95 protein-coding genes and 2 tRNA genes (2 of these 97 only partly in view) are annotated in these 115,343 nt (G+C 60.2%); 47 read left to right on the top strand and 50 right to left on the bottom strand.

What is annotated here, in order from left to right:
- Positions 1–712 carry the 5' portion of an AAA family ATPase gene (locus tag LT42_RS13925; protein WP_037013922.1) on the bottom strand. It extends 134 nt beyond the left edge of the window, so only the first 712 of its 846 coding nucleotides appear in the window; the start codon lies at positions 710–712; the stop codon falls past the left edge of the window.
- Between the two features lie 205 nt (positions 713–917).
- On the opposite strand from LT42_RS13925, the gene LT42_RS13920 reads away from it, so the two are divergent.
- Positions 918–1,148 (top strand): DUF4160 domain-containing protein, encoded by a 231-nt coding sequence (locus tag LT42_RS13920; protein ID WP_037013919.1) that lies wholly within the window; start codon positions 918–920, stop codon positions 1,146–1,148.
- Positions 1,145–1,660, top strand: coding sequence for a DUF2442 domain-containing protein (locus LT42_RS13915; RefSeq protein WP_052075282.1), 516 nt, complete (start codon positions 1,145–1,147; stop codon positions 1,658–1,660). The genes LT42_RS13920 and LT42_RS13915 overlap by 4 nt, the downstream gene beginning before the upstream one ends.
- Before the next feature lie 72 nt (positions 1,661–1,732).
- Here the strand turns inward: LT42_RS13915 and LT42_RS13910 are convergent, their stop codons facing one another.
- Positions 1,733–2,806, bottom strand: a complete 1,074-nt coding sequence (locus tag LT42_RS13910) for an AsmA family protein (RefSeq protein WP_037013917.1) — start codon at positions 2,804–2,806, stop codon at positions 1,733–1,735.
- Positions 2,807–2,932: 126 nt separating this feature from the next.
- Here LT42_RS13910 and cysK point away from each other — a divergent pair, with 126 nt between their 5' ends.
- The 6 genes from cysK to LT42_RS13880 all read left to right on the top strand — a co-directional run bounded on the left by cysK (position 2,933) and on the right by LT42_RS13880 (position 10,846).
- Positions 2,933–3,907 (top strand): cysteine synthase A, encoded by a 975-nt coding sequence (gene cysK / locus LT42_RS13905; RefSeq protein ID WP_037013912.1) that lies wholly within the window; start codon positions 2,933–2,935, stop codon positions 3,905–3,907.
- A gap of 158 nt (positions 3,908–4,065) precedes the next feature.
- Positions 4,066–5,004, top strand: coding sequence for an aspartyl/asparaginyl beta-hydroxylase domain-containing protein (locus LT42_RS13900; protein WP_037013911.1), 939 nt, complete (start codon positions 4,066–4,068; stop codon positions 5,002–5,004).
- Positions 5,005–5,443: 439 nt separating this feature from the next.
- The gene (locus tag LT42_RS13895) at positions 5,444–6,415 is read left to right on the top strand and encodes an IS110 family RNA-guided transposase (RefSeq protein WP_037011250.1); all 972 of its coding nucleotides are present in this window, start codon (positions 5,444–5,446) and stop codon (positions 6,413–6,415) included.
- Between the two features lie 845 nt (positions 6,416–7,260).
- A complete protein-coding gene (locus LT42_RS13890; protein ID WP_037013907.1) occupies positions 7,261–8,178 on the top strand; it encodes a hypothetical protein in 918 nt (305 codons plus the stop codon).
- A gap of 3 nt (positions 8,179–8,181) precedes the next feature.
- Positions 8,182–9,591 (top strand): alginate export family protein, encoded by a 1,410-nt coding sequence (locus LT42_RS13885; RefSeq protein WP_037013904.1) that lies wholly within the window; start codon positions 8,182–8,184, stop codon positions 9,589–9,591.
- Positions 9,592–9,991: 400 nt separating this feature from the next.
- The gene (locus tag LT42_RS13880; protein ID WP_037013901.1) at positions 9,992–10,846 is read left to right on the top strand and encodes a DMT family transporter; all 855 of its coding nucleotides are present in this window, start codon (positions 9,992–9,994) and stop codon (positions 10,844–10,846) included.
- A gap of 425 nt (positions 10,847–11,271) precedes the next feature.
- On the opposite strand, the gene LT42_RS13875 is transcribed toward LT42_RS13880, so the two are convergent.
- On the bottom strand, positions 11,272–14,745 hold the full coding sequence (locus LT42_RS13875; protein ID WP_037013897.1) for a hybrid sensor histidine kinase/response regulator: 3,474 nt from the start codon (positions 14,743–14,745) through the stop codon (positions 11,272–11,274).
- 238 nt (positions 14,746–14,983) lie between these two features.
- On the opposite strand from LT42_RS13875, the gene LT42_RS13870 reads away from it, so the two are divergent.
- Positions 14,984–16,129 carry a TDT family transporter gene (locus tag LT42_RS13870; RefSeq protein WP_037013895.1) on the top strand — a complete coding sequence of 382 codons (1,146 nt, stop codon included), beginning with the start codon at positions 14,984–14,986 and terminating at the stop codon, positions 16,127–16,129.
- Positions 16,130–16,277: 148 nt separating this feature from the next.
- Positions 16,278–18,149 (top strand): MFS transporter, encoded by a 1,872-nt coding sequence (locus LT42_RS13865; protein ID WP_037013893.1) that lies wholly within the window; start codon positions 16,278–16,280, stop codon positions 18,147–18,149.
- A 276-nt stretch (positions 18,150–18,425) separates the two neighbouring features.
- Here the strand turns inward: LT42_RS13865 and LT42_RS13860 are convergent, their stop codons facing one another.
- Together LT42_RS13860 and rdgC are read right to left on the bottom strand one after the other, a co-directional pair.
- Complete coding sequence (locus LT42_RS13860) at positions 18,426–19,388, bottom strand: bile acid:sodium symporter family protein (protein WP_037013892.1); 963 nt, start codon at positions 19,386–19,388, stop codon at positions 18,426–18,428.
- Positions 19,389–19,531: 143 nt separating this feature from the next.
- Positions 19,532–20,452: a recombination-associated protein RdgC gene (gene rdgC / locus LT42_RS13855; RefSeq protein ID WP_037013889.1), complete on the bottom strand. Its 921-nt coding sequence runs from the start codon at positions 20,450–20,452 to the stop codon at positions 19,532–19,534.
- A gap of 159 nt (positions 20,453–20,611) precedes the next feature.
- Here rdgC and LT42_RS13850 point away from each other — a divergent pair.
- Positions 20,612–20,687 (top strand) — tRNA-Val (locus tag LT42_RS13850).
- Between the two features lie 19 nt (positions 20,688–20,706).
- Positions 20,707–20,783 (top strand) — tRNA-Asp (locus LT42_RS13845).
- A 383-nt stretch (positions 20,784–21,166) separates the two neighbouring features.
- On the opposite strand, the gene nirD is transcribed toward LT42_RS13845, so the two are convergent.
- A complete protein-coding gene (nirD, locus tag LT42_RS13840; protein ID WP_052075281.1) occupies positions 21,167–21,544 on the bottom strand; it encodes a nitrite reductase small subunit NirD in 378 nt (125 codons plus the stop codon).
- Positions 21,541–24,102 carry a nitrite reductase large subunit NirB gene (nirB, locus tag LT42_RS13835; protein ID WP_037013887.1) on the bottom strand — a complete coding sequence of 854 codons (2,562 nt, stop codon included), beginning with the start codon at positions 24,100–24,102 and terminating at the stop codon, positions 21,541–21,543. Before nirB ends, nirD begins: the two co-directional genes overlap by 4 nt.
- A gap of 614 nt (positions 24,103–24,716) precedes the next feature.
- On the opposite strand from nirB, the gene LT42_RS13830 reads away from it, so the two are divergent.
- The 5 genes from LT42_RS13830 (at position 24,717) to LT42_RS13810 (ending at position 31,248) form a co-directional block, all read left to right on the top strand.
- Entirely contained in the window at positions 24,717–28,523 is a 3,807-nt protein-coding gene (locus LT42_RS13830) for a bifunctional nitrate reductase/sulfite reductase flavoprotein subunit alpha (protein WP_070356534.1), read from the top strand.
- Between the two features lie 192 nt (positions 28,524–28,715).
- Positions 28,716–29,504: a BamJ family beta-barrel-assembly machinery protein gene (locus LT42_RS13825; protein ID WP_037013885.1), complete on the top strand. Its 789-nt coding sequence runs from the start codon at positions 28,716–28,718 to the stop codon at positions 29,502–29,504.
- A gap of 414 nt (positions 29,505–29,918) precedes the next feature.
- Positions 29,919–30,368, top strand: a complete 450-nt coding sequence (locus LT42_RS13820; protein WP_037013883.1) for a YkvA family protein — start codon at positions 29,919–29,921, stop codon at positions 30,366–30,368.
- Between the two features lie 140 nt (positions 30,369–30,508).
- Positions 30,509–30,877, top strand: a complete 369-nt coding sequence (locus LT42_RS13815; RefSeq protein WP_037013882.1) for a helix-turn-helix domain-containing protein — start codon at positions 30,509–30,511, stop codon at positions 30,875–30,877.
- On the top strand, positions 30,874–31,248 hold the full coding sequence (locus LT42_RS13810) for a hypothetical protein (RefSeq protein WP_037013879.1): 375 nt from the start codon (positions 30,874–30,876) through the stop codon (positions 31,246–31,248). The genes LT42_RS13815 and LT42_RS13810 overlap by 4 nt, the downstream gene beginning before the upstream one ends.
- A 402-nt stretch (positions 31,249–31,650) precedes the next feature.
- Here LT42_RS13810 and LT42_RS13805 read toward each other — a convergent pair whose 3' ends face one another.
- From LT42_RS13805 to LT42_RS13795, 3 genes are all read right to left on the bottom strand, one after another.
- Complete coding sequence (locus LT42_RS13805; protein WP_037013876.1) at positions 31,651–32,109, bottom strand: REP-associated tyrosine transposase; 459 nt, start codon at positions 32,107–32,109, stop codon at positions 31,651–31,653.
- Between the two features lie 551 nt (positions 32,110–32,660).
- Positions 32,661–34,451: a bifunctional diguanylate cyclase/phosphodiesterase gene (locus LT42_RS13800; protein WP_037013873.1), complete on the bottom strand. Its 1,791-nt coding sequence runs from the start codon at positions 34,449–34,451 to the stop codon at positions 32,661–32,663.
- Positions 34,452–34,572: 121 nt separating this feature from the next.
- A complete protein-coding gene (locus LT42_RS13795; RefSeq protein ID WP_208855909.1) occupies positions 34,573–36,654 on the bottom strand; it encodes a carboxy terminal-processing peptidase in 2,082 nt (693 codons plus the stop codon).
- Positions 36,655–36,799: 145 nt separating this feature from the next.
- Here LT42_RS13795 and LT42_RS13790 point away from each other — a divergent pair, with 145 nt between their 5' ends.
- A complete protein-coding gene (locus tag LT42_RS13790) occupies positions 36,800–37,762 on the top strand; it encodes an NAD(P)H-quinone oxidoreductase (RefSeq protein ID WP_037013868.1) in 963 nt (320 codons plus the stop codon).
- Between the two features lie 198 nt (positions 37,763–37,960).
- Here the strand turns inward: LT42_RS13790 and LT42_RS13785 are convergent, their stop codons facing one another.
- The 6 genes from LT42_RS13785 to LT42_RS13760 all read right to left on the bottom strand — a co-directional run bounded on the left by LT42_RS13785 (position 37,961) and on the right by LT42_RS13760 (position 43,390).
- On the bottom strand, positions 37,961–38,614 hold the full coding sequence (locus LT42_RS13785; protein WP_037013867.1) for an HAD family hydrolase: 654 nt from the start codon (positions 38,612–38,614) through the stop codon (positions 37,961–37,963).
- A 140-nt stretch (positions 38,615–38,754) separates the two neighbouring features.
- Positions 38,755–39,744: an ABC transporter ATP-binding protein gene (locus LT42_RS13780; RefSeq protein WP_037013866.1), complete on the bottom strand. Its 990-nt coding sequence runs from the start codon at positions 39,742–39,744 to the stop codon at positions 38,755–38,757.
- Between the two features lies 1 nt (position 39,745).
- On the bottom strand, positions 39,746–40,543 hold the full coding sequence (locus tag LT42_RS13775) for an ABC transporter permease (protein ID WP_037013865.1): 798 nt from the start codon (positions 40,541–40,543) through the stop codon (positions 39,746–39,748).
- Positions 40,530–41,372, bottom strand: coding sequence for an ABC transporter permease (locus tag LT42_RS13770; protein ID WP_037013863.1), 843 nt, complete (start codon positions 41,370–41,372; stop codon positions 40,530–40,532). Before LT42_RS13770 ends, LT42_RS13775 begins: the two co-directional genes overlap by 14 nt.
- On the bottom strand, positions 41,369–42,175 hold the full coding sequence (locus LT42_RS13765; RefSeq protein WP_037013860.1) for an alkaline phosphatase family protein: 807 nt from the start codon (positions 42,173–42,175) through the stop codon (positions 41,369–41,371). The genes LT42_RS13770 and LT42_RS13765 overlap by 4 nt, the downstream gene beginning before the upstream one ends.
- A 147-nt stretch (positions 42,176–42,322) precedes the next feature.
- Positions 42,323–43,390: an ABC transporter substrate-binding protein gene (locus LT42_RS13760; RefSeq protein WP_037013857.1), complete on the bottom strand. Its 1,068-nt coding sequence runs from the start codon at positions 43,388–43,390 to the stop codon at positions 42,323–42,325.
- Between the two features lie 360 nt (positions 43,391–43,750).
- On the opposite strand from LT42_RS13760, the gene LT42_RS13755 reads away from it, so the two are divergent.
- Complete coding sequence (locus LT42_RS13755; protein ID WP_037013855.1) at positions 43,751–44,470, top strand: UTRA domain-containing protein; 720 nt, start codon at positions 43,751–43,753, stop codon at positions 44,468–44,470.
- Between the two features lie 72 nt (positions 44,471–44,542).
- Here LT42_RS13755 and LT42_RS13750 read toward each other — a convergent pair whose 3' ends face one another.
- From LT42_RS13750 to LT42_RS13740, 3 genes are all read right to left on the bottom strand, one after another.
- Complete coding sequence (locus LT42_RS13750) at positions 44,543–45,685, bottom strand: FAD-binding oxidoreductase (protein WP_052075280.1); 1,143 nt, start codon at positions 45,683–45,685, stop codon at positions 44,543–44,545.
- Positions 45,686–45,693: 8 nt separating this feature from the next.
- Positions 45,694–46,950: an aromatic ring-hydroxylating oxygenase subunit alpha gene (locus tag LT42_RS13745; RefSeq protein ID WP_037013852.1), complete on the bottom strand. Its 1,257-nt coding sequence runs from the start codon at positions 46,948–46,950 to the stop codon at positions 45,694–45,696.
- A 171-nt stretch (positions 46,951–47,121) separates the two neighbouring features.
- Positions 47,122–48,048: a LysR substrate-binding domain-containing protein gene (locus LT42_RS13740; RefSeq protein ID WP_037017270.1), complete on the bottom strand. Its 927-nt coding sequence runs from the start codon at positions 48,046–48,048 to the stop codon at positions 47,122–47,124.
- A gap of 120 nt (positions 48,049–48,168) precedes the next feature.
- On the opposite strand from LT42_RS13740, the gene LT42_RS13735 reads away from it, so the two are divergent.
- Both LT42_RS13735 and LT42_RS13730 read left to right on the top strand, forming a co-directional pair.
- Positions 48,169–48,873, top strand: a complete 705-nt coding sequence (locus LT42_RS13735; RefSeq protein WP_037017268.1) for a TetR/AcrR family transcriptional regulator — start codon at positions 48,169–48,171, stop codon at positions 48,871–48,873.
- Complete coding sequence (locus LT42_RS13730) at positions 48,863–49,642, top strand: pyrroline-5-carboxylate reductase family protein (protein WP_037013848.1); 780 nt, start codon at positions 48,863–48,865, stop codon at positions 49,640–49,642. Before LT42_RS13735 ends, LT42_RS13730 begins: the two co-directional genes overlap by 11 nt.
- A gap of 117 nt (positions 49,643–49,759) precedes the next feature.
- On the opposite strand, the gene LT42_RS13725 is transcribed toward LT42_RS13730, so the two are convergent.
- Positions 49,760–51,796: an NADH:flavin oxidoreductase gene (locus LT42_RS13725; RefSeq protein WP_037013846.1), complete on the bottom strand. Its 2,037-nt coding sequence runs from the start codon at positions 51,794–51,796 to the stop codon at positions 49,760–49,762.
- A 214-nt stretch (positions 51,797–52,010) separates the two neighbouring features.
- Here LT42_RS13725 and LT42_RS13720 point away from each other — a divergent pair, with 214 nt between their 5' ends.
- A complete protein-coding gene (locus LT42_RS13720; protein ID WP_037013843.1) occupies positions 52,011–52,919 on the top strand; it encodes a glycine betaine ABC transporter substrate-binding protein in 909 nt (302 codons plus the stop codon).
- Between the two features lie 66 nt (positions 52,920–52,985).
- On the opposite strand, the gene LT42_RS13715 is transcribed toward LT42_RS13720, so the two are convergent.
- The 6 genes from LT42_RS13715 to minC all read right to left on the bottom strand — a co-directional run bounded on the left by LT42_RS13715 (position 52,986) and on the right by minC (position 60,716).
- On the bottom strand, positions 52,986–55,178 hold the full coding sequence (locus LT42_RS13715; RefSeq protein ID WP_037013840.1) for a mechanosensitive ion channel family protein: 2,193 nt from the start codon (positions 55,176–55,178) through the stop codon (positions 52,986–52,988).
- A 200-nt stretch (positions 55,179–55,378) separates the two neighbouring features.
- Complete coding sequence (locus tag LT42_RS13710) at positions 55,379–56,668, bottom strand: M18 family aminopeptidase (protein ID WP_037013838.1); 1,290 nt, start codon at positions 56,666–56,668, stop codon at positions 55,379–55,381.
- A 1,244-nt stretch (positions 56,669–57,912) separates the two neighbouring features.
- The gene (locus tag LT42_RS13700; protein WP_037013834.1) at positions 57,913–58,548 is read right to left on the bottom strand and encodes an RluA family pseudouridine synthase; all 636 of its coding nucleotides are present in this window, start codon (positions 58,546–58,548) and stop codon (positions 57,913–57,915) included.
- Positions 58,549–58,703: 155 nt separating this feature from the next.
- Positions 58,704–58,958: a cell division topological specificity factor MinE gene (gene minE / locus LT42_RS13695; RefSeq protein WP_037013831.1), complete on the bottom strand. Its 255-nt coding sequence runs from the start codon at positions 58,956–58,958 to the stop codon at positions 58,704–58,706.
- The gene (minD, locus tag LT42_RS13690; protein ID WP_037013830.1) at positions 58,958–59,770 is read right to left on the bottom strand and encodes a septum site-determining protein MinD; all 813 of its coding nucleotides are present in this window, start codon (positions 59,768–59,770) and stop codon (positions 58,958–58,960) included. Before minD ends, minE begins: the two co-directional genes overlap by 1 nt.
- 199 nt (positions 59,771–59,969) lie before the next feature.
- Positions 59,970–60,716 (bottom strand): septum site-determining protein MinC, encoded by a 747-nt coding sequence (gene minC, locus LT42_RS13685; protein ID WP_037017265.1) that lies wholly within the window; start codon positions 60,714–60,716, stop codon positions 59,970–59,972.
- Positions 60,717–60,859: 143 nt separating this feature from the next.
- Between minC and LT42_RS13680 the strand changes: the two genes are divergently transcribed.
- Both LT42_RS13680 and LT42_RS13675 read left to right on the top strand, forming a co-directional pair.
- Entirely contained in the window at positions 60,860–61,792 is a 933-nt protein-coding gene (locus LT42_RS13680) for a lipid A biosynthesis lauroyl acyltransferase (protein ID WP_037013829.1), read from the top strand.
- An 18-nt stretch (positions 61,793–61,810) separates the two neighbouring features.
- Positions 61,811–63,040 (top strand): patatin-like phospholipase family protein, encoded by a 1,230-nt coding sequence (locus tag LT42_RS13675; RefSeq protein WP_037013828.1) that lies wholly within the window; start codon positions 61,811–61,813, stop codon positions 63,038–63,040.
- Between the two features lie 104 nt (positions 63,041–63,144).
- Here the strand turns inward: LT42_RS13675 and LT42_RS13670 are convergent, their stop codons facing one another.
- The 3 genes from LT42_RS13670 to LT42_RS13660 all read right to left on the bottom strand — a co-directional run bounded on the left by LT42_RS13670 (position 63,145) and on the right by LT42_RS13660 (position 66,408).
- Entirely contained in the window at positions 63,145–63,999 is an 855-nt protein-coding gene (locus tag LT42_RS13670; RefSeq protein WP_037013827.1) for a pirin family protein, read from the bottom strand.
- Between the two features lie 314 nt (positions 64,000–64,313).
- Positions 64,314–65,048, bottom strand: a complete 735-nt coding sequence (locus tag LT42_RS13665) for an MlaA family lipoprotein (RefSeq protein WP_420806908.1) — start codon at positions 65,046–65,048, stop codon at positions 64,314–64,316.
- A gap of 61 nt (positions 65,049–65,109) precedes the next feature.
- The gene (locus LT42_RS13660; protein ID WP_037013825.1) at positions 65,110–66,408 is read right to left on the bottom strand and encodes a serine/threonine protein kinase; all 1,299 of its coding nucleotides are present in this window, start codon (positions 66,406–66,408) and stop codon (positions 65,110–65,112) included.
- Positions 66,409–66,629: 221 nt separating this feature from the next.
- On the opposite strand from LT42_RS13660, the gene LT42_RS13655 reads away from it, so the two are divergent.
- Positions 66,630–66,995, top strand: a complete 366-nt coding sequence (locus tag LT42_RS13655) for a hypothetical protein (RefSeq protein WP_037017262.1) — start codon at positions 66,630–66,632, stop codon at positions 66,993–66,995.
- A gap of 644 nt (positions 66,996–67,639) precedes the next feature.
- Here the strand turns inward: LT42_RS13655 and LT42_RS13650 are convergent.
- A complete protein-coding gene (locus LT42_RS13650; protein WP_152597675.1) occupies positions 67,640–69,244 on the bottom strand; it encodes a glycoside hydrolase family 17 protein in 1,605 nt (534 codons plus the stop codon).
- Between the two features lie 361 nt (positions 69,245–69,605).
- On the opposite strand from LT42_RS13650, the gene LT42_RS13645 reads away from it, so the two are divergent.
- The 4 genes from LT42_RS13645 to LT42_RS13630 all read left to right on the top strand — a co-directional run bounded on the left by LT42_RS13645 (position 69,606) and on the right by LT42_RS13630 (position 73,091).
- Positions 69,606–70,463 carry a glycine betaine ABC transporter substrate-binding protein gene (locus tag LT42_RS13645; protein ID WP_037013824.1) on the top strand — a complete coding sequence of 286 codons (858 nt, stop codon included), beginning with the start codon at positions 69,606–69,608 and terminating at the stop codon, positions 70,461–70,463.
- A 219-nt stretch (positions 70,464–70,682) separates the two neighbouring features.
- Positions 70,683–70,994 carry a DUF485 domain-containing protein gene (locus LT42_RS13640; RefSeq protein WP_037013822.1) on the top strand — a complete coding sequence of 104 codons (312 nt, stop codon included), beginning with the start codon at positions 70,683–70,685 and terminating at the stop codon, positions 70,992–70,994.
- Complete coding sequence (locus LT42_RS13635) at positions 70,991–72,649, top strand: cation acetate symporter (protein ID WP_037013820.1); 1,659 nt, start codon at positions 70,991–70,993, stop codon at positions 72,647–72,649. Before LT42_RS13640 ends, LT42_RS13635 begins: the two co-directional genes overlap by 4 nt.
- A gap of 184 nt (positions 72,650–72,833) precedes the next feature.
- Entirely contained in the window at positions 72,834–73,091 is a 258-nt protein-coding gene (locus LT42_RS13630; RefSeq protein WP_152597674.1) for a hypothetical protein, read from the top strand.
- 275 nt (positions 73,092–73,366) lie between these two features.
- Here LT42_RS13630 and LT42_RS24985 read toward each other — a convergent pair whose 3' ends face one another.
- Positions 73,367–73,525, bottom strand: coding sequence for a DUF3309 family protein (locus tag LT42_RS24985; RefSeq protein ID WP_092410703.1), 159 nt, complete (start codon positions 73,523–73,525; stop codon positions 73,367–73,369).
- A 319-nt stretch (positions 73,526–73,844) separates the two neighbouring features.
- On the opposite strand from LT42_RS24985, the gene LT42_RS13620 reads away from it, so the two are divergent.
- The 3 genes from LT42_RS13620 to csrA all read left to right on the top strand — a co-directional run bounded on the left by LT42_RS13620 (position 73,845) and on the right by csrA (position 75,480).
- Entirely contained in the window at positions 73,845–74,657 is an 813-nt protein-coding gene (locus tag LT42_RS13620) for an SDR family oxidoreductase (protein ID WP_037013818.1), read from the top strand.
- 95 nt (positions 74,658–74,752) lie between these two features.
- Positions 74,753–75,085, top strand: coding sequence for a YnfA family protein (locus LT42_RS13615; RefSeq protein ID WP_037013816.1), 333 nt, complete (start codon positions 74,753–74,755; stop codon positions 75,083–75,085).
- Positions 75,086–75,282: 197 nt separating this feature from the next.
- Positions 75,283–75,480, top strand: a complete 198-nt coding sequence (csrA, locus tag LT42_RS13610; protein ID WP_037013814.1) for a carbon storage regulator CsrA — start codon at positions 75,283–75,285, stop codon at positions 75,478–75,480.
- 42 nt (positions 75,481–75,522) lie between these two features.
- Here csrA and LT42_RS13605 read toward each other — a convergent pair whose 3' ends face one another.
- The 8 genes from LT42_RS13605 to mnmC form a co-directional block, all read right to left on the bottom strand.
- A complete protein-coding gene (locus tag LT42_RS13605) occupies positions 75,523–75,753 on the bottom strand; it encodes a YheU family protein (RefSeq protein ID WP_037013812.1) in 231 nt (76 codons plus the stop codon).
- 74 nt (positions 75,754–75,827) lie between these two features.
- Positions 75,828–77,012, bottom strand: a complete 1,185-nt coding sequence (locus LT42_RS13600) for an osmoprotectant NAGGN system M42 family peptidase (RefSeq protein WP_037013810.1) — start codon at positions 77,010–77,012, stop codon at positions 75,828–75,830.
- Between the two features lie 120 nt (positions 77,013–77,132).
- The gene (gene ngg / locus LT42_RS13595) at positions 77,133–78,881 is read right to left on the bottom strand and encodes an N-acetylglutaminylglutamine synthetase (protein WP_037013808.1); all 1,749 of its coding nucleotides are present in this window, start codon (positions 78,879–78,881) and stop codon (positions 77,133–77,135) included.
- Between the two features lie 3 nt (positions 78,882–78,884).
- On the bottom strand, positions 78,885–80,657 hold the full coding sequence (locus LT42_RS13590) for an N-acetylglutaminylglutamine amidotransferase (RefSeq protein ID WP_037013807.1): 1,773 nt from the start codon (positions 80,655–80,657) through the stop codon (positions 78,885–78,887).
- Positions 80,658–80,823: 166 nt separating this feature from the next.
- Positions 80,824–81,924, bottom strand: a complete 1,101-nt coding sequence (locus tag LT42_RS13585) for a lipocalin-like domain-containing protein (protein ID WP_037013806.1) — start codon at positions 81,922–81,924, stop codon at positions 80,824–80,826.
- Positions 81,914–84,394, bottom strand: coding sequence for an ABC transporter permease (locus LT42_RS13580; protein WP_037013804.1), 2,481 nt, complete (start codon positions 84,392–84,394; stop codon positions 81,914–81,916). The genes LT42_RS13585 and LT42_RS13580 overlap by 11 nt, the downstream gene beginning before the upstream one ends.
- A gap of 1 nt (position 84,395) precedes the next feature.
- Positions 84,396–85,064, bottom strand: coding sequence for an ABC transporter ATP-binding protein (locus tag LT42_RS13575; RefSeq protein ID WP_037013803.1), 669 nt, complete (start codon positions 85,062–85,064; stop codon positions 84,396–84,398).
- 142 nt (positions 85,065–85,206) lie between these two features.
- Positions 85,207–87,210 carry a bifunctional tRNA (5-methylaminomethyl-2-thiouridine)(34)-methyltransferase MnmC2/FAD-dependent 5-carboxymethylaminomethyl-2-thiouridine(34) oxidoreductase MnmC1 gene (gene mnmC / locus LT42_RS13570; RefSeq protein WP_037013802.1) on the bottom strand — a complete coding sequence of 668 codons (2,004 nt, stop codon included), beginning with the start codon at positions 87,208–87,210 and terminating at the stop codon, positions 85,207–85,209.
- A 137-nt stretch (positions 87,211–87,347) separates the two neighbouring features.
- On the opposite strand from mnmC, the gene LT42_RS13565 reads away from it, so the two are divergent.
- Both LT42_RS13565 and pap read left to right on the top strand, forming a co-directional pair.
- Entirely contained in the window at positions 87,348–91,694 is a 4,347-nt protein-coding gene (locus LT42_RS13565; protein ID WP_037013800.1) for a dermonecrotic toxin domain-containing protein, read from the top strand.
- Between the two features lie 165 nt (positions 91,695–91,859).
- Positions 91,860–93,362 (top strand): polyphosphate:AMP phosphotransferase, encoded by a 1,503-nt coding sequence (gene pap, locus LT42_RS13560; RefSeq protein ID WP_037013798.1) that lies wholly within the window; start codon positions 91,860–91,862, stop codon positions 93,360–93,362.
- 45 nt (positions 93,363–93,407) lie between these two features.
- Here the strand turns inward: pap and LT42_RS13555 are convergent, their stop codons facing one another.
- A complete protein-coding gene (locus tag LT42_RS13555; protein ID WP_037017255.1) occupies positions 93,408–93,995 on the bottom strand; it encodes a UPF0149 family protein in 588 nt (195 codons plus the stop codon).
- A gap of 210 nt (positions 93,996–94,205) precedes the next feature.
- Here LT42_RS13555 and recQ point away from each other — a divergent pair, with 210 nt between their 5' ends.
- The 5 genes from recQ to LT42_RS13530 all read left to right on the top strand — a co-directional run bounded on the left by recQ (position 94,206) and on the right by LT42_RS13530 (position 100,723).
- A complete protein-coding gene (recQ, locus tag LT42_RS13550) occupies positions 94,206–96,332 on the top strand; it encodes a DNA helicase RecQ (RefSeq protein WP_037013796.1) in 2,127 nt (708 codons plus the stop codon).
- 160 nt (positions 96,333–96,492) lie between these two features.
- Positions 96,493–96,927, top strand: coding sequence for a MarR family transcriptional regulator (locus LT42_RS13545; RefSeq protein WP_037013795.1), 435 nt, complete (start codon positions 96,493–96,495; stop codon positions 96,925–96,927).
- A gap of 145 nt (positions 96,928–97,072) precedes the next feature.
- Entirely contained in the window at positions 97,073–99,460 is a 2,388-nt protein-coding gene (locus tag LT42_RS25735) for a FimV/HubP family polar landmark protein (protein WP_037013793.1), read from the top strand.
- 3 nt (positions 99,461–99,463) lie between these two features.
- Positions 99,464–99,760, top strand: a complete 297-nt coding sequence (locus LT42_RS13535; RefSeq protein WP_037013791.1) for an Rdx family protein — start codon at positions 99,464–99,466, stop codon at positions 99,758–99,760.
- A 144-nt stretch (positions 99,761–99,904) separates the two neighbouring features.
- Positions 99,905–100,723: a UDP-2,3-diacylglucosamine diphosphatase gene (locus LT42_RS13530; RefSeq protein WP_037013789.1), complete on the top strand. Its 819-nt coding sequence runs from the start codon at positions 99,905–99,907 to the stop codon at positions 100,721–100,723.
- A 56-nt stretch (positions 100,724–100,779) separates the two neighbouring features.
- Here the strand turns inward: LT42_RS13530 and LT42_RS13525 are convergent, their stop codons facing one another.
- A complete protein-coding gene (locus LT42_RS13525) occupies positions 100,780–101,091 on the bottom strand; it encodes an Mpo1-like protein (protein WP_037013788.1) in 312 nt (103 codons plus the stop codon).
- 66 nt (positions 101,092–101,157) lie between these two features.
- Positions 101,158–102,612: a TrkH family potassium uptake protein gene (locus LT42_RS13520; protein ID WP_037017252.1), complete on the bottom strand. Its 1,455-nt coding sequence runs from the start codon at positions 102,610–102,612 to the stop codon at positions 101,158–101,160.
- A gap of 174 nt (positions 102,613–102,786) precedes the next feature.
- Here LT42_RS13520 and LT42_RS13515 point away from each other — a divergent pair, with 174 nt between their 5' ends.
- Positions 102,787–103,347 (top strand): NAD(P)H nitroreductase, encoded by a 561-nt coding sequence (locus LT42_RS13515; RefSeq protein WP_037013787.1) that lies wholly within the window; start codon positions 102,787–102,789, stop codon positions 103,345–103,347.
- 148 nt (positions 103,348–103,495) lie between these two features.
- Here the strand turns inward: LT42_RS13515 and LT42_RS13510 are convergent, their stop codons facing one another.
- The 6 genes from LT42_RS13510 to LT42_RS13485 form a co-directional block, all read right to left on the bottom strand.
- Positions 103,496–104,836, bottom strand: a complete 1,341-nt coding sequence (locus tag LT42_RS13510; protein ID WP_037013784.1) for a sensor histidine kinase — start codon at positions 104,834–104,836, stop codon at positions 103,496–103,498.
- Between the two features lie 93 nt (positions 104,837–104,929).
- A complete protein-coding gene (locus LT42_RS13505) occupies positions 104,930–105,373 on the bottom strand; it encodes a Spy/CpxP family protein refolding chaperone (protein ID WP_037013782.1) in 444 nt (147 codons plus the stop codon).
- Between the two features lie 252 nt (positions 105,374–105,625).
- Positions 105,626–106,303 carry a response regulator transcription factor gene (locus tag LT42_RS13500; RefSeq protein ID WP_037013780.1) on the bottom strand — a complete coding sequence of 226 codons (678 nt, stop codon included), beginning with the start codon at positions 106,301–106,303 and terminating at the stop codon, positions 105,626–105,628.
- Between the two features lie 7 nt (positions 106,304–106,310).
- Positions 106,311–106,730, bottom strand: coding sequence for an SH3 domain-containing protein (locus LT42_RS13495; protein WP_037013778.1), 420 nt, complete (start codon positions 106,728–106,730; stop codon positions 106,311–106,313).
- 152 nt (positions 106,731–106,882) lie between these two features.
- Positions 106,883–107,182 (bottom strand): YciI family protein, encoded by a 300-nt coding sequence (locus LT42_RS13490; RefSeq protein WP_037013777.1) that lies wholly within the window; start codon positions 107,180–107,182, stop codon positions 106,883–106,885.
- Position 107,183: 1 nt separating this feature from the next.
- Positions 107,184–107,792 carry a septation protein A gene (locus LT42_RS13485; protein WP_037013776.1) on the bottom strand — a complete coding sequence of 203 codons (609 nt, stop codon included), beginning with the start codon at positions 107,790–107,792 and terminating at the stop codon, positions 107,184–107,186.
- 65 nt (positions 107,793–107,857) lie between these two features.
- On the opposite strand from LT42_RS13485, the gene LT42_RS13480 reads away from it, so the two are divergent.
- From LT42_RS13480 to rluB, 6 genes are all read left to right on the top strand, one after another.
- Positions 107,858–108,718 (top strand): PHP domain-containing protein, encoded by an 861-nt coding sequence (locus tag LT42_RS13480; protein ID WP_037013775.1) that lies wholly within the window; start codon positions 107,858–107,860, stop codon positions 108,716–108,718.
- A gap of 13 nt (positions 108,719–108,731) precedes the next feature.
- Complete coding sequence (locus LT42_RS13475; RefSeq protein ID WP_037013773.1) at positions 108,732–109,364, top strand: L-threonylcarbamoyladenylate synthase; 633 nt, start codon at positions 108,732–108,734, stop codon at positions 109,362–109,364.
- Positions 109,365–109,492: 128 nt separating this feature from the next.
- Positions 109,493–110,191: a segregation and condensation protein A gene (locus LT42_RS13470; RefSeq protein WP_162835415.1), complete on the top strand. Its 699-nt coding sequence runs from the start codon at positions 109,493–109,495 to the stop codon at positions 110,189–110,191.
- Positions 110,192–110,209: 18 nt separating this feature from the next.
- Positions 110,210–111,001, top strand: coding sequence for an SMC-Scp complex subunit ScpB (scpB, locus tag LT42_RS13465; RefSeq protein ID WP_037013769.1), 792 nt, complete (start codon positions 110,210–110,212; stop codon positions 110,999–111,001).
- A gap of 54 nt (positions 111,002–111,055) precedes the next feature.
- Positions 111,056–111,244 carry a DUF1289 domain-containing protein gene (locus LT42_RS13460; RefSeq protein ID WP_037013767.1) on the top strand — a complete coding sequence of 63 codons (189 nt, stop codon included), beginning with the start codon at positions 111,056–111,058 and terminating at the stop codon, positions 111,242–111,244.
- Positions 111,245–111,453: 209 nt separating this feature from the next.
- The gene (rluB, locus tag LT42_RS13455) at positions 111,454–112,701 is read left to right on the top strand and encodes a 23S rRNA pseudouridine(2605) synthase RluB (protein ID WP_037013765.1); all 1,248 of its coding nucleotides are present in this window, start codon (positions 111,454–111,456) and stop codon (positions 112,699–112,701) included.
- Positions 112,702–112,784: 83 nt separating this feature from the next.
- Here the strand turns inward: rluB and LT42_RS13450 are convergent, their stop codons facing one another.
- Both LT42_RS13450 and LT42_RS26025 read right to left on the bottom strand, forming a co-directional pair.
- Positions 112,785–113,753, bottom strand: a complete 969-nt coding sequence (locus tag LT42_RS13450; protein ID WP_037013763.1) for a CgnE/CgnB domain-containing protein — start codon at positions 113,751–113,753, stop codon at positions 112,785–112,787.
- A 69-nt stretch (positions 113,754–113,822) separates the two neighbouring features.
- A complete protein-coding gene (locus tag LT42_RS26025; protein ID WP_037013761.1) occupies positions 113,823–113,960 on the bottom strand; it encodes a hypothetical protein in 138 nt (45 codons plus the stop codon).
- 485 nt (positions 113,961–114,445) lie between these two features.
- Between LT42_RS26025 and LT42_RS13440 the strand changes: the two genes are divergently transcribed.
- Positions 114,446–115,343, top strand: partial view of an amino acid permease gene (locus LT42_RS13440; RefSeq protein WP_037013758.1) — the 5' portion only. 527 nt of this gene lie beyond the right edge of the window; 898 of the gene's 1,425 nt are visible here — the first part of the coding sequence; its start codon is at positions 114,446–114,448; the stop codon falls past the right edge of the window.

Here is a 115,343-nt window from a genome sequence, read left to right as displayed (position 1 = left end):
TGTTGTCGGCCATGAGCAGTTTGAGCCAGTCCACCAACTCGGACGTCGAGGGTTTTTTCTTCAGGCCCGGGACTTTGCGCACGTCGAAGAACACGTCCAGCGCCTCACTGACCAAGTCCTTTTTGATGTTCGGGTAATGCACATCGACAATCTTCTGCAGGGTGCTGCGGTCGGGGAATGCGATGTAGTGAAAGAAGCAGCGACGCAGGAAAGCGTCGGGCAATTCTTTTTCGTTGTTGGAAGTAATGATGATGATCGGGCGCTTTTTCGCTTTGATCGTCTCGTCGATTTCGTAAACGTAGAACTCCATTTTGTCGAGTTCTTGAAGCAGGTCGTTGGGGAATTCGATGTCTGCCTTGTCGATCTCATCGATCAGCAGAATCACCCGCTCTTCGGATTCAAAAGCCTCCCAGAGCTTGCCCTTCTTGAGGTAGTTGCGCACGTCATGGACTTTGTCGACGCCCAGTTGCGAGTCGCGCAGGCGGCTGACGGCATCGTACTCATACAGCCCCTGATGCGCCTTGGTCGTGGACTTGATGTGCCAGGTAATCAGCCGTGCGCCGAAGGACTCGGCCAGTTGTTCGGCCAGCATGGTTTTGCCTGTACCGGGCTCACCCTTTACCAGCAGTGGGCGCTCCAGTGTGATCGCGGCGTTGACCGCGAGCTTCAAATCGTCGGTGGCAACGTAGGCGTGGGTGCCTTCGAATTTCATCGGGTAAATCCTCGAACAAAGCGAACAGGGCGTGGCCCGAACCTCGTCAATCAGGGCGCAAACAATGCACCGACTATACCGCGCGTCTCGCGCCACTGTGAACGCAGACGCTCTATTCAGTACCTGAATGGGGCGTCACGATCTGACCGATCCAAAATTGTAACGTCGGTTGTGGTATCGCCAAAATAGCGATACCTTGCGCCCCATGTCGACCAAATATAGATTCAGGGACAAATACAGGATTCAACTGCGGGAGAAGGATCACCTGCCGCCGCATGTTCACCTCACCGGTGGCGGGCTGGATGTGTTGATTTGCCTGCAGTTGGTTGAACCCATGCGCGGCCATGCGCCGGCCGCAGTGCTCAGGGAGGCGCTCGAATGGGTCAGGGCCCACCAAACAGAATTGCTGGAGGAATGGAAACGATGGCATCCATGAAACGACCACGCTTGAAAACCGTCGAGGCGCTGGCTGAAGGCACGCTCGCGCTGACCTTTATCAACGACATGAAATACTTCCTGGACCTGAGCAGCGATATCGCCGCATTTCCGGGGCTGCAACCGCTCAGGGATCCGAACATTTTCAAGCAGGCGCAGATCGGCGACGACGGTTGGACCGTCGAGTGGTCCGGGCCTGACATCCAGATCGGTGCCGACACCCTCTATCTGGATGCAAAGGCACAGGCGGCCACCGACGAGAACACGCGGATCTTCATCGGCTGGCGCGCACGCACCGGGTTGCCCTTGGCATTGGCGGCCGAGGCGCTGGGGGTCAGTACTCGCAGCATTAGCCGTTACACCAACGGCAGCGAAGCGGCACCGCGCACCCTCGCACTGGCGTGTATCGGATGGGACGCGTTGCAGAACCCGACCCAAAACGGAGTGATGCTGGCCGAAGCGCGCGAGGCCTACAGCGTCGCCAAACCAAAGCGTGACAAAAGCCAGGAGTAGGTGGCAATCGCGGTACTGTTGCGCCGGACATCGGCTGCTCACCGACAGCCACCCGGCGCTCAAGCGCAGCGCTTATTGAGCCTCGCTCTTGCCACTGTCGTAACGGGTGTTGAAGGCCTTCACGAACGCGTTGCGCAGAATCTGCAAAAACGCTTCAAACGCACTGATGTTTTGGTTGTGAACGCTGCCGCTGAGTTCGACGCGGGTCGCAAACTGGTTTTTGCCCTGATTCTTGAGCACCGTTTCGCTGCCGCCGACCACGGCTTCCCAGATCGAGCGAAAGAAGCCCTTGTTCTGGTTTTCCACGTCTTGCTGCCAATTGAAGATGTCCACGTTGCGCAGCAGTGGTTTGATGTAGCCGCTGAGTTGGCCGTTATTGGCTTGCGCCTCAATCACCACGTCGCCGTCACCTGCGTTGAAGTCGAACTTGCCATAGGCCGATGCAAAGTCGTTCATGCGCTTGAGCTGCACGCCGGTCGCGCGCAGTTTGAAGTCGAAATCTTCAAAGCTGAACGGGTCGAAGGTGGCGGTGCTTTCCAGTGGCGCATGGCCCATCAGCATGGCTTTGCCTTCAAAGCGGGCATCGCGTTTGCCGGCCTTGTCTTCGACATTGGTCAGGTTAAAGACGCTGGCGTTGATGTTGTCGGCGTCGATTTTCACCTTCGGCGTCGAGTTGAAGTTGCTGAAGGTGATTTTGCCGTCCTGAATGCGCAATTCATTGAGAGTAATCGGCAACAGCTTGTCGAGCTGAGCCTGCCAGTTAGTACCCGCACCGGTCTGGGACTGTTTCTTGTCCGGGCCGCCGTCAACGAAGTTCAGCTCCGGGCCTACAAACGCGACCTCGGCCACCACGGCATGGTCGTACCACAGCGAGTGCCAACTGACGGCGAGGTCGATGACTGGCGCATCGAGCAGCGGCACCGGCACCTTGCCGTCGACCTTGACGATTTTCAGACCATTGATCCGGTACGCGCCGCGCCACAGCGCCAGGTCCACGTCGGTGACCTGACCGCGATAGTCGCCCATGTCCGCAAGCTTGTCGTTGAGGTAATTGCGCACCACATACGGCAGCGCGATATGCGCGGCAACGATCACCACCACCAAGCCGACGATTGTCCATAACGGCCAGCTGTAACGACGTTTCATGGCTTTACCCTCCAATGAAGTAGCTGTGTTGACTACTGGCGATGTGATCGGTTCGCTACGACTGGACGTCGCACCGGGGCAGGGCATAGGCTTTGGGTTTTTCCAAACCTGCACAAGGACCCGGTCATGAGCCGTATTTACGCAGATAACGCCCACTCCATCGGCAACACGCCACTGGTGCAGATCAACCGCATCGCGCCGCGCGGGGTCACCATCCTGGCCAAGATCGAAGGGCGTAATCCGGGATATTCCGTCAAATGCCGGATCGGCGCGAACATGATCTGGGACGCCGAAAGCAGCGGCAAACTCAAGCCTGGCATGACCATCGTCGAACCCACCTCCGGCAACACCGGCATTGGCCTTGCGTTCGTCGCAGCGGCGCGCGGTTACAAACTGACCCTGACCATGCCGGCATCAATGAGTATAGAGCGACGCAAGGTGCTCAAGGCTTTGGGTGCCGAGCTGGTGCTGACCGAGCCGGCGCTGGGCATGAAAGGCTCCATCGCCAAGGCCGAGGAAATGGTGGCCAGCGATCCCGACCTGTACTTCATGCCGGCACAGTTCGAGAACCCCGCCAACCCCGCCATCCATGAGAAGACCACCGGGCCGGAGATCTGGAACGACACCGACGGCGCCATCGACGTACTGGTCGCAGGCGTTGGCACCGGCGGGACGATCACCGGCATTTCGCGCTACATCAAGCACACCATGGGCAAACCGATTATTTCGGTGGCGGTGGAACCAATGGGGTCACCGATCATTACTCAGGCACTGGCCGGTGAGGAGATCAAGCCCAGCCCGCACAAGATCCAGGGTATCGGCGCAGGCTTCATCCCGAAAAACCTTGATCTCTCGATTGTCGACCGTGTCGAGCTGGTCAGTGATGACGAAGCCAAGGCCATGGCGCGGCGGTTGATGCAGGAGGAGGGGATTCTGTGCGGCATTTCCTGTGGCGCAGCCATGCAGGCGGCGGTTCGGCTGGCGGAGAAGCCGGAAATGCAAGGCAAGACGATCGTGGTGGTGCTGCCGGACTCGGGAGAGCGCTACCTCTCCAGCATGCTCTTCAGCGACCTGTTTACTGACCAGGAGCTGACGCAATAGTCGTCCGCAGAGCTGCTTCGGCTTTTTACCCGGCGGACTAAGGATTATGATGGCCGCCACTCGAAACCCGCCGCCAGATTGTCATAGGTCATCTGGCGGCGGTTTCAGCAGCGTATGCTTCGGGCCGCGCAGTCCGGCCCTGTTCCAAGGAGAGCTTCATGACCCTTTCTTTTGCTGTCAAAGCGGCGATTCTGCTGCTGTTTGTAGGCAGCACGCTGTACGTGCATCTGCGCGGCAAGGCGCGGTTGCCGGTATTGCGCCAGTTCGTGAATCACTCCGCGCTGTTCGCACCCTACAACGCCTTGATGTATCTGTTCTCCAGCGTCCCGTCCAAGCCATATCTGGACCGCAGCAAGTTTCCCGAACTGGACGTGCTGCGCGATAACTGGGAAACCATCCGTGTCGAAGCCATGCACTTGTTTGACGAAGGCTATATCCGCGCCGCCGCCAAGGACAACGATGCCGGTTTCGGCTCGTTCTTCAAAAAGGGCTGGAAGCGTTTTTACCTGAAGTGGTACGACAAACCGCTGCCGTCTGCCGAGGCGTTGTGCCCCAAGACTGTGGAACTGGTCAGCCGTATTCCCAACGTCAAGGGCGCGATGTTTGCGCTGTTGCCGGGTGGCAGCCACCTGAATCCGCACCGTGACCCGTTCGCCGGGTCCCTGCGTTATCACTTGGGCTTGTCGACGCCCAATTCCGACGATTGCCGGATTTACGTTGACGGCCAGGTCTATGCCTGGCGCGACGGTGAAGACGTGATGTTCGATGAGACGTACGTTCACTGGGTCAAGAACGAGACCGATGTCACGCGCGTGATTCTGTTTTGCGATATTGAGCGGCCGTTGAGCAACCGTTTCATGGCCGCCGTCAACCGCCGCGTCAGCGCTTTCCTGGGGCGCGCCACTGCGCCGCAGAACACCGATGACGAACGCGTCGGCGGGATCAACCAGGCGTATGCGTTCTCCAAACGGTTCAGCAACAGCTTTAGCGGCAAGGTGAAGCAATTCAAACGCGCCAACCCCAAGGCTTACCGGATCTTGCGGCCGGTGTTGGCGGTTGTCGTGTTGACGCTGCTGGGTTACTGGCTGTTCGGCTGACAATACGCCCGCACAGAGCGCCGTCCCACTCCGTGGCACGGCGTTTTTTTGCGCCCGGATTTCGTGTAAGTGCCGGAGTGTACGAATGCTGCAATCCTGTCTGAATGCCCGCATTGCCATTGCAGGAGCGCTCGCCCGCGAAGACGCCGGCCCACCCGACATCGTCATCGCCTGACACGCCGCCTTCGCCAGCAAGCCGGCTCCTTGTATCTCGACTTTGTCTTCTCAGAAGGTAAAGTTCTCGACTGATCATCGAGGGAAAGGCGTGAAGATGACCGGCTCCTAGTGGCGTTGTAGCCTGCGAAGTAGATCCATTCTCCGCCTTTCCAACCTCACTCATTGAGCTCGTACGATATCTAGAGCCACTTTGTGAGCTCGCATTTACAAGGTCGAAGCCGAGTGACGCGATGATTGATCTTTAGTTGAAAAGGAGAACAGCATGTCTTCATTCGTTGGCGTTGACATGGCCAAGAATACTTTTGATGTTGCGACGCCGTTGGACAATGGCAAACACCGCACCAAGGGCAAGTTGAGCAATGATGCCAAGGGCTTTGCCGAGTTCGAGTCCTGGCTTCGCAAGCACGCCACAGCGGACGCGCTGATTGTCATCGAGGCCACGGGTAATTATCACGAAGCGTTGGCTGACTTCCTTTTTCAAAAGGGATATCGGCTTCATATCGCGAACCCTGCCACCACCGCCGCTCACGCCAAGTCGGAGTTGTCACGCAACAAGACTGACAAGACTGACGCCAAACTCATCTCCGATTTCGCCATGCAGAAGCATCGCAAGTTACGGCTTTGGGTGCCTGAGCCACAGTCGCGGCGCCGTCTGAGGGCTTTGGTCCGCCGCTTGGAAGATCTCAACGAGATCCGCCAGATGGAGAAAAACCGCTTGGAAGTTGCCAGCCCGAACGTCGTAACGTCGATCGAATCGGTGATTGCTCATGTCTTGGAAGAAATCACCAAAACGGAAAAAGCGATCAAGCAACACATCGACGATGATCCTGACCTACGCGGCAAGAGCGAGTTGATGACCTCCATTGATGGTCTAGGCGAGAAGACCGCCGCGCTGATCCTCGCGGAACTGGGAGACCCTCTGGACTACGAAGGACCGAAAAAACTTTCTGCCTTCGCTGGATTATCGCCCAGACAGGACCGCTCTGGAGGCTACGTGGGTCCAACCCGCATAAGTCGAACCGGCTCGTCGCGACTCAGGGGCGGCCTTTACATGCCCGCGATCGTAGGAATACAACACAATGTGGTGCTGAGAGAGTTCGCCAAGAGATTGAAGGCGAACGGAAAGGCTCCCCGGCAAATTATCTGTGCAGTGATGCGTAAGATGTTGCACTTGGTCTATGGCGTGCTTAAAAGCAACAGGCCTTTCGAACCTGAAATTGCTTTGGCTCATTAACGGCTGATCAAGTAGGACTTGAATGGCTAGGATGTCGCTGCGGGATGGGCCGCGGGCGTATATTCGTGCCTGCTTGAAAAGCAGCAGCGCTAGCGCGCTGCTGGGCTTGCAGTAGGAGCATTAAGACGATATCTACGAATGTGGTGGAAGCCCGCGCGATCGAAATGCAACCCCGCCGAATGCACGCAATTTCCACTGGCATGCATGCCCCCAATTGAACACGAACCCGCTGGATGCACGCCATCCATTGTAGTAGCGCGCTTGCCCGCGAAGACGCCGGCCCACCCGACATCGTCATCGCCTGACACGCCGCCTTCGCCAGCAAGCCGGCTCCTACAGGTTCGGTGAAAACCGTCCCCCGCTGAAGTCGTCCTCACTGGATGCACGCCATTCCATTGTAGGAGCGCGCTTGCCCGCGAAGACGTCGGCCCATCCGACATCGTCCTCGCCTGACACGCCGCCTTCGCCAGCAAGCCGGCTCCTACGAATGTGGTGCAAGCCCGCTCGATCGACATGCAACCCGCTGAATGCGCGCAATTTCCACGGGCATGCATGCCCGCTCGATCGAATGCGAGCCCGCTGGATGCACGCAAATACCACTGGCATGCATGCCCCCGATTGAACGCGAATCCGCTGGATGCACGCAATGCCACTGTAGGAGCCGGCTTGCTGGCGAAGGCGCCAGCTCAGACGCTGCAGCAGTAAACGTTGAACCCGTCCGCGCATACCCGTGGAAGTGGTGCCGTCGACACGGTCGAAAGGGCCTATCCGGCAAATAGCACGTCCATTCAATCCTCCGGGCGCGCATCGGCGGACCCTGTGTCCAGCCTTTTTTCCCGGAGACGATGTCCATGCGCGCCAGATTCCTGATGCTTTCCGCCACGCTGTTCGGCCTTGCCGGTCCGATGGCGGCGGTGGTTGCCCCCACCGTCGCCTTTGCCCAATCGGCTGCAGTGGCCGTGGCACCCCAATACGACACCACGCACGTTTACGTGGCCCCTGCAGACGTGGATCGCTTCGTCCAGAGCTTCACGGCCACATTCGGCGGCCAGAGCACGCCTCAGGTCGTGGTCAACGTCCTGCCAGTGCCCAGCAGCACCACCTCCCAGCTGATCCAGACGCCAGTGGGCACGGTGTCGCTGTTCGGCTTCAAGACGCCGATTCCGCGCCCCTTCGGCGACGAGCGCAATGGCTATCTGGTCAAGGACATGGACGTGGCGATCAAGGAAGCACGTCAGGCCGGCGCCGATGTGATCGTGTCCGATTTCCCGGACCCCATCGGCCGCGACGCGGTGGTGCAATGGCCAGGCGGCGTGAACATGCAGCTTTACTGGCACACCAAGGTACCCAATTACGCGCCGTTTCAAACCGTTCCTGAAAACCGTGTGTACGTGTCCAACGACCGCGCCGCTGCATTTGTGAAAGCGTTTCTGGCGTTTTCCCACGGCAAGGTCGTAAGCGATGACAAGAAGGCCTCAGGCGCTGAAATCGGGCGCACTGATGCCACCTATCACCGCATTCGTATCGAGTCTGCCTTTGGCAAGATGGTGGTGCTGGCAACAGACGGTCATCTCCCGTATCCGTTCGGCCATGACAACACCGGCTACGAAGTCAGCAGCCTGCAAGATACCCTCGCTAAAGCCAGGGCAGCGGGCGTCAACGTGATCGTCGAGCCTTTCACCAGCGCGGGTCGCACAGCGGCCATCGTTGAGTTTCCGGGCGGTTATGTCGCAGAAATCCATCAGACCGCCGCGGCCGGTTGACCGATGGCGAGTGTGCGATACGCATCAGGCCTGAGCGGTGTGTGCCTGGCCATGGCGTTGCCGCTGTTCAGCAGTCAGGTCAGTGCGCAGACGATCGAGTCCAGGCCGGTGATCAAAACCAATCGCTGGCAGGAGGATTGGTCGGTCCTGGCCAATCCGACCCTCAGGACTGCGCCGCTGGACAGCCTCAAGTACATCCCGTTGTCCGCCGGCAATCCACAGACCTACTTGTCATTGGGCGCGACCCTTCGCGAACGCTTCGAGATGAACGACGCCAGCGCATTTGGGACGCGCAATGTGGCCAGGGATGCCTACCGGTTGCAGCGTTTTCAGGTGCATGCCGATCTGCACTTCAACGAAAACTGGCGCGTCTTCACGCAACTGGAAGACGTGCGCGCCTACGATAAAACCTCCCTTGGCGGGGCCGACCAGAACCGTGTCGACCTGCGCCTGGCGTTTCTGGAATACACCAAAAAGCTCGGAGACAACACGTTCAAGGCGCGCGTGGGGCGGCAGGATTTCGCCTTCGACTTGCAGCGCTTTATCTCGTCTCGTGACGGGCCAAACGTGCGCCAGTCGTTCGATGCGTTGTGGGCGGACTGGGAGACAGGGCTGTGGCGTTTCATCGCCATCGCCAGCCGACCGGTGCAGTACCAGGACGAGCGCCACTTCGATGACCGCTCGAACCACGAATTCCGCTTTCACATGCTGCGCGCGGAACGCCTGGTGGGCGGCAGCAACGAGTTGTCGGCGTACGTCGGCCTGTATGAGCGCGACGAAGCCAACTACCTGGACGCCAGCGGTGCAGAGCATCGGAACATTTTTGACGCGCGCCTGGGCGGAGCGGCCGATGGCTACGACTGGGATCTGGAGGCGATGGGGCAGACCGGTTCGGTCGGCGCCAAAAGCATTCGCGCCTGGGCGGCCGGCAGTCGCGTCGGTTATACCTTCGCGGATGTGAACTGGACGCCGCGTCTGGGTCTGCAGATGGATGCGGCTTCGGGCGATCGCAACAGCGGCGATGGCACATTGGGCACCTTCAACCCGCTGTTTCCCAACGGTTACTACTTTTCGCTGGGTGGCTATACGGGTTATGCCAACATCCTGCACATCAAACCGTCGATCACGGTAAAGCCCATCGCCAAGCTGAGCATTCAGACGGCGCTCGGGCTGCAATGGCGAGAAACCACCGAAGACGCCGTGTACGTGCAACCCAACATTGCGGTGGCCGGCACTGCAGGGCAGGGCAGTCGCTGGACGGGTGCCTATGGGCAAGTGCGCACCGACTATGCCTTCACCGGTAACCTGAGCGGCGCCATCGAGGCGGTTCACTATGATGTGGGCCAGTCAGTGCGTGATGCCGGCGGGCACGACAGCAACTACCTCGGTGTGGAGTTAAAGCTGTCCTGGTAACTTCGCATCAAGCCTGTGAACGACGTCGCGCCATGACATTGCGCACGGCGGCGATGGCTGGTTATAGTCGGCCTCGTTGCCGTGGCACTTGGCAACCCTGAGTTATTTCCTTTTCAGAAGATGAGTTCGATGCCTGCTTCCAGCACCCCTCGGTTGGCCTTATCCGCCACAGCTTGCGCTGTTGTGGAACCGTGCGGTTGCCTGCAAATCGCTTTCATCACGCGTTACCCCCCACCTTCTCCTGTGAACAGCCCTGTCGTGTGCGCCATTGCACCGCCAGGGGTCGTTGTGCTCGGCTGACCGGCTGCCTCATCGCTGCCCACCCAGCCTGCAAACGCTCGCAAAACATCCGTGAATCCGGTGATGCCGGGTCCGATTTTGTCTGAATCACAGGTGAATCATGTTCGCTCATAAAGCTTTGGCCTCGATGGCCACCACCACGCTGTTTGTCCTGCTGTGGAGCAGTGGGGCGATTGTCTCCAAGTGGGGGCTGACTCACGCCTCGCCGTTCGCGTTTTTGCTGTTCCGTTTTTTGCTGGCGCTGGTGGCCCTGGCTATTCTGATTCCTGCCCTGGGTTACAAACTGCCGGCCACTCGGGCTTCGATGCGCTTCGCATTGATGACCGGCGCGGTGCTGTTGGGCGCTTACCAGATTTGCTATCTGCTGGCGCTGGACATGAAAGTCGCGCCGGGCGTGATGGCGACGATCATGGGCGTACAGCCGATCCTGACGGCAGTGCTGGTGGAGCGCAGCCGCTCCGTCTCCCGCATGTTCGGCCTGACGCTGGGGCTGGCGGGCCTGGTGTTGGTGGTCTGGCAAGGCATCGGTGACGGCGGCTCGCTCGCTGGCATGGCATTCGGTGTGCTGGGGATGTTGAGCATGACGGGCGGCTCGATCATGCAAAAGCGCATCACCGACAATCCGCTTGGCACCCTGCCGGTGCAGTACCTCGCCGGGACGCTGGTGTGTGCGGCGTTTGTGCCGTTTCAGCCGTTCCATTTCGAGCACAGCGTCGGCTTCTATCTGCCCGTGCTGTATATGGGGCTGGTGGTGTCGGTGCTGGCGACCTTTCTGCTTTACCGACTGATCGCACAGGGCAATCTGGTCAACGTCACCAGTCTGTTTTATCTAGTGCCCGGCGTGACCGCGATCATGGATTACCTGATCTTCGGCAACCGCCTCGCGCTCATGAGCCTGCTGGGCATGGTGTTGATCGTCGTTGGGCTGGTGTTTGTGTTCAGGAAGGTCAAGTAGCGACAACGGCCCGTAGCCGTCGCCCAGAGTCAAAGGCTTCGCGGGCAAGCGCGCTCCTACAAGGGCGCGTCACATCGCGTTATTCAGGCACGCCGGCCATTTGTAGCAGCGCGCTTGCCCGCGATCTGGCGCGCAGCGGCAGCAAGTCTACGCACGCGGTGTGTCAGGCAGAGCCAAGTGGTCGGGTTTTACGACTGCTGCGCAGCCGATCGCGGGCAAGCGCGCTCCTACACTGATCGCGTTACGGCACGCTGTCTCGGCATGGCGCATGGAAGGCGGAGGCGCGTCCTGACGAATTCTCTCGGCACGCCGGCAATTTGTAGGAGCGCGCTTGCCCGCGATCTGGCGCGCAGCGGCAGCAAAACCTGCGCATCCCGGTGTGTCAGACAAAATGCGGTGCTTCAGGCGACACCGAGAAACAAGGCTCACCCCAATCGCACATGCCGGCTCAACAAAGCCCGCAGCGCCGCAGGCTTTACCGGTTTGGCGAGATATTCCAGGCCGGCGGCATGCACCTGGGCAATCAGCTCCGGGCGCCCATCAGCGCTGATCACGACACCCGGCACCGGCTCACCCAGTTGCGTGCGCAGCCAGGCCATCAGTTCGGTGCCGACTTCGCCGTGATCCAGATGAAAGTCCACCAGCGCTAGGTGCGGACGGATGCCCTCATCGAGCAACGCTTGGCACTCCTCGCGATTACGGGCGGTCCAGACCTGGCAGCCCCAGCGGCTGAGCAAACTGTTCATGCCGATAAGGATGCTGTCCTCATTGTCGACGCACAGAATCTGCGTACCGTTCAGCGCGGTGCCGAGCGATTCAGCCGGCGCGGCGGGCGGTAACGGTTGAGCGGCCGCCAGCGGCACAGTGACACTGAACACGCTGCCCTTGCCCGGCCACGAGCGTACCTCCAGCGAGTGACCAAGCACCCGACACAAGCCATCGGCGATCGCCAGCCCCAAACCCAAGCCTTTCTCGGCACGGGTCTGGTGGCTGTCCAGGCGCTTGAACTCTTCGAAAATTACCTGCCGCTTGTCTTCGGGAATGCCCGGCCCACGGTCCCAGACCTCCAGGCTCAATTGCCCGTGCCTGCGCCGGACCCCCAACAAAATTGGCCCCTTGGCGTAACGAAAGGCATTGGTCAGGAAATTTTGCAGCACCCGACGCAACAGCTTGGCGTCGCTGGTCACCCTCAGCGCGCTGCTTCGGACGCGGAAGTCCAAACCCTGCTCCTGAGCGAGGGCGGTGAATTCCGCTCCCAGGGTTTCAAATACAGTGTTGAGCGCAAACGGCGTGATAGTGGGTGTGAACTTGCCATTCTCCAGCCGCGAAATGTCCAGCAGGTCACTGATCAGGTCTTCGGCCGAGCGCAGCGAGCTGTCCAGATGATGGATCAGCTGCTTCGCCTCCGCAGGCACGTTGTCGTCGTTGTGCAGCAGGGCTGCCGAAAACAACCGGGCAGCATTCATGGGTTGCATCAGGTCGTGGCTGACCGCGGCAAGAAAGCGCGTTTTCGACTGATTCGCCGCCTCGGCGTGGGCCTTGGCTTCGCTCAGCGCGGCGTTCAGTTGCGACAGCTCACGCGTGCGTTCGGCGACGCGCTGCTCAAGACTCTCGTTGGCGCCCTTGAGCGCATGCTCGGCCTCGCGAAACGCTGTGATGTCGGTAAAACTCATCACGAACCCGCCGCCAGGCATCGGATTGCCGATCAGCTCAATCACCTGGCCATTCGGAAACAAGCGCTCGGAGGTGTGCGCGCGGCCCTGACGCATCCAGTGCAAACGCCGGGCGACATGCACCTCCGCCTCTCCGGGCCCGAGCAAACCGCGCTCGGCGTTGTAGCGGATGATGTCGGCTATGGGCCGGCCCACGCTGATCAAACCCTCCGGGTAATTGAACAGCTCCAGATAGCGCGCGTTCCAGGCCACCAGGCGCAGGGACTGATCCACCACGCTGATGCCCTGGGTAATATTTTCAATGGCGCCCTGCAACAGTGCCCGGTTGAATTGGAGGACCTCGGACGCTTCATCGGCAATGCGTACCACGTCCTCAAGTTGCATGTCGCGGCCTTCGATCGCAGCTTTCACCACCGCCCGTGTCGACGAAGTGCCCAGCACGCCGGCCAACAGGCGTTCTGTGTGGGCGATCCACTCGCCCGTAGCGTTTTGATTGGGGTTGAATCCCTTGCCCTGGCGATAGGCGAAGCGGATGAAGCTTTGCTGCGCGCGTTCTTCGCCCACGAAACGCGCAGAAAGCTTGAGCAGATCCTCTATCTGCACCGCCAGCAGCGAGCGATTGTTGGGCCGCGCTTGAAGTTCCTGGCCAATAAACCGTCCCGCCTGCCAGTGCTCGGACACCCGTGTCCGCGACAGCAATGACACCCAGACGAACAGCACCAGATTGCCCAGCATCGACAGCACAACGCCTTGAGTCAGTGGGCTGATCGGCAGATTGAACGGATTGCTGTGCAGCCACGCCAGCAGGGGAAAGCTGTGCAGCGACCAACTCATGCTGTGAGCGATGATCGGCAGCACCAGCGTGTAAAACCAGATGAACACGCCGGCAGCCAGCCCGGCGAACACGCCACGTCGATTGGCCGGTTTCCAGTACAGCGCGCCGATCATCGCCGGCATCAACTGAGTGATGGCGGCAAAGGCGATCTGGCCGATGGTTGCCAGGCTGGCGGTCGATCCCAGCAAGCGGTAGCTGACGTAGGCGAGCAGCAGGATGACCACGATGCTGACCCTGCGCACCGACAGCATCCAGTAACGGAACGCTTCGAACGGGCGCTCGGCGGTTTTGCGCCGCAGCAGCCAGGGCAGCAGCATGTCGTTGGACACCATGGTCGACAGCGCCACGCTGGCGACAATCACCATGCCGGTGGCCGCCGAGGCGCCGCCAATGAACGCCAGCATGGCCAGCGCCGGATGCGCATGGGCAAGCGGTACGCTGATGACGAACGAGTCCGGCAGCACCGAGGCAGGCAGCAGCATTTGCCCGGCCAGCGCAATCGGCACCACAAACACCGCGGCCAGCAGCAGGTAAGCGGGGAAAACCCACTTGGCCAGGCGCAGGTCCTGGGGTTCGATGTTCTCCACCACCGTGACGTGAAACTGCCGGGGCAGACAGATGATCGCCATCATGGCGACGCCGGTCTGCACCACCATCGAGGGCCAATTGACCGTTTCCTTCCAGTACGCCTCAAGCCGTGGCGCGAGCATCGCCTGATTGAACAGATCGTCCACTCCGTCGTAAAGCCCGAACGTGATGAACGCACCAACGGCCATGAAAGCGAACAGCTTGACCAGCGACTCGAACGCAATCGCCAGGACCATGCCCCGGTGATGTTCGGTGGCGTCGAGGTTGCGGGTGCCGAAGACGATGGTGAACAGCGCGAGCACCAGGGAAACGATCAATGCGGTGTCTTGCGCACGCGTGCCCGTAGCGTCGGCGCCGGCACCGATGAGGATGTTCACCCCCAGCACGATGCCTTTGAGTTGCAGCGCAATGTAAGGCAGAACGCCGATCAGGCAGATCAGCGCAACCACCACGGCCAGCGTCTGTGACTTGCCGTAACGGGCAGCAATGAAGTCAGCGATGGAGGTGATGTTTTCCTGCTTGCTGATCAGCACCATCTTCTGCAGCACCCAGGGTGCGAGCAGCAACAGCAGAATCGGCCCAAGGTAAATGGGCAGGAACGACCACAGCTGTTCTGCGGCCTGGCCAACCGAGCCGAAAAACGTCCAGCTGGTGCAGTAGACCGCCAGCGAAAGGCTGTACACCCAGGCGCGCAGTCGCGGGGGCAGCGGCGCACTGCGACGGTCCCCGTAAAAGGCGATGGCAAACATGATGGCCATATAGGCCAGGGCGACGGCAGCGATCAGCCCGCTGGACAGCGACATGACGAACTCCAGAGACAAGCGGCAAGCGGGTTCAACGGCGATCCATCGCCGGCCGGACAGTCTCGCATGCCCGGCAAGGTTCGTCTGTTACGACCAAGGTCTGAGCGGTGCGTTGTCGCAGGGACCTTACTGTTCGTATATCTGTTAAATCTATGAGGTATAGCTAAATTACCCGTTTAGTAGATATCAGCGCGAGCCCTAAGATGGAGATCACCTCACACGAGGACAGGAGCGAGCCATGAGCCATACCTTCTTTATCCCGCGCAGACCGTTCAGCCAACTGAGCCACCCCCGGGAAGTCATTCGCCAGTTCACCCCCAACTGGTTCGCCGCAACCATGGGCACCGGGATTTTGTCAGCGGTGCTGACCCAGCTTCCGGTGATCCTTCCCGGATTGCGCGTGATAGCCGAGGGATTGTGGCTGCTTAACATCGTGCTGTTCCTGACCTTCAGTGCGCTCTACATCGCCCGCTGGATCCTGTATTTCGACGAGGCGCGGCGGGTGTTCGGCCACTCCACGGTGTCGATGTTCTTCGGCACGATCCCCATGGGCCTGGCGACCCTCATCAATGGGCTGCTCACCTTCGGCCTGCCACGCTGGGGCAATGCAGTGCTGCCGTTGGCCGAGCTTTTGTGGTGGCTGGACGTCGCCATGTCGCTGGCTTGCGGCGTGCTGATCCCGTTCTTGATGTTCACCCGCCAAGAACACCGCATCGACCAGATGACCGCTGTCTGGCTTTTGCCCTTGGTGGCCTGTGAAGTGGCGGCCGTCAGCGGCGGGCTGCTGGCGCCTCATCTGGCGGAGAGCCACAGCCAGTTCAGCGTGCTCATTACCAGTTACGTGCTGTGGGCGATGTCGGTGCCGGTCGCGTTCAGCGTCCTGACCATCCTCTTGCTACGCATGGCCCTGCACAAATTGCCCCATGAAAGCATGGCCGCATCCAGTTGGCTTGCATTGGGGCCCATCAGCACCGGCGCCTTCGGCCTGCTCGTTCTGGGCGCCGACTCGCCTGCTGTGTTCACTGCCAACGGATTATCCGGCGTCGGCGAGATTGCCTCCGGTTTAGGGTTGCTGGGCGGGGTGATTTTGTGGGGCGTCGGCGTGTGGTGGTGCCTGATGGCGCTGCTGATCACCGCGCGTTATCTGCGCGACGGCATTCCGTTCAATCTGGGTTGGTGGGGTTTTACCTTTCCGCTGGGCGTGTTCGCATTGACCACGCTCAAGCTGGGGGCTGTGCTTCATCTGGCGTTCTTTTCAGTCCTGGGCTGCGCGTTGGTCGCTGCGCTGGCAGTCCTGTGGCTCGTCATCATGAACCGCACCGTGCGCGGTGCTTACAGGGGCGAGCTGTTTGTTTCGCCCTGCATCGCGGCCAGGGCAGGGTAAAGCGGGTTAACGGGCGCAGCGCTCCAACGAGGGATACGTTCGAGCGCGTGCTCGACTTTGCCGCCGGTTACGTCTTCAATGAGGCCCGGAACCGACATCCAGCGTTCCAATCCGAAAGCCGTTCACGGCGCCACTCAGGACAGGGAAGATGAGTCAGTCGCAGTTCAGTTTGTTGGGTAAGCGGCGCTTTCTGCCGTTCTTCGTGACCCAGTCCCTCGGCGCGTTCAATGACAACATCTTCAAACAGTCGCTGATTCTCGCCATTCTCTACAAGCTGAGCATCGACGGCGACCGCTCCATCTACGTCAACCTGTGTGCGCTGCTGTTTATCCTGCCGTTCTTCCTGTTTTCTGCGCTGGCGGGGCAGTTCGGCGAGAAATACCCCAAAGACAAACTGATCCGCATGATCAAGGTGCTCGAGATCGGGATCATGCTGGTGGCCGCCGCGGGGTTTCTCTTCAATCACCTGTCGCTGATGCTCGCGGCGCTGTTCGCCATGGGCACCCACTCGGCGCTGTTCGGCCCGGTGAAGTACTCGATCCTGCCGCAGCATTTGCATGACAACGAACTGGTGGGCGGCAACGGGCTGGTGGAGATGGGCACGTTTCTGGCGATTCTGGCGGGCACCATCGGTGCCGGGGTCATGATGTCGGCGACTGACTATGCACCCGTTGTCGCGGCGGCCATGGTGTCGGTGGCGTGTCTGGGGTATCTCGCCAGCCGGGGCATTCCACCTGCGGCTGCGGCTTCGCCGGAGATGCGCCTGAACTGGAATATTTTCAGTGAATCCTGGGCCACGCTGAAGCTGGGCCTGGGGCAGACCAAGGCGGTGTCGCGTTCCATCGTCGGCAACTCGTGGTTCTGGTTCGTCGGTGCGATTTATCTGACGCAGATTCCGGCCTATGCCAAGGATTTCCTCTACGGCGACGAGACGGTCGTCACCCTGATTCTCACGGTGTTCTCCATCGGCATCGCCGCAGGCTCAATGCTCTGCGAGCGACTGTCCGGGCGCAAAGTGGAAATCGGTCTGGTGCCGTTTGGCTCCATGGGCCTGACCGTGTTTGGCTTGTTGCTGTGGTGGCACTCCGGAGATTTCCCGCAGAACGTGCAGGCCAACAACTGGCTGGCGATTCTGGGTTACGGGCAGGCATGGTGGGTGCTGCTGGACATCCTCGGTATCGGTGTTTTCGGAGGCTTTTATATCGTGCCGCTGTACGCGCTGATCCAGTCACGAACCCCGGAAAAAGAGCGCTCGCGGGTGATCGCTTCCAATAACATCCTCAACGCGTTGTTTATGGTGGTCTCGGCGATTGTCTCGATCCTCCTGCTGAGCGTCGCGAAGCTGTCGATTCCTCAGCTGTTTCTCGTGATTTCGCTGATGAATATCGTGGTCAACGCCTACATCTTCAAGATCGTGCCCGAGTTCACCATGCGTTTCATGATCTGGCTGTTGAGCCATTCCATGTACCGCGTCGAGCACCGCAACCTTGATTTGATCCCTGACGAGGGCGCAGCGTTGCTGGTCTGCAACCATGTGTCGTTTGTCGATGCGTTACTGATTGCCGGGTCCGTGCGCCGCCCGATCCGCTTCGTTATGTACTACAAAATCTTCAACCTACCCGTGCTCAACTTCGTTTTTCGCACGGCCGGCGCCATTCCGATTGCCGGTATCAAGGAAGACAAGGCGGTGTTCGACAGCGCATTCCAGCGCATTGCCCATTATCTAAACGACGGCGAGTTGGTGTGCATTTTTCCGGAGGGCAAGCTCACCACTGACGGCGAGATCGACATCTTCAAAAGCGGCATGACCCGTATTCTGCAAGAGACCGACGTGCCAGTGATTCCATTGGCGCTGCAAGGATTGTGGGGCAGCTTCTTCAGCCGCGATCCGAACAAGGGCGTGCTGCGCAGGCTGTGGTCGCGGGTGACACTGGTGGCGGGACCGGCATTGACCGGTGAGGCGTCGCAACCGGCATGGGTGCGCGAACGGGTGGCGGAGTTGCGGGGGGCGGTGCGTTAGCAGGCGCACCAACCTTCGCGGGATGCTCCAGCTGACGCCTTAATTTGCTGGCTGGCCCTGAACTGGAGCCGGCTCGCTGGCGACAGCTGACGTTGAACCGTAGGAGCCGGCTTGCTGGCGAAAAGCGGTGTGTCAGACAGCGTTAATGTCGTTGACAGATCGGGTTCCCCAGCAAGGTGAAGCGCCATCCCGGCGGCTCCTACAGTTTCTGCGTTTGCCGTCGGACCGGTGTACCACCGACACCGGTGTTCGACGCAGAACCGGGAACTGATCTGGTCACCCTACAATCGGCTTGTCTTCCTCAACCACCGCATCCGGCGTCATCTTCCTGAAGTACGTCGAAAGCAACGCGCCGGAAATGTTGTGCCAAACGCTAAACAGCGCACTGGGCACCGCCGCCAAAGGTGAAAAGTGCGCAGCGGCCAGGGCGGCACCGAGCCCGGAGTTCTGCATGCCGACTTCAAGCGACAGGGACTTGCGCTGGGCCAGCGGCAGTTTGAACAGCTTGCCGGTGAAGTAACCCAGCAGAAAGCCGAAGCTGTTGTGCAGGATCACCACGGCCATGATCAACAGGCCCGATTCGGCGATCTTCGCCTGACTCGCTGCCACCACCGCGCAGACGATCATCACGATACTGACCACCGACACCAGGGGCAGCACGTCAACGGCAAATTGCACCTTGGCGCCCAGCAGTCGCTGAGCAATGACCCCCAGCACGATGGGCAACATGACCAGTTGCAGGATCGACCAGAACATTTCCATGAAGGACACCGGCAACCACGCCGACGCCAGCAGCCAGATCAATGCCGGAGTCAGCAGCGGGGCGAGGAGGGTGGTCACCGCCGCAATCGCCACCGACAGCGCCAGATCCCCTTTCGCCAGCCAGGTCATGACGTTGGATGACGTGCCGCTCGGGCAGCAGCCAACCAGGATGACGCCGACCGCGATTTCCGGCGGCAAATGGAACACTTGGCAGAGCAGCCAGGCAACACCGGGCATGATCACGAAATGCGCGACCACCCCAAGGGCCACACGCCAGGGATGGCGTACGACTTCAGAAAAATCGTCAAGCTTGAGGGTCAGCCCCATGCCGAACATGACCAGCCCCAGCAACGGCACAATGTAGGACTTCAGGCCAATGAACCAGGACGGGAACACGAACGCCAATACGGCGAACAGCAGCACCCAGTACGCGAAGGTATTACCGACAAAACGACTCAACGCAGCCAGGGCGCGCATGACCTGCTCCTTTCTTGTTGGTATGAAGTGGACTTCTAAACTGGTGGAGCCGGCTTGCTGGCGAACGCGGTGGATCAGCACCCTTCAAGTGATCTGACTTAATGCGTTCGCCAGCAAGCCGGCTGCTGCAGAGAGAGGTGAAATCAGATCCCCTGGGGGATCTCTTCGCCGCCCAGTGCCTCCATCAGCTCCGGCAAAAACTCGCCAAAGGTCAGCATCATCAAGGTGAAGCTGGCGTCCTGTTGACCCAGCGCATCGTCGCCGCCGTTTTGCTCGGCTTCATCCTGCAGCAAGTCTTCGAACTTCAGGCGCTTGATGCCCAGCTTGTCGTCCAGCACGAAAGACAACTTGTCCTGCCAGGCGAGCGAAAGTTGGGTGACGACTTTGCCGGTGCTCAGGTGCAACTGGATTTCGTCGCTGGTCAGGTCCTGGCGTTTGCATTTCACAACGCCGCCGTCTTCGTGGGTGTCGCGCAGCTCGCACTCGTCCAGCACAAAGAAGTGCTCGGCGGTCTGGCTGGTCTTGACCCATTCGGTCATCACCGCAGTGGGCGCGGTTTTGACGGTGACAGGGCGTACCGGCAGCGAGCCCACCACTTCACGCAGCGTCGACAGCAGGTCTTCGGCGCGCTTGGGGCTGGAAGCATTGACCAGAATCACGCCTTGCTTGGGGGCAATGGCGGCGAAGGTGGCCGAACGACGGATGAAAGCCCGCGGCAGGAAGGCCTGGATGATTTCGTCCTTGAGCTGGTCACGCTCCTTCTTGTAGACCTTGCGCATTTGCTCGGTCTCGATCTCTTCGACTTTCTCTTTCAACGCGTCGTTGACCACGCTGCCGGGCAGGATGCGCTCTTCCTTGCGCGCCGAAATCAGCATGAAATCACCGCTGACGTGCACCAATGGCGCGTCCTCGCCCTTGCCGAACGGGGCGATGAAACCGTAAGTGGTCAACTCCTGGCTGGCACAGGCACGTGCAGGCTTGGTCGCCAACGCGGTTTCCAGCGCCTCGGCGTCAAATGGCAGGTCCTGGGTCAGGCGATAGACAAGCAGGTTTTTGAACCACATGGGGTACAGCTCTCCTTTAAACAAAGGGGGGCATTATTCGCTCCTGCGACCCTGCGGCCAACCCTCATGTAAGCCTTTGGAAGGGTTATAAAAATTATTTAAAAAAGTGCTTGCCAGCTTTTTGATCGCTCCGTAGAATGCGCGCCACACCGAAGCGAAGGGTGATTAGCTCAGCTGGGAGAGCGTCTGCCTTACAAGCAGAATGTCGGCGGTTCGATCCCGTCATCACCCACCATTCGTTTCAAGTGTTACGCGCAGCGGTAGTTCAGTCGGTTAGAATACCGGCCTGTCACGCCGGGGGTCGCGGGTTCGAGTCCCGTCCGCTGCGCCATATTGAGTTACGAGGCCCTTGAACTCCTCGTAACGACAAAGAGAGCGACCTTAGGGTCGCTTTTTTTGTACCTGCGATTTGGTGAGCGCCTACAGGACGCAGAGCGTCGCGGGGCTGCATTACCACGCGGAGCGTGGGAACGATCAGTCAGCCAACGATCAGGCAACGATCAAGCGACCATCAAACATCAGCGCCAGAAATGGCCTCTTCCCGGCTAAAGCCGGTCCCACGAAAAGCAGAGTGCATCCAGAGCCGGTCCCACAAGAAGCAGAGCGTGGATCCATCGCGGGTGGCGGTGACCCCGACTGTGGGACCGGCTTCAGCCGGGAAGCTGTTGATCCATTCTTGATCTGCTTTCGATCTCGGTCGGCAAGGCGGGACTGTCATCCCACATCAATCTCCACAACATCCCCCACCAGCCGAACCGGCCAGGTCTTAAGCCGCAACGTCCCGTCTTCAAGACACGTGCCGTCTTCAAGCCGGTAATGCTGCTTATATAAAGGTGAAGCGATCACCAGATCCCCGCCCAGGCTGCCAATCAGTCCCCGCCCAATCACGTTCACCCCGGTCGCCGGATCGCGATTGTCCACCGCAAACAACTGTGGTGTGCCACCAATGGAGGCCACATAAAACAGCGCCACCTGCGCATGGCCCACCAGCGCCACCACTCCGGAATTCAATACCAGATCCTCGCGCGCGCACACCGCGCGCCAAACCTGGACTTTGGGCATGTCCATGACTAACGCCTTGACAGGGCTCATCGTGCAATCTCCTCAGCGGCAATCAGGTTGATTTCGCCAGCACGGGCAGGCCGGCGCTGGCTGCGTTCCTTGACGAAATGGATGTCCGGGTCAGCGGCCTTGTCGTTGACGAAGGTGCGGAAGCGCTTGAGTTTTTCCGGGCTTTTGAGCGCGTTCGCCCATTCGCATTCGTAACGGTCGACCACCAATTGCATCTGCGCCTCCAGCTCGGCGGCCAGCCCCAGGCTGTCATCGATCACCACCGACTTCAGGTAATCCAGACCGCCTTCCAGCGACTCGCGCCAGACCGAAGTGCGCTGCAGCTTGTCGGCGGTGCGGATGTAAAACATCAAGACGCGGTCGATGTAGCGAATCAGCGTTTCGTCGTCCAGATCGGTGGCGAACAATTCGGCGTGGCGCGGACGCATGCCGCCGTTGCCACACACGTACAGGTTCCAGCCGTTCTCGGTCGCGATCACACCGATGTCCTTGCTCTGCGCTTCGGCGCATTCCCGGGTGCAGCCGGACACTGCAAACTTCAGCTTGTGTGGCGAGCGCAGGCCTTTGTAACGGTCCTCGATGCTGAGGGCCATTTGCACGCTGTCCTGGACGCCGTAGCGGCACCAGGTGCTGCCCACACAGGATTTCACCGTGCGCGTCGATTTGCCGTAGGCATGACCGGTCTCGAACCCGGCAGCGATCAGCTCCGCCCAGATGTCTGGCAGCTCATGCAGCTGCGCGCCGAACAGGTCAATGCGCTGGCCGCCGGTGATCTTGGTGTACAGGTCGTACTTCTTGGCAACGGCTCCAATGGCGATCAAACCGTCCGGGGTGATCTCGCCCGCAGGGATGCGCGGCACCACCGAGTACGTGCCGTTCTTCTGCATGTTGGCCATGAAGGTGTCATTGGTGTCCTGAAGCGGCACCAGCGAAGGGTCCATGATCGGCCGGTTCCAGCACGACGCAAGGATAGAACCTACGACGGGCTTGCAGATATCGCAGCCCAGATGACCCTGCCCGTGCCGCGCGAGCATGTCGTCAAAGCTCTCGATGCTTTCCACGCGGGCGAGGGCGTAGAGCTCCTGGCGAGTGAAGGCGAAGTGCTCGCACAGGCTTTTATCCACGGCGACGCCGCGCGCGATCAGCTCATGCTCGAAGACACTTTTAAGCAGCGCCGCACAGCCACCGCAACCGGTGGCCGCCTTGGTGCATGCCTTGAGGCCGGCAAGGTCGGTGCAGCCGCCGTCGATGGCCGAGCAGATCGAGGCTTTGCTGACGTTATGGCACGAGCAAATGGTGGCAGTGGCAGGCAGAGCATCTGCGCCGAGGGTGGGCGCGCCATCGCTGTGGGGCAGGATCAGGCTCGACGGATCGGCGGGCAGTTTGATGCCGTTCTGCGCGTATTGCAGCAGGGTGTCGTAGTAGCTGTTGTCGCCCACCAGCACCGCGCCAAGCACTTGCTTGCCGTCGGCGGAGACGACCAGGCGACGGTAAGTGCCGGTGGCCTCATCGATGAACCGATAGCTGCGCGCGCCTGTCAGTGCGCCATGCGCGTCACCGATGGAGCCCACGTCAACGCCGAGCAATTTAAGTTTGGTCGACATGTCCGCACCGAAGAACGGCTCGGCGTCCAGATCACACAGCTGTGCGGCGACGTTGCGTGCCATCTGGTAACCGGGCGCGACGAGGCCGAAGACGCTGCCGTTCCAGGCGGCGCACTCGCCGATGGCATAGATATGGGCGTCGCTGGTGCGGCAGTGCTCGTCGATTGCAATGCCACCGCGCGGGCCCAACGCCAGGTCGCATTGGCGGGCGAGGGCGTCCTGCGGGCGGATGCCGGCGGAGAACACGATCAAGTCGGTTTCAAGAAACTCATCCCCGGCGAAATTCATGCGGTAGCGGTATTCCTCTCCGGCGCTGATCGATTGCGTGGCGCGAGACAGGTGCACGCCGACGCCGAGCGCTTCGATCCGTGCCTTTAGCGCTGCGCCGCCGTGGTCATCAAGTTGCACGGGCATCAGGCGCGGGGCAAATTCCACCACATGAGCTTCCAGCCCCAGCGACTTCAGTGCGTTGGCCGCTTCCAGGCCGAGCAATCCCCCGCCGACCACCACCCCGCGTTTCGCCTGGCTTGCGGCGGTACGGATGGTGTCAAGGTCGTCCAGCGTGCGATAGACCAGCCGCGAGTGGCCTTCGGCGCCTTCGATGGGCGGCACAAAAGGATATGAGCCGGTCGCCAGCACAAGCTTGTCGTAACCGAAGCTGCCCGTGGCGGTGACCACCTGGCGCCGGGCCCTGTCGATTTCCAGCACCGGAACGCCCAGGTGCAACGTCAGGCCGGCCTGCTCATATAAAGCTGCGTCACTCATTGCCAATGACTCGGCATCACGGCCGCCAAAGTATTCGGACAGATGCACGCGGTCGTAGGCCCGTTGGCCTTCTTCGCCGAACACGTGAATGTGAAAGCGCTGGAGGGCGCCAGCGGTGATCAGCTGTTCGACGCAGTGGTGACCCACCATGCCGTTGCCGACGACGATCAGGGTTTGGACATCGTTGAATGGGGCGACTGTGGTGTTCATATCGAGTCCCGGCCAAGGCCAATCAGGTTTTCGAAAGCAAAAAAAAGGCGCCCGGAACCTCTCGGTTCCAGGCGCCTTTGCCTGTTCTTTTATCGGTTGCCACTCGACCACAGTGTCGACAGCAACTTTGTTAGCCCAACGCCGTTGAAGGCTGGCGATCCACATTGACCGACCGGGCTGCCAACCGCGTGTTCAGGCTGGACATGCCAAGGAGCGTAGCAATGGCTGTGCCAGCGGCCTTGAGTAAGCAAGTCACGCTGGTATGGACGCGCTCTGCCCTTGATTCTGGCCACAGCGCGCCACGTCGCGGGTAAGCGCGCGCCTACAGCCTGTCGCCCGAAAGCTGGGTTTGAGTCAGCCCGAATCGGCACAACAACAGTGCGATTTCGCTCAAGCCGCCCCATCGTGAAGCCGGCGCCGCCTGCTGGAATTCATCGGGTACCGGCGCGAGATACGGCCAGCACGACTTCCAGCAACGCTGGCCTGCCGTTTGCAAAGCCCTGCCTAAAGGCAATCAACGCCGATTGCCATATTCACGACAAAGGCGCCGTGTGCTCTCCGTTTTTCGACGGGTGAGAACAGGGCGTCTTTTTTTTGCTTTCAGGAAACCGAATATGGCGATCAATCACATCAAGAGCGTGTGTCCTTATTGCGGCGTCGGCTGCGGCATCGTCATGCAGGTCGAGCACAACCGGGTGATCAAGGTAGTGGGCGACAAAGCCCACCCGAGCAACTTCGGTCGGCTGTGCACCAAAGGCACCACCTGCGGCCAGGCCATCGCCGACTCGGGGCGAATGGACTCAGCCTACGTGCGCCATCAGCGCAATCAAGATCCAGTGCGTGCCGACATGGACGTAGCCATCAGCGAAACCGCCCGCAGACTGCGCGGGATTCTGGACCGTGACGGACCTGGCGCGCTGGCGTTTTACGTGTCCGGGCAGATGTCCCTAGAGGCGCAATACCTGGCGAACAAGCTTGCGAAAGGCTTCGTGCGCACCCCCAACATCGAGTCCAATTCGCGGCTGTGCATGGCCAGCGCGGGCAGCGGCTACAAGCTGTCGTTGGGCGCTGATGGGCCGCCGGGCTCCTACGATGACTTCGACAAAGCCGACCTGTTTTTTGTCATCGGCGCGAACATGGCCGACTGTCACCCCATCCTTTTTCTGCGCATGATGGACCGGGTCAAAGCGGGGGCCAAGCTGATCGTCGTCGACCCGCGGCGCAGCGCCACGGCCGATAAGGCCAGCCTGTTCCTGCAAATCAAACCCGGCACCGACCTGGCGCTGCTCAACGGTTTGCTGCACTTGCTGGTGGAAAACGGCGACACCGATGCGGACTTCATCGCCTCCCACACCCAGGGCTGGGACGCCATGAGCGGGTTTCTGGCCGACTACACGCCTGCCAGCGTCGCGCAGACCACCGGGCTGTCGGAGGACGACATTCGTGAAGCGGCGCGCATGATCGGTTCCGCGGCCGAGTGGATGAGTTGCTGGACCATGGGGCTGAATCAGAGCATCCATGGCACCTGGAACACCAACGCCGTGTGCAACCTGCATCTGGCCACCGGTGCGATTTGTCGTCCCGGCAGCGGTCCGTTTTCCCTGACCGGCCAGCCGAATGCCATGGGCGGAAGGGAAATGGGCTACATGGGGCCGGGCCTGCCAGGGCAACGCTCGGTGCTGGTGGATGCCGATCGCAGCTTTATCGAAGACCTATGGCACATTCCCCGCGGCAGCGTGCCCCATCAACCCGGCGGCGGCACCATTGACCTGTTCGAGCAGATGCGTGACGGCGTGATCAAGGCCTGCTGGATCATCTGCACCAATCCCGTGGCCAGCGTCGCCAATCGTAAAACGGTCATTGACGCCTTGAAGGCGGCCGAACTGGTGATTACCCAGGACGCCTTTCTCGACACCGAAACCAACCGTTACGCGGACATCCTCTTGCCGGGGGCGCTTTGGGCCGAAGCGGAAGGGGTGATGATCAACTCCGAGCGCAATCTGAATCTGACCCGCAAGGCGGTCGATGCGCCGGGGCAGGCACTGCCGGATTGGCAAATCATCGCCAGGGTCGCCTGTGAGATGGGCTTTGCCGAGGCCTTCACTTACGCCAGCGCCGAGGACGTGTTCGAGGAAATAAAACAGGCGTGGAATCCGGACACCGGTTACGACATTCGTGGCGCCAGCTATGCCCGGCTGCGTGACCAACCGCTGCAATGGCCCTGCGGACCTGACAACGAAAGCACGCGCAACCCGATTCGCTACCTTGGCTTGCGAGATACTCTGGCGGGCGCCACGGCGCCGACCCGACCTACAGGCCCGATATTTCCGACGCAGACGGGCAAAGCGGTATTTTTCCCACGGCCACACATGCCGCCCGCTGAACGGCCTGATGATGAATTTCCCATCGTGCTGAATACCGGTCGCCTGCAGCACCAATGGCACACGCTGACGAAGACCGGGAAAGTGCCGACACTGAATGCGCTCAACGCGCGGCCGTTCATCGAGGTGCATCCCGACGATGCTCAGTCGCTGGGCATTCGCGAGGGGGACGGCGTTGAGATTCGTTCGGCACGAGGGCTCGCGGTGCTGCCTGCGATGATCAGCGAACGCGTACTGCCGGGTAACTGTTTCGCGCCTTTTCACTGGAACGACGTGTACGGCGACAACCTAGCGATCAATGCGGTGACCCACGACGCCGTCGACCCTGTTTCACGACAACCCGGATTCAAATATTGCGCGGTGGCCCTGCGCAAGGTGGAGCTGATCGGGCACCGCTTTCTCGATGAGCCTTCTACCGAGACCGCTGTGCAGGACGCACTCGGAGATGCGCCGTTCTTGACGCTGTTGTGGGCGTCGCAGACTGGGAATGCCGAAGCGCTGGCCAGGCAATTCGGCGACCATCTGCGTAATGCAGGCGTTGCTGTTCAAGTGTCAGCCATGGACAGTTTCCCCATGGCCCGGCTGGACGACGTGCAGAACGTCGCGCTTATCAGCAGCACATTTGGCGACGGCGAATCCCCCGACAACGGGCAACGGTTCTGGCAGGCCCTGGCGACGCGGGACCTGCCGCTGACAGCGCTGCGCTACGCCGTGCTGGCGCTGGGTGATTCCAGTTACGACAGCTTCTGTCAGCACGGCAAGAACCTCGATCGGCAACTTCAACACTTGGGCGCTTCGTCGCTGATCCCCAGAATCGATTGCGACGGCGACTATCGCACCCACGCGACTGGCTGGTTCGCCGGGCTGCAGCAGGCGTTGTCGCTGAATCTTCCTACGCTACCGGTGGGCGACAATGGCGTGGCGCTTGGCGATTATCCTTCACGGGAACGGCCGTATAGCGCTCGATTGGTGCTGAATCGGCGACTGAACGCCAACGGTGCCGCCAAAGACACGCGGCAATTGGCGCTGTGCCTGGAGGGTTCGGGTATGCGCTATGAGGCCGGGGATGCCTTGGGGGTCTGGCCGCGTAATTGCCCGGAATTGGTGAATGAGCTGCTGGAACTCACAGGGCTGAATGCCGAGCAACCGGTGCGGGCTACGCAGGACACTGATGTGCCGCTGCGTCGGGCGCTGGCCGAGCGTGTCGAAATCGCACGGCCCGGCGTGGAAACGCTGCGCTTCATCGCCGAGCGCAACGGCAGCAACGACCTGAAGACCCTCCTTACCGAGCCGTTCAAAAGCGAGCTGAAGGACTGGCTGTGGGGCCGGCAGTTGGCCGATGTGTTGCGCGAATTCCCCGTCAGCTGCTCTGCGCAGGAGTTGCTGGACCATCTCAAGCCTCTGCAACCGCGGCTTTATTCCATTGCGTCCAGCGCCAAAGCACACCCGGATGAGGTGCACCTGACCGTTTCTGCCGTGCGCTACGGCCATCGAAAGGGTGTGTCGTCGACCTTTCTCGCTGATCGCGCGGATGACTGCGAGGTGCCTGTTTTCCTGCAGCCTACGCGGCATTTTCGTCCGCCCCTTGATGGCGATGTACCGATCATCATGATCGGTCCGGGCACAGGCGTGGCGCCGTTTCGGGCGTTTTTACAGGAACGGCGCGCGCGGGGTGATCGAGGAAATAACTGGCTGTTCTTTGGGGAACAACATCAGGCGACTGACTTTTACTACCGCGATGAGCTGCAAGCCATGCAGGCGGATGGCCTGTTGAGCAGGCTCAGCCTGGCGTTCTCGCGGGATCAGGCGGAGAAGATTTACGTCCAGCAGCGCATTTACGAGCAGGGTGCCGAACTCTGGCGCTGGCTGGAGGAGGGTGCGCACTTATACATCTGCGGCGACGCCTCGCGTATGGCGCGGGATGTGGATCAAACGCTGCGTGGGGTCATCAGCGAGCAGGGTGGCATGAGTCTCGAAAAAGCGGCCGAGCAATTACGCTTGCTGACCGAGCAGCAGCGCTATGTCCGCGACGTTTATTAAGGGCGTTCAGATGTCGTAGGACGGGCCGCTGAACCGCAACTGAACGGATTTCTCGATCAAACAAGAAAACCTTTGGATACCTGAACTTATCTGCCTTTTCTCCCTCTCATGCCGGTAGCCATTGATCGCGGCAGCCTGATAAGCTCGCGGCTTTACTCGTTTGCCCTATTGGCGCATGAACAAGGAAACAGAATGAAACAGCATCGGTTGGCAGCGGCGATTGCCCTGGTCGGTCTGGTACTCGCGGGTTGTGACAAGCAAGCCAGCACCGTCGAGCTGAAAACCCCGGCCCAGAAAGCCTCCTACGGCATCGGCCTGAACATGGGCAAAAGCCTGGCTCAGGAAGGCATGGACGATCTGGATTCCAAAGCGGTAGCGCTGGGTATCGAAGACGCCGTTGGCAAGAAAGAGCAGAAGCTCAAAGACGAAGAGCTGGTTGCAGCCTTCGGCGACCTGCAGAAGCGTGCCGAAGAGCGCATGGCCAAGATGAGCGAAGAGTCGGCAGCTGCCGGCAAGAAGTTCCTCGAGGAAAACGGCAAGCGTAAGGAAGTCACCACCACTGCTTCCGGTCTGCAGTACGAAATCATCAAGAAAGCCGACGGTCCTGTACCCAAGCCGACTGATGTCGTCACCGTTCACTACGAAGGCAAGCTGACTGACGGCAAAGTCTTTGACAGTTCCGTCGAGCGCGGCAGCCCGATTGATCTGCCGGTCAGCGGTGTGATCCCGGGTTGGGTCGAAGGCCTGCAGCTGATGCACGTAGGCGAGAAGGTCAAACTCTACATCCCTAGCGAACTGGCCTATGGCGCTCAAAGCCCAAGCCCGACGATCCCGGCGAACTCGGTTCTGGTCTTTGACCTTGAACTGCTCGGTATCAAGGACCCTGCAGCAGCAGGTGCCAACGATGCTGCTGCCGGCGCTGATGAAGAGGAAGAAGCTGCTCCGGCAGCCGAACCGGCCAAGCCAGCCGCCAAGAAGTAAGCGATTCATCGTTTAATCGCTGCTTAAAAAATGCCCCGTCTTGACGGGGCATTTTTGTTTCCGGGTGGATTTGATCGAACCGGGTAAGGGGAAGCGGAGTCCCATATGCGAAGGTTGTAGCGCCTGAAGCCGGGATTTGTCGGAGACTGAGCGGCTCGGAACACACCGGCACCAATGTCCATAACTGGGCTAAGTCAACAACTTTGTGCAGCTTTTATGTGAGTAAAAAACGCGCTATCTAAGTCGAGGCCCTATAAAACGGGGGCTTGGCCTTGGAAATACAGCGCTGTTCACAAGGTTATCCACAATTTGTGTGGATAACCTTTGGCTGTTCCGCCGGCTATAGGCAGTGCATTTCTGCAGATGGTAAAGCAGACCTTAAGCCCGATTTTTATCGGTAATGATGGAGTGGATATGAAAGCACCGTGGAATCTCATTCGTTACCTGCCCATGGCCAGACGCCTGATGGCAGCAGGGCGTTTGCCCGCATTGCTGTTTGCCGTCGCGGGTAAAGCCGCCAGCGAAGGTGGTCGGCTAGGCAAACTGAAGGACGATCTGAAACTGCTTCAAGCCTTGTGCCTGGCCTACTGGCGAGGTGAGTACCGGGCGATCAGCGGCAAGGCTATTCTTTCGGTCGTGGCAGGCTTGATGTATTTCCTCAGCCCGCTGGATGCGATCCCGGACTGGATTCCCGGCTTGGGAATGCTTGATGACATCGCCGTGCTCGCTTGGGTGATGAAGCACCTTGAAGCGGAGCTCAGCGCGTTTCGTGCCTGGCGCGAGCAGCAACACCCGGACAAGCTAGCGGTGGTCGAACGTTTGCCAGCGACGCCTGTGCTGCTTGAGCAAGAAAAGAAGGTCTGACAGGGTTTGGCCGGGCAGTGATGCAGCCTCGCCATCCCTGGATTGATTGCGCTACCCAAGTCATCGCCCGCCGCTGTTAAGATGCCGCCCATACTTAGAAAAGACTGCACCAAGCGTTTTTTGGTCCTACAGGGGGTGGTATGGATATTCAGGTTATTTCGCGGGATGGAGAGCCGGAATATGCCGTGCTGCCTTGGGCCCAGTACCAGGCCCTGTTACGCGCGGCGGGAGTTTCGCCATTGCAGGCATCTTCATCCTCTGTAGGCGCTGCGCCCGAGCCTGTGGGGGCGGCGAATCCGGCCCCCGGCGTGGTAGACCTCCCCTCATTCGATCAGCTAGGCGCGTTGCGCGAAGCCAAAGGGCTCGAAGTGGCGCAATTGGCCCGCGCCGTGGGCATTAGTCCCTCCTACCTGGACCTCATCGAGAATGGTAAGCGTCAGCCGGACGCTGCGATTCGTCGCAGCCTGGCATGGGAACTCGGTGTCGCGGGTTGGCGGGGTGAGGCATGAGCGTGCGCATCAGTCGGCAGCATTGGGATGCCCTGCTGGCGGAACTGGACCTGGCCCGTCGCCAGCGTCATCTGGTCACCTACCGCGCGCTGCTCGAACGCTTGCAACTGCCCACCCCCGCCATGCAAACCCTGACCGCAGCCTTGGAGCACCTGGCCGCCATCGACGCGCGTGCCGAGCAGCCACTGCGCAGCGCACTGGTGATCAGTCAGGGCGCGAGTCGTCTGCCGCGCACCGGGTTCTTCGAATGCGTAGAACGCATCGGCCGATTCTCCGGTCCATCCGACGGCATCGCCGCCGCCTCGTGGCACGCCTCCGAAGTGGCCCGGGTCTTCGAGTTCGATTACCCGCAACCGGCTAAGCCAGAATAGGGTTTTGACCGGCTTGCTGGCGAACCTAGTCTGCCTGCCGCCTTAAATGTGACTGGCACGGCGCGTTCGCCAGCAAGCCGGCTCCTACAATGGGTTCTGTGTCAGGTACACAATCCGCGTCGCGCCCAGCAGGGAGCCACCGTCGGATATATCCGCGCCAGGCACGGGTCCGAAGGAGCCGGCTTGAGCTGAGATGCTGATCGCAGCTGCCACGCTTCGCTACCGCATATTGAAGGCTGCCGCGCGTTTTACTGCCAACGGCATTCTGTAGGAGCCGGCTTGCTGGCGAACCTGGTTTGCCTGCCGCCATCAATGTGGCTGACGCGGCACCCGCCTCCTACAGTGGGATATGTCATCCTTACATCGGGGTAGGGATGACGGCATGCAGACAAGTTCATTGGATCAAACCCATATGGCGTCCCACAGCGGATAGTCATGCACCCGCCTTACGAGCCCGGCGCGGATGGGGTTGGCGATAACGTAGCGAGCCACGGTCTCTAGGTCTTCTTGGTAACGAATGGCCCGATCGTGAAAGCCCCGCTGCCAGAATCGGCCTGATCGGCCCAGAGACTTGTTCACATTTCGCGCTGTGTGTGATTTCACCGCCAGAACTAGGTCCTCCAGAGTGGAGTGTTCAAGCTCCACCAGCCAATGCAAATGGTCCGGCATCACCACCCACGCCAAGGATTTCGCAAGGCCTTGCCTCTGCGCATCCCGCATTTGATGTACGAGCAAACGGCCCATCTGCCAATTTTGGAAGAAGCATTGCCGCTGGTGAGTGACCACTGTGATGAGGTAGATCTGCCCCGGCTGGGAATAGCGTCCATTACGCAACCGTCCTGCGTGGTAGGTCTTCTGCATGGTGAAGCCGTCCTGTCTGGCGAAAGTGCCGGAAGGCTAGTGCCGCGCAGTTTGCTTTGCGTTTGGATTGCGGTTCAAAGTATGACGCGGCTGCAGATGGTTCCCGTCGCATGGCCGGTTTACAGGGGAACTGCGTAGTGTCAGCTGATGTGTCAATGCTGCTCCGGCGCGTTCGCCAGCAAGCCGGCTCCTACAGTGGGAGACAGCAAGTCGGCTTCTGCAGCAGGTTGGGCATTCGGCACACACACACACACACACACGCGTTGGCCGCAACAGTGGATCGTGGCCTCAAACACATCATCAGGATCAGGTAAAAATCCGTAGGAGCCGGCTTGCTGGCGAACCCGGTTTACCTGCCGCCATCAATGTGGCTGACATGGCCCGTTCGCCAGCAAGCCGGCTCCTCCAGTGGGAGACAGCAGCCGGTTCCTGCAGCAGGTTGAGCATCCGGTACACACCCGCGTCGGCCGCAACAGTGGATCGTAGTCTCAAACACCTCATCAGGATCAGGCAAAAATCCGTAGGAGCCGGCTTGCTGGCGAACCACGTGTTCACCCCGTTATCGCCTGATTCATCGCTGCGATGACCTCCGCCTCCAGCGTATCAATCACGTGCACACTCGCGCCGATGACTTCCTTGGCGTGATGCTTGGCCTGGGAGGCCAGTTCGGCGAGCTGGCTGGCGTCGAGTGTGGTACACACCTCGGGATGCAGATGCACCACGCCAATCGACAGCGACAGCAAGGGGAATTCCTGACGCTGGCCCTGGCGGTTCAGCGCTACGAAGCAGCCGGCTTCAAGGTGCTCGGCGCGGTAGAAGCGCCGGCATTGGTTCTGGAAGTCTTCAAGCAACAGGTTCAAGCGCTTGCGCCAGTCTTCCGAGCCCAGTACCAGCAGAAAATCGTCACCGCCGATATGCCCGACGAAGTCACGGCTGGGGTCGATACGGTCGTTCAGGCACTGCGCCAGACACAGCAACACTTCGTCGCCGCGCCCGTAGCCATAGATGTCGTTGAAGGGCTTGAAGCTGTCGATGTCCACGTAGCAAATCATCGACTCGCGCCCCTGTTGCAGCAGCCGGGTCAGGCACTGCTGAATGGGCACGTTCCCCGGCAACAGGGTCAGCGGGTTGGCGTAGCGCGCCTGCTGAATCTTCAATTCCGTGATCAGCTTGAGCACGTCAATCACCCGGCCCAGCCCCAGGTACGTGCCGTTCTGCATGATGACGAAATCTTCTTCGATGCGTTGCCGCGCGCGGCTGGTGATCAGTCGGCTGACTTGCTGCAGCGACTGACTCAGCTCGACGGCAAGAAAATCGTCACTCATCAACCGGCTGATGGGCTTGCGCGCATACAGCTCAGTGGCAAAAGGCTGGAGCAACACGTCCGACAATGAATGGCGATGCACAATGCCGATCGGCTGATTGTGCTCATCCAGCACCGCCAGTGAATTAAGGTTGGCCTGCTTGCGAAACGCCTCCAGCACAGTGGCGGTGGGAGTCGTTTGTACGACGGCTGGCAACTCATTCAGCAGCGCCGTCAGGTCGCTGGTCTCTTCGCTTAACGTCGCAGCGGCAGGATCGGTTTTTGGGAGCAACGCGCGCGCATCCCGGGGCGGAAACTCCTGCGGACGGCACAGCAAATACCCCTGAACCAACTCGACGCCCATCTCGATCAGCACGGCCAACTCTTCCTGCAGTTCGATCCCTTCGGCAATGACCAGCGCCCGCGACGCCTTGGCCATCTGCAGCATTGAGCCGACGAATTCGCGCTTGACCGCGTCCTGGTGAATGCCGTCGATGAAATGCCGGTCGATCTTGACGTAATCCGGGCGCAGCTCTGACCACAGCCGCAGGCTGGAATACCCGGCGCCCAAATCGTCAAGGGCAATGGAAAAGCCCATGTCCCGGTAGTGGTAAAGCGCGTTGTACAGCAGGCCGAAGTCGTCGGTTGGCGTCTGCTCCGTCAGCTCGATGACTACCCGGCTGGGCGGAATGCCGTAACGTTGCAACAGCTGCAAGGTGCGCCCGGGAGGGTGCGAGGCTTCGAGCAGGGATTCCGGCGAGATGTTGAGGAACAGCTTGCCGTCCAGTTTCTGCTGGCTGAAGCGCCGACACGCCGATTCGCGACAGGCCAGTTCCAGCTCGCTAAGGCGACCGGCCTGGCGGGCTACGGCAAACAGATTCAGAGGAGAGTGGAGGGCGCTGTTGGAAGGGCCGCGCGTCAGGGCTTCGTAGCCGAGGATGCGTCGATCCGATAGCGACACAATCGGTTGGAACAGGCTGTGCAAGTCGCGCTGAGTCAGGATCGAGCTCAGCGCGCTCAGCTGTTCAGTCACAGTCATGGCAATCTCGGGGCAAGAAAAAGGGGCTGGACGCCTATGGCGCCGAGCCCCGCTATTTCACGACAGCTTCATGACTGTTTGATGACTATTTGCCATCATTTCATCATGTTTCATGCCCATCTTACTTCTTGGCAACCGAACCGCTCAGACCCAGGTAGTCCAGCAAGATGCGCCCGGTTTCGGCCAGGTAGGCGTCATCTTCCGGTTTAGTCTTGTCGTCATCCGAAGGCAGCGCGTCTTCGTCTTCCTTCTTGAGTTCCTTCAGCGGCTCTTCACCTTTGGCCTTGCGACGCACGTTCTCCATCGCCAACTGCTTGCTCTCGATATCGGCGTGCTCCTTGCGGCGCTCGGCTTCATTGAGGCTGACGGTCTTCTCGCTCATCAGCTTCTTGGCCAGCGCGAGTTTTTCTTCGATGAAGACGAACTCGGCGTCTTTGGCAGAGCGAACGTCGTGGCGCGATTGCAGCTGAGCCAGGAACGGCTTGAACGGATCCACCGCAGGCTTGATCGCCGGTTTGATGGTGTCGTAGGTCATGGCTTCAGGCAGTGCGCTTTCGCCGATTTCCTTGGTGTCGATGATCGACGGATACGCGATGTCCGGCAACACGCCCTGGTGTTGGGTGCTCTGACCGGAAACCCGGTAGAACTTCGCCAGCGTCAGTTTCAGCTCGCCGTGATTGAGCGGCTGGATCGTCTGCACGGTGCCCTTGCCGAAGGTCTGGCCGCCAATGATCAATGCGCGGTGGTAGTCCTGCATGGCGCCGGCAAAAATTTCCGAAGCCGAAGCCGAGAGGCGGTTGACCAGCAATGCCATCGGGCCTTTGTAGAACGCGCCGCTGTTTTCGTCTTCCAGCACGTCAACCTTGCCGTCGGCGTTGCGCACCAGAACGGTCGGGCCTTTATCGATAAACAGGCTGGTCAGCTCGGTGGCCTCCTGCAGAGAACCGCCACCGTTGTTGCGCAGGTCGATGACCACGCCGTCGACTTTCTCCGACTGCAGCTCGGTCAGCAGCTTCTTGACGTCGCGGGTGGTGCTCTTGTACTCGGGATCGCCGGCGCGGTAGGCCTTGAAGTCCAGATAGAAAGCAGGGATCTCGATGACGCCCAGCTTGTAGTCCTTGCCGTCCTGATTCAGGTGCAGCACCGACTTCTTCGCCGCTTGCTCTTCGAGCTTCACCGCTTCACGGGTGATCGACACGATCTTGGTGGTCTGGTCACTTGGCGCGTTGCTCGCCGGGACGATTTCCAGGCGCACGACCGAACCCTTCGGACCGCGAATCAATTTGACCACTTCATCCAGACGCCAGCCGATTACGTCGACCATCTCTTTGTCGCCTTGGGCGACGCCGATAATCTTGTCCGCGGTCGCCACTTGCTTGGTCTTGGCGGCGGGGCCGGCCGGGACCAGACGGACAATCTTGACGTTGTCGTTGTCGCTCTGCAGCACTGCGCCGATGCCTTCCAGCGACAGGCTCATGTTGATGTCGAAGTTTTCCGCGCTGTCAGGCGACAGGTAATTGGTGTGCGGATCGTAGGACATCGCGAAGGTGTTGAGGTACGCCTGGAACACGTCCTCGCTGCGGGTCTGACCCACGCGCGCGAGCTGGTTCTTGTAACGCTTGGTCAGGGTCTCCTGAATCTTGGCCGGGTCTTTGCCCGCAATCTTCAGGCGCAGAACTTCGTCCTTGACGCGTTTGCGCCACAGGTCGTCGAGTTCGGCTTCGTTCTTGGCCCAAGGTGCGTCTTTGCGATCAACCAGCAAGGTTTCCTGAGTGTTGAGGTCGATTTTGTCGACGCCCTTGTTCAGTTGCGCCAGGGCGAAATCCAGACGCGACTTGATGCGGTCCAGATAACGCTTGTAAATGGTGAAGCCCGGTGCCAGGTCGCCGCTCTTGAGGAAGTCGTCGAACTGGAAACGCCACTTGTCGAACTCGGCGATGTCGCTGGCGAGAAAATAGCTGCGCGCAGGATCGAGGAGTTTCAGGTAGCTCTGATAGATGATTTCGGAGCGCTTGTCGTCCAGCGGCGGCTTGCTGTAGTGGTGGCGCTTGAGCAGCTCCACGACATTCAGACTGGCGATGACTTCATCGCGATCAGGTTGAAGATTATCCCAGCTGTTGGCGGCAAACGAACTGCCTGACATTGGCAGGACTGTCAGGCCAATGAGGAGTGCAAGGGTAGTGCTGGGTAAAAAATGCTTCATGCTGATTCGACGCGGGGACAATTGATAACGCATATTAGGCCGTCTTTGGAGGTCGCCGGTTCGGTCAGAACACGGTCGCATAATGCAAAAAGCCCAACGGCCGTGAGGCACATTGGGCTCAGTCAAGACTCACTATGGAGGCACCGTGAAAGCATTGCAAGGCGTTGAAGGTCGGGTGGAATGGGTTGAACAACCCTCGCCGACGCTGGATGTAGGACAAGTCCGCATCAAGGTGGCCGCAGCGGGACTCAATCGTGCCGATCTGTTGCAACGTTCGGGGCATTACCCGCCGCCGCCGGGTGTCACGGAAATCCTTGGAATGGAATGCTCGGGGGTGATCGCCGAAGTGGGTTCGGGCACTGCCTGGGAGGTCGGCGACCGTGTGTGCGCGCTGGTTGCAGGCGGTGCAATGGCTGAAGAGCTGGTTGTCGACGCACGGCATGTACTGCCGGTGCCCGAGGGCATTTCACTGCACGAAGCGGCGGGTATTCCTGAAGTCTATGCCACCGCCTGGCTGAACCTGTTTCAACTGGCCGGCCTCAAGCCCGGCGAAAAAGTGTTGCTGCACGCCGGTGCAAGTGGCGTTGGTTCAGCTGCCATTCAGCTTTGTAAAGCTTTCGGCAACCCGGTCTGGGTGACAGTCGGTTCGGCAGAGCGGCTGGCGTATTGCGAAGCGCTGGGCGCACAGGGCGGTGTGCTGCGCACCGAAAACCTTGACGCATTGAACGACTTCGCGCCGTTCCAGGTGATCCTTGATCCGGTCGGCGCGAACTATGCCGCCCTCAACCTGAAGGTGCTGGGTGTGGACGGTCGCCTCGTGCTGATTGGTTTGATGGGCGGGCGCAAGTCCGAACTGGATTTCGCCCAGGTGCTGGGCAAGCGCATTCACATCCTCGGCTCGACCCTGCGCAGCCGCGATGACCAGTTCAAGGCTGACCTGCTCAGCGATCTGGGGCAGCACGTCATGCCTCTGTTTACTGAAGGCCGGCTCAAGCCGCAACTGGCGCGCAGCTTCCCGATCAGCGAAGCGGAAGCGGCTTATGCGGAGCTGGCAACCAATCAGGTGTCGGGCAAGGTCGTGCTGGTGATCGACCCAAGTCTGGTTTAACAGGCCTGATCTGCAGGGTTAAAACAGTAGGAGCGCGCCCGTCGTCAAGACGCAATGCCGCTTGGCAACACAACCCCTGTGGGAGTGAGCTTGCTCGCGAAGACTGCGTTACAGGCGCTGAAAGTGAGCGGATGCACCAGCCTCTTGGCGAGCAAGCTCACTCCCACGCCCTGTGTTCCCTTGGGCGCAGCGCTTGGATCACTTCCAGTGGTGAATCGGCCAACCCGCTTTCTCCGCCACTTCTCGCAATGCCGGGTCTGGATTTACCGCATGCGGAAAATCGACTTTCTGCAGCAGCGGCAGGTCATTGCGTGAGTCCGAATAAAAACTTGCGCCTTCCAGGTTCTCGCCTTCCTGATCCAGCCACTCCATCAAACGCGTGATTTTGCCTTCGCGATAGGTCAGCACCCCAAGGGTCTTGCCGCTGTAAACGCCGTGGGCGACTTCCAGATCAATCGCCAGCACTTCCTCCACGCCGATGCGCTCGGCAATGGCCTTGACCAGATGCACGCCCGATGCCGAAATGATCAGAATGCGATCCCCGGCGGCGCGGTGTTCGGCGATGGCTTTGGTGGCGTCACTGAAAATGATCGGCTCGATGTAGTCTTCCACCCAGGGGCCCACCAGAAACTCCACTTCTTCTGGCGTGCGTCCGATCATCGGGTCCAGGCTAAACGCCATGTAATCTTCCATGGCCAACTCGCCTTTGCCGTAGGCCTCCATCAGTTCATGGTCCTTTCTCATGAACCACTCGGGATCGACCCAGCCCAGACGCCCCATCTGCTCGCTCCACAGACTGGAACAGTCACCGTGGATCAGGGTTTCGTCCAGATCGAAAATTGCTAAAGCCATTGAAGCTGCCCTCTTTCTTGATACTGGCGCAGTCCTTTGTAGGAGCGCGCTTGCCCGCGATTGCGCTGGGTCAGCACCTTAGATGCCGCCTGATCCGACGCGTTCGCCAGCAAGCCGGCTCCTACAGTGTGGCGTCGGCTTCATGCGACCTCGCACAACGCCGAGTCTTCAATGTGCAGGGTGACGCGCTGGCCGTTCGGGTGCAAGTCGCTGGCCGAGCGATTGAGCACGTCGACGACCAGTTCCACACCGCGGGCTTCGACGCGATAGCGGATCACATTTCCCAACAGGCTGTGGCTACGCACTTCGCCCTCCAGCGAACCGGTCAGGGTCAACTGAATGGCTTCCGGGCGAATCGCCACGCGGCTGTTGATCGGGCGCAGCATCAGGCGACTGGCCGCGTCGGCTTCCAGCAGGTTGTAGTTGCCGATGAAGCCGGCGGCGAAAGCATCGACCGGTGCGGTGTACAGGGTTTCGGCGTCGCCGCTCTGCACGATCCTGCCCTGATTCATCAGGAAAATCCGGTCCGACATGGTCAGTGCTTCTTCCTGATCGTGGGTCACGAAAATCGTCGTCAGCCCCAGCTCTTGTTGAATGGCGCGAATCTGCTCGCGCAGGTGTTTACGGATGCGCGCATCAAGGGCTGACAACGGCTCGTCAAGCAGCAGCAGGCGAGGGCGGGTCACCAGCGAGCGCGCCAGTGCCACGCGCTGGCATTGCCCGCCCGACAGCTGATGCGGATAGCGGTTGGCGAACTCGTTGAGCTCCACCAGCTTCAGCACCTCGGCCACGCGCTGCTTCATCTCATCGGTGCTGACTTTCTGCATGCGCAGGCCGAAGGCGACGTTCTGTTCCACGTTCATGTTGGGAAACAGCGCATAGCTCTGAAAGACCATGCCGATGCCGCGTTTTTGCGGCGCTACCGGCACAAGGTCCTTGCCGTCCAGGAAGATCCTGCCGCTGGTCACGGGGGTCAGCCCGGCGATGCAGCGCAGCAATGTGGATTTGCCGCAGCCGGACGGGCCGAGCAGGGTGACGAACTCGCCTTTGTTGATCGCGCAATTGATGTCGCTGAAGACCGCTGTACTGCCGTACGTCTTTTGCAGGTTTTCGACACTGACGAAGCTCATATCAGTCTTTGTCCTTGTTCAGTCGGTTGGCCGCCCACGTCAGCAGCAGTACGAAAAAGAAGTAGGAAATCACCAGCGCGCTGTTGAAGTGCCCGCTGCTGTTGCGCATGTTGTTGAGATACACCTGCAGGGTTTCGTAGCGGGTGCCCACCAGCAGGTTGGCGAACACGAACTCGCCGAACAGGAACGAAAACGACAACAGCAGCGCGATCATCAGGCCCTTGCGCAGGTTCGGCAGCACGACCAGAAACGCCGCCTGAAACGTGTTGGCGCCCAGCAGTTGAGCGGCGTCCATCAGGTCCACCAGGTTGATCGCCTGCAGGTTGTTGGTGATCGCCCGGTACATGAACGGCAGGGCAACGGTGAAGTAGCAGCCGATCAGAATCCATGGCGTGCCGACCATCGCCAGCGGCCCCGAACCGTACAGCTGCAACAGACCCACCGACGACACCACCGGCGGCACCGCGAAGGGCAGCAGGATGAGGATGTTCATCAGCGCGTCGAGCCTGGGGAAGTGGTAATGCACAACGAACAGCAGCGGCAAGATCAGCACCACCGAGAGCACCAGTGCACCGACGCACACCAGCAGCGAATGGCCGAATGCACGGAGAAAACGCGGGTCGCTCCACAGCGCGACGTACCATTTGTAGGTCAGCCCGTCGGGCAGAATCGTCGCCGACCAACTGGTCGCGATCGAGTACACAAACGTGCCCAGCAACGGCGCCAGCAGAATCAGAAACAACAGGTACACCACGACGCGGTGGTAGAGCCCCGGCGGGCGGCGTTCAGCGCGAGACATGGTAGCTCCTCTTCAACAGCCACTGATGCACCACCGTCACCAGCGTCATCATGCCCACCAGAATCATGGCCAGGGCGCTGGCCATGTTCGGGTCCAGCGTGATGTCGCCCGCGACCATCGCCGCGATGCGGATCGGCAGCACGTTAAAGTTGCCGGTGGTCAGCGCATAGACCGTGGCGTAGGCCCCCAGCGCGTTGGCCAGCAGGATCACAAAGGTGCCGAGCAGCGCAGGGGTCAGCACTGGAATCCCGATGTGCCGCCAGAAGTCCCAACCGCTGGCACCCAGCAGCGCCGCCGACTCGCGCCAGTCTTCCCGCAGCGCATCGAAGGCGGGGTAGAGCAGCAACACGCCAAGGGGGATCTGGAAGTAGGTGTAGAGAATGATCAGGCCGGTTTTCGAGTACAGGTTGAAGTCATCGATGATCCCGGCCTGCTTGAGAATCAGCGTCAGCGCGCCGTTGAAACCCAGCAGGATGATGAAGGCGAACGCGAGCGGCACCCCGGAAAAGTTGCTGGTCATGTTGGCGAAGGCGCTGACAAAATCCCTCAGTCGTGACGGCACTTTGCGCAGGGAATAGCTGCCGAGGATCGCGATGACGATGCCGATCAGGCTCGACCAGAAGCTGATCTCCAGGCTGTACTGCATGGCCTGGCGGTAAAAGCGCGAATTGAACGCCTTGATGAAGTTGTCGATGCCCCAGCCGGCGTCCGATTGCAGGCTGTTGATCGCCACCCACGCCAGCGGCGCGATCTGGAAGGCGATGAAGAACACCGCAAAAGGCACGAGGCACAAAAGCCCCAGCCACTTGCCCCGACTTTGTGAATTCACTTGAGCACCTCGTTGCACACGGGCTTGTCATGGGGCACGCCGAGCAACTCGCAGACGATGCCGCAAATTTCCAGCTGCTTCGGTTGGGCGTCCGGGTCGAGGCTGAAGGCATCGCCAATGACGAACAGCGGCACCTCCCGCTCTTCCGCAAGCACGCCGTTGTGGGAGCGGTCGTTGTTCATGCCGTGATCCGCAGTCACCAGCACTTGATAACCCGCATCCAGCCAGCGCTGCAGATACTCGGCGAGGATGATGTCGGCGGACCGTGCGCTGTTGCGGTACTGCGGAGTGTCGAGCCCGTGCTTGTGGCCGGCGTCGTCAATGTTCATCGGGTGGACGAACAGAAAATTCGGCGCGTACGCGGTGCGAAGATGCTCGGCGTCGTCGAACAGGTGGGAATCGGGGTAATGGTCGACGTAATAGAAGTGCCCATGCTGAATCGGCAGTTCGGCGTCGTCGGTGTGGCGGTCGCGTGCGGCAATGAACGGGCTGCGGTTATAGAGCTCGCTGACCCAGTGGTACGCCGCAGCGGCGGTGGTCAGGCCGGCGTCGGCGGCGTAATGAAACACGCTGCGCTGATTGGAAAGCCGGGAAACCTGGTTGTGGACGATGCCGCTGTCGATGGGCGCAACGCCGGTGAGAATGCACTCATACAGCGGACGTGAAAGAGACGGCAGCTCGCACTCGAGTTTGTACAATGCCGCACGTCCTGCGTTGCGATAGGCCAGCAAATGCCCCATCGCGTGGTGCGCCACGCTGTAACTCAGGCCGTCCAGCAGGATGAGGATGACGTTGTGTTTCATGACATCTCCGCAAGGTGGATCGCCGAACATGACTGTAGGAGTGAGCTTGCTGGCGAGCGAGGTATGCCTGCGACAGACAGGTTGACTGACACACCGATATCGCGAGCAAGCTCACTCCTACAAGGGTCTGCGTTAGCAGTGAAGGGGTTACTGCATCTCGACGATGACTTGCTCGTTCCACTGTTGCGGCAGAGCCTTCGAGGTTTTCTCCCAGGCTGCAGGGTCCTTGATCGGCGTCACGTTCTTGTATTGCTCGTTGGGCAGCAGCTTGGCTTGCACCTCTGCTGGCAGCTTGAGGTGCTCGGCACGGATCGGACGCGCATTACCGTTGGCCAGGTTGATCTGGCCGGCGTCGCTAAAGATGTATTCGCGGGCCAGCTTGGCAGCGTTCGGGTGCTTGGCGTATTTGTTGATGATGGTGGTGTAGCCCGAGATCACCGAACCGTCGGACGGGATCAACACCACGTAGTCGTCAGGGTTAGTCATCTTGGCCTTGTAGCTCAGGCCGTTGAAGTCCCAGACCACGCCCACTTCCACTTCGCCTTTTTCCATCGACTGGATCGACGGGTTGTTGATGCCCAGGCGCTTCTGCTTGGCCAGTTCGGTGAACAGCTGCAGGCCCGGCGCGACGTTGGTTTCATCGCCTTTCATGGCAATAGCCGCGGCCAGTACACCGTTGGCAGCCTGGGCTGCGGTGCTGACGTCGCCGATGGTGACTTTGTATTTACCGTTCTTCAGGTCAGCCCACTTGGTCGGCACGTCCGAGCCATGCAGCAGCTTCTTGTTGACGATGAAAGCGATGGTCCCGGTGTAGGCGAGTGCCCAGTGACCTTCCTTGTCCTTGGCCCAGTCCGGCACCTGATCCCATGTGGTCGGCTTGTACGGCTGGGTCACGCCTTTGGCCACCGCAATGGGGCCGAACGCCGCACCGACGTCGCCGATGTCAGCGCTGGCGTTGTCTTTTTCCGCATCGAACTTGGCCACTTCCTGCGCCGAACTCATGTCGGTGTCCATGTGCACCAGACCGTACTTGGCGGTCAGGTCGGTCCAGGTGCCTTTCCAGTTCGCCCAGTCATCGGGCATGCCCACGCTGTTGACCGCGCCTTCGGTTTTGGCGGCGGCTTCGAGCGTCTTGAGGTCAGTGTCGGCGGCCATGGCCGAAGTGCTCAGCGCGATGGCCGAACCCAGGAGTGATGCCAGCAAAAGGTGTTTCATTCGAAGCTCCTTTGTGCACTTCTCGACGGACTCATAGAAGTGTTCGTTGCGGATGGTTGGTCTAGGTCAGCAATACCTGAGCCAAGTTAGGCGAGTTACATGACGCTTTCGTGTCCAGGCCGGCACTTGCCAGGGCCGGCGACTGGCCCGGTCATTGCTGTGCAAACAGCGTAGACCATGCACAACCCTCTGTTCTGCAAAGGCTAATGACTCAGGGTCAGTCCATGCGAGAGCGTTCCACCGGCTGGAATGTCACGCAACGGTCATCTACGCTGCCTAGGCTCGGGAGCATCGAAACGGGCCAGACAGCCGGCAAGCCTGCCCCTAAATAGCGCTGGTCTAGTCCAGATAGGTAACGCAATGCGCGAAGAAATGCCCCGAGCGGTGACGACCATCTGCAATGCGCTGCAAGAACAGATCGAACACGGTCTGCTGCCGCCGGGCAGCAAGTTGCCCGCCGAACGCAAGTTGAGTGAGGTCTTCAATACCACGCGGATTACCTTGCGAGAGGCCTTGGTGCAGCTTGAAGCTCAGGGGTTGATCTACCGCGAAGAGCGGCGGGGCTGGTTCATCTCACCGCCGCGGCTGGCCTACGACTTGATGCGCCGCAGCCACTTTCACGCCATGGTTCAGGCCCAAGGCCGTGTGCCGGCGACTCAGGTGATTTCGGCAAGACTGCAGCCCGCACCGGCAGTGATCTGCGGCCTGCTGCAACTGTCGGCGCTGTCCAGCGTGATCAAGATCTGCCGAACCCGTCGCATTGATGAGCGGCTGGTGCTGTACGTCGAGCACTACCTCAACCCGGATTACTTTCCGCAGATCCTTGAGCTGGATTTGAATCAGTCCCTGACCGAGCTTTATGCCAGCCACTACGAGATTCACTACGGGCAGGTGCGTTTCGAGATGGTGCCGACAGCGTTACCGGTGGAAGCCGCCGGGGCACTCAAGGTGTCCATCGGCAGCCCGGGCCTGCGCATCGCCCGGGTCAATCACGATCAGCGTGGCCGTTTGATTGATTGCGATCTGGAGTATTGGCGCCACGATGCAATTCATGTCAGTGCGGTGGTGGGAGATTGTTAGAGAACCCGTATTGAAACGGATGCGGCAAGTGCATAGGGCGTTTGCTCAGCAGAGCCGAGCGTCTACCGTCCTTTACAAATCCAGCACCAGGTCCGATGTCGGTGTGCTACAGCACAGCAACCTGAACCCCTTGTCTATTTCACGCTGGCGGATACCCCCATTGTGGTTCATCTCGACCGTCCCTTGAAGCACCGCGGTCTTGCAGGTGCCGCATACACCCTGACCGCAGGATGACGGCAGGATTGCCCCGGCCTTCTTCGCCGCCGACAACACGGATTGTCCGGCCGCTGCGATGAGTGTTTTGCCTGACCGCGCCAGGGTGATAGTGAACAGCGTTTGCGCAAGCTCGACGTTGGGCACCTGATCAGACAGCGGCGACTCTAAAGCTGCCGCGATATCGAAGCTCTCTTCGTGGTAGTGCAGGAAGTCAAAGCCGCCCTGTTTCAAAACCGCTTTGACCGCATCCATGTAGCCTTTCGGTCCGCACGTAAACACCTCCCGCTCTTTGAAATCCGGTACGTGCTCGTTTAGCCATTGCAGGTCGAGACGGCCGACCGGCAAGCGCCACTCGCTGTCTGCACCTCTGCTTTCGCAGATATTCAGAACTCGCAGCCCCGGCCGCGTCGCCTGCATGCGTGTCAGCTCATCATTGAAAATGATATCGGCCGGCGTCCTCGCGCTGTGTACGAAGGCGATATCCAGATGAGCTGCCAGGTCGGCGCTTGATCTTGCCATCGACATCAACGGCGTTATCCCCGAGCCTGCAGAGAGATACAGCAGCTTGCGCTCGGGATGGCCTACCGGGGTGAAGCGTCCTGCAGGTCCTGATGCCAATAGTTGACCACCCACGTGCAGGTTCTCGTGCAGCCAGTTCGACACCGTGCCGCCAGGCACTCGCTTGACGGTGATCGAGAACACAAACGGCCGGGTGGGTGAAGAAGAAAGGGTGTAGCAGCGGGCAATCATCTGCCCGCCGATAACGGGAGAGACCGTAATAAATTGCCCCGGCTCGTAACCCAATGCGTTGAAGTCCGCACAACGCAGACTAAAGGTCTTCACGTCATGGGTTTCTTCCCTCACGTCACAGCACAACAAGGTCTTTTGCTCGCCGCTGTGCCACTGCGCTCCATACGCGCTCCAAGTGTCTGGATCTGAAAGGAGGTGCTGCGAGGCTTCCACGACGGGGGCCAAAGGCAGGGTCTGGGAACGTGTCATGGCTTACCTCACACACCGTGGGCGGCAAGCCGCGCGGCGTACCAGCGGGAAAACTGATCGACGTAGGACTCGGTGAAAGTAGAGAACGGGCCGGGTGAGTAGCCAGGGTCTTGGGTGCCGCTATGGGTGATTGCGACCAGGTTGGCGTCTTGTAGATTGGTAGCCTTCCAGACCTCGACCAGCTTTTGAACCTGATAATCGACACCCTCTACAGCGTCAGCATTAACCAGCCATCTGGTACGAACCAGGGTTTTGTCCGGGGCGAGCGGAATGATGTAAGAAACGACGGCGTGATCGCTCATCACGTGCGTCCAGGAGTTGTGCGTCCACAAGTGAACGTCACCCAGGTCGCGCCGGGCCAGTTCGCCGAGCAGGCGAGTGCAGGCTACCCGGGTGTCGACTGTCTGGGACTCGCCATTGCCCGCTATCACCAGTCGCTGCGTGCGAAACTGCGTCTCGGCATCCACATTCAGATGTTCCACGGCATCACAGGCGAACCCGTCGTCTTCCCAGCTTTTTTTAGCGGCAGCGTTACGCTGTTCATATTCGACGAGGGCCTGCAAGGACTCCTCACTAAGCCCCTCAGCGCAGAAACCAAAGTCCTCCGGAAGAAAAGAGGCCGTCAACTCCGGGTGAGTGGCCGAGCAGTGATAACACTCGCGGTTGTTCTCGATGACCAGCTTCCAGTTCCCGTTTTCAATGATGTCGGATTCATGGGCGATTTTGGTATGCGCCAAGCCGTAAGGCGCGAATCGCGGCACCATTGTGTTTTCAAGAAGTGCGATGTCTTGCGGCGGCTGATCGCTCAGGCAAACAAACAGGTGCGTTCCGACCACTCTGGTATGGACCGGGACCAGATTTCTACACGAAGCATCGAATTCGCGACCCATGTGCGCAGCGTGTTTGAGACTGCCTTCCAGCGAGTACGTCCATTGGTGATATGGACAGACCAACAAGCCTACCGTGGACTTGCCTGCCGGTTTGAGCCGAGCGCCGCGGTGTCGACACACGTTGCGAAAGGCCTGGATCTTCTCGTCATCGTCGCGAACAAGAATCACCGAGGACCTACCGATATCTACGGTAAAGACATCGCCCGGTTCGGGAACATCCGCCGTGACGCCTACCAATATCCAATGCCGTTCAAAGAAGATGTTCATGTCGTTCTCGAACACATCTTCCCGGCCGAACAACGCACCGTTCATGCCATGGCCTGGCTTGCGGGAATCAACTAACAGGCGATGCGATTCGACGGCGGCAATGCTCATGGCTGCACCTCTCAGGCGGGCTTTCATCGCGTTTTCGGCGGGTTGAATCGAGTATCGTGAGGGCGTCGGGGAGCGTCAACGCGCTATATTTTCAAGGTCGCATAGCCGCAGGTTATGCGTGTCGTGGATTGACTGCCGTAACCATTTGAAAGATGTCGCCGACAGTAAGTGTCAGTCAAGCGCTCTCAGCCAATCAGCCAGCCTGTGCACCAGCGTGGTCATCTGCCGCCCGTTGGGTACTACCAGGTAATAGGCCTCTTTGGGCCGTACGACACACGATGTGAGTCGCACCAACTCACCACTTGCGAGCAGGGGTTCAATCAGACGGTTCCAGCCCAGAACGATTCCGTGACCCTGAGTGGCCGCTCGGATAGCGTCGGCGTAAGCGCTGCAGCGCAGCGCATATTTCAATTTAGGTCGCTCCTCCCCAAGCTCCCTGAACCAGCCCTGCCACGTCATCCAGCCTTCCATGGTCGCATCCGAGTCGATGAGCTCAGCCTGCATGAGCCCCTCTGCGCCGGTGGGTGCGTCATGGGTGTTGAGCCAGCCGGGTGAGCAGGCTGCAAACACCTCTTCGTCGAACAGATAAACCGATGTGCCATCGTCCCACTTGCCATCGCCGTAGCGTACCGCAAGATCGATGTCGTCGCTGCGCAGGTCCGGCGTCAGCATGTGCGTGACCAGACGCAGTTGCAGACCGGGTTGCGAGACGCGCAAGGCACCGAGACGAGGCAGAATCCTCAACTGGGAGAACGCCGATGTGCTGGCAAGTACCACCTGTTGATCGGTGATGCCCTTGCTGACCTTGTCGAAAACACTCGCCATGCGCTGCAGCGATTCAGAAGCCACGGCAAACAGTGTAAGCCCTTCGCTGGTGAGCTTGATCGCCCGGTGCAAGCGATGAAACAGGCGTGCGCCAAGGGTTTCTTCAAGGTAACGAATCTGCTTGCTGACGGCGGCTTGGGTGACGCCCAATTCTTGAGCCGCGAGGGTGAAGCTGTTCAGTCGCGCAACTGCCTCGAAAACCAGCAAGGCGGTCATGGAGGGGATCAGGCGCCGGTAGCCTTTGACCTTTTTGGTCGGTTCCCCTGCTTGCATTTTCATGGTCACTCACCCGGAACGGCGTAAAGGGATGTCGTCCTAATGTACATCCATGTACATCAAAAGGTCATGGGCGTACAGTTGCTTCACTCATTTTCAATCAAAGGCGACATGCACATGTCGGATTCAGGCAAGGGCCGGGGTAAACCCTCGGACTCTGGATGGCGCGGCTCGCCTGAGGGCTGGCTTGAGGCTGCTTACGAGGCCTTGAAAGTGGCCGGCGTGGATGCCGTTCGGGTCATGCCGCTGGCCAAGCGGCTCAACCTTTCGCGCACCAGCTTCTACTGGTTTTTCCAGGACCGAGAACAGCTTTTGGCGGCCTTGCTCGCGCGCTGGAAGGACACGAATACCGGCGGCATGGTGAGGCAGTCCGAACGCTATGCGGAAAACATCACCGAGGCGATCCTCAACGTATTCGAGTGTTGGTTGAATCCGGAAATCTTTGATTCCCAGTTTGAGTTTGCGGTTCGCAGCTGGGCATTGCAGTCTGAGGAGGTCACCCGGGAAATCGCCGCAGCGGACGAGGCGCGCATTCAGGCGCTGACGCTGATGTTCAGGCGCTTCGGCTACGAGCAGGACGGCGCCGAGACCCGAGCCCGAACGATCTACTTGACGCAGATCGGTTATATCTCGATGAAAACCTCCGAGGACATCACCGAACGGTTCAGGCGGATTCCGCACTACGTTTCGATATTCACCGGCAAATCGCCGAAAAAGCGTGAGCTCGACCGTTTTTACGGCACGTTCGGTTACGCCGAAACCGCACCGGGCGAGTTCGGCGCTCTTACGGATACCTTCGAGGAAGCACACAGTGCGCGTTAGCACCCTGGGCATCATCGGAGGCACGGGGTGGCTGGGAGGAGCGCTCGCGCAAGCCGTGCTGGAAACAGGCTTTTTGCGCGCCGGCAGCCTGTTTCTCTCCAATCGATCAGGCCGTCATCCCTTGCAAGCTTCGGGTGCCCAGCTGCTAATTGACAATCAGGCAGTGGTGGATGCCAGCGACACGGTCGTTATCTCGGTTCGGCCCGAGCAATTTAGTGAGCTGACTCTCGACGCTTCGGGCAAACGGGTGATTTCGCTCATGGCGGGCGTCACGTCGCAGGCGATCGCCGAGGCGACCGGTGCGACTGTCGTGGTGCGGGCGATGCCCAATGCGGCGGTCGCTATCCGCCAGTCGTTTACGCCGTGGCACTGCTCGAGCGAGCTGACGCCTGCCGCGGTGGCCTTCGTGCAAGGTATGTTCGGCTGCGTCGGAATGGCGAGCCGCGTGCCGACTGAGCAGTGCATCGATTACCTGAGCGCATTGTCGGGAACCGGCCCGGCGTTGCCTGCATTGCTGATGGCCGCGCTCATGCGCCAGGCGGTAGCGGCAGGCGTGCCAGAGGACATTGCCCAAGACGCTGCGCGGGGTGTGGTGGTGAACGCGAGTCAGTTGCTGGCCACGACCGAGCCACACGCTCTGCTCGACGCACTCAAGGCATATAAAGGCGTGACTGCTCAGGCTTTACAAAGCCTTGAGGACGCTGGCTTTGAACGTTTGATTGGCGATGCGGTGCACGCGGGTGCCGAGGTCGCACGCAGAGGAATGTAGCCCTGCGATTTCGGCAATAGTCCGGTTACCTGCGACGGCACACGGGCACGAACCTTCTGAGGTCCAGGCATGCTCGTCGTAGGTAACTGCGGCCACAGTGGGGTCTAGTACGCTGGGTCAGATGTCCTTCATCAACCGTAGCGCGTCATAAATTGCGGCGTGTGTGTTGCGTGCGGCGACAGCATCTCCAATGCGAAACAGCTGGAAACGCCCGTCCGGGTTTGTGACCAGATTTTGAGCATTGCCTGCAATCAGGTCGTGCTGCTCTACCGCCCCGCCGTTGCTGGAGTGCGGCCGCAGATCAAAGTAGAGGTCATCCAGCGGCAACGTACCGTGGTTGATCACGACCTGATCGACCACACGCTCCTTATGGACTTTGCCGTAGTCGCTGCCGAATACCGCCACCAGCTTGCCGTCGCGTTTATGCACCGACTCAACGCGATAGGTCACGGTAAACACTACGTCCAGGTCCTGAAGACTGCGCATGTATGGAACCAGATTCATCGCCATGATTTCTGGCGAAAACGCCCGATCCGGTGTAACGATCTCCAGATGTGCGCCGCTTTGTGCAATCACTTCGGCGGCCTGCAGTGCGGCGTGATCACCTGCGTCATCAAAGATCAGGACGTTTCTGCCCGGTTTGACGTCCCCGGAAATGATGTCCCAAGCCGACACGACCCACTCGTTGCCCTCTTTCAGCACTTCTGTGTCAGGCAGGCCGCCGGTGGCGACGATAACCACCTCCGGTTCCAGTTCCTCGACTGTTCCAGCTTCTGCCCAGGTGTTGAATTGGAACTTCACACCCATGCGTTCGCATTGCGCCATGCGCCAGTCGATGATGCTGATCATCTCGCGCCGCCGTTCATTAAGAGACGTCAAAAGGATCTGTCCACCTGGACGGTCTGCGGCTTCCAGCACAGTCACGTCATGACCTCTCTCCGCGGCGACACGTGCCGCCTCAAGCCCGCCAGGGCCTGCGCCGACTACTACTATCTTGCGTCGGATCGTGGCTTTCGTTATCTCATGCGGCATCGTGGTTTCACGGCCAGTCGCCGGATTGTGAATGCAATAGGCAGCACCTCCCTGATAAATCCGGTCCAGACAGTAGTTGGCGCCGACGCAAGGCCGGATATCTTCCTCACGCTTTTCGATGATCTTGCGCACGATGTGTGGGTCAGTCATGTGAGCACGTGTCATGCCGACCATATCAACCTTGCCCGATGCGATCGCATGGCGAGCGGTCGCTACGTCAGGGATCTTGGCAGCATGAAAGGTCGGGAAGCCGGTCGCCGCGCGGATCTCACCGGCGAAATCCAGATGAGGCGAGTTGCGCATACCCTGAATCGGAATAACGTCAGTCAAACCGGCGTCAGTGTCGATATGGCCTTTGACGACGTTGAGAAAATCCACCAGACCGCTGTCCTTGAGCCTGTGGGAAATGGCCAGTCCCTCTTCGGCGCCAAACCCGCCTGGCAGGTCTTCGTCTCCGGTGTAACGCACGCCAAGTAAAAAGTCCTCACCGCACTGTTTGCGAATGCCGCGCAATATGTCGAAGGTGAAGCGCAGGCGGTTGTCCAGCGAGCCACCGTAATCGCCTTGCAGTTCATTGGTAAGAGGCGACCAGAACTGATCCATGAGATGGCCGTAAGCCTGAAGCTCCAGGCCGTCCATGCCGGCGGCTTTCATACGTTCCGCGGCGTCAACGTAATCCTGGATGATGCGCTGGATGTCCCAGTCTTCAAGCTTTTTCGGGAATGACCGGTGCGAGGCCTCACGCCGGTGTGAAGGCGACACCACGGGTAACCAGTCTGCCTTGTCCCAGCGTGTGCGACGGCCCAGGTGAGTCAGCTGGATCATGACCGCGGCACCATGCTCGTGGCACTCGTCGGTCAGGTCTTTCAGCCAGCCCACCACCTCATCCTTGTACGCCAGCACATTGTTAAAGACCGGCGGGCTGTCACGCGAGACGGCGGCCGAGCCTGCGGTCATGGTCAGTGCCACCCCGGCCTTTGCCCGTTCAACGTGATAGGCCCTGTACAAATCCTTCGGCATTCCGTCGACCGGATAAGCCGGTTCGTGCGAGGTCGTGATGATGCGATTTCTGAGGGTCAGATTCTTGATTTTGTAAGGCTGCAGTAGCGGATCGCTGGACATCGTGGGGCGCTCCTGTCGGGGAATATCAGGCTGGGTTCACGCAAAATTAGGAGTAATGTACATGTGTGTCAAGTATGGACGACGTCTATGTACATTTTGCTTGCGCCCCTACTAGCCGTGTGCTTAATATCGGCCGAACAGCCAGCCGAGACTGGCGATTCGACGCTTTCGCTGCCACACCCGGAACACCCATACACGACAGGGGACATGCACGATGGATGCTTATTCGCCGTATAAGAAAAAACGTATTGGTTGGTTGGCAGCGAGTGCCATGATGGCTGTAAGCCTGCTGGGGCACGCTGCGGAACAGCCGCCCGTGCGCATCGGGTGGGTGAATTGGTCAGACACGGAAATCACCGTGAAGCTGGCCAACCTGGTACTTGAGGATCAGCTGAAACAACCGGTCAAGCTGGTCATGGCTGACATCGGTATTCAGTTCCAGGCCATGGCCAACGGCAACATCGACCTTATCCCGATGGTGTGGTTGCCGGGCACACACAAGGCCTTCTACGACAAGTACAAGGATAAGCTCGAAGATTTAGGCGTGCTGTATGAAGGCCGCATCGGTATGGCCGTCCCGGACATTGTGCCGGCCAGCGAAGTGGCAAGCCTGTCGGATCTGAACAAGCCGGGCATCGCGGAAAAATTCGACGGCAAGATTCTCACGTCTGAAGTCGGTAACGGTCAGTACAAACTGACCGAGAAAGTCATCAACGATAAGAAGATAGTCGGCTACAAGATGGTGGCATCTTCAGAAAGCGGCATGCTGAGCGAACTGGACCGCAACCTCAAACGCGGGAAGTGGTCCCTGGTCAACGCCTGGAGTCCGCACTGGATGTTTGCCAAGTATCCGCTGCGTTATCTGGATGATCCGGAGCACCTGTTTGGCGGCACCGAGCAGATCCATGTCGTTGCCCGCAAAGGTTTCAGCGAGCAATACCCGAAGGTGGCGCGGTTCTTCTCTCGCTTTTCTATCCCCCAGGCTGACCTCCAGGCAATGATGTCCGAGGCGCGGCAGTCAGGTAATTCATCCGAGAAAGTCGTCGCCGCTTACTACGCCGCGAACAAACCGAAGTTTGTGGCTATGGTTGAAGGCAACGAGACGGCGGCGAACAATCTTTAAAGGTTGCCAAGGCTCTGGTTGCCGTCGCCTGATCGGGAGGCAACCATCGTCTTGCGGGTGGTGGGGTTAATTGGCTGGTGAATCATCTCGGGTGCCACGCACCTTGCTCACGCTGCCGCCGCTGGTGCTGACCTGCACGTTCAGGCGCGGCGTCGCCAGATCCATTCCGGCTTCGTCCAGGTAACGCTTGAGCGACAGGTTGAACGCCCGCGACACTTCCCATTGCTTGATCGGCGCGGTCTTGAAGCGCGCACGCAGGATGGCATTCCCGGATTCGAAACTCTCAACGCCCTGAATCTCCAGCGGTGACCAGATATTGCGTCGTTGCAGGGGGTCGGTGCGCATCTTCTGGCCGACGTCGCGGATCATCTTCAACGCGTCGTCGATGTTCATGTTCGACGGAATCGCGATGCGGAAAATGGCGTAGCCGAACTCGCGCGAGTAGTTCTGGATGCTTTTGATTTCGCTGAACGGGATGGTGTGCACGATCCCGTCGATGTCGCGCAGCCGCACCGTGCGGATGGTCAACCCTTCCACCGTCCCCAGGTGCCCGCCGACATCGACATAGTCGTCGATGGCCAGGGAGTCTTCGATGATGATGAACAGCCCGGTGATCAGGTCAGCCACCAGTGATTGCGCGCCGAAACCGATGGCCAGGCCGATCACGCCGGCACCGGCCAGCAGCGGCGTCACGTTCATGCCCATGTTCGCGAGCGCGACAATCAGCGCGATGATGAAAATGGTGACGAACAGGACGTTGCGGATCAGCGGCATCATGGTCTGTGCGCGGGTGTTGGCCAGACCTTTGCGCGAGCGGGTGAGGGCATGGTGAATGGCCGTGTCCGCCAGGATCCAGACCAGCCAGGCAAACATCAGCGTGGCGGCCAGGCCGATGAGCCGGATGCTGATGTCGTGGCCATCGCCTTCAGCGAAGCGAATCAGCGAAAGCCCCCACACACGCAGGCCCAACTCGATGAACACCAGCCAGATGAACAGGTGCGCGACGGTGTAGAAAAAGTTTTTCAGGCGATCCGAATACAGCGCATGCCGCTTGTGACTGTGGCTTGGCCGCAGCGAATGCCGCCGCACCAATCCGTTGATCACCATGCACAGCACCAGCAGTACGGTACAGATCAGCGCCTGACGTAATGCCGTGCTGGTATCGCCGGCAGAAAAGAACGTGGCAAACAGCGATACGCCCACCAGGACCAGTGCCGGCAGGTACCAGAAGCTGCCCAGGACCTCGATGCTGTCGCTCAGTGCGCGACGTTTGAGGCGGCGGGCCAGTGGCTGGTTACGAATCAAATGGGCAATCGGGCGGCGAAAACGCACGATGAACAAGCCGGTCGACAGCGCCGCCATGACATTCGCCAGGGTTGCTGCGGTGTGCGCCAGATGCACCCCGAGGCTGGCCACCAGACGCGGATCGCTGAGCGCTTCGCCGAACGCTGCAAAACTGCCGATCCACCACAAGGGCCGGAAAGCCTGATGACGCAGAATGTACAGCGCCTGATGCCGGTGTGGGCCGTCCAGCAGCGAAAACGCAATCACGCAGACTGCAGAGAACAGCGTGCCGATGACCAGCGCGTAGGCCAGCACCATCGCCAGATCCCGGCCAAGTGACGGCGGCAGCGAGTAGCTGAGATAAACCGTGATCACCAGCGCCACCAGCCAGGGTCCGAGCTTGCGCAGGGCAAATCGCAGCATGTCGGAAGGGCGCGGGTGTTGCGGCAGCTCGGCAGAAAGGCCGAAACGCAGACGCACCTTATGGCCTAGCCAGATCAATGCCGCCGCCAGCAGGCCCCATATGGCCAGCACGACGGCAAAGCCCCAGATGATTGGCCACCACTGATTGGCGGGCAGCATCAGCGCCATGAACTCATCCTGCGCCAGAGCGGCCTCATCCCCCCAGCGACTGAGCGGGCTGTCGGCGCCGGTGAACTGCTTTTCCAGCCCGGCAAACGAACTGCCGATCAGCCCAAGCACGCCCTGTTCAACGGTTGGCTGCGCTTTTTTGGTGGCGTCGCGGAGCTTCTTCAGGTCGTCCAGCAGTTTGCTGCGCTGTTGCTCGTTTTCGAGCGAAGTGATGACTTCGTCCAGCGACTGCCCCAACGGTTCTTGCGCCTGGGGCTGAGCCTTGTCGCCACCCCCGAGCAGACTCGGCAGACCGGCAGCCTGCGCCAGCGCAAAAGGAAATAACGCCAACAGGCAAAGCAGGAGCAGGCGCGGCAAAAAGGACAGTTGGGCGGGAGCAGTCACCGGAGAGCAGACCTCGAATCGACAGGCGCTTGAAGACGCGCGGCAACGGGCCGCGACGGGGTCAAGCAGAGCCGGTTGAGTTTACGAGTCGATGAGGGGTGTGGCGAGGGGCAATTGTGAAGTCCGGCCAAGCGCGATGTGCAGGCCGTTTCCGTGACGTGTGAAGGACACGCACGGCCTGCGTCAGACCGGGTCTGCGGTTAAGGCAATTCGGCGCTGGCGTAAAACGCCGACAGCACCTTGACCAGGTGCGCAAGGTCCTGACTGCCAGCCAGCTCACGGATCGAGTGCATCGCAAAGGTCGGCAGGCCGATGTCGACCGTCCTCACACCGAGGTGACCTGCGGTGATCGGACCGATGGTCGAACCACAGGCCATGTCGCTGCGCACCACAAAGCTCTGCACCGGTACCTCTTCAGCCATGCACAGGTGGCGGAAAAAGCCCGCGGTTTCGCTGTTGGTCGCGTAACGCTGGTTGCTGTTGACCTTGATTACCGGCCCTGCATTAAGTTTCGGGCCGTGGTTGGCGTCGTGTTTCTCGGCGTAGTTGGGGTGTACGCCGTGGGCATTGTCGGCCGAAATCAGCAGGGATTTCTGAATCGTGCGCACATAGTCGTCGCCGTCCGGGAGCAGGCGTTGCAGCACTTGTTCCAGCATCGGGCCGTCAGCGCCGCAGGCGGACGTCGAGCCGACTTCTTCGTGGTCGGTGCAGATCAGCAGGCAGGTTTCGTCGCCGTCTGCGTTGAGCAGCGCCTGCAAGCCGGCGAAGCAAGACAGCAGGTTATCCAGCCGGGCGCCGGCGATGAAATCACCGTTGAGACCGATGACCGCAGCGCTTTGGGTGTCATAGAAGCTGAGCTCGTAGTCGAGCACGACGTCGGCGTTCAGCCCATGCTCGCGGGCCAGTTGATCGGTCAGCAGGGCACGGAAGTCGGCGCGTTCGTCGCCAGCGACCTGGGCGAGGATCGGCGGCAGCTCGTTCTGCGCGTTGATCGGCCAGCCTTCATTGGCGGTGCGGTTCAAGTGGATCGCGAGGTTGGGAATGATCGCGATGGGCAGTTTGAAGTCGATGAGCTGGCTCTCGACTTTGCCGTCACGGCGGAAGGTGACGCGGCCGGCGAGAGAGAGGTCGCGGTCAAACCAGGGGGCGAGCAGGGCGCCGCCATAGACTTCGACGCCCAGTTGCCAGAAACCCTGGCGTTGCAGTTCGGGTTGAGGCTTGACGCGCAGGCATGGGCTGTCGGTGTGGGCGCCCACCAGGCGGATGCCGCCGGTCAGTGGCGACAGGCGACCCAGCTTGAATGCGACGATGGATGAGTCGTTGCGGGTGACGTAATAGCGGCCGCCGGTTTCGGTGTACCAGGGCTCTCGTTCGTCGAGGCGCTGATAGCCGGCGCCTTCGAGGCGTTGAACCAGGCTGGCGGTGGCATGAAAGGGGGTGGGGGAGGCCTTCAGGAAATCGATGAGGCCTTGGTTCAGCTCTTCGCGCATAAGTTACTCCAGACAGCAATGGACGGGAGTTTACAGGCCAATGGGTGGTTTGATCGAGATCAAGATCCAGATCCAGATCCAGATCCTTAAGATCAAAAGCGTCTGCCTAACGGCAAACTGTTTCGCCTTCGGCGAGTTACTTGATAAAGCCCCAAGTAACCAAGGGCTTGTGCTCCTGGTTGGGCTCCTCCTTCGTCGGAGTACCTTCACTCCGGTCTCGCTCCGTGGGCCCGCGCCGAACGGACATCCATGTCCTGACGGCGCTCTCGCCGCATCCATGCGGCTCGGCCCACTGCGCAAAACCTGCGTTCAGCCTGCACCCAAGTCGCGATTGGCGGTGACTGAACATTTGTGTATGAAGATCTAAAGCGCGTTTAGAGCAGATCAAAAGCTCCCGGCTGAAGCCGTTGCGTGCGCGGCCGCACGGGGTGAACTGAGTGGCAGGTCGTGGGTGGATCAATGGCTTCCCGGTTGGAGACATTGCGTGCGCTGGCCGTACTGGGTGAACGCAATTCCCTGTAGAAGCCGGCTTGCTGGCGAACGCGGTGATTCTGGTATGTAGATGGCGGCTGGATAAATGCATTCGCCAGCAAGCCGGCTCCTACAGATCCAGTGTACAAATCGAAATCCACCGTTGCCGTTGCCGTCGCTCTTGCTGTTGCTGTGCTTTTGATTTTCCTACACAAAAAGCCCAGACGCCGCCAAACGGGACTTTGGTACAGGCCATACTGGGTGAACGCAGTCCCCTGTAGGAGCCGGCTTGCTGGCGAACGCGGTGAGTCTGGTATGTAGATGGCGGCTGGATAAATGCATTCGCCAGCAAGCCGGCTCCTACAGATCCAGTATACAAATTGAAATCCACCCTTGCCCTTGCCCTTGCTGTTGCTGTTGCTGTTGCTGTTGCTGTTGCTGTTGCTGTTGCTGTTGCTGTTGCTGTGCTTTTGATCTTCCTACACAAAAAGTCCAGACACCGCAAAACGCGACTTTGGTGCAGGCCGAGCGCAGGCGATGCGCAGTGGGTTGAGCCGCATGGATGCGGCGAGAGCGCCGTCAGGACATGGATGTCCGTTCGGCGCGGGCCCACGGAGCATCGTCGGAGTGAGGGAACCCGACGAAGTCGGGCCAAACCGAGAGCAAGCCCCCTTGGTTACTTGGGGGGCTTTTTCCAAGTAACTCGCCGAAGGCGAAACGATCTGCCGTTAGGCAGATGTTCTTGATCTTTACGCTGTTGCAGACAACAACGATCAAAACGGCGCCGGACACTCAAAGCGAACCCGTTCGCCCGTCCCCGGATGGGTAAACGCCAACATGCTCGCATGCAGGCACAACCGCGGATACGCCGCCAGCGCCTCGGGATGCGCATACAACCCGTCGCCCAACAACGGATGCCCGATCGACAACATATGCACCCGCAACTGATGCGACCGCCCCGTAATCGGCGTCAGCTCTACCCGACAATGCGTGTCATACCGCTCCAGCACCTTCCAGAACGTCAGCGCGTGCTTGCCAAACTCATGATCCACCACATGCCGCGGCTTGGTCGGCGGATCGTAACGCAGCGGCAAATCAATGCTCCCGCTGTCCAGTTCTGGCTGACCCCAAGCCAATGCCGTGTAGGCCTTCTCCGTCTCGCGATCATGAAACTGCCGAGACAGCTCACGGTGGGTGTCGGCGTCACGGGCCAGCAAAATGATGCCGGACGTTTCCCAATCCAGCCGGTGGACGATTCGCGCCTCGGGGTAGCCATTTTCCTGCAGACGGGTAATCAGACAGTCCTTGTTGTCGTCAGCACGACCAGGGACCGAAAGCAGCAGGGTAGGCTTGTTCACCACCAGGACAGCGTCGTCCTGATGGAGGATATGAACGTTGGACAGCGGCATTGAACAGCCTCATCACTCAAACGGTTGCAGCACGGTCACGGCGGTGATCGCGGTGCAAAAAAAACGGGTCTTCAGTAAACGCCAACGGCGGCTCGCTCACCTGATTCCGCAAAGGGATTCAGGCAACCGAGCCGCCGTGGCGACTGCCTTTTCGATCAACGATCAGGCAGGGTAATGTTGAGTTCCAGAATCGAGCAGCTGCCGTCGTTTTCAAGGGCGACATGCACGTCATCGTTGCCGATGTTGACGTACTTGCGGATCACCTCGACCAGTTCCTTCTGCAAGGCCGGCAGGTAATCCGGGGTGCTGCGTTGGCCGCGTTCGTGCGCCACGATGATCTGTAGACGCTCTTTCGCTACCGACGCGGTGCTGGGCTTTTTGTTGGCACGAAAGAAGTCAAAAATGCTCATCAGTTACCCCCGAACAGGCGTTCGAAAAATCCTTTTTTCTGTACGTCCAGGAAGCGGTGCTCACGGTCCTTGCCCAACAGACGGTCAACGGCATCGCTGTACGCCTGGCCGGCGTCGCTCTGGTCATCGAGGATGACCGGCACGCCCTGGTTGGATGCCTTGAGCACGGCCTGGGACTCCGGGATCACGCCCAGCAGGGTGACGGCGAGGATTTCCTTGACGTCTTCAACGCCCAGCATCTCGCCCTTGCTGACGCGCTCGGGATTGTAGCGGGTCAGGAGCAGGTGCTCCTTGATCGGGTCTTCGCCACGCTCGGCGCGGCGGGACTTGCTGGCCAGCAGGCCCAGCATGCGATCGGAGTCACGTACCGAAGAGACTTCCGGGTTGGTGACGACGATGGCTTCATCGGCGAAATACATGGCCAGATGCGCGCCCGTCTCGATACCGGCAGGGGAGTCGCACACGACGTACTCGAAGGTTTCCTTGAGTTCCATCAGGACTTTTTCAACGCCTTCCTTGGTCAGCGCGTCCTTGTCACGGGTCTGGCTGGCGGCCAGGACGTAAAGACCTTCGATCTTCTTGTCCTTGATCAGCGCCTGCTGCAGGTTGGCTTCGCCGTTGACCACGTTGACGAAGTCATAAACGACACGACGCTCACAGCCCATGATCAGGTCGAGGTTACGCAGGCCGACGTCGAAGTCGACGATAACTGTTTTGTGGCCGCGCAATGCGAGACCGGTACCGATGGCGGCGCTGGTGGTGGTCTTGCCCACACCACCCTTGCCGGATGTAACCACGAGAATCTTGGCCAAGGTGTATCACCCCTAGAGGAAAAGGACATTGAGTCCCTGAAGAGCCCCTCGTGACGACGCGGCCAAAGCGGGCGAGGGCAGTGAAAGAACCGAGAAAAGGTTCGTGTTCGGGAAAACAAAAAAATGACCCGAACCTACTGGTGCCTTCGCGTCGTTTTCGCGACGAATCAGAGTGGCTTTGAAAATGGCGCAGTATCCGTTAAAGACGGGTGATGTTCAACACGTCCCCGGCCAGACTGATTTGCACACCGGCGCCCCACAGCGGATCCCTGCGCAGGTCTTCGGACACCTTGTACTGGCCGGCGATGGAGATCAGTTCGGCAACCATCTGCTGGCAGAAAATACGGGCCTTGGTGTCGCCCTTGATCCCTGCCAGCGCGCGGCCGCGCATCGGGCCGTAGACGTGAATGTTGCCGTCGGCAAGCAGCTCGGCGCCGGGGCTGACCGAGGAAATCACCACAAGGTCCGAGCCCTGCGCATAGATCTGCTGACCACCGCGCACGGGCGCGGTGATGATCTTGGTCGGCTTGATCAGCGGCTCCGGCGGCTTTTCGATGACTTCCGGCTTCTTTTTGACCTCACCCTCGATCGGATCAAGCGGGCGTTCGCGTGCGCCTGAAGGCGGCAGCACCGGCAGGTCGATTGAGATGGCGGCGGCGATGTCTTCGATGCGATTGGCGCGAATGGCCAGGGTGCGCAGGCCGTGTTGGCGGCAGATGCGCATCATCGCGGGCAGATCTATCGCGCCTTCGTCGGGCGGCAACTTGTCGAGCGCAAGCACCAGCGGTGTATTGCTGAAAAAATTCGGTGCCTGGGCGACTTTTGCCGCCAACTGACGATCCAGCGCTTCGAGGTTGTTGCGGGCCAGTTCCAGCACAGTGATGGCCAGCATGCTGCCCTTCAACTGGAACACGGGGTCCTTGTCTTGCAATTCGATTTGGCTCATGTCGGCATACAGCGGCTTGTCGCTAAAAGTGCCGAGACTTATAACGATAACGCCCGCCAGCCGCAAGGGAGGCGCAACCGTTGGCGGCCACGATCGGTACGAACCGATGTAGAATGCCCGCCTTTGTCTTGACGGAAGCTGTAATGGATCGCCCGCGTTTTCGAGCTCATTTTCTTCATCCCCGCTTCTGGCTGCTCTGGCTGGGGCTGGGCTTGCTCTGGCTGATCGTGCAATTGCCGTTTCGCGTGCTGCTGGTGATCGGGCGAGCATTGGGCTGGGTCATGTACTACCAGGCAACCGACCGCCGGATCATCGCCGCGCGCAACCTTGAGCTGTGTTTCCCGCAGTATTCAAAGGCCGAGCGCAAGCGCCTCCTCAAAGAGAACTTTGCTTCAACCGGGATCGCATTTTTTGAAATGGCCATGAGCTGGTGGTGGAGCCAGCCGCGTCTCGCCCGGCTCGCGCACATCGAAGGCCTGCATCACCTGAAGCAGGCGCAGCTGGACGGGCACGGCGTGATTCTCATGGCGCTGCACTTCACGACACTGGAAATCGGCGCGGCGCTGCTCGGTCAACAGCACACCATCGACGGCATGTACCGGGAGCACAAAAACGCGCTGTTCGATTACGTTCAGCGGCGCGGTCGCGAACGCCATAACCTGGATTCCATCGCCGTCGAGCGCGAAGACGTGCGCGGCATGATCAAGCAACTGCGCAAAGGCCGCGCCATCTGGTACGCACCGGATCAGGATTACGGCGCCAAGCAAAGCATCTTCGTGCCGCTGTTCGGCATCCAGGCCGCCACCGTCCCGGCCACCAGCAAGTTTGCCAAGCTCGGACATGCGCTGGTTGTGCCGTTCACCCAAGAGCGCCTGGCCGATGGCAGCGGCTACAAGCTGGTGATTCATCCGCCGCTCAGCGATTTCCCCGGGGAGAGCGACGAGGCGGATTGCATTCGCATCAATCAATGGGTGGAGCGTGCCGTAACCGACTGCCCCGAGCAGTACTTGTGGGCACACCGGCGCTTCAAGAGTCGCCCGCCGGGTGAGCCGAAGCTGTATAAAAAGCGTGGCTGACACCAAGAGCCGATACCCATGACGACCAGCGCTACCGAACAACTAGCCACGCACAATGCCTCGGCCGTACACCCTGGCGTCGAGCCTGTTACCGGGCTGATTCTGTCCGGCGGCGGTGCCCGCGCGGCGTATCAGGTCGGGGTGCTGGCCGGCATCGCCGACTTGCTGCCGGTAGGAGCGAAGAATCCTTTTCCGGTGATCGTCGGCACCTCCGCCGGAGCAATCAATGCGGTAAAGCTCGCCAGTGGCGCCGCCGAATTTCGCACCGCCATCCACGAACTGACTGACTTCTGGCAAGGCTTTCGCAGCCATCAAGTGCTGCGCAGCGACTGGGCAGGTGTGATTCGGCAGGCAGCGCGATTTTTTGGTCGCAGCCTGTTGGGCCTCGGTCGAAAGCAGGTGCCGGTGGCGCTGCTCAACAGTTCGCCACTCAAGGACCTGCTGACCGCACGGCTCAACCTCGACGGCATCGAGGAAGCCATCAATGCCCGGCACCTGCGCGCCGTGGCGATCACGGCGTTTGGCTACGAGTCGGGGCAGGCCGTTACGTTTTATCAGGGCAAGGGCACAATCGATTCCTGGCTGCGCCACCGCCGGATTGGTTTGCCGACGCGGTTGACCGTTGATCATCTGCTCGCGAGCTCGGCGATACCCTTGCTGTTCGCCCCCGTGAAGCTGGGCCAGGAATATTTCGGCGACGGGGCGGTGCGGCAGTCAGCGCCCATCAGTCCGGCACTGCACCTTGGCGCAAACCGCGTGCTGGTGGTGGGTGTCAGCGGCAACCCGCGCGGCCCGGGTGCGAATCCGCCTGTTCAGCGTGCGGTCAGTGGCACGCAGCCAAGCCTGGCGCAGATCAGCGGACACATGCTCAACAGCACGTTCATTGATAGCCTGGAAAGCGACATTGAACTACTGGAGCGTCTGAATCTGGTGAGCCGCATGTTGCCGGCCCCCGGCGCGCCTGCGCCGCCAACGTCATCAACGTCAGGCCATTCGCTGGCACCGGTTGAGGTGCTGGTGATTTCCCCCAGCCAGCCGATTGATGAAATTGCCGCCCGCCACCGTCGTGAATTACCGCCAGCACTGCGCACGTTTCTGCGCGGCCCGGGCGCGACCAAGACCAGCGGGGCAGGGGTGCTCAGCTATTTGCTATTCGAATCGGGGTATTGCAGCGAACTGATCGAACTGGGCCGCCGCGATGCGCTGGCCCAGAAGGACGAATTGATGCGGTTCTTGCGTTTGGATTGAGGGGTCGAGTCGTACGATCTGCCGCAGAATTGGGCGTTACCTGCGTGTCCATTGCAGATATACCCCGTTCGCGGACAAGCGCGCTCCTACACAATTTGTGGCGATCAGGCCGTCAGTTTGTCGTCCCTGAAATCGCGCAGCGCCTGCTCGATTTCTTCGCGGCTGTTCATCACGAACGGACCGTATTGCACGATCGGCTCGCCCAGCGGTTTACCTGCGATTAACAGGACACGGGCGGCTGCGTCAGCACTCAGGTGAATCTCACCGCTTTCCGACAGCCGCGCCAGACGGCTCTGACCCAGCTTTTGCGTTTGGCCAGCGATTTCTACCTCACCTTCGTACACATACAACAGCACACGGTGACCGTCGGCGATGCGCGGCGTGATGTGGCTGCCGGCGGGCATATGGAAATCAAAATACTGCGGCTCGGTGTCCGGGCGCTGCACTGCGCCGGGCTGGGAGGTCTGGCCGTCGTCGAACTGGCCAGCAATGACCACCACCTGAACGCCGTCCCGAGTCGTGATCCGCGGAATGCGCTCGGGCTGAATGTCATCGTAGCCGGCGTCACCCATCTTAGATTTAGCCGGCAGGTTGAGCCAGAGCTGGAAGCCGCGCATGGCGCCTTCTTCCTGTTCGGGCATTTCACTGTGAATGACCCCGCGCGCCGCCGTCATCCACTGCACGCCGCCGCCTTGCAGCAGACCCACATTGCCCATGTGGTCCTCGTGCCGCATGCGGCCTTCGAGCATGTACGTCACGGTCTCGAAACCGCGGTGAGGGTGCGGCGGGAAGCCGGCAATGTATTCGTCGGGGTTTTCAGAACCAAACTCGTCAAGCATCAGGAACGGGTCGAAGGATTCGATGCCAGGCCCGCCAAAGACACGGGTCAGCTTGACGCCAGCGCCGTCCGAGGTCGGTTGGCCCGCCTGGATTGACAGCACTTTACGAAATTGAGTCATGGGGCTCACTCCGGCAAATAGGAATCGCACCTATGGTAGGCCAGTCGAAGCGATGAATGGGTGAGGTTTTTGCGGGGGAATGATCGGGTTTGGCGATTGGTTTGAGCGAGGTGTGACAGTGAGCTTGCTCACGAAGAGGCCCGAAAATCCGACATATCTCCACCTGCCGGACCGCACACTTGTAGGACTGGCTTTAGCCGGGAAGACGCCGGCATTAACACCACGAATTTGATGGCGTGCCGACGGGCCTCTTCCCGGCTGAAGCCAGTCCTACAGGGATTGCTGCCAGCAGCGCCGGCAGCGTTCAGATCAAGTTACTCGGAAACCTGCAGCTTGCGGGCTTCGGTGTACACGTAACGCACTTTCTCGTACTCGAACGGCGAATCCATCTGCCCGTATCTGAAGCTGGTGGTGTAGCGACGGTCGATGGCGCGCAGCAGGTACAGCTCAGGGTGGTCTTCGCTGACCTGCGCCACGTTGAGGAAGTTGATCTGCGATTCGGCGGTGAAGTCGAACACCAGACCACCGGTGTCACGCAGGTTCGACGGGCCCAGGATAGGCAGGACCAGATACGGGCCGGCCGGCACGCCATAGAAGCCCAGGGTCTGGCCGAAGTCTTCGCTCTGCTTCTTCAAACCCATCATGGTGGCCGGGTCCCACAGCCCGGCAATGCCCAGCGTGGTGTTGACGATCAGGCGGCCGGTGGTTTCCATCGAGCGCTTGCCCTTGAACTGCAGCAGGCTGTTCAGCAGGTTGGGGACGTCGCCCAGGTTGCTGAAGAAGTTACTGACGCCGGTGCGCACGAAGCTTGGGGTCACGTATTTGTAACCGTTGACCACTGGCAGAAACACCCACTCGTCGAAGCGGTAGTTGAAGTGATAGACCCGACGGTTCCACGATTCAAGCGGGTCGTAGACGTTCAGCGCGTTGAGCGACGAGCGCTCGAACTCTTGAGCATCAAGACCCGGGTTGAATTTCAGCGACTTCAACGGCTCGGTGAAGCCATCCGGGTTGTCGATCCGCTGGACCGGGGCTGCCTGGGAAACGATCGGCGCGTCGGCCGCGTGGACGGAGCCAGCGCAGAGGAAGGCGGCGATAAGCAATAGACGTTTAGCCACGGAAAAACTCCAGCATGGCGTCGCTGTTGACGCGATAGTTCATGTTGCCGCAGTGACCGCCGTAAGGGTAAACGGTCAAGCGATCGCCAAAGGTCGTGCGCAGGAAACCGAGGTCGCCCGGGCCGAGAATCACGTCGTCGGCGTTGTGCATCACAGCGATCTTCTTGCTGCTCGCCAGGTAATCCTTCAGCGCGTACAGGCTGACTTGATCGACCAGTTGCAACAGGCTGCCGCCGTCAGTGCGAGCTCGCCACATCGGGATCACCTGCTCGGTGACGTAGCAGTCGAAATCGCACTGCAGCGCGCGCTTGAGGAACGGTGTCAGGCTGGTGCCTTCACTGATCGGCGTTTTCGGTGGAGTGATCAGGCCGCGGCGGTTGATCAGGTCCGAGGTGAACGCAATGTCGGCCGCCGAGAAGCGGAACGATGTACCGATCAACATGGCCATTTGTTCGTTGGAGAGGTGCTGCTTGGACTGCTGGAAGTCATAGAGCAGCGCATCGTTGAGGTCGATGTAACCCTTCTCACGGAAGTAACGGGTCAGCTTTTGCAGCACCAGCTCATAAAAGGTCGTGCTGTTGGTGATGCCCTTGACGTCGGTCTGAACCATCTTGTCGAGGTTGGTGATCGACGTGTAGAGGTTCACTGGCGGGTTGATCAACAGCACTTTCTTGAAGTTGAAGCTGCGGCGGGTCTCGTCGAGTTTGCTGACGAATGCCGCATCAAGCGCGCCGAGGCTGTAACCGGTGAGGTAGTACTCGGTCACCTGCAATTTGGTCTGCTGAGCACGCACCGCCTGCATGACGCGATAGAGGTCTTCGGCGTCTTCCTTGGTCACGCCGGGGGTGGCAAAACGTGAGGCAGCGCTCATGAAGTCATAGCTGGTGGGCGATGACAGCTGAACGACGTTGTAGCCTGCTCCGTAGTAGAGCTTCTTCAGGTATTCATTAAGGGTGCTGTTGTACGGCGCGCCTGTGCCGGCAATCAGGAAGATCAGCGGTGCAGGGTGGTCTTGTTTGGCGAGGCGGTAACGCAGCTTTTTCACAGCCCAGAAATTGTCCGGCAGTGTGAACTCACGCTCCGGGCGCATGGTGAGGCTGTAATCGTCCTGATCGATGTCGGCATCTTCAGGCACCTTGGCACGCAAATCCGGTGGGGTCGTGGCGATAGTCGCTTCGAACGGATTGGTCAAAGGGTAGCCATAGCTGGACGGATCGATATCGACCGCCATCACGGACGCACTCAAAAACAGGCCGCCAGAAAGGGCGGCGAGGCGCAGAAAACGAAGCATGACTAAATCCCTTGGGAAAGAAGTGCTGTTGAAATACGCAGGCTATGACACAGGTGTAGTGCCAAAGTGCCGTGACGGCGAGTGACTCTCGCATGACCCTTCGCGACGATACAGGTTATGGCAGTTCTGGCCTGTCTGCTCGTGCTTTTTTACCACCTTATGGTTTTGCCCGGGTCGCTGCGGCTATGCTGCGCGCCGTCGGTTATTTTCTGGAGTCTGTCGTGTCGCGTCGTTTGCCGTTGGTGGTGCTTTTATTCGTTCTGTTGCTGTGGCTCGCCGCCAGCTACGGCCTGCGTTACGGCCTGATGGAAGACGTGCAGTGGGTCGGGATTTGCGTGGACGAGGCGTCGAAATGGCAGTGCCAGGTTCGCTCCAGGCTGGGCCTGTTGATTCATTTCGGTGTGTTCGGGTGGGGCGCCCTGGCGGCGGCAGGGGTTGCGTTCTTTGTTCCGCGTCAGGCTGGACGAGCGCTCGCCGTCGTTGGACTGCTTCTGGGGATACTCGCGCTGGTGCTGTACACGGCCAGTCTGGCGGTCTTTGCAGTGGTGATTGCCGGGTTGCGGCTGGTACGTCATCAACAGCCCTGACTTCACAACGGGCCCAGGTTCAAGAACCAAAAGCCAAAAGCCAAAAGCCAAAAGCCAAAAGCCAAAAGCCAAGAGCAAAACGCCAGACAGCATAAAGGGGAGCCGAGGCTCCCCTTTAAATCGTTGCACGTGCTCTTTCTTATTGTTCTAGGGCGGTCTGTTGTTGTTATTGGCAACCGGTCCCTCTACAGCGTCTTCAGTGATCCCCATTCGGGATACAAGAGCAAACGTATTTTTTTGAGCGCTGATCTGCTTTGATTCCTCTTCTGTGAGAGGTCATCCAACCCGTACTGGCCGCTACCTGAGGGTAGTTTTATTATTCTCGGTCGGGCTGCGAGGCCTGGGCCTCGGTAAAGCATGTCTACTCCAAAAAAATCTGTTGGCTGCGTCTCTGTGCCGTTGTTCTTGTTATGTCAGAGCCGATTCATCTTATTTTTATTGGGTTTTCACATTTTGTTCTTGTTATGCAGGAGATATAGCAGGCTGCGTGCCAACTTTTGAAATGTGTTTAAAAACATTAAGTTAAGAAATCCAATGATGATGCGGGTGTCAGATGTAACGGATTTCTGTTTCCGTGTTACCCGCTTGGCAACCCTGACGTCGCGCAGCGGTAACACAATGTATCCGCCACGCCGCACACTCGGTTACACAGCGCCCGTGCTTATACCCACCGCTTCGCTCGGCGCCTGCACCGCCACCGCAGTGCTGATCCGCACGCTGCGCCAGAGTGCCAGCGCCATGGTCAGGCTGACGGCCGCCCATGACCATGCCTGAGGGTTGCTCAGCCCTTCGCGGAACAACTGAGGCACGATCCCGGCAGCGACGATGAACATCAGCAGGCCGATTTCCCTGCGCGGCGCGGCGACCGGCCGAATTAGATAGACCAGGGCGGGCAGCCACAGCGTTGCCGTCGGAAAGCTGCGGTACCGTGGATCGAAGACCATCGCCAACATCATCACGGCGGCTGCAAAACCGCTGGCGTACAACCACCCTCCGGCGCGCGCGTCCAGCCAGAAGAAGGCACGCTCGCGCCAGCCCGCCCTGGCTGACAACGCCAGCGCGGCATGGGCCAGCACCACGAGGTTCAGCGCCACCAGCGCCGTTGCCCAGAGGTACTCACCGGCGAAGCGACTGGTCACCCGAGCCAGCTCACCCCACGTGCCTATGCAGCAACCTGCGAACACCGCAAGCAATGGAAGCAGCAGTGCATTGCGTGGCTGCGTCACGCGGCCAGCCCACGCCAGCGTCAGCAGGGCGATGACCCCACTCGCGATCAGCCAGTACGGCCACAACGGTAGATTGGAAACCGGCCCGGCCAGCACCCCTTTGTCCTGACGGTCAGCATCGAACAAACCCCAGTACCCGCCCACCGCACCTTCCGACTGACGCTTCCATGGCTGATCGAATGCCTCAATCAGGTTGTAATGCCAGCCGTTTTGCTCGGCCATGGCGACAAAGCTGCGAATGAATACCGCCTCGTTGACTCGGCTGGGCAGTGCGGTCTCTCGCTGGCGGCCTTCGCTGGGCCAACCGGTCTCACCGATGAGAATGTCCTTGGGCGCGAATTTCTTGCCAAAGGCTTCGCGGATCTGCGCGACGTGGGCCAGGGCTTCGTCGATACCGGTTGGGTCGTCTTCCCAGTACGGCAGAAGATGGATCGTCAGGAAATCCACGGCAGGCGCAACTTCCGGGTATTGCAGCCAGTATTCCCAGACGTCGGCGTAGGTTACCGGCTGTTTGACCTGTGCTTTCACCTGGCGAATCAGCGTGGCGAGCTGCGCGCCGGTCACTTCCTTGCGCAACAGGCTTTCGTTACCCACGATCACCGCCGTCACCACATCAGGGTGAGCATTCGCCGCCTTGATCAGCGCGTTGACTTCCTTGGCGGTGTCGACCGGGTTGCCATTGACCCACGCGCCAAGCATGACTTTGAGGCCGTACTTGCGTGCGATGTCCGGGATCGACTCCAGCCCCGTCATTGAATAAGTGCGGATGCAATCGAAGCGCGTCGCCAGCAGGGCGAGGTCTGCGTCCATGCGTGCCGGTCGCAGGGTGAACGGCTGGTCGAACGGCGATTGGTCCTTGTCGAAAGGGGTATAGGACGCACATTGCAGCTTGTGCGTTGGTGTGGCGGCGTCGGGAAGGATCACCGGTTTGCCCAGCCAGTACCAATAGCCGCACAGGCCGGACAAGGCGATCACACAGGAAAACAGATACAGGAAGAACGGCGAGCGTGAGGTAACGGACATGATGGGGCCGAAGTGAGGCGAAGGCCGGCATAGTAGCAAGATGACGCGCCGGCATACCTCATCCGCGCAGCACTTTCGCCAGGCATGCAAGTTCCGGACGAATTGTCGGCCTCTTTGCGACCTCTCTGTCGTTGATGGCCTGGTGATGTCGTTTACCGGGTGAGTGGGCGTCGCTGGCAGGAAAGGCGCAAGGTGTGCGGGGGTTGATGATCAATCGGCCTGGCAGCGGTTGCCCCTGCGCAGGCACGTGGTGGAAGCGTGAAACGCGTGACTCGCCCTGAACAGGGGCATGAGTGCGACGTTATAAGAACGTTAACGATGCCCGACCGCCGTCGGGTTCTGGACTACCGGGGAAGTGAATATGACGATGCGAAAAATCCTGGGCGTCGGTGCCGCGCTGGCACTGGCCATCAGTTCCACGCTGGCCTTGGCCGACGCCAAACCCGAATTGAGCATCGGCTATGTCGATGGCTGGTCCGACAGTGTCGCTACCACTAACGTGGCCGCCGAAGTGATCAAGCAAAAGCTGGGTTATCCGGTGAAACTGCAGGCTGTCGCGGCCGGGATCATGTGGCAGGGTGTCGCCACCGGCAAACTGGACATGATGCTGTCTGCCTGGCTGCCCGTGACCCACGGCGAGTACTGGACCAAAAACAAAGACAAGGTCACTGATTACGGCCCGAACTTCAAAGACGCGAAAATTGGCCTGATCGTGCCCGAATACGTGAAGGCCAACTCGGTAGCGGATCTCAAAACCGACGAATCCTTCAAGAAAAAGATCGTCGGCATCGACGCCGGTTCTGGCGTGATGATCAAGACCGATCAGGCCATCAAGGATTACGGTCTGGACGGTTACAAACTGCAGGCGAGTTCTGGTGCTGGCATGATCGCCGAGTTGACCCGTGCCGAGAACAAGAAGGAGTCCATCGCGGTGACGGGGTGGGTGCCGCACTGGATGTTCGCGAAATGGAAGTTGAAGTTCCTCGAAGACCCGAAGGGCGTCTACGGCGCAGCTGAAACCGTCGACAACATCGGCAGCCTGGAACTGGCCAAGAAGGCCCCGGACGTGGCGGATTTCCTGAAGAAATTCCAGTGGACCGACAAGGACGAGATCGGCGAAGTCATGCTCGCGATCCAGGACGGCGCCAAACCTGACGCCGCCGCCAAGGCCTGGGTCGCCAAGCACCCGGACCGGGTCAAGGAGTGGACCGGTAAGTAATCGGTCACAAAGATTTAACGAGTTATCGAACCGCCTGGTGAGCAATCACCAGGCGGTTTTTTATTGAGCCCACCATGACCTGGCACCGGCGGCGGGCAAAACAGGCAATCGCGCGCATTTCAACTAATGTCGTTCTAATACTAAGGTCGTCTGGAGTGCTTCGCAGAGCGGACTAAAGTGCAAACCGTGACATCCATCTGTGCTGCGAGGACAAAAACAATGAACGACAGCATTTACCTCTCGATTCAGAACAGCCCGCGCTTCAAGGAGCTGGTCTCGAAAAGGGAACGATTCGCCTGGATTCTCTCGGCAATCATGCTTGGGCTCTATGCCGCCTTTATCCTTCTGATTGCGTACGGCCCCCATATTCTGGGAGCCAAGCTCAGCGCTACCTCGACCATCACCTGGGGCATGCCGATCGGCGTCGGGCTGATCGTGTCCGCGTTTGTGCTCACCGCGATCTACGTTCGCCGGGCCAACGGTGAATTCGATGATTTGAATAACGCGATTCTGAAGGAGGCACAGCAATGATCCGGCGCCTGCTTGCGGCCTTCGGCCTTGCTGCTTTCGCACCGACCCTCTGGGCAGCCGACGCGCTGACCGGTGCGGTGCAGAAGCAACCGTTGAACGTGTCGGCGATCGTCATGTTCGTGGTCTTCGTAGGGTTCACGCTCTACATCACTTACTGGGCGTCGAAAAAGAACAAGACCGCGTCGGACTACTACTCGGCAGGCGGTAAGATCACCGGTTTTCAGAACGGCCTGGCCATCGCCGGTGACTACATGTCGGCGGCGTCCTTCCTGGGGATCTCCGCGCTGGTGTACACCTCCGGCTACGACGGTCTGATCTACTCCATCGGCTTCCTCGTCGGCTGGCCGATCATCCTGTTCCTGATCGCCGAGCGCCTGCGTAACCTGGGCAAGTACACCTTCGCTGACGTAGCGTCGTATCGTTTGAAGCAGAAGGAAATCCGCACCCTGTCCGCCTGCGGTTCGCTGGTGGTGGTGGCGTTTTACCTGATCGCGCAGATGGTCGGCGCCGGCAAGTTGATCCAGCTGCTGTTCGGTCTGGATTATGCGGTAGCGGTGGTGCTCGTCGGTATCCTGATGTGCCTGTACGTGCTGTTCGGCGGCATGCTGGCCACCACCTGGGTGCAGATCATCAAGGCAGTGATGCTGCTGTCCGGCGCGTCGTTCATGGCGCTGATGGTCATGAAACACGTCAACTTCGACTTCAACGTGCTGTTCTCCGAAGCCGTGAAAGTTCACCCTAAAGGTGAAGCGATCATGAGCCCGGGCGGTCTGGTGAAAGATCCGATTTCGGCGTTCTCCCTGGGCCTGGCGCTGATGTTCGGTACTGCGGGTCTGCCTCACATTTTAATGCGCTTCTTCACCGTGAGTGATGCAAAAGAAGCCCGTAAATCGGTTCTCTACGCAACCGGCTTCATCGGCTACTTCTACATCCTGACCTTCATCATCGGCTTCGGCGCGATCTTGCTGGTGAGCACCAACCCGGCTTTCAAAGACGCGGCCGGCGCGCTGTTGGGTGGTAACAACATGGCAGCCGTTCACCTGGCCGATGCGGTCGGTGGCAGTCTGTTCCTGGGCTTTATCTCGGCGGTGGCATTCGCGACCATCCTGGCGGTGGTAGCGGGTCTGACCCTGGCGGGTGCTTCGGCGGTGTCCCATGACCTGTACGCCAGCGTCATCAAGGCAGGCAAAGCCAACGAGAAAGATGAAATCCGTGTGTCGAAGTACACCACCGTTGCGTTGGCGGTTGTGGCGATCCTGTTGGGCATCGCGTTTGAAAGCCAGAACATTGCCTTCATGGTTGGCCTGGCGTTCTCGATTGCAGCAAGCTGTAACTTCCCCGTGTTGTTGCTTTCGATGTACTGGAAAAACCTGACCACCCGCGGTGCCATGATCGGCGGCTGGATGGGCTTGATCAGTGCGGTGGTGTTGATGATTCTCGGCCCGACCATCTGGGTGCAGATTCTTCACCACGAGAAGGCGATCTTCCCTTACGAGTACCCGGCGCTGTTCTCGATTGCGATTGCATTCATCGGGATCTGGTTCTTCTCGATCACTGACAAGTCGAAAGCAGCAGAGGGTGAGCGTGCGTTGTTCTTCCCTCAGTTCGTGCGTTCCCAAACGGGCCTGGGCGCCAGCGGTGCGGTGTCGCACTGATCTGACGTAGGCTCGCTTCAAAAACGCCCCGATTTTCGGGGCGTTTTCGTTCGTGTAACTGTTCTTTTTAGCCGCAGGCTTGAAAAAGATTGAACCGGTTGCGGGCCGCTTCGCCTAATGATTAGCGTGTGGATACTCCCACAGGCCTTGTGCCAATACCGGCACTCTCCGAGAGGTGGTTAACGTGGCTAAAGACGAAAAGAAAAGTAAAAGCGAAGCTTCGAAAGCCAGCAAAGACCTGAAAGATAAGAAGGCGTCACCGGCGAAGAAATCAGCCGCTGCTTCAGCGCTTTCCAAGTCCTCAGAGAAGAAAGACAAAAAGAAAGAAGCCGAACCTAAAAAAGCCGCAAAGAAGGCAGACAGCAAGCCGGAGAAGGCAAAAAAGTCGGATAAGGAAGAAAAAGCAGAAAAGGCCGACAAGCCTGCAAAGAAGAAAAAGTGACAGCTGCACGCTGCTAGGGCGCTACGCCCTAGCTTCCCCCCGCAACGCCTTCGACATCCCCCCGCGCCAGCCCGTTATGAATCCCGTTTCACTGCGCTCAGTTCATTCAAGCTGGACAGATGCGTGTGAGTACGTCCGTTTTTAGAAGGCAAGGTGCAGGTCTACTCCAATGTTACTCAGTGGTACTTATACCCCCCGGCTGCCGCGCAAGAGTTAACTTTTACCCATAAAAAAACCGCGCCGAAGCGCGGTTTTTTATTACAACTGTTTACCCGTTATATCCTGCCCAGCAATACCAGAATCAGCAGAATCACCAGGATCGTACCGATAATGCCCGACGGGCCATAGCCCCAGCTCCGGGAGTGCGGGAATACTGGAAGTCCGCCGATTAACAGCAGGATCAGGATAATGATCAGAATTGTGCCGATGCCCATGACGAGTTCCTTCTAGTGTTCTTGGAAGATGGCTATGCAGTCCACTCTGTCACCCCATGAGGCTGATCATTGTGCTGCTTGATGAATCCGACTGTCGGGTTAATCAAAAGGTTCTAATGCCCGGAAATAAAAATAAACATTTTTAAAGTGCCCGCACGTGTCACTGCACGCGCTTATTTTTGGGATTCACTCAAAAGCGTGAAACGCACCCTCAAAAAACAGGTTTGCCTCCCATATTCAGCGAGTGGATTAAGGGTTTGTCTGACAATCCGTCTGTTTACACTCTGCGTACTTCTTCATCACTCACAAGGCGTTCGCTATGCATAACCGCATCATGATCACCGGCGCAGGGTCCGGGCTGGGGCGCGAAATCGCCCTGCGCTGGGCACGCGAAGGCTGGCAACTGGCGTTGTCCGATGTCAGCGACGGGGGGTTGCAGGAAACTCTGCGCCTGGTGCGCGAAGCGGGCGGGGAGGGGTTCATTCAACGTTGTGACGTCCGCGACTACAGTCAACTCACCGCTTTCGCGCAGGCCTGCGAACAGAAGCTTGGCGGGATCGATGTGATCGTCAACAACGCGGGCGTGGCATCCGGCGGCTTCTTCGGCGAGTTGTCGCTGGAGGATTGGGATTGGCAAATCGCGATCAACCTTATGGGCGTGGTCAAAGGCTGCAAAGCGTTCTTGCCGCTACTGGAACAGAGTAAAGGCAAGATCATTAACATTGCTTCCATGGCGGCGTTGATGCAAGGGCCCGCCATGAGCAATTACAACGTCGCGAAGGCTGGCGTGGTTGCATTGTCTGAAAGCCTGCTGATCGAGTTGCGCCAGCAAGAGGTCGGTGTGCACGTGGTATGTCCTTCATTCTTTCAGACCAACTTGCTGGATTCTTTTCGCGGCCCGACGCCAGCGATGAAGGCCCAGGTGGGCAAGTTACTGGAGAGCTCACCGATCAGCGCAGCTGACATCGCCGATTACATCTATCAGCAGGTGGCCAGCGGCGAGTTCATGATTCTGCCCCATGAGCAAGGACGAATGGCCTGGCAACTCAAGCAGAAGAATCCGCAGTTGCTCTATGACGAGATGGCCAGCATGGCGGAGAAAATGCGCGCTAAAGCCAACTCAGGCAGGTGAGCCAGGCAATTGAGCCGGTGGCCGGTCAAGCGATTCCGGGGGGTTGATTTCTGATAGGGTTGCCGTTGTTTTGGCTGTCCTGAACGAGGCTCACCGTGCTTAATTACCTGTGGTTCTTCCTTGCAGCCCTGTTTGAAATTGCCGGGTGTTATGCCTTCTGGATGTGGTTACGACAGGGCAAGAGCGCGTTGTGGGTAATCCCTGCGCTGATCAGCCTGACCCTTTTTGCAGTGCTTCTGACCCGGGTCGAGGCCACCTATGCGGGGCGCGCCTATGCCGCCTACGGTGGCATTTACGTTGTAACCTCCATCGCCTGGCTCGGCATTGTCGAGCGCGTCCGCCCATTGGGTTCGGACTGGCTTGGCGTCGGCCTTTGCGTCATCGGTGCCACCGTCATTCTGCTAGGCCCTCGCTGGTCGGCGAGTTGAGTGCCCGCGAGAGTTGAATCTCCCCAGCCTGCCTCGCCATTGTCCGTCCGCCAATCGTTTATGGCCTGGCGTAGGAAATGTCCGTCGGTCATGTACCCATCTGGTTGAAGGACGTTACTGATTTCGCTTCGGCGCATTGCTGCGCCATGAGCGGAGCGTCAATCTGCCCCCTCGGTTCAGCCAAGGGAGTAGGACGTATGCTGGTATTGACGCAGGAAGTCGGAGAGACCTTCGCCATCGACGAGGGCATTACCATCAAGATTCTGGGCATCAGCGGCAACGAAGTCCGCCTGGGCATTGAAGCCCCCTCTCAGGTGAAGATTCACCGGGCCGAGGTGTTGCGAAGAATTGCGTCACGCTTACAGCAGCGAGCCAACCGAACACCGGGGAACTGACGCGCGAGCCCTGGAGAGCCTCGAGACAGGCTAAGCGGGGGTTTACTCCTCGAAATACTCTTTAGGCACGTCGTGCTTGAGCATCAGTTGGCACTGTTGACTGTCCATGTCGAAAAAAATCACCGCCTGGCCTTTGCTGAGCGCATGCCGCACGCGCAGCACCCGGGTTTCGAGGGGCGTTTCATCACCGTTGTCGGTGCCATCGCGGGTCACGAAGTCTTCGATCAGACGGGTAAGCGTGTCGGCTTCGAGTTGGTCGTAGGGGATCAGCATGGGTTTCTCGGCAATCAGAAAGTCGCGGGGCGCAGATGCTAACGCGCCCCGCGCTGGCAGGCTATGGCCGTGGGTCAGCGCTGCCCGACCAACGTATCCACTGAAGGCACCCGCGTGTCGCTTTCCATTTGCGCGTCATGTTCCAGTTGATGGCTGAAGTTTTCCAGCGACGCGTTGGAAGGGTGCGCGTCGCTGGCGAACACCGGCGGGCTCATGATGTAAGCCGTGAGCAGGCGGCTTAGCGTGCTCAGGCTGTCAATGTGCGTGCGCTCATAACCATGGGTTGCGTCGCAGCCGAACGCCAGCAGGGCAGTCCGCGTGTCGTAGCCGGCAGTGATCGCCGAATGCGCGTCGCTGTAGTAATAGCGAAACAGGTCACGGCGCACGCTCAACTCGTTCTGCTCGCCCAGGCGCAGCAGATGCCGAGACAGGTGATAGTCATAAGGGCCGCCGGAATCCTGCATCGCGACGCTGACGGCGTGCTCGCTGGAGTGCTGACCCGGGGCGACAGGCGCAATGTCGATGCCGACGAATTCACTGACGTCCCACGGCAGGCTGCCCGCAGCGCCGCTGCCGGTCTCTTCGGTAATGGTGAACAGCGGGTGACAATCGATCAATGGCTCGACGCCGCTGTCGACAATGGCCTTGAGCGCTGCCAGCAGTGCGGCCACGCCAGCTTTGTCATCCAGGTGCCGGGCACTGATATGGCCGCTGTCGGTGAACTCGGGCAGTGGATCGAATGCCACGAAATCGCCGATGTTGATGCCCACCGATTCGCAGTCCGCGCGGGTGGCGCAGTACGCGTCCAGGCGCACCTCGACATGGTCCCAACTGATGGGCATGGTGTCGACGGCGGTGTTAAACGCATGCCCGGAGGCCATCAGCGGCAACACGCTGCCCCGGATAACGCCATTGTCGGTGAATACGCTGACTCGGCTGCCTTCGGCGAATCGGCTGGACCAGCAGCCGACGGCCGCCAGGCCCAGACGCCCGTTGTCCTTGACCTCGCGCACACTGGCGCCAATGGTGTCCAGGTGCGCGGACACGGCTCGGTCGGGGCTGTTCTGTTTGCCTTTCAACGTGGCGCGAATGGTACCGCGGCGGGTCAATTCGAACGGAATGCCCAGTTCTTCAAGACGCTCGGCCACGTAGCGCACGATCGTATCGGTAAAGCCGGTTGGGCTCGGAATCGCGAGCATTTCCAGCAGGACTTTCTGCAGATAATTCAGATCCGGTTCAAGGATGTTCGCAGTCGTCATAGGGACCTCAATGTGTGGCGCGGACTCATCGAAAGCGGAGTCACCCGCAGAGCGGTCTGATAACGACGGATCGTATGCCGACCGCTCCCGGGCGAACCTTACTGTTGCCGACGATGCGCCCTAGCCATGTGCAGGCTGGCTGTGGGGAAACAATAGATCAACGAAACGCTCGGCGGTCGGCTGGGGTTCATGGTTGGCCAGACCGCAACGCTCGTTAGCTTCGATAAATACATAGTCCGGTTGATCGGCGGCCGGCACCATCAGGTCCAGACCCACCACCGGGATGTCGAGCGCACGTGCGGCGCGTACTGCAGCGTCCTTGAGCACCGGATGCAGGATGGCAGTCACGTCTTCCAGGCACCCGCCGGTGTGCAGATTCGCAGTACGGCGCACGGCCAGTCGCTGGTCAGCGGGCAGGACACTGTCGAAGCTGAAGCCCGCCTCTTGCACGGTGCGTCGGGTTTCGTCGTCCATGGGGATCTTACTCTCGCCACCGGTGGCCGCGGAGCGACGCCGGCTTTGCGCTTCGATCAATTGACCAACGGAATGGCGGCCATCGCCCATCACCTCGGCAGGACGACGAATCGCCGCCGCCACGACGTCAAACCCGATCACCACGATGCGCAGATCAAGGCCTTCGTGGAAGCTTTCCAGCAGCACGCGGCTGTCGAACTGGCGGGCGCGTTCGACCGCAGCCTGGACGTCCTCGATGGTGCGCAGATCCACTGCCACACCCTGGCCCTGCTCGCCGTCGACCGGTTTGACCACCACACGCTGGTGTTCTTCAAGGAAGGCCAGATTGTCGTCGCCATTTCCCGCCAGACGTTGCACAGGTACTTGCAGACCCGCTGCTTTCAGCACCTTCTGGGTCATGCGCTTGTCCTGGCACAACGTCATGCTGACGGCGGTGGTGAGGTCGCTGAGCGACTCACGGCAGCGCACTCGGCGGCTGCCGTGAATCAGCGTAAATAAACCAGCTTCAGCGTCGTCTACCTGGACTTCAATGCCACGACGATGAGCTTCTTCCACGATGATGCGAGCGTAAGGGTTGAAGTTCGCCTGCGGGCCCGGACCCAGAAAGAGCTTCTCGTTGATGCCGTTTTTGCGCTTGATGGCGAACGTCGGCAGGTTACGAAAGCCCAGCTTGGCGTAGAGACTTTTGGCTTGCTCGTTGTCATGCAGCACCGACAAGTCCAGGTACGCGAGACCACGGCTCTGGAAATGCTCGACCAAATGCCTTACCAGCACCTCGCCGACGCCGGGCCGGGTGCATTGCGGGTCCACCGCCAGGCACCACAGGCTGCTGCCATGCTCGGGATCGTTAAAGGCTTTTTGGTGATTGAGACCCATAACGCTGCCAATCACAGCCTTGGTGGTCTCGTCTTCGGCGATCCAGTACACCGGCCCGCCATGGTGACGCGGGGTCAACAAAGCAGGGTCTATGGGCAGCATGCCGCGGGCGGTATACAGGTTGTTGATCGCGGTCCAGTCCTCCTGATTCTGTGCCCGGCGAATCCTGAAGCCCCTGAAGACACGCTGCGCCGGACGATAATCGCTGAACCACAGGCGCAGCGTGTCCGAAGGGTCGAGAAACAGCTGCTGCGGCGACTGTGCCAGCACTTGCTGCGGGGCCGCGACGTACAGCGCGATGTCGCGTTCGCCCTGTTTCTCGGTCAGCAAATCATTGGCCAGGGTTGCAGGGTCCGGGTAGGTGTGACCGATCAGCAGACGCCCCCAGCCGCAGTGCAGCGCCAGAGGCTCCGTATCGGGCCGGCTGCCATCTTCTGCAAGCCGCGCCTGCAGGCGCTCGTAAGACGGCGGCTGGCCACGCAGCAAGCGCTGATTGTAGATCGAAGCGTTGGCTTTCATCGGTCAGAGTCCTTGTTCGCTGAGCCACAGATTCAGCGCAGCAAGCTGCCACAGCTTGGAGCCGCGCAGTGGCGTCAGTTGACCTTGCGGATCAGTCAGCAGTTTATCCAGCATGACCGGGTTGAACAGGCCGCGATCCTGGCTCGGATCGAGCAGCAAGTCGCGGACCCAGTTCAACGTGTTGCCTTCCAGGTGCTTGAGACCGGGTACCGGGAAGTAACCTTTCTTGCGATCGATCACTTCTGAGGGGATGACCAGACGCGCGGCTTCCTTCAGCACTTGCTTGCCACCGTCGGGCAACTTGAAACGGCCGGGAACGCGCGCTGATAACTCGACCAGTCGGTAATCAAGAAACGGAGTACGTGCTTCAAGGCCCCAGGCCATGGTCATGTTGTCGACCCGTTTGACGGGGTCATCGACCAGCATCACCGTGCTGTCCAGCCGCAGCGCTTTGTCCACCGCAGCATCGGCGCCAGGCATGGCGAAGTGCTCGCGAACGAAGTCGCCCGCCGCGTCGCTGTCGGTCAGCCATTGCGGCGCAACGGTGTCCTTGTATTCAGCGTAACTGCGGTCAAAGAAGGCGTCCCGGTAAGCGCCATAGGGATCGCTGGCGCCGTCCACTTGCGGGTACCAGTGATAGCCCGCGAACAATTCGTCCGCACCTTGTCCGCTCTGGACCACTTTGCAATGCTTGGCGACTTCGCGAGACAACAGGTAGAACGCGATGCAGTCGTGGCTAACCATCGGCTCGCTCATTGCGCGGAACGCCGCGGGCAGTTGCTCGATGATTTCGCTTTCCTGAATACGCAGTTGGTGATGTTGCGTGCCGTAGTGCCTGGCAATCAGATCCGAATACTGAAACTCATCCCCGCGCTCGCCGCCGGCATCCTGAAACCCGATCGAGAACGTGGACAGGTCTTTTACGCCGACTTCGCGCAGGAGCCCGACCAGCATGCTTGAATCGACGCCTCCCGAAAGCAGCACGCCAACATCCACCGCCGCGCGCTGGCGAATGGCGACCGCTTCGCGGGTGCTGTCGAGAACCCGGTCGCGCCAGTCTTCAAGGGTCAGATTCATCTCGTCAGGACGCGGGCCGTAGGGCAGCGTCCACCAGACCTGCTGCTCAACCTTGCCTTCGGCGCTGACGCGCATCCACGACGCAGGTGGCAGCTTTTCGATGCCCGCCAGCAAGGTACGCGGCGCAGGCACCACGGCATGGAAGTTCAGGTAATGGTTGAGAGCCACCGGATCGAGCATCGGACTGATGTCGCCGCCTTTCAATAACGCGGGCAGTGCCGAGGCGAAACGCAGGCGCTTGTCTGTGCGCGAGAGGTAAAGCGGCTTCACCCCGAGACGGTCTCGGGCGATGAACAGACTGCGTTTGTCGCGCTCCCAGATAGCGAACGCAAACATGCCATTAAGCTTGGGCAGCAGGTCAGCGCCCCAGGCATGGTAGCCCTTGAGCAAAACCTCTGTGTCGCCACCGGAATGAAACTGATAGCCGAGGCTTTCGAGTTCAGCACGCAGCTCGGGGAAATTGTAAATGGCGCCGTTGAACGCCAGTGACAGGCCCAGGTGGCTGTCGATCATCGGCTGCGCGGAGCCGTCCGACAGGTCCATGATTTTCAATCGACGGTGGCCAAGGGCAATCGGCCCCTGGCTGTGAAACCCCCATGCATCCGGGCCGCGAGCCGCGAGATGATGGGTGATACGTTCTACTGCGGCGAGATCCGCAGGTTGGTTGTCAAAGCGTAGTTCGCCAGCTAATCCGCACATAAGTCCTTACCGGTTTTCCGTTGGGGAGCGCAGCCGGGAAGTCGGCTACCCAAAGACTGACCGACAGAAAATGCCAGAGTTTTAGAACGATCAGTTATAAGCAGCGGCGCGCGCGGGCTCGCGTTGGCGGTTCAGGTGTCGGCAAGACCCGTTTGAAGGTGCGGCATCAGTACCCCGTCATTTCCAGATAGCCGACGCCCTTGTGGGTGCCGCTCAAGCTGACCGGACCCTCCCAGTACGGGATCTGCAGGTTCATCCAGGCGTTGGGATTGAGCGCTTCGACCTCTACTTCCAGCGCCTTCGAGGGGATTTTCACGGACCAGCCCGTGGGCATGTCGCGTCCCTCAACGTCTGTGGTTTCTTCGGGTACCAATTGAATATCCGTCGCAGCCAACGGCTCTACGCTGCCGTCCTTGTTGATCCATGTGCCGGTGAGGTAGGGCTCGCCTGTTTTTTGCCGCATGCGATAGAGCATGACTTCATTGCCATCGGCCAGATGCAGCGAGAACCAGTCCCACCCAGTCTGGTTGTCCGTCAACGGCTGACTGCTCCACTCGCGATCCAGCCACGCGGGGCCCGACACCTGATAGGTTTTGCCGTCGATGTCGATGCTGCCGTCTGCCTGGAAAAAAGGCTGACTGTAGTAATACGAAGCTTGACCCTGTTCTGACTTCTGGCTGAAACCTTGATTACCCTGCAGCACCAGCGCCTGGGTGGCTTTGAGGTGCAGCTGATAGTTGAACTGCGGGCCGCTGGCCTGCAACTGCATGTCTGCCAGCGGGTCATCGGTCGCGGACTGACTGGTGAAGGACCAGTTGTCGATCCATGCAGCAAAAGGCGCCAGGGTCACGCCTGCCTGCTGAACACCGCCACGGGCGTAGCGCTCCGCTGCAAAATGTTCGTCCTCGGACGTCACTGCAGCATGGCCCATCCACAGGTTGCGATTGCTCCACCCCGAGACATCTCCCTGCAAACCTTTGGGGCGCGGCAGTGCGTTGCGAAACAGCGTCCACTGCACGCCGAACGACTGGCCTTCGGAGTCCGTCAGGTTCGCGGTGACGTACCACCACTCGATGCGGAAATCATTGTGAGGGCCGTGATCGTTGGGGAATACGAACGGCTTGCCCGGCGTTACCTGGGCATAATCGGCAGCGTCGTCGGCCAGGCCGGCGAAGCCTTTCTCTTCCGTCGGCTTGTCGTCGCACCCGGTCAGCAGCAGGCCAGCGAGAAGGCCGATGATGGCCAGGGCAGGGGCCTTAGGCTTCATTGGCGAACGTCCTCAGCAGATCAGCGGGGCGGGTGCGGTACAGACGATAAAGCGGCCAGGCCGAGGCCAGTAATGTCGCCAGCATTGCCAGCAGCGTCAGGCGCACGAGCTGCATGGGAAACACCTGCAGCGGCAACCGCCAGCCGAATGCCTGAACGTTGATCACGGCGTCCAGGCACCACGCCAACAGCAGCCCCAGAGGAATTGCCAGAATCAGCGTGAGTACGGCCAGCAACCAGGTTTGCGCCAGATTGAGCAGCATCAGTTGTCGTCGCGTTACCCCCAGTGCCCACAACGGCGCAAGCTGCGCGAGCCGGCTTTGGCTTTGGGTCAGCAGACTGATGAACAGCGCAACGCCGGCGACCATCAGCGTCAGGCTGTTCAGTGCCGCAGTAGCGGCGAATGTGCGTTCGAACACCTGCTGCGACCAGGCCTTGAGCTGGATCTGATCGACGATACGGTTGTCGTCGATGGTGAATTTGTTGTGCAGTACGCGCAGCAGCTGCGGGATGGCGCGCGGATCGATGCGCAGGTTGAAACGGTTGGGCGTCAGTTGTGGCCAATGCCTGAGCAAATGATCGGCGTTGACCAGCAGGTGGCCTTTGGGATTGCCGTAATCGGCGTAGATACCCACGATGCGCACGGTCCAGGGGCCGTCCGGCGCCGGGAGGGTCACGTTATCGCCGACGTTGACTTCCAGTCGCCTCGCCAATTGTTCGCTGAGCATCAGGGTGTCTTCCTGAGCCAACTGCTGCCATGCGTCGCCGCTGGCCGATTCCAGCAGCGGCCAGTGCTGCCGGTAATGTGGATGATCGATCACGCCAAACAGCTCGGCGGGCCAGCCGTTCAGCTGTAGCGATACTTGCCAGTTGGGCAATACCGCAGAGGTCAGCGGTTGCTGGCTCAGCCATTGCTGCAACGGTGCGGCCTGTGCAGGGTTTTGAGGATTGATGTACAGCTCGGCACTTAAACGCTGCTCGAGCCAGTGGGTGAATGTTTGCCGGAACCCCGACGTCATGCTGCCCGCGCCAATGTTCGCTGCCATCGCCAGCAACAGCGCCATCAGCGCCAGGCTCAGTGCCGGTAACTGCTGGCGACAGTCAGCGAGAAACCACTGCCCCAACACCGAGCGGCTCTTGCCCAGAAGCGAGTCGAGTAACAGATTGAGCAAGACCGGCAAGCCTAGCGCCGCGCCCAGCAAGAGGCTGGCCATCAACACGAAGCCCAGCGCCAGGCTGTCACCGAAGAGTCCGGCCAGTAATGCAACGAGCGCTGAAATGCCGGCGATCCAGCCCTGCCGTCGTAGCCACTTGGCGTGGGTCTCTTGCCATGCCTGCGCGTTGGCCAGGGCGAGTAAAGGCAAGCGCGCGGCGCGCAACAGGCTGCTGGCCCCGGCCAGAAACGCGCCAAGCAGGCTGACGCCCAGACCGCTGAGCCACCACCAGATGCTCAGGTTCAGATGCCCGGCGACTTCAGCGCCATACAGCCCGCGCAGGCTCGCGGCCACGTCAGGCAATAACGCACTCGCCAGCCAGTAGCCGCTGACAACACCCGCAATGCCGCCGAGCAAGGCCAGGGCGCCAAGCTCGACGACCAGGCTCACCATCAACCCGCGTGCGCTGACGCCGCAGGCGCGCAGGTTACGCAGCAGTCCCCGGCGCTGCTCCAGCGCGAGCCCGATGGCCGCGTGCACGATGAACAGGCCAACGACGAACGACAGAAACCCCAGTGCATCAAGGTTCAGGTGGAAGCTCTCGGTGAGCCTGCCCAGATCGTTGTCTTCGCCACTTTTGCGCAGGACAAGCTCACCGTCGAGTTGCGCAGGCAAGGCAGGAGCGTCGTCGGCAAAGTCTTTGGGCAGTACCAGTCGCGAGATCTGATTGGGTTGGTTGAGCAGTTGCTGGGCAAAGCCGATGTCCATGAGCAGCACGCCCGGGGCCATGTCGACCTTGGCGCGCAGTGGCGGCAGTGATTGGCCGGCATCGGTCAGCGCCTCCTGCCCTTCATGGAGGCCAAGGGCAGCGAGGGTTTGCGGCGAAACCCAAGTGGTGCCGGGGGGCGTGAAGAAGTCGACGATCTGCCCGGTATCCAGAGACTGCCCTGCCAGGGCGGTGTTGACCGGAAGCGACACCGGCTCGATGCCGAGTACGGTCAGGCGTTGCTCCGGCGCTTCCTTCAGGGTGACCCGGCCGCGCAGCGCCGGCGAGACGGGCCACCCAGCACGGCGCAGGCTGACAAAAAGGTCTTGAGAAAAGTTGGCGCCGTTGGGCGAGACCAGAATCTGCTGCGGCTCGCCACCGATCATCTGGCTGGCCTTGGCGTAGCTCTCCCGGGCCTGGCTGTTGAGTGCCTGGACCCCGGTGAGCAGGCTGGTTGCCAGCCAGAGGCCGGTGAGCACGCTGAAAAACTGCACGGGATGACGCCGCCAGTGGCTAAGCAGGGCTTTGAGTGTCCAGCAGAAGACGGGCATTTCAGCGCTCGCCTTCGCGGACCAGACGACCCAGATGCAATACCGCCTGGCGCTGCAGACGTGCCGCCACCCTCGGACTGTGGGTCACCATCAGCAAGCTGGTAGTGCTGTCGCGAAGCAGGTCCAGCAATAACTGCAGCACTTCGTCGCTGGTGGCTTCGTCGAGGTTTCCTGTGGGCTCGTCGGCCAGCAAAAGGCCCGGGCGTGAAGCAAGTGCCCGGCCAATGGCAACGCGTTGCTGCTGCCCGCCGGACAGCTGTTCGGGATAACGCTTGAGCAATGCACCCAGGCCCAGCCGTTCGGTGAGTTCGGCCTGCCATTCGGGATTATGGCGACCCGCCAGCCGCGCCTGAAAGGCAAGGTTGTCTTCCACCTTCAGGCTGCCGATCAGGTTGAACTGCTGAAACACCAGGCCGATCTCCGTACGCCGCCAGTTGGCGAGCTGTGCTTCGTTCATCTGGTCCAGTCGCCGTCCTGCAACCTCGATGCTGCCCTTGTCCACCTGATCCAGTCCGGCCACCAGGTGCAGCAAGGTGCTCTTGCCGCTGCCGGACTCGCCCATCAGCGCCAAGCTGCCGCCCTGATCCAGCTGCAAATCCGCGCCACGCAACACGGCCAAAGGACCCTGAGCGGTGGTGTAGCTCTTGAACACACCCTGGACTTGCAGCATCGACACGCACCTGATGGAGGGATGGCTGGAGGATAACGGTTGAGCGGTGCCCGCGTAACGGACTGGACAATGGATCGTCGGCTGGCGGGAGAAGTTGCGTCGGATAATGGCTGGAGGCCGTCTACGCGCCTTTGACACCTCCCTACCGGGTTTCCTGTTTGCCTCGAATCAAGCCGCGCAGCACAAACCGGTTGGGGTGACAGGCTTCGGCGACGCTTCGCGGCAGGGGCAGTGGTTCGTTGTCCAGCCAGGCGGCAATCAACTCGCCGGACAGCGGAGCAGTGATCAAGCCGCGAGAGCCGTGCCCGCTGTTGACATACAGGCCTTCAAGCCATGGGCATTCGGTGTCCGGCGTCTGACGCGCATCCTTGCGCAGCACCGCATAGGCCTCAAGAAACGCCGCCCGATCCGCTAGCGGGCCGACGATGGGCAGGTAATCGGGGCTGGTGCAGCGAAACGCCGCGCGGCCTTGCAGATTCTCGGGAGGCAGAGTGTCTACCTTCAGGCGCTGGCTCAGGTCTTCGGAGATTTCCCGCAGCAACTCAATATTGCCGAGGTGCTCGGCAACGCTGGGTGTGAGGTCGTCGCTATTGAAGGCGAAGCTCGCGCCCAGCGTGTGTTCGCCGCCGCGCGCCGGGGCGACGTAGCCTTCTGCGCAGACCACGGTGGCCAACGCCTGGCTTGCAGGGGTCTCGGCCAACCGTGTGATCTGGCCACGAATGCGTTTGAGCGGGAGTTCCGCGCTGGCCGGAAAGCGCTTGATTTCAGCCGCTCCCGCCAGCACGACAACACAAGCAGAGGCGAGCAGGCGTTCGCCGTCCCATGCCTGCCATTGGCCTTCGTCACGGCGCAGTTCAATGACCTCGCGGTGGGCCAGCACTTGAACCTTGTTCATGTTCACCTGATGGCGGCACAGCGCGGGCGGATGCACCCAACCGCCTTGCGGGTAGAAAAGGCCGCCGCTCTCCAACGCCACCCCCGCGCGACTCTGCGCGGTGGCGGGGTCGAGCACATGCAGCAGATCGTCCGGGAATGCCGCTGCCAACTGCGCCTGTCGTTCGCGCTCCTTTTCATCGAATGCCAGCTGCAGCACCCCGCAGTCGTCCCAGTCCACACCTCGTTCAAGGCGCTCGAGCAACCGTCGGGTGTGGCCAAACCCGCTCAGGATCAGTTGCGACAACGGCGTGCCGTGAGCAGACAGCTTCAGATACAGCACGCCCTGCGGGTTGCCGGACGCCTCTTGGGCAAGGTCCCCGTGACGCTCCATCAGACTGACCTGCCAGCCGCGCGCTGACAGGCTTGACGCCGTGGCGCAGCCGGCCAGGCCCGCGCCAATGACCAATGCCGTGCGAGGGCCGTCGGGTAATCGCGGCCGGGCAAACCACGGTTTTACCCGGGATGTCATAACGGCTTCGGTGTGGCGGGCGTCCTCGGGCTGGCCAACGAAGTGGCCTTTAAGTACCTCCCATTTATGGCCGATACCCGGCATCCGTTTCATTTTGAAACCCGCAGCGTTGAGTGCGCGACGCACCCAGCCGGTGCTGGTAAATGTGGCAATGGTCGAGCCCGGCGCGGCCAGTCGAGCCAGCTCGGCAAACAGTTCGGGCGTCCACATTTCCGGGTTTTTCGCAGGTGCAAAACCGTCCAGAAACCATGCATCGATTTCGCCATCCAGCTGCGGCAGCATCTCCAGCGCGTCGCCAATCAACAGGGTCAGCGTGACGCGACCTGCCTCGAACACGAACCGCTGGAAGCCTTGATGGACGGCCACATACTGGCCGAGCAACCGATCTGCAAAGCTCTGCAGTTCAGGCCACAACCGGAGCGCGCGCTCCAGGTCTGCACGGCTCAGCGGATACTTCTCGACGCTGACAAAATGCAGCCGCGCGTCCGCTACCGCGCTGGCGTTGAACAGCTGCCAGGCGCAAAGAAAATTTAGCCCGGTACCGAACCCGGTTTCCCCGATCACCAGACGGCCCTGCGCAGGCAATGCGGCGAAACGCTCGGCCAGTTCGTTCTGCGTCAGGAACACGTGACGGGTCTCATCCAGACCCGACTCGGTCGAGAAATACACGTCGGCGAATACACGGGAATGGGGATTGCCGTGTTCGTCCCAGTCGATCTGGGCGTGGTCGGTGGCGGTCATGTTTGGCTCTGGGCAGGCAAGGCAGCGAGTTTACTCCAGGGCCCCTTGCGCGGTGCACTACATATGTATGCCACTTTGCGGGTCGATCCCTGTTTATGTATGCACCTTTTTCAGCAGCTATAAAACAAGGACGTACGATGAACACCGCCAGTCTGGCCCTCACATCCTCATTCATTCAAAGCACCCTGCCGCAATGGTTCATTCAGGCCCCGCCGCCCCTGCGCGACGCCTTGCGCCTGGACATGACCTGCGCCCAGGCAGCACGGGATGATCTTTCCACGATCTTGCGGCGCATCCAGGATCTGCCATCGTTTGCCCGGCCTTTGCTGCAGCAGGCACTGGATGCCGCGTTCGGGCCAGGCCTTGATGTCGATCACGACGTGTTCCTGCATGCCAGGTTTAAACACCACTGGCTGACGGGCCGCGCTTCGCCGCTGGGTTCGGGCACTTGCTCGCTGCTGGCCGCCGCGTTACAGAATTTCGAGGCGCCCGAAGCGCAGGAGACCGAACGCGAAACCACATCGGCCATTCTCGCCAGCAGCCGCATTGGCAGAGAAAGTGAAAATGCGATGCAGGCGCAGCGGGACGGTGACGTCCATCCCTTGAATGTGCAGCCCGCGCGCTTCATCGAGCTGTGCCGTCGCCTTGACATCGGTGGCCAGTATCAACGGCATCTGCATCACGTGCTGCACCCTGTCGCGCGGCCGGATGTGCCCGGCAGTCTGGACAGCGAGGACATCAAAGCGCGCATTATCGAGCACGCGCGGCTGGCGCTGAGGGTCGAGTGTCACATTGGGCGTCTCAAAGGGATGATTGATGAAGCGCAATATCAAGCGCTGCTGAAGATCGATGTGAACAGTCCCACCGATGAGTTTTTTACCCTGCACATCCTTGGCTGCAAATTGCGCAACGCATTGCTGTTCAAACCCAAAGGCGACGCCCGATGGATCGCCTATTTACCTGGCGAGTCCGATAACGTTGTCCAGTCTTTCGCGTCGCTGGATCAGCTCACGCAGATGTTGCGGACCAGACTGCGTGACGAGGCCTACCAGCACTACGTCGACAGGTTCATTCCCGAGCGCAGCAAAGCCGTTTTTTTTCAACGATTGCGAGAGCGTCTGGCGCCCCATGTCCTGCACAGCGTCGCCCGTGGCACAGGCTTCCATCGGCAGTTGATCAGCGTCGCCGAGGTGGACGACAAGGCTGAGCTGGACCTGGAGGCGATCAGCCTGGGCGGCTCGTTGGGTGGAGTGTTTTACCTTGATACGTTACTGCGAATCAAAGATGACGCGCGCGTCCTGGCTGTGCCCACAGACGACGAAGACCGCAAGACCCGCGAGCAGCGCCGGGCTGAATGGCTGAGCTTCGGCATTGATGCGGCGAACCTTGCCGCGCTGTTTGTGCCGGGTCTGGGCGAAACGATGCTGCTCGTGGCAGGCGCGCAACTGCTCGACGAGACCTTCGAGGGCGTTGATGCGTGGCGCCATGGCGACATGGACCAGGCCCTGGAGCATCTGGGGAATGTTGCCGAGAATCTGGTGCTCATGGGCGCGATGGGGGCGGCGGGCGGCGCGACACACGCCATGACTGCCGACGCTGCGATCCTGCAACCGCCGTCTTTCATCAAGCGTAGCGTGCTTGCGCGCGACCCGGTCGGCCGCTTGCGCCTCGCTGACCCGGCCGTTGCGCTACGGCGCCTGCACCCGGACCTGGCAGAGCTTGACGACAAAAGCGTTGCCCGGGTCATGGCGGTGAGTGGCATGGACGGTGAGCAACTGGCGGCCTTGCACATTGACGAACAGCCCGCGCCGGCGGCACTGCTCGACACGGCAAAGCGGCTTCGTTTGCGTCGGAACCCGGCAGTTTCTGCCCAGAATTTCGAGGAGGCGTACGCTGCCAGCGAACAGTCCAGTGAGCCCATGATCATGCTGCTCAGGCGGGATTTTCCTTCCCTCACCCTGGCGTCGGCCGAGGCGTTAGTCGCCGAAACGAGCGCGGAACAGCGACTGGCAATGTCGGGTACTCGACGCATCCCGCTGGAGGTCGCCGGCAAGGTCCGCCTGCACCTGCGTCAGACCCGAATGAGCCGCGCGCTTGAAGGGTTTTTCGACCCCCGCGACACTCCCGGCAGCGATGTGCAACGCCTGACGCTGCGCAGCCTTGCGACATTTCCCGGATGGCCTGCCGACCTGTGCATCGAGATTCGCGAGGGCGTCGCCACCGGACCGGTGCTCGATCGCATCGGGGCAGAGCATGCAGCGAGGCGACGATCGCTCATCAAAGGAGACAATGGATTTCACCTGGACGGCGTTGCAGGGCCGCAACCCGACACCAGCCTGTTTTCCGCGCTGCTTCAGGCACTTCCGGAAGACATTCGGCAGGTAATGGGTTTAGACGATTCTGGCACTGGCGCTGAGGTCCGCGCGCTCAAGCGGCGAATTTTCAATTGGGTTCACTCGCAGCCGAAGTGGGCGTTCGAGCAATTGGGGGAGTGGACCCTGCCGACGGCGTTCAGGCCGCCGCAGCGCTTGCCGGGGGGCCGCCTCGGTTATCCGCTCAGCGGCCGCGGACCCGGTTTGCCGGCCAGTGACGGCGCCGTACGGCAGCAACTGCTTCAGGCAATGACGGACCTCTATCCGGAAAGCACGGATATGGCGCAGCAGGTAGAGGAGATGGCGCAACGCGGGCGGCCGCTGCCGTCACTCCTGGCAGCCACAAATGCGCGGGCTCTGGCCTACGAGCAACTGCATGCGAATCTGATCGCGTGGGCGGAAGCCGATGACATGAGCGTCTTGCTCAATGATGGTGAACGTGCGGCTCGCCGCCAGGTAGCCCAGGTGCTGAGCAGGGCCTGGCGCTTCAGCCACGATGCTGCGCCTCGGGGCTCTCGCTGGCTAACCCTGGAACATACCTCCCTTCCGGAGCTGCCGCCGCTGCATCATTTCTACGCGGATATCACTCGGGTGGAACTCAATCATGTACAGGCTGACACGGCCGCCGTGAATGCTTTTGTGGCGCACTTCCCGAACATGACTCACCTCAATGTGCGCGGCAGTTTCACCGAGGTCCCGCAGGGTTTGCTGCAACTGCAATTTCTGGAGCATCTGACGCTGGAGAATATGCCGTGGCCGATCAGTCAGCCGGCGATGGACAGATTGATGGATATTCCGGCGCTGCACTCGCTCAGTTTGGCGGGGACCTATCTGGGTGAATTCAGCGATACCAGCCGCTTTCGCCTGTCGACCCTGTGGATCAACAATACAGGCTTGACGCAGTGGCCGGACTGGACTCGTTCGCTGGCCCTCGCCGAGCTGGACATCAGTGATAACCACATCACCGAGATCGCCGCCGAGATCGTCGAAAACCCGCGGGATCATGAGCGGCATACCGTCATTTATGGCTACAACAATCCTTTTTCGCACCAGACGCTGGAGGATTACTGGCGCAACGACACGGGATATGGGCATCGCTACCGCCTCGATTTCGATTTCCCCGACGACATCCGTGAGATCCCCGTGGAAGGCGCCCTGACTGACAGCGAGTCCGACCGCGAGTCTGAAACATCCGACGACGAAAGCGCGTCTCACGCCCACCGTGCCCTTTCGGGTCGCTCCGCTGCCGCCCCCTCCGTGCAACAGTGGTTGCGTCCCGGCGAGGATGTGCTGAACCGGCGCTTGCAGGAAGCGTGGGCACAGGTGGCGGCGGACGGCGACGCGCCACATGTGCTGGTGCTGTTGCAGCGACTGAGAGAGACCCCGGATTTCTCTCAGTTCCATGCCGAGCTTGCCGCCGACGTGCTCAGCGTTCTGGAAGCGGCCGCGCAGGATGCTGCGTTGCGCGGGCAGCTGGAAGTGATGGCCAACGACCGTTTGTTCGGCGCCAACCAGACCTGCCAGGACGGTGCGCGGTTGATATTCAGCGACATCCAGGTCGCGGTATACAGCCGCGAGTCTTTGCGCGGCGTGGCCGAAGCCAGGCGCACGGATGCGTTACTCGGCGTTATGCGTCAGCTCTTCCGCCTGCATGAAGTGCAGTCACTCGCCGACGCGGAGATCGCCCGGCGCGAGAGCCTGGGGGTGGGAGTGGATCATGCAGAAGTCCGATTGGCTTACCGAATCGGTCTGGCCGATGACCTCGGCCTGCCCGGCCAACCTCATCGCATGGTCTGGGCGCGTCTGGCGGCGGTTGACCGCTGGGTCTTGCTGGACGCCCGTCGGCGAGTCCTGGAGGCGGAGCGCGGCCCGGCGTTCCTGCAATTTGCAGTCAGCGATCAGCAGTGGAACGCGCGGCTACGCGTCGATCACGAGGCAGGGCTGGCCGCAGCCACCGCTTCAGTGCGCCGTCGCATGGCCGCGCTGGAAGAACATCCGCCGACTGACCCCGACGACTATCATCGGCAAGGCCTGGCACTGATAGCAGAACGCGAAGCCGCTGAAGCGCTGATGCTCCGTCAACTGACGGACCTTTACCGCGCCGGCTGGTAATTGCGCCGGGCAAGGCAGGAAGCGCGTGCGGTCAACTGACGTTGTCTGACACCGATTATGTTGGCCGCATTGACCGATGGCCCTGATTAACGGTCATACCTGCATCAGCCCGGCCTGCCTTGCGCCGTGCCTGCCAGTCCTGAGCGATCCTGAAGGGAGCCCTGCATGTTCGAATCTGCTGAAATCGGCCACACCATCGACGATGAAACCTACGACAGCGAAGTCCCGTCTCTGCGAGAAGCGCTGCTGGAGGCCCAGTACGAACTGCATGAGCAGGGCAAGCGCCCGATCATCGTGCTGATCAACGGCATTGAGGGCGCAGGCAAGGGCGAAACGGTAAAGTTGCTCAACGAATGGATGGATCCGCGCTACATCGAGGTCCGCACCTTCGATCAGCAGACAGATGAAGAACTGGCCCATCCTCCGGTCTGGCGCTACTGGCGCCAGTTGCCTCCCAAAGGGCGGATCGGCGTGTTTTTCGGTAACTGGTACAGCCAGATGATTCAGGGCAGGGTCCATAAACGGTTCAAGGACCCGGTGCTCGATCAAGCCATCAATGCCGCCGAGCGACTGGAAAAGATGCTGGTCGATGAGGGCGCGGTGATTTTCAAATTCTGGTTCCACCTTTCCAAGCGGCAGATGAAGCTGCGCCTCAAGACATTGAAAGACGACCCCTTGCACAGCTGGCGCATCAGCCCGCTGGACTGGCAGCAGTCGAAGACCTACGACCGGTTCGTACGCTTTGGCGAGCGTGTGCTGCGTCGAACCAGCCGTGACTACGCACCCTGGCATGTCATTGAAGGCGTGGACCCCAACTACCGCAGTCTGACCGTGGGCCGGCTTTTGCTTGAAGGTCTGCAGAACGCCTTGAGAACGCCCGAAGGGCAAACCAATCTGGTGGGCCTGGGGCCTTTGCCGAACAACAGCGATGAGCTAAGCCTGCTCGATAACCTCGACATGACGCTGGCGCTCGAAAAGGATGATTACGAAGAACAGCTGATTGCCGAGCAGGCGCGATTGTCCGGGCTCATGCGTGACAAACGCATGCGCCGTCATGCGCTTGTTACGGTATTTGAAGGCAACGACGCCGCAGGCAAGGGCGGTGCGATCAAACGCGTCGCCGCCGCCCTTGATCCGCGCCAGTACCACATCGTGCCAATCGCCGCGCCCAGCCAGGACGAACTCGCTCAGCCTTATCTGTGGCGCTTCTGGCGGCAGATTCCGGCGCGCGGGAAATTCACTGTGTTCGACCGTTCATGGTATGGGCGGGTGCTGGTCGAGCGCGTCGAAGGATTTTGCTCGGAGGCGGACTGGTTGAGGGCTTACAGCGAGATCAACGACTTTGAGGAACAGCTCACCGACTTCGGCGTTGTTGTGGTGAAGTTCTGGCTGGCGATCGACGACAAGACTCAACTGGAGCGTTTTCAAGCGCGGGAGAAAGTGCCCTTCAAACGCCACAAGATCACCGAAGACGACTGGCGCAACCGCAGCAAGTGGCCGCTTTACCGAGAGGCGGTGGGAGACATGGTGGATCGCACCAGCACCGAAATTGCCCCGTGGACGCTGGTTGAGGCCAACGACAAGCGATGGGCGAGGGTAAAAGTGCTGCGCACGATCAACCAGGCGCTGGAATCAGCGTTCGCGAAGAGTGACAAGAAGCACAAATAGGAGGGGGACGCGTACGAGCCGCTTTGACTCGTACGCAACTGCGACTTAGTGATGGCGAGGCTTGAGGATCGCCGGCTTTTCGTCTGGAGCTTGCAGCAACAGGTAAAGGGCGGTCAGTGCCTCTGGAATCTGCACGATCATGTCGTCCATCAGATTGGCGTCGGCGGCGATATCGGCAAACTCCGGCTGTTCGTCGAACAGGCCGGAACCGACCATGATCGGCAGCAGCATCTCGCTGACTTCCTCTTCATCGTTCTCGAACCAGGCAGATTCGCGCAGGAACACGCCTTCCATGAAACCAATGCACCAGCCACGCAATTCGGAGTCGTCCGGGTCATCACCCAAGTCCAGGTCGCAAGGCAGCTCAAACTCTTCGTCCGATGCCAGCTGGCGAGCGATGTGGGCCTTTAGCTGGATCAGTGTGGCTTCGATTTCCTGGTGTTGCGCCTCGTCGGCGTAATGAGGGGGCTCGGCGAAAAGAGCGTCGATCCACTCACGGTCCGGCACGGTTTCGGCACAGATGGACAACGCGGTCAGGTAGCCATGAGCGGCTACATAGTCCAGCGCTTCGTCATGCAGCTCATCGGCATCGAGGAAGGCTTGCAGGCGGTGTAATTGCTCAGCGAAGGACATTGACGGACTACCCTGGAAATAAACGATGCTGAATTCTAGGCCCTGAGGGCGCTCGGCGCCAGCGGCGAGGGCACTGGAATCGGTATTGCGCTTAATTTCGACCGGTGGTGTCGCCACTGTCCAATCTGTCGGGGCGCTCCGGTATACTGCCGCGCTTTGCGATTTCCACAGCGATTCTCGACCGCTGTTGCGGCACCATCCGGGGTATTTATGCTCGACCAGGCACAACGCGTACTTAAAGACATCTTCGGCTACGACAGCTTCCGCGGTCGCCAGGGTGCCATTATCGAGCGCGTGGCCAGTGGCGGTGATGCTCTGGTGCTCATGCCTACGGGCGGCGGCAAATCCCTGTGTTTCCAGGTGCCGGGCCTGCTGCGCAATGGTCTTGCCGTGGTGGTTTCGCCGCTCATTGCGTTGATGGACGACCAAGTGGCAACGCTTGAAGAGCTGGGTGTGTCGGCTGCGGCCCTCAACTCCACGCTGAGCGCCGAGCAGCAGCGCGAGCTTGCCAACCGCATCCGTCTGGGTGAAATCAAGATGCTGTATCTGGCGCCGGAGCGTCTGGTTCAGCCGCGCATGCTGTCGTTTCTGCAGAATCTCGAAATTGCCCTGTTTGCCATCGACGAAGCCCACTGTGTTTCGCAGTGGGGGCATGATTTCCGCCCCGAATACCTGCAACTGGGGCAACTGGCGGAGCTGTTCCCGGACGTGCCGCGCATCGCGCTGACCGCAACGGCGGACAAGCGGACTCGCGAAGAGATCGTCGAGCGGCTGCACCTGCAAAACGCCGAGCGCTTCCTGTCCAGTTTCGACCGCCCGAACATCTTCTACCGCATCGTTCCCAAGGAGCAGCCGCGCAAACAGCTGCTCGCGTTTTTGTCCGAGCGTCGCAGCGATGCGGGCATCGTCTATTGCCTGTCGCGCAAGAAGGTCGAGGAGACCGCCGCCTTTCTGAGCGACAACGGTTATCCGGCGTTGCCTTACCACGCCGGCTTGCCCATTGAGACCCGTTCCGGCAACCAGCGCCGCTTCCTGAATGAAGAAGGGCTGATCATGGTCGCGACGATCGCCTTCGGCATGGGCATCGACAAGCCGAACGTGCGATTTGTCGCACACATGGATCTACCCAAGTCGCTGGAAGCTTATTACCAGGAGACGGGCCGGGCAGGGCGCGATGGTCTGCCGGCCGATGCGTGGATGGCATACGGTCTGCAAGACGTGCTGATGCTCAAGCAGATGCTGCAGAACTCCGAGGGCGACGAGCGGCACAAGCGCGTCGAACAGCACAAGCTCGATGCAATGCTGGCGCTGTGCGAAGAAACCCGCTGCCGCCGTCAGTCGCTGCTTGCCTACTTCGACGAAATCATGCCTAACCCCTGTGGGCACTGCGACAACTGCGTCGATGGCGTACAGACCTGGGACGCCACCGAACCTGCACGACAGGCGCTGTCGGCGATCTATCGCACCGGCCAGCGTTATGGCGTGGGGCACCTGGTTGATGTACTGCTCGGCAAGGAGAACGACAAGGTTCAGAGCTTCGGTCATCAGAAGTTGGCGGTCTTTGGTGTAGGCAAGAGCCGCAGCGAAGGGGAATGGCGTTCATTGTTCCGACAGCTCGTGGCGCGCGGCCTGGCCGACATCGATCTGGAAGGCTACGGTGGCCTGCGCCTGAGCGATACCTGCCGTCCGCTCTTGCGTGGCGAAGTCACGTTGCAACTGCGCCGTGACCTGAAGCCGCAGACCACCGCCAAAGCTTCCGGCAGCCCCGCGAGCCAACTGGTGCGTGGCGAAGAACGCGAGCAGTGGGAAGCGCTGCGCGCGCTGCGGCGCAAACTGGCCGAAGAACACGGCGTGCCACCGTACGTCATTTTCCCTGACTCGACCTTGCTCGAAATGCTGCGCAGCCAACCCGGAACCATGGCCGAAATGGGCCGGGTCAGCGGTGTTGGCGCGCGCAAGCTGGAGCGGTACGGTGAGGCATTCCTTGAAGTCCTCGGCGGCGCGGCACCGGCACCACGGGTGGTGGCCGATGTTCGGCATGAGCTCATCAGCCTTGCGCGTGCGGGCATGACGCCGATGCAGATCGCAGGCCAGCTGCAATGTTCGGAAAAAAACGTCTACACGATGCTCGCCGAAGCCATCGGCAAACAGCAGCTGTCACTGGATCAGGCGCTGGACCTCCCCGAAGATCTGCTGACTGAAGTTCAGGATGCGTTCCTGGACGGCGAAGGCGAGCTACCCCCGGTGGCTGCCATTGCCGAGCTGTTCACCGGTCGCGTCCCTGAGGGCGTGCTGTATTGCGTGCGCGCAGCACTGCAATCCGAATTCGAGGTTTAGCAGCGCGGTGGCGGACACGTGCAGCTTTCAGCGGCCTGCACGCTGGATTGACGCCGCGCCGCCTGTGCGACGAATCACCACAGCGGGGCGCTTGCCTCATCCCCGGCTCCATGGTTAGCTGCCTATTAATTAGGATTCGCCTTTAACCATCGAGTTACCTATGCCGTTAACCGAAGAACATCGCTTTGGCATGCAGCTGGCCCATATGTCCCGAGGCTGGCGTGCAGAGCTGGATCGCCGCCTGGCTGATCTGGGACTGTCCCAGGCGCGCTGGCTGGTTCTGTTGCACCTGGCGCGCTTTAAAGCCCCACCTACCCAGCGCGAGCTGGCGCAAAGTGTCGGGGTTGAAGGACCGACCCTGGCGCGCCTGCTGGACAGCCTGGAAAATCAGGGTCTGGTCCTGCGGCAGGCTGTGCTGGAAGATCGCAGGGCGAAAAAGATCGTCCTCTGCGACACCGCCCGACCTCTGATCGAGCAAATCGAAACCATTGCCACTGCCTTGCGCCACGAGTTGTTTGCCGGCATTGACGAGGAAGAACTGCGGATGTGCATGCGCGTGCATTCAAAAATCCTCGCCAACCTCGAAAAATCCTGAAAACCGCCCGACGCTCCGCGACAAATACATTGAAGCGGGCGAAACATCCTGTTCTATTTGCACCCATACTGATAGTGCCCGGAAAACGTGTCCGGGCACGTACGGAATGTGCAGGGAAGCCTGCCTCGTCTTCAAAAGGGTTCGCATGCTGAAGAGTTTTCAGGCCGGTAGTCGTCGCGAAGCGGGCAAAGCCCCTCGTGTTCAGTCGGGTCTTCGTTCGGGTTTGCTCGGCATCGGCCTTGCCTCGGTCGCGTTGCTGCACAGCTCCATGGCCGCTGCGCTGGGACTGGGCGAGATCAGCCTGCATTCTGCACTTGGGCAACCTTTCAATGCCGACATCGAACTGATCGAGGCGGGTGGAATGAGTCCCGAGGAGATCGTCGTAGGTCTGGCGCCGCCCGAAGCGTTTGCCAAGGCTGGCGTAGAGCGCGTGTTCTTTCTCAATGACCTGCGTTTCACTCCGGTAATCCGCGGCAACCGCAGCGTCATTCACATCGAGTCGCACAAGGCAGTCACCGAGCCGTATCTGAATTTCCTGGTCAGGCTGGTGCGGCCCAATGGCGATCAGCTGCATGAGTACACCGTGTTGCTCGACCCGCCCACCTCGGCGTCGGGGGTTGCCGCGACGCGCAGCCGAGCCCAATCTCCTGCAGCGGGCGCCAAGGCTGATGAGTCACGGCTTCCGGTGGCGCCGCCTCAGGCTCGACAGGGCAAGCATTACACGGTTGTTTCCGGCGACACGCTGGCCGGGATCGCTCGCCAAGTCCAGGCCCCCGGCAGCAAGACGTCTTCCGCAGACCTGGTCAAAGGCATTCTGGCGCTCAACCCGCAAACATTTCCCAATGGCGACCGCAGCCAGTTGAAGGTAGGCCAGAGCCTGTTGCTGCCTGACAGCGCTTCCGAGCCGAAGCCGAGTGCCGCTGCGGCGTCAAATCCAGCCGGCACAGCGTCGACACCTACCACGCCGACGTCCACCACGCCGACCCCTGGCCCTGGATCGCAGAACGACCCGTCAACAAACGCAGCGTCGGACAACGAGCAGTTGGACAAGACGCTGGATGACCTCAAGCAGCAAGTGCAAACGGCCTCTGTTGAAGAAGTCGACAAAGACAAGCAGATCATCGAGCTGCAGACTCAGTTGGCGGAGCTCAAGGCCCAGTCGGCGCAACCCGCGCCTGCTGTGGCGGCTGCGCCTGCACCTGCACCTGCACCTGTGCCCGCCACTGCTGCGACGGCTCCGGCCCCGGTCGCGACCCCGGTTCCTGCTCCAGCACCTACGCCGGTCGCCGACGTGGACGATGAGCTTCCCTGGACGTCGATCCTGGCGGGCCTTCTGGTGCTGTTGCTGCTCCTGGCGTTGGCCTGGTCGGTGCGGCGCAACAAAATCAAGAATCAGCAGGCCCTTGAGCCCGTGGCGCCCGAGCCCATCGTACGGACCGGCGCGACGGTCACACCGGTTTTTGAAGTGCCTGCCGTAACGGCTCCGCGCCCGGCATCTTCGGCCCCGGCCGGCCAGCGTCTGGCCGGCGCCGCCACTGATGCTCTGGATGGCGCAAGTATCTACATCGCCTACGGTCGTTTTGCCGAAGCACTGGCCATCTTGCGTGACGCACTGGACCGGCAACCCGAGCGCACTGACGTTCGCCTGCGGATCCTCGAGCTGTTGGGCGAGCAGGGCGATGTCGAAGGGTATGACGAAGAAGAACAGACTCTGCTGAGTCAGGGTGTCGAGGCGCAGAAGCTCAACGACATCCGCAGCCGTTACCCGAAGTTGGTTCGCCAGCCTGCCGAGCCTGCGCCGCAGGCCCAACCGGCGACGTTCATCACGCCGGCAGCGACCTCAGCGATCGTGCCTGCGGCGGCGATCGGTGTGGCTGCGATGGCGTCGCAAGCGCCGGACGAGTCAGTCGGCGAATTTCTATCTGACCAGTCGCTGTCCAGCGAACCAATACACGACCTCGCAGAGACGAGCCCCGTCCAGCCTGCGCAGCTGGACGAAAATGCTGCGGCATCGCTGAACCCCGTAGACCTGTCGGACGATTTCCAGCTTAACCTGGACGACCTCTCCATGGACGCCGACTGGGACCTTGTGGACCCGTTCGACAGTGCACCTGCCGCGCGCAAGCCCGCGCCTGTGCCGCAAGCCGAACCTGAGCTGGACCCTTCTTTTTCGTCCGATCTGACGCAGTTGCCCGAAGTCTTCGAGATGCCGGATGAGCAATTTTTGAGTGATTTTGCCGAGGAGCAGTCGCCCCTGGAGATGGACGTGCAGTTTGAACCGGGTCCTGAAGTGGCTGTACAGAGCAACAACGACCTGCTGGATGATGCCTTTCTCGACAGCTTCATGATTGAGGAGGGCGGCTTTGATCTGCTGAGCCTTGAAGAGGAGCCGTTGAGCAAGATCAACGAGGCGCAGGTGCTGATCGATGAAGGCAATATCGAGGAGGCTCGCCGTCTGTTGCAGGAAGTCATTGAAGGCTCCGACGACGGCCCGCAGCAAACTGCCCGTGACCTGCTCGCCGGGTTGGGCTGATCGATGCCCACCAAACCCGAGATCACCATCACCTATTGCACGCAGTGTCAGTGGCTGCTGCGTGCCGCCTGGCTGGCGCAAGAGTTGTTGAGCACGTTTACCGACGATCTGGGAAAGGTATCACTGGTGCCAGGGACGGGAGGGGTGTTCCGTATTACCTGCGATGACGTGCAAATCTGGGAGCGCAAGGCCGATGGCGGCTTCCCGGAGGCCAAAGTGCTCAAGCAGCGCGTGCGTGACCAGATCGATCCCGACCGCGATCTGGGGCATAACGACCGTCACACTGGTCTGGATACCTGAAGGCGGATCGGAACCGGCGCAACACCTCTGCGTCTGTCGGTAAAGGTGTTACCCGATCTTTCGTGTCATCAAAGCTAAACACTGCCGTCATGTTCATTTCACCGACCGCGTCCACGCTTGAAGAAATTCAAGTGGAGGTGATCCATGAGCATTGCCGAGAGCGTGAAACCCAGCCGAAAGCAACGTGTCCGGACTTTGTGGATATCGGACGTGCATCTGGGCACACGCGACTGCCAGGCCGAACACCTCAGCGGGTTCCTCAAGCAATACCATGCCGACAAGGTCTATCTGGTCGGCGACATCATCGACGGCTGGAAGATGCGTGGCGGCATGTACTGGCCGCAAGCGCACACCAACGTCATTCGCCGTCTGCTGACCATGAGCAAGCGCGGTACCGAGGTCATCTACGTCACCGGCAACCACGACGAATTCCTGCGGCGCTATTCAATGCTCATTCTGGGCAACATCCAGCTGGTCGACGAAGCCGTACACCTGACTGCTGACGGCCGTCGCCTGTTGGTCATCCACGGTGACCAGTTCGATGTCATCACCCGCTATCACCGCTGGCTGGCGTTTCTTGGCGACTCGGCCTACGAGTTCACCCTGACCCTCAATCGCTGGCTGAACCACTGGCGTGCGAAGTACGGCTACGGCTACTGGTCGCTGTCGGCCTACTTGAAGCACAAGGTCAAAACGGCGGTGAGTTTCATCAGCGACTTCGAAGAGGCCATCGCCCATGAATGCGTCAAGCGCGGTCTGGACGGTGTGGTGTGCGGGCATATCCATCACGCCGAAATTCGTCAGGTGGGCGGTGTGGAATATCTCAACTGTGGTGACTGGGTGGAGTCTTGCACCGCCTTGATCGAACACTGGGATGGCACGATTGAGCTGTTCAGGCTGGCCGATGCCCACCTCAAAGCCAAAAGCACCGAAGTACCGCAGGCGGTGGGCGAGGCTGTATGAGCCAGGCGCTGAGCTCAAGTCGGTTTGAGGTTAAATCGCTTTGAGCCGAGCGGCTGTCAGAACGACACCTTGCCGGTGAGCATGTCCTTGTACATGACGAAGTCGCCGAGCAGGCTGTAAAACGGATGCTTGAACGTGGCGGGGCGGTTTTTCTCGAAGAAGAAGTGGCCGACCCATGCGAAGGTATAGCCCGCCAGCGGCAATGCCCACAGCAACAGCCAGTTGGCGCTCAGCACGGCGAACGCCAGGATCAGAACGACCAGGCTGGTGCCAATGAAATGCAGACGCCGACACGTACTGTCGCGATGCTCCTGCAGGTAGTACGGATAGAAATCAGAAAACCGGGTAAACGTCTTAACCGCTTCCATAGGGGTAGGCTCTGGTACGAGTGATCAGCAGAGTTTAGCCCAGGTTGAACGACCTGCATCGGCCGCTTAGTGCCGCCAGAACGCCGGGATGCACAGGACCAGCACGGTAATGATTTCAAGGCGTCCCAGCAGCATGCCCAGTGACAGGATCCATTTGGCGGCATCCGGCAGCGTCGAGAAGTTACCCGCCGGCCCGATGGTTTCCCCCAGCCCCGGGCCCACGCCGGACACGGTGCTGGCGGCGCCGGTCAAGGCGGTCATCCAGTCGAGCCCCAGCAGCGACAGCATCAGCGCGATCAGGCAGATCGTGAAGGTGAAGAAAAACGAGAAGGTCAGGATGGAACGCACGATTTCATCGTCAAGGCGGTGGCCGTTGTACTTCTGCTTGATCACCGCGCGCGGATGGATCAACTGGTGCAGGTTGGCGCGCAGGAGGATGTACGCGACCTGGAAGCGGAACACTTTCACGCCGCCCGCCGTTGACCCCGAACAGCCCCCGATGAATCCCAGATAGAAAAACAGCATCAGCGCGAAATTGCCCCACAGGCTGTAGTCCCCCAGCGCGAAGCCGGTGGTCGTCACGACCGAGGTCACGTTGAGTGCGACATGACGCAAGGCGTCGTACCACGGCAGATCGGTCGTCGCCCAATACCAGGCGCCCATCACCAGCCACGTCACCAACAGCAGCACGATGAAGCCCTGCACTTGCTGATCCTTGAGCAGTGCCCCGCGGTTGCCGCGCAAGGTCGCAACGTACAGGGTGAAGGGCAGGGCGCCGAGGATCATCACTACAATCGCCACCCAATGCACGGCGGGTTGCGGCCATTTCGCCAGTGACTGATCCGAAGTGGAGAAACCTCCAGTCGATATCGCCGACATCGCGTGGTTGATGGCGTCGAACAGGTTCATGCCGGCCCACCAGAACGCCAACGTGCCAAGTACGGTAATGCCGAGGTACACGAGCACGATGAATTTGGCCACCATGTGCGAGCGCGGCATGACCTTCTCGGAACGGTCCGAGGATTCGGTCTGAAACAGGCGCATGCCGCCGATGCGCAACAGCGGCAGGATCGCCACGGCCATGCCGATAAAGCCGATACCGCCCAGCCAGTGAAGCAACGAGCGCCAGATCAGGATGCCGGGCGACATGGTGTCCAGCCCGCTCAGAACCGTGGAGCCGGTCGCGGTGATGCCCGACATGCTTTCGAAAAAGGAGTCGGTGTAGCTGATGTGTTGGGTCAACAGGAACGGCAGCGCGGCGAACACGCAGACGATGACCCAGCTGCTGACGGTCAGCAGGTACATGTCCCGGGGCCGCAGGTGCACATGCTCGGGGCGGCCCTGGCCCACCAGCGCCAGCCCGGAGACGAAGGTGATCAGGCTCGACCAGAGGAACGACGGCATGTCGGCCGTGCGGTGGAAAATCATCAGAGTGATCATGGGCACGACCATGGCGATGGCCAGGGTGATGAGGAAGATGCCGATAATGAAACCGATGATGCGGAGAGTCGGCAACGCCATGCAGTCGCTCGGATCAGGAAGTGAGAGGGCGGCCATTTTACTCACCGGCTCGCCTGTGTAAACCGAGGCATTTCTGTGAGTGTTGTAAGTAATTGCCCTGGTTAATCGTTATTGAAGTTCAAGACTGCACCGAGGGCACTACAATGGCCCGTCATTTTTTCTGGAGACGACTTAATGGAAGCGCTCGACGTATTGCTTAATCGCGTGTCCGTGCCCCGCTTGATCGAGCCCGGCCCGAACGCCGAGCAACGTGAGATCCTGTTCAGCGCTGCCCTGCGTGCGCCTGATCACGGCGTTATCCGGCCTTATCGCTTCCTTACCGTAGAAGGCGAGGCACGCAACCGCATGGGGGAGCTCCTGGTCCAGGCCCTGATCGAGAAAGGCGGCGACGCAGATGCCAAGGCGCTGGACAAGGCCCGCAATGGCCCGTTGCGCGCGCCCTTGGTGGTCGTGGTCATCGCCAGCCTGACCGATCATTTCAAAGTCCCGAAGAATGAACAGGTCATCACCGCCGGCTGCGCCGCCCACGGCATCCTGCTGGCGGCCTACGCACTGGGCATCGGCGGCGTCTGGCGGTCTGGCGACTTGTCCTACACACGTCATGTAGCCAAAGGCCTGGGACTGACGGACAACGAAGAAGTCGTCGGCTTTCTTTACCTGGGCACGCCGCAAAACCCGCCGCGTGAAGCGCAAAAGCCGGACGTCAGCGAATTTGTCAGCGCCTGGCAAGGGTAAGGAAACCCACGTTATCCCGATGTTGACGACGGACGCCACTGTAGGACTGGCTTCAGCCGGGAAGGCGGTATGCGTAACGCCGAAAACTCGGGATGTATGTTCCGGCCTCTTCCCGGCTGAAGCCGGTCCTACTAATCACAGCATCCATTCAGCGGGACTGCGCAGCGGTCAGCTCGCGTGGCACCACGATGCTGGCTACAAATCCGCCCTGAGGGTGGTTGCCAAGGAGCAAACTGCCCCCATGCTTTTCAGCCGCTCGTTTGGCGATCGCCAGCCCTAGCCCATACCCTGGCGCGGTCTGGTTGGGCGCGCGATAAAACGGCTCGCCCAACTGCCCAAGGTGCTCGGGGTTGGCGCCCGGGCCATGGTCGCGCACGCTCAGTCGCAACTCATTCCCTTCAATGCTCGCGCTCAACTCGATAGGCTGCCCTACGGGATTGAACCGCAACGCGTTGCGCAACAGATTATCCAGCGCCCGCTCCAGCACACTCGGCCATCCCAGCAGTTGCACATCGGGCTGCACCGACACCGAGACCGTCTGCTCGGCGCTGCTCATCTCCGTTTCCGCCTGCAGATGCAGCAACAGCCCCGGCACATCGACAGGCGTCGCACTGCCCATGTCGGCATCCAGCCGCGCCAACGCCAGAATCTCGCTGATCAACTCCTCCAGCCGGTCGCACTCACGGGTCAGGCGTGGCCACAGTTTGTCGCGCTCGACCGATTCGGCGCGTTCGGCCAGCGCGAGAGCAATCCGCAGGCGCGCGAGTGGCGAGCGCAGTTCATGGGAGACGTCGCGAAGCAATTGACGCTGACTGCTGATCTGGCTTTGCAGGCGGGCGCCCATGCGGTTGAAGTCATTTGCCAGCACACCAAACTCGTCACGTCGATTGGCCAGTTGCGCGAGGCTGTTCTGCTGATACGTGGTCTGACCCAGATCATGCACGGCGCCGCGCAGGCGACTCAGCGGGCGCGTAATGGACAGTGTCACCAGCAAACTGAACAAGGTCAGCACCACCAGGGCAATGCCGAGCGCACTGAGCGGCCAGAGCAGGCTCTCGCGGTGCCATGCGTCAAGCTCCGGGTGCGGGATGCGGTAAATCAGCAGGTAAGTTTCGCCGGTCTTGGCGCTGGTGTATTCGGTGGTCAGACGACGCCACGGCAGAGGGCGTGTGTCGTCGTTCTGGCGTTCTTCGAACGCGGCCGCGCGGGGCGGAAAAGTGCCGGGGATGACTGCCTCGCCGCTGTCGTTCAGCACCTGAACGTCAATGTGGTATTTGCGCTTGAGGTCTTGCAAAAAGTCCTGCGCGGACTTTTCGCCTTGCCCCTCATACAGTTCAACCCATTTCTGCGGCAGGTTATGCAGCCCGGGATGACGGCTGAGAATCCACGCGTCCTGATTGAGCACATGCCCCATCAAAATCGACAGGCCTGCTACCAATGCAATGGCGAGCCAAAAGCTCGCGAGGATTCGCCAAAACAATGAACGCACGTGCTGCCCTCGAACCCGGGTCATTAAACAGAAAACCCGACGCGCCGGGGAGCGTGTCGGGTTGGGGGAAGTGTAATGCCGTGCCGCTGGCCCTTACTGGGTTTTTTGCGCTTTCTGCGCTTTCCAGGCTTCGAACTCGGCGCGGTCAGCGCGGCGCTGAGCTTCATCCTTCTGGATCTGGTCGAAGGTCTTCTGTTGCTCAGGTGTCAGCAACGCACGGACGTCGGACTGGGTTTTAGCGCGGGCAGCGTCCTGTTCATCCTCCATCGCCTTCTGGTCAGCGGCCGATAGCTTGGCCAGGTACTTCTGGGTGATCTCGTTGCGGCCATGCCATTGAGCGCCCATTAGCCTGTCGACTTGCTGACGTTGGTCGGGGGTCAGGTTCAGCTTGTCCATTGGGCCTTTGCGGTGATGCATGCCGGGGCCGTCGAAGCCTGGGCCGCCAGGGCCACCCATCGGACCGCCTTCTGGAGGCATGGCCATAGCAACGGTAGGCAGGGCTGCGGCGAACATCAAAGCCATCAAAGTCTTGCGCATGGTGAATCTCCTTGTCTCGATTTCGGCTCTGTGCCGGTTGAGGCCAGTTTAGGGAGATCAAGGTCAAGCGAGGTCAGGCATCGGTAAAGCTTGGGTAAAGGAGGCGCGCCGGGATGTTTACATGGGTGCCGATTCCTGAGTGGCGCGGAGCTTCAAGCTTCAAGCTTCAAGCCAAAAGCAGCCAGGCGCTGCCGATGCTGTTGCTCTTACTCGCAGCTTGCAGCTCAAGGCTTGCCGCTCCCAACTGCCTCGTCAGAGGCTGTAATAATACCCGCGGCTGCGCAGGGCTACGATGCGTGGGCGTCCGTCGGCGTGGGGTCCGATCTTTTTGCGCAGGTTACTGACGTGCATGTCCAGGCTGCGGTCGTACAAAGTGAGCTTGCGGCCCAGTGCCAGTTGTGCGAGCTCCTGCTTCTCCAGCGGTTCGCCAGGCTGGCCGAGCAAGGCCTCAAGCAAGCGCGCTTCAGAGACGGTCAAGGTGAACTCCTGCTCGTCGATCGTGACCACGCCGCGCGCGGGACTGAAGCACAAATCGCCCAGCTCGATCTGCGTGGACACCGCCGTCGGATGGCTGCGCCGCAACACCGCGCGCAAACGCGCGGTGAGTTCACGTGGATCGCAGGGTTTGGCCAGATAATCGTCGGCACCCAGCTCCAGACCCAGAATGCGGTCCAGCGGTTCGCCGCGGGCGGACAGCATCAGCACCGGAAGATCAGGGTGATCGGCGCGCAGCTGCTTGAGCAGTTCAAGACCACTGCCATCGGGCAGCATCACATCCAGCACCACCGCAGCAGGTGCCGATTCGGCGAGCGCCTTGCGGGCGCTCTGGCCGTCGTGGCAGGCGCGCACGACGAACCCTTCCTGACTCAACCAACTGCTCAGAAGCTCACACAGCTCCTGGTCATCATCAATAAGTAACAGCTCGCTCATGACTCACTCAATTTAGCCATTGCCGACGACGTCTACGCCAGCCGCTGGCAAAGATACCGCACAGGAGGGCTGACATAGCAACGCCGCCCCCCGCGACAAACCATTGTTGTTGTTCGGTCAACACCCTTGGCGGGGTCACCGACTGTGCTTCTTTGAGCTGCAGTCTAAGCCTTTGGTTCTCCTGGCGCAGGCGTCCGAGCTGGATACTTTCGCGTTCGCTATCGGCGCTCTGCAATTGCCGGTTCAAGTCATCGCGCTGCTTTTCGCTTTCACTCAGACGCTGGCGGAGCTCGGTCAGCTGAGCGGCCACACCGGGTAGCGGCAGCGCATGGCTGGCCGGATCGCTGGTGTCATCGGATTGCGCGGCAACACTGATCGCCGAAGCGGCCAATGCGGCCGTCAACACACACCACGGACGTAGACGCATCTGAACTCCTGGTTCTCGCGGCACCGGACTGGCGCACCGTTTTTATGAGTATCAGGCAGCGTATCGGCAGGGGAGTGCTGATGATGAGCGATCAATCGGGCGGGAAACGAAGGCGGCCCGGCAGGTGGATAGCCGGGCGCACCTGCAGGGAGTCAGGGCAGGACTTGCTTGAACGGTTTGACCACCACGTCGGCGTAGACGCCCGCGGCGACGTAGGGATCGGCATCTGCCCACGACTTGGCCGCGGCAAGCGACTCGAACTCGGCAACGATCAGGCTACCGGTGAAGCCTGCGGTGCCCGGATCATTGCTGTCCACCGCTGGCATGGGGCCTGCGAGGACGATGCGGCCTTCGGCCTTCATCGCATTGAGGCGCTCAAGGTGAGCAGGGCGCGCGCCTAAACGTTTTTCCAGCGAGTTGGCGACGTCGGTTGCCATGATTGCGTAAAGCATGTCAGTCCTCTCTTTTTTTGTTTGAAGGCTGGGTGGACGGGTCGGCGTCATGGATGTGGCGGGCCAGGAAAATGCCCTGGCCGACGAGGAACAGCAAGGTCATGCCCAGACTGCCGAACACCTTGAAGTCGACCCAGAATTCTTGATAAGTAAATGCAACATAGAGATTGGCCGCGCCACAAAACAGGAAGAACACGATCCAGGCGATGTTCAGCTTGGTCCATACCGCCTGAGGCAGGGTCAGGGCGTGGCCCATGATGCGTTGAATCAACAGACGGTCGCCGACAAAATGGCTGCCGGCGAAGATCAGCGCGAAGACCCAGTTGACCACCGGCGCCTTCCACTTCAGGAATGTTTCGCTGTGGAAAGCCAGAGTGAGGCTGCCGAACACCAGGCAGGCGATCAGTGTCAGCCACTGGCTTTTTTCCAGTTTGCCCTGACGGACATAAAGGACGCCGTAGACCACGAGCGAGCTGGCAATCAGCATCGCGGTAGCGCTGTAAATCCCGCCTACCATGAAGCTGTGGCCAATGACATCGACGGCTTGCGGGCTGATTTTATAGACGATGAAGAACAGGATAAGCGGGATGAAGTCGATGAATTGTTTCACAGTAAGAGCCAGAAGCTGGATGTGGCGGCATAATAACAAACATCAATGACTGCGAAAGCGCCCCTATGAACGTCGACCTGCACTGCCACAGCACCGCTTCCGATGGCGCCCTCGCGCCCGCGGTACTCGTCGCGCGTGCCCATGAGCACGGCGTAAAAGTGCTCGCGCTGACCGATCACGATACCCTTGAAGGGCTCGCCGAGGCCCGGACTGCGGCGCTTGCGCTCGGTATGCAGCTTGTCGATGGCATCGAGTTGTCCTGCACCTGGGGGGGCGCCACCATTCATGTGCTGGGCTATGCCTTTGATGTAAACGCTCCGCAATTGCGCGACGCCATCGAGCAATTACACACGGGCCGCTGGCTGCGGGCCGAAGAAATAAGCCGCAAGTTGGCGATGAAAGGTATGCCCGGCGCGCTGGAAGGTGCCCGCGCAGTGCAACAGGCACTGGGTGACAGTGGCAACGCCCCGGCCCGACCGCATTTTGCCGACTTTCTGGTGAGCCAGGGTTTCGTCAAGGACCGCGCCGAGGCGTTTCGCAAATGGCTGGGGGCCGGCAAGCTGGGCGACGTCAAACAACACTGGCCGACTCTTGAGCAGACAGTAGCGACCCTGCGCTCTGCCGGCGCCTGGGTCAGTCTGGCGCACCCTTCGCATTATGATTTCACCCGCAGCAAGCGTCGCAAGCTGGTCGCCGAGTTCATTCAGGCGGGCGGCCATGCAATAGAAGTGGTCAACGGCCTGCAGCCCGCCGATCAGGTCGGCAGTCTGGCTATCCTGGCCCGTGAGTTCGGTCTGCTGGTCAGTGCCGGCAGTGATTTTCATGCCCCTGGCGCCTGGTCCGAAATCGGCGTATATCGCCCATTGCCCGAAGACCTGCCGCCCCTTTGGTGTCGGTTCAAACATGACCAGCCTACTGCCGTCTGAACAGGAAGATACCGTGAGTCAATTTTTCCAGGTCCACCCGGAGAACCCTCAAACGCGTTTGATCAAGCAAGCCGTGGAGATCATCCGGGCGGGCGGTCTGGTGGTCTATCCCACCGATTCGTCTTATGCACTGGGTTGTCGAATGGAGGACAAGGCCGCGGTTGACCGTATCCGCCGTCTTCGTCAACTGGACGACAAGCACAACTTCACACTGATGTGCTGCGATCTGTCGCAGCTAGGCACCTTTGCCAAGGTCGACACGGCGGCCTTCCGCCTGCTCAAGGCGCATACGCCCGGGCCGTACACGTTCATTCTTGGCGCTACCCGTGACGTACCTCGTCTGGTCCTGCACCCCAAGCGCCGCACCATCGGCCTGCGCGTGCCCGGTCATCCCATCGCTCAGGCGCTGCTGCAGGAACTGGGCGAGCCGCTGATGAGCGTGAGCCTGATCATGCCCGGCGAGACCATTCCGATGAGCGATCCCCACGAAATGCGCGGCGTCCTTGAGCATCAGGTGGATCTGATCATCGATGCCGGCGAGGGTGGCATTTCTGCCTCCACGGTCGTCAACCTGACCGAAGGCGATCCGAAAGTGGTCCGGGTGGGCTGCGGCGATCCGACGCCGTTCGGGGTCGACGCCGAGTGACCGACGCGCAAACGCTTGAGGCTCGCACCGACCCTCAGGCCCACGCCCAGCAAGAGCTGCCGTTTGCGCTGGTTTACGGTCAGGCCGTCACGCAAATGCCGGTCGACCTGTACATTCCGCCCGATGCGCTGGAAGTTTTTCTCGAAACCTTCGAAGGCCCGCTCGACCTGCTGCTTTATCTGATCCGCAAACAGAACATCAACATCCTCGACATCCCGGTGGCGGAAATCACCCGCCAATACATGGGCTATGTCGAGCTGATGAAAACCGTGCGCCTGGAGCTCGCCGCCGAGTACCTGGTCATGGCTGCCATGCTCGCCGAGATCAAATCGCGCATGCTGCTGCCACGCTCGGAGATGGCCGAAGAGGAGGAAGGCGACCCGCGCGCCGAGCTGATTCGTCGTCTGCAGGAATACGAGCGGTTCAAGGCCGCCGCGGAGGGCATCGATAACCTGTCCCGAGTAGGGCGCGATGTGGTCGTGCCGCGGCTGGAAGCGCCTGAAGCGCGTGTGCGCAGGTTATTGCCGGACGTCGCCCTCGAAGAGCTGTTGATGTCGATGGCGGATGTACTGCGTCGGGGCGACATGTTCGAGAGTCATCAGGTCAGCCGCGAGGCGTTGTCGACGCGCGAGCGTATGAGTGATGTGCTGGAGCGTTTGAAAGGCGCTGGCTTTGTGCCGTTTGCCGAGCTGTTCACAGCGGAAGAAGGACGGCTTGGCGTAGTGGTGACGTTCATGGCCGTGCTTGAACTGGTCAAGGAGCAGCTGGTGGAACTGGTCCAGAACGAACCCTTTACGGTCATTCATGTGCGGGCGCGAGCCGAATAAAGGGCAAGAACTGAACCCATGAACCTCAACGAACCTCGCGATCTGGCACCCTTGCTTGAAGCATTCCTGCTCGCCTCGGGCAAGCCGCAGTCACTGGAACGTCTCTACGAGCTGTTCGAAGAAGGCGAGCGGCCCGAGCCTGCGGTGTTCAAAAAGGCCCTGACGCTGCTGGGCAAGTCCTGCGACAACCGCGCCTTTGAATTGAAAGAGGTCGCCACCGGCTACCGCTTGCAGATCCGCGAGAAGTACGCACCCTGGGTGGGGCGTTTGTGGGAAGAAAGGCCGCAGCGGTACTCCCGGGCACTGCTCGAAACCATGGCGCTGATCGCTTATCGCCAGCCGATCACCCGCGGGGAGATCGAAGACGTGCGCGGCGTTGCGGTCAACAGCAATATCGTCAAGACGCTGATGGAGCGCGAATGGATCAGGATCGTCGGTTACCGCGACGTGCCGGGCAAACCGGCGATGTTTGCCACTACCAAAGCATTCCTTGACCATTTCAACCTGAAAAACCTCGACGAACTTCCGCCGCTGGCCGACCTGCGCGAGATGGAAACCGAGCCTGTGCTCGAATTCGACGACGCCCCGGTGCCGGCGCATTTGCAAGCGCTGGCGGACGCGAGTCTTGAACCGGACCCCGACGCCGAACCCGAAGCACCTCGCGATGAGACCAGTTTCCGCAGCCTGCTGGCTGAGCTCGATTCCATGGAGCAGGGCCTGAAAATCGATTTCGACGATTTATTGCTCGATGAGGCCAATAAAGAGTCTGAATTGGAAGAACCGCCGCAGGACGATGAAGATCCTCGGTGACGATCGCTGTGGCAGGAAAATGCACAGCGCCCAATTTCTCACTCAGGCGAACCCATGAGCACCAAGAATCCCTGCATCAGCCTCTGCAAGTTCGACGAAGAGATATGCCTCGGCTGTGGCCGCAGCAAACGCGAGATCAAGTCGTGGAAAAAGATGGAGAAAGACGAGAAGCGCTCGGTACTGGCCGAATCGGCTCAGCGGCTGATCAAGCTCAAGGGTGCCGGTCGGCGGAAAAAGAAGTGAGGCTGTTTTTTTCATCTAGTCTCTGATGCGCAACGCGCGGCATGCGCGTATGATTCGCGACCTTTTGGCGATCTCCACGCGCCGGGAATTCAGTTTTCAGCCCGATCCGGGTTTAGCTTTGCGCTCACTCGGAGCGCTCTGCACGGAGCCGGGCAACAGGCCTTGCCCACTCGCGCATGGCCTGATTCGACACACCGGGAGGTGCCCAGATGAGTGAACAAGACAAGCAGGACAAAGAAATCGGCCCAGCAGGCGAAAAACTGCAGAAGGTCCTGGCGCGCATCGGCGTTGGCTCGCGCCGCGACGTCGAAGCCTGGATCGGCGAAGGCCGCATCAAGGTCAACGGCGTACAGGCCACCCTCGGCCAACGCGTCGACCTGCATGACGCCATCACGGTCGACGGTCGCGTCATCAAGCGCGAAGAAGCCGCCGAAACCGTTCGCCGCGTCATCATGTACAACAAGCCGGACGGCGAGATCTGCACCCGTGACGACCCTGAAGGCCGTCCTACCGTTTTTGATCGCCTGCCGCGTCCGAAAGAGGGCCGCTGGATCAACATCGGTCGTCTGGACATCAACACCACCGGTTTGCTGATGTTCACCACTGACGGTGAGCTGGCCAACCGCCTGATGCACCCTTCGTTCGAAATGGACCGCGAGTACGCTGTGCGCGTGCGCGGCGAGGTTGACGACGACATGCTGGCGCGCCTGAAGGCCGGCGTGGTGCTGGAAGACGGTCCGGCGCGCTTCACCGACATTCAGCAGGCGCCGGGTGGCGAAGGCTTCAACCATTGGTACCACTGCGTGGTCATGGAAGGCCGTAACCGTGAAGTGCGTCGGTTGTGGGAATCCCAGGGGCTGGTGGTCAGCCGCTTGAAGCGCGTGCGTTTCGGTCCGGTGTTCCTGAACTCCGACCTGCCGATGGGTCGCTGGCGCGAGATGAGCCAACAGGAAGTCGACATTCTCAGCGCTGAAGTGGGCCTGAAGCCTGTCGCCATGCCGCAAATGACGGCCAAGACCAAGGACAAGCTGGAGCGTCTGCAGCGTCAGTCGTCGCGTCCGTTGGGCAAAGGCGAGCGCGTGCGTCAGCTGCGTCCGGCCAAGGACGCGGTGTCGGCTGACCGTCCTGCCCGCGAACCGCGTCTGGCCGACGGCGAGCGCCCTGCGCGCAAGCCTGCCGAGAACGGTCGCCCGGCACGTACGCCGCGTCCCGCCATTGGCGGTCGTGGTGACAATGCTCGTGGCGGTAACGCCCGAGGCGAGAGTCCTCGCTCCGACAGCGGTCGTGGCACGCCGGTCGCCGAGCGTCCGAGCGACATGAACAAGCGGCCTGCAAAGCCAAAGCCTTCGCGTCCCGGCATCGGCCTGGTGGATGACAAGACCCCGTCCGGCAAACGCCGCGGTCCGCCAAGTGGCTCCGGCCAACGCCCGGGCTTCGGCCGCCGCAAGCCTGAGTAATGCGGCAGTGAAACACTGACAGCGGTCTGCAACACGAAAAACGCCAGTCGAGAGACTGGCGTTTTTTTATGCGCGCTTATGATTCAGACGACGTAAGCGGTCCCGTCGAACACCACGCGCTTGTCCACGGCCAGTGATCCGCTGTTGAAGATCAGGTCCATGTGGTGACTGCCCTTGGCGCCGCCGCCCAAGCCTAGATGCAACCCGCAATGGCGCTCTTCGAAACCTGCGTTGCGCGCGTACAGCTGACTGACGCCTTCGTTGGTGCCGATCCCCAACTCCTCGATACGCCGGTTCGAGGGATTGGCGTCCAGATATTTATTGAAGTCGTGCTCCAGCCCCGGTACGTCGGTGGCGATGCGGGTCACAACGGAGTTCTCGATCCACAATTCCAGTGGTGATTCGATAATCCCGTATTTGCGCGCAAAAGGGATGGTGCTGAGAAACGTGCCAAGAAACCGCACATGACCGTTGATGGATTCGCTGTGGGTGGCAATCTCGCCGGGTGCCAGGTCGTAGTTGCCAACGCCGTTGATATTGGTCCACTTCTTTAGCTCGCGCAGCGGGGCCTCGAAGTACGAGCCGTGATCGTCGCTGAAGCTGAGGGTCTCGCCTTGGTTCATGGTGTCGATCAGCGCCGCATTCAGCTGCGCGATGCGCTCGGGCTCAATGCTGAAAGCATCGTAGAAATAGTCGCCGTAATCTTTGAACAGCAGGGATTTCTTCCACTGGGCCGACATCACTTCCTGCAACTGGCGTATGAACGGCGGCCCCTCCGCCCGAGGATTGGGCAGAGTTGAGGCGTCGTAGAACAGGACGAAAAGGTCAGAATCGGTGATTGCCTCTGCCAGTTCACCGACCGGGGAGGAGTCCAGCGGCAGGGTGTTGAAGCGAAAGCAATCCCGCGCCGTCGAGCTTTCAATAATGCCATCGATGATGCGGCGGTATTCCGGGGTGTGGGCCAAAAGTACCTGGGGAGTGGTCATGCCGGTAACGGCGGGGTGGCGTTGCAGGTAATACAGGAAATGTTCGATTGCGCTGCTGTTATCCATAGTGCGCTCCGCTGCGAATGCTCAAAACAAGAGGGCGAACGCGTCGGCCGCGTTCGCCCTTCGGCTGTTTTAGAACGGCCACATGGCGGTGCCAAACGCCACCACGGCGTCGGCTTGCATCATCTCCACAGCGGCATCATGAGTCGGTGCTTCAAACCAATCGTCCAATTGCAGTTCTTCTTCGAGAGCCAGTTCAACTGTTTGCATAGATGAATCTCCTGAGAATGACGTACTTGCCGAATGCAGCGAGGACCGTACCGCGGAAGTCACGCGTCCTCGTCATGGAAGCACACTGACCTTCGTGGCCAGCAAGCACTGAAAAAACTAGTGCAATAGTCAGCCTGTTGCAAAGTAAAAAATGAGTCGTAAATACTGGCATTTCGCCGAATTTTTCGAAACTTGCAGCGAAAACAACGTTAGGGAGCTTTCGATTTTGATGAATTATTTTTGCGACAGAATTGTGTCGCCCAGATTGGTGGCGGCAACTTCCCGGCTGAAGCCAGTCCGCCCGCCGGGAATTCTTTCGCCGCCAAACGCCACGTGAGCGGTGTACAATGCGCGCCCGTTTTTTCTGTGGTCCATTGGCGTCTGGACGCCACCGCTCGGGATTATCCATCCCGTTTCCCTCCGCCGCGTCATGAGCGCGACGGGTTCGATTCCGTCACAGACCAGAACGCCAAGGTGGCTAGACAATGAGTGAACACATGTCCCATTCGGGCGACTTGAAGCGGGGTCTGAAAAACCGCCACATCCAGCTGATCGCCCTCGGTGGCGCGATCGGTACGGGCCTGTTCCTGGGTTCGGCAGGGGTCCTGAAATCTGCCGGCCCGTCGATGATCCTTGGCTACGCCGTGTGCGGCTTCATCGCTTTCATGATCATGCGCCAGTTGGGCGAGATGATTGTCGAAGAGCCGGTGGCCGGGTCGTTCAGCCACTTTGCGCACACCTACTGGGGCGGGTTTGCCGGGTTTCTGTCTGGCTGGAATTGCTGGGTCCTTTACATTCTGGTCGGCATGTCCGAACTGACCGCCGTGGGCAAATACGTCCAGTACTGGTGGCCGGAGATCCCTGCGTGGGCTTCGGCTGCGGTCTTCTTCGTGATGATCAACGTCATTAATCTTGCCAACGTGAAGGTGTTTGGCGAGGCCGAGTTCTGGTTCGCGATCATCAAGGTGGTGGCCATTCTGGGGATGATTGCGCTGGGCAGTTATCTGCTGGTGAGCGGCGAGGGCGGCCCGCAGGCCTCCGTCAGCAACCTGTGGGACCGGGGCGGTTTCTTCCCCCACGGCGTGAGCGGATTGGTGATGGCGCTGGCGTTTATCATGTTCTCCTTCGGCGGCCTGGAAATGCTCGGCTTTACCGCAGCGGAAGCCGATCAGCCGCGGACCATCATTCCGAAGGCAATCAATCAGGTCATCTACCGGATCCTGATTTTTTACATTGGCTCTCTGGTAGTGCTGCTGTCGCTGACACCCTGGGACGCGTTGCTTGTAGACCTCAATGCTTCCGGCGACGCCTACAGCGGCAGCCCTTTTGTGCATGTGTTCTCGATGCTCGGCAGCACCACAGCGGCGCACATCCTCAACTTTG

It is taken from the genome of Pseudomonas lutea, assembly GCF_000759445.1.
GTDB classification, from domain to species: Bacteria; Pseudomonadota; Gammaproteobacteria; order Pseudomonadales; family Pseudomonadaceae; genus Aquipseudomonas; species Aquipseudomonas lutea.
This window is presented reverse-complemented; position numbering and strand designations above follow the sequence as displayed.

Coding starts and splice junctions, on each gene's coding strand:
- recQ (WP_037013796.1), top strand. CDS start 94,206: ATGCTCGACCAGGCACAACGCGTACTTAAAGACATCTTCGGCTACGAC.
- mnmC (WP_037013802.1), bottom strand. CDS start 87,210: ATGACCGCCACCGACCACGCCCAGATCGACTGGGACGAACACGGCAAT.
- LT42_RS13710 (WP_037013838.1), bottom strand. CDS start 56,668: ATGCGCGAAGAGCTGAACCAAGGCCTCATCGATTTCCTGAAGGCCTCC.
- LT42_RS13870 (WP_037013895.1), top strand. CDS start 14,984: ATGAGCCATACCTTCTTTATCCCGCGCAGACCGTTCAGCCAACTGAGC.
- LT42_RS13880 (WP_037013901.1), top strand. CDS start 9,992: ATGTTCGCTCATAAAGCTTTGGCCTCGATGGCCACCACCACGCTGTTT.
- LT42_RS13500 (WP_037013780.1), bottom strand. CDS start 106,303: ATGAGCGAGCTGTTACTTATTGATGATGACCAGGAGCTGTGTGAGCTT.
- LT42_RS13580 (WP_037013804.1), bottom strand. CDS start 84,394: ATGCCCGTCTTCTGCTGGACACTCAAAGCCCTGCTTAGCCACTGGCGG.
- LT42_RS13765 (WP_037013860.1), bottom strand. CDS start 42,175: ATGAAACACAACGTCATCCTCATCCTGCTGGACGGCCTGAGTTACAGC.
- LT42_RS13885 (WP_037013904.1), top strand. CDS start 8,182: ATGGCGAGTGTGCGATACGCATCAGGCCTGAGCGGTGTGTGCCTGGCC.
- LT42_RS13450 (WP_037013763.1), bottom strand. CDS start 113,753: ATGGATAACAGCAGCGCAATCGAACATTTCCTGTATTACCTGCAACGC.
- LT42_RS13700 (WP_037013834.1), bottom strand. CDS start 58,548: ATGCCGCTGTCCAACGTTCATATCCTCCATCAGGACGACGCTGTCCTG.
- LT42_RS13755 (WP_037013855.1), top strand. CDS start 43,751: ATGCGCGAAGAAATGCCCCGAGCGGTGACGACCATCTGCAATGCGCTG.
- LT42_RS13555 (WP_037017255.1), bottom strand. CDS start 93,995: ATGTCCTTCGCTGAGCAATTACACCGCCTGCAAGCCTTCCTCGATGCC.
- minC (WP_037017265.1), bottom strand. CDS start 60,716: ATGAGCCAAATCGAATTGCAAGACAAGGACCCCGTGTTCCAGTTGAAG.
- LT42_RS13915 (WP_052075282.1), top strand. CDS start 1,145: ATGAAACGACCACGCTTGAAAACCGTCGAGGCGCTGGCTGAAGGCACG.
- ngg (WP_037013808.1), bottom strand. CDS start 78,881: ATGAAAGCCAACGCTTCGATCTACAATCAGCGCTTGCTGCGTGGCCAG.
- LT42_RS13530 (WP_037013789.1), top strand. CDS start 99,905: ATGAGCATTGCCGAGAGCGTGAAACCCAGCCGAAAGCAACGTGTCCGG.
- csrA (WP_037013814.1), top strand. CDS start 75,283: ATGCTGGTATTGACGCAGGAAGTCGGAGAGACCTTCGCCATCGACGAG.
- minE (WP_037013831.1), bottom strand. CDS start 58,958: ATGAGCATTTTTGACTTCTTTCGTGCCAACAAAAAGCCCAGCACCGCG.
- LT42_RS13520 (WP_037017252.1), bottom strand. CDS start 102,612: ATGGCGTTGCCGACTCTCCGCATCATCGGTTTCATTATCGGCATCTTC.
- LT42_RS13745 (WP_037013852.1), bottom strand. CDS start 46,950: ATGAGCATTGCCGCCGTCGAATCGCATCGCCTGTTAGTTGATTCCCGC.
- LT42_RS13875 (WP_037013897.1), bottom strand. CDS start 14,745: ATGTCGCTGTCCAGCGGGCTGATCGCTGCCGTCGCCCTGGCCTATATG.
- LT42_RS13480 (WP_037013775.1), top strand. CDS start 107,858: ATGAACGTCGACCTGCACTGCCACAGCACCGCTTCCGATGGCGCCCTC.
- LT42_RS13860 (WP_037013892.1), bottom strand. CDS start 19,388: ATGCGCGCCCTGGCTGCGTTGAGTCGTTTTGTCGGTAATACCTTCGCG.
- LT42_RS13825 (WP_037013885.1), top strand. CDS start 28,716: ATGAAACAGCATCGGTTGGCAGCGGCGATTGCCCTGGTCGGTCTGGTA.
- LT42_RS13785 (WP_037013867.1), bottom strand. CDS start 38,614: ATGGCTTTAGCAATTTTCGATCTGGACGAAACCCTGATCCACGGTGAC.
- LT42_RS13590 (WP_037013807.1), bottom strand. CDS start 80,657: ATGTGCGGATTAGCTGGCGAACTACGCTTTGACAACCAACCTGCGGAT.
- LT42_RS13535 (WP_037013791.1), top strand. CDS start 99,464: ATGCCCACCAAACCCGAGATCACCATCACCTATTGCACGCAGTGTCAG.
- LT42_RS24985 (WP_092410703.1), bottom strand. CDS start 73,525: ATGGGCATCGGCACAATTCTGATCATTATCCTGATCCTGCTGTTAATC.
- LT42_RS25735 (WP_037013793.1), top strand. CDS start 97,073: ATGCTGAAGAGTTTTCAGGCCGGTAGTCGTCGCGAAGCGGGCAAAGCC.
- LT42_RS13920 (WP_037013919.1), top strand. CDS start 918: ATGTCGACCAAATATAGATTCAGGGACAAATACAGGATTCAACTGCGG.
- LT42_RS13600 (WP_037013810.1), bottom strand. CDS start 77,012: ATGACGACTGCGAACATCCTTGAACCGGATCTGAATTATCTGCAGAAA.
- nirB (WP_037013887.1), bottom strand. CDS start 24,102: ATGAACACCACAGTCGCCCCATTCAACGATGTCCAAACCCTGATCGTC.
- LT42_RS13585 (WP_037013806.1), bottom strand. CDS start 81,924: ATGAAGCCTAAGGCCCCTGCCCTGGCCATCATCGGCCTTCTCGCTGGC.
- LT42_RS13490 (WP_037013777.1), bottom strand. CDS start 107,182: ATGCTTTACGCAATCATGGCAACCGACGTCGCCAACTCGCTGGAAAAA.
- LT42_RS13750 (WP_052075280.1), bottom strand. CDS start 45,685: ATGACACGTTCCCAGACCCTGCCTTTGGCCCCCGTCGTGGAAGCCTCG.
- LT42_RS13740 (WP_037017270.1), bottom strand. CDS start 48,048: ATGCAAGCAGGGGAACCGACCAAAAAGGTCAAAGGCTACCGGCGCCTG.
- LT42_RS13815 (WP_037013882.1), top strand. CDS start 30,509: ATGGATATTCAGGTTATTTCGCGGGATGGAGAGCCGGAATATGCCGTG.
- LT42_RS13505 (WP_037013782.1), bottom strand. CDS start 105,373: ATGCGCAAGACTTTGATGGCTTTGATGTTCGCCGCAGCCCTGCCTACC.
- LT42_RS13660 (WP_037013825.1), bottom strand. CDS start 66,408: ATGCTTCGTTTTCTGCGCCTCGCCGCCCTTTCTGGCGGCCTGTTTTTG.
- cysK (WP_037013912.1), top strand. CDS start 2,933: ATGAGCCGTATTTACGCAGATAACGCCCACTCCATCGGCAACACGCCA.
- LT42_RS13620 (WP_037013818.1), top strand. CDS start 73,845: ATGCATAACCGCATCATGATCACCGGCGCAGGGTCCGGGCTGGGGCGC.
- nirD (WP_052075281.1), bottom strand. CDS start 21,544: ATGAGCCCTGTCAAGGCGTTAGTCATGGACATGCCCAAAGTCCAGGTT.
- LT42_RS13460 (WP_037013767.1), top strand. CDS start 111,056: ATGAGCACCAAGAATCCCTGCATCAGCCTCTGCAAGTTCGACGAAGAG.
- LT42_RS26025 (WP_037013761.1), bottom strand. CDS start 113,960: ATGCAAACAGTTGAACTGGCTCTCGAAGAAGAACTGCAATTGGACGAT.
- LT42_RS13775 (WP_037013865.1), bottom strand. CDS start 40,543: ATGTCTCGCGCTGAACGCCGCCCGCCGGGGCTCTACCACCGCGTCGTG.
- LT42_RS13675 (WP_037013828.1), top strand. CDS start 61,811: ATGACGACCAGCGCTACCGAACAACTAGCCACGCACAATGCCTCGGCC.
- LT42_RS13565 (WP_037013800.1), top strand. CDS start 87,348: ATGAACACCGCCAGTCTGGCCCTCACATCCTCATTCATTCAAAGCACC.
- LT42_RS13820 (WP_037013883.1), top strand. CDS start 29,919: ATGAAAGCACCGTGGAATCTCATTCGTTACCTGCCCATGGCCAGACGC.
- LT42_RS13640 (WP_037013822.1), top strand. CDS start 70,683: ATGAACGACAGCATTTACCTCTCGATTCAGAACAGCCCGCGCTTCAAG.
- LT42_RS13800 (WP_037013873.1), bottom strand. CDS start 34,451: ATGACTGTGACTGAACAGCTGAGCGCGCTGAGCTCGATCCTGACTCAG.
- LT42_RS13895 (WP_037011250.1), top strand. CDS start 5,444: ATGTCTTCATTCGTTGGCGTTGACATGGCCAAGAATACTTTTGATGTT.
- LT42_RS13865 (WP_037013893.1), top strand. CDS start 16,278: ATGAGTCAGTCGCAGTTCAGTTTGTTGGGTAAGCGGCGCTTTCTGCCG.
- LT42_RS13635 (WP_037013820.1), top strand. CDS start 70,991: ATGATCCGGCGCCTGCTTGCGGCCTTCGGCCTTGCTGCTTTCGCACCG.
- rdgC (WP_037013889.1), bottom strand. CDS start 20,452: ATGTGGTTCAAAAACCTGCTTGTCTATCGCCTGACCCAGGACCTGCCA.
- LT42_RS13605 (WP_037013812.1), bottom strand. CDS start 75,753: ATGCTGATCCCCTACGACCAACTCGAAGCCGACACGCTTACCCGTCTG.
- LT42_RS13760 (WP_037013857.1), bottom strand. CDS start 43,390: ATGAAACACCTTTTGCTGGCATCACTCCTGGGTTCGGCCATCGCGCTG.
- LT42_RS13725 (WP_037013846.1), bottom strand. CDS start 51,796: ATGTCCAGCGATCCGCTACTGCAGCCTTACAAAATCAAGAATCTGACC.
- LT42_RS13525 (WP_037013788.1), bottom strand. CDS start 101,091: ATGGAAGCGGTTAAGACGTTTACCCGGTTTTCTGATTTCTATCCGTAC.
- LT42_RS13890 (WP_037013907.1), top strand. CDS start 7,261: ATGTCCATGCGCGCCAGATTCCTGATGCTTTCCGCCACGCTGTTCGGC.
- LT42_RS13575 (WP_037013803.1), bottom strand. CDS start 85,064: ATGCTGCAAGTCCAGGGTGTGTTCAAGAGCTACACCACCGCTCAGGGT.
- LT42_RS13670 (WP_037013827.1), bottom strand. CDS start 63,999: ATGACTCAATTTCGTAAAGTGCTGTCAATCCAGGCGGGCCAACCGACC.
- scpB (WP_037013769.1), top strand. CDS start 110,210: ATGAACCTCAACGAACCTCGCGATCTGGCACCCTTGCTTGAAGCATTC.
- LT42_RS13720 (WP_037013843.1), top strand. CDS start 52,011: ATGGATGCTTATTCGCCGTATAAGAAAAAACGTATTGGTTGGTTGGCA.
- rluB (WP_037013765.1), top strand. CDS start 111,454: ATGAGTGAACAAGACAAGCAGGACAAAGAAATCGGCCCAGCAGGCGAA.
- LT42_RS13900 (WP_037013911.1), top strand. CDS start 4,066: ATGACCCTTTCTTTTGCTGTCAAAGCGGCGATTCTGCTGCTGTTTGTA.
- LT42_RS13780 (WP_037013866.1), bottom strand. CDS start 39,744: ATGAGCTTCGTCAGTGTCGAAAACCTGCAAAAGACGTACGGCAGTACA.
- LT42_RS13515 (WP_037013787.1), top strand. CDS start 102,787: ATGGAAGCGCTCGACGTATTGCTTAATCGCGTGTCCGTGCCCCGCTTG.
- LT42_RS13650 (WP_152597675.1), bottom strand. CDS start 69,244: ATGTCCGTTACCTCACGCTCGCCGTTCTTCCTGTATCTGTTTTCCTGT.
- pap (WP_037013798.1), top strand. CDS start 91,860: ATGTTCGAATCTGCTGAAATCGGCCACACCATCGACGATGAAACCTAC.
- LT42_RS13680 (WP_037013829.1), top strand. CDS start 60,860: ATGGATCGCCCGCGTTTTCGAGCTCATTTTCTTCATCCCCGCTTCTGG.
- LT42_RS13910 (WP_037013917.1), bottom strand. CDS start 2,806: ATGAAACGTCGTTACAGCTGGCCGTTATGGACAATCGTCGGCTTGGTG.
- LT42_RS13735 (WP_037017268.1), top strand. CDS start 48,169: ATGTCGGATTCAGGCAAGGGCCGGGGTAAACCCTCGGACTCTGGATGG.
- LT42_RS13795 (WP_208855909.1), bottom strand. CDS start 36,654: ATGAAGCATTTTTTACCCAGCACTACCCTTGCACTCCTCATTGGCCTG.
- LT42_RS13830 (WP_070356534.1), top strand. CDS start 24,717: ATGGCGATCAATCACATCAAGAGCGTGTGTCCTTATTGCGGCGTCGGC.
- LT42_RS13645 (WP_037013824.1), top strand. CDS start 69,606: ATGACGATGCGAAAAATCCTGGGCGTCGGTGCCGCGCTGGCACTGGCC.
- LT42_RS13495 (WP_037013778.1), bottom strand. CDS start 106,730: ATGCGTCTACGTCCGTGGTGTGTGTTGACGGCCGCATTGGCCGCTTCG.
- LT42_RS13810 (WP_037013879.1), top strand. CDS start 30,874: ATGAGCGTGCGCATCAGTCGGCAGCATTGGGATGCCCTGCTGGCGGAA.
- LT42_RS13805 (WP_037013876.1), bottom strand. CDS start 32,109: ATGCAGAAGACCTACCACGCAGGACGGTTGCGTAATGGACGCTATTCC.
- LT42_RS13545 (WP_037013795.1), top strand. CDS start 96,493: ATGCCGTTAACCGAAGAACATCGCTTTGGCATGCAGCTGGCCCATATG.